General features: G+C 72.6%; 102 protein-coding genes, 3 tRNA genes and 1 pseudogene (1 of these 106 only partly in view). 38 read left to right on the top strand and 68 right to left on the bottom strand.

Annotated elements, in window-relative coordinates; translation table 11 throughout:
* A protein-coding gene (gene bioD / locus ACZ466_RS31785) for a dethiobiotin synthase (RefSeq protein WP_378287982.1) crosses the window boundary here: on the bottom strand, positions 1-96 show its 5' portion. 633 nt of this gene lie to the left of the window's left edge; 96 of the gene's 729 nt are visible here — the first part of the coding sequence; it begins with the start codon at positions 94-96; the stop codon falls past the left edge of the window.
* 149 nt (positions 97-245) lie between these two features.
* On the opposite strand from bioD, the gene ACZ466_RS31780 reads away from it, so the two are divergent.
* On the top strand, positions 246-1,043 hold the full coding sequence (locus tag ACZ466_RS31780; RefSeq protein ID WP_378287981.1) for a hypothetical protein: 798 nt from the start codon (positions 246-248) through the stop codon (positions 1,041-1,043).
* 68 nt (positions 1,044-1,111) lie between these two features.
* Positions 1,112-1,648: a GNAT family N-acetyltransferase gene (locus ACZ466_RS31775; protein WP_378287980.1), complete on the top strand. Its 537-nt coding sequence runs from the start codon at positions 1,112-1,114 to the stop codon at positions 1,646-1,648.
* On the opposite strand, the gene bsaP is transcribed toward ACZ466_RS31775, so the two are convergent.
* From bsaP to ACZ466_RS31740, 7 genes are all read right to left on the bottom strand, one after another.
* Positions 1,605-1,883: a biotin synthase auxiliary protein BsaP gene (bsaP, locus tag ACZ466_RS31770; RefSeq protein WP_378287979.1), complete on the bottom strand. Its 279-nt coding sequence runs from the start codon at positions 1,881-1,883 to the stop codon at positions 1,605-1,607. The genes ACZ466_RS31775 and bsaP overlap by 44 nt on opposite strands.
* Positions 1,884-1,995: 112 nt before the next feature.
* Positions 1,996-3,348: an acetyl-CoA carboxylase biotin carboxylase subunit gene (locus ACZ466_RS31765; RefSeq protein WP_378287978.1), complete on the bottom strand. Its 1,353-nt coding sequence runs from the start codon at positions 3,346-3,348 to the stop codon at positions 1,996-1,998.
* Between the two features lie 150 nt (positions 3,349-3,498).
* Positions 3,499-4,845, bottom strand: coding sequence for an HD-GYP domain-containing protein (locus tag ACZ466_RS31760; RefSeq protein ID WP_378287977.1), 1,347 nt, complete (start codon positions 4,843-4,845; stop codon positions 3,499-3,501).
* Positions 4,846-5,018: 173 nt separating this feature from the next.
* Positions 5,019-6,515 (bottom strand): HD-GYP domain-containing protein, encoded by a 1,497-nt coding sequence (locus tag ACZ466_RS31755; RefSeq protein WP_464041769.1) that lies wholly within the window; start codon positions 6,513-6,515, stop codon positions 5,019-5,021.
* 369 nt (positions 6,516-6,884) lie between these two features.
* Positions 6,885-7,811, bottom strand: a complete 927-nt coding sequence (locus ACZ466_RS31750; protein WP_378288701.1) for an NAD-dependent epimerase/dehydratase family protein — start codon at positions 7,809-7,811, stop codon at positions 6,885-6,887.
* 66 nt (positions 7,812-7,877) lie between these two features.
* Positions 7,878-8,210, bottom strand: a complete 333-nt coding sequence (gene rsrA / locus ACZ466_RS31745) for a mycothiol system anti-sigma-R factor (RefSeq protein ID WP_378288699.1) — start codon at positions 8,208-8,210, stop codon at positions 7,878-7,880.
* Positions 8,211-8,213: 3 nt separating this feature from the next.
* Entirely contained in the window at positions 8,214-8,819 is a 606-nt protein-coding gene (locus ACZ466_RS31740) for a sigma-70 family RNA polymerase sigma factor (protein ID WP_464041768.1), read from the bottom strand.
* 432 nt (positions 8,820-9,251) lie between these two features.
* Here ACZ466_RS31740 and ACZ466_RS31735 point away from each other — a divergent pair, with 432 nt between their 5' ends.
* Positions 9,252-10,250 carry a methyltransferase domain-containing protein gene (locus ACZ466_RS31735; RefSeq protein WP_378288695.1) on the top strand — a complete coding sequence of 333 codons (999 nt, stop codon included), beginning with the start codon at positions 9,252-9,254 and terminating at the stop codon, positions 10,248-10,250.
* Between the two features lie 58 nt (positions 10,251-10,308).
* Here the strand turns inward: ACZ466_RS31735 and ACZ466_RS31730 are convergent, their stop codons facing one another.
* Positions 10,309-10,641: a TraR/DksA family transcriptional regulator gene (locus tag ACZ466_RS31730; RefSeq protein ID WP_378288693.1), complete on the bottom strand. Its 333-nt coding sequence runs from the start codon at positions 10,639-10,641 to the stop codon at positions 10,309-10,311.
* Positions 10,642-10,720: 79 nt separating this feature from the next.
* The gene (locus ACZ466_RS31725; RefSeq protein WP_378288691.1) at positions 10,721-11,581 is read right to left on the bottom strand and encodes an SOS response-associated peptidase; all 861 of its coding nucleotides are present in this window, start codon (positions 11,579-11,581) and stop codon (positions 10,721-10,723) included.
* Positions 11,582-11,653: 72 nt separating this feature from the next.
* Between ACZ466_RS31725 and ACZ466_RS31720 the strand changes: the two genes are divergently transcribed.
* The 8 genes from ACZ466_RS31720 to ACZ466_RS31685 all read left to right on the top strand — a co-directional run bounded on the left by ACZ466_RS31720 (position 11,654) and on the right by ACZ466_RS31685 (position 20,493).
* Positions 11,654-12,385, top strand: a complete 732-nt coding sequence (locus ACZ466_RS31720; RefSeq protein ID WP_378288689.1) for a DoxX family protein — start codon at positions 11,654-11,656, stop codon at positions 12,383-12,385.
* A gap of 185 nt (positions 12,386-12,570) precedes the next feature.
* A complete protein-coding gene (locus ACZ466_RS31715) occupies positions 12,571-13,155 on the top strand; it encodes a sigma-70 family RNA polymerase sigma factor (protein ID WP_378288687.1) in 585 nt (194 codons plus the stop codon).
* Positions 13,152-13,913 (top strand): zf-HC2 domain-containing protein, encoded by a 762-nt coding sequence (locus ACZ466_RS31710; RefSeq protein WP_378288685.1) that lies wholly within the window; start codon positions 13,152-13,154, stop codon positions 13,911-13,913. Before ACZ466_RS31715 ends, ACZ466_RS31710 begins: the two co-directional genes overlap by 4 nt.
* 54 nt (positions 13,914-13,967) lie before the next feature.
* Positions 13,968-15,284, top strand: a complete 1,317-nt coding sequence (aroA, locus tag ACZ466_RS31705; protein ID WP_378288683.1) for a 3-phosphoshikimate 1-carboxyvinyltransferase — start codon at positions 13,968-13,970, stop codon at positions 15,282-15,284.
* A gap of 48 nt (positions 15,285-15,332) precedes the next feature.
* Positions 15,333-16,391: a ribosome small subunit-dependent GTPase A gene (gene rsgA, locus ACZ466_RS31700; protein WP_378288681.1), complete on the top strand. Its 1,059-nt coding sequence runs from the start codon at positions 15,333-15,335 to the stop codon at positions 16,389-16,391.
* A 39-nt stretch (positions 16,392-16,430) separates the two neighbouring features.
* Positions 16,431-18,008 carry a protein kinase domain-containing protein gene (locus ACZ466_RS31695; protein WP_378288679.1) on the top strand — a complete coding sequence of 526 codons (1,578 nt, stop codon included), beginning with the start codon at positions 16,431-16,433 and terminating at the stop codon, positions 18,006-18,008.
* 78 nt (positions 18,009-18,086) lie between these two features.
* Entirely contained in the window at positions 18,087-18,941 is an 855-nt protein-coding gene (locus ACZ466_RS31690) for a helix-turn-helix transcriptional regulator (RefSeq protein ID WP_378288677.1), read from the top strand.
* A gap of 10 nt (positions 18,942-18,951) precedes the next feature.
* Positions 18,952-20,493 carry an FAD-binding oxidoreductase gene (locus tag ACZ466_RS31685; protein ID WP_378288675.1) on the top strand — a complete coding sequence of 514 codons (1,542 nt, stop codon included), beginning with the start codon at positions 18,952-18,954 and terminating at the stop codon, positions 20,491-20,493.
* On the opposite strand, the gene ACZ466_RS31680 is transcribed toward ACZ466_RS31685, so the two are convergent.
* On the bottom strand, positions 20,490-21,389 hold the full coding sequence (locus tag ACZ466_RS31680; RefSeq protein ID WP_378288673.1) for a hypothetical protein: 900 nt from the start codon (positions 21,387-21,389) through the stop codon (positions 20,490-20,492). The genes ACZ466_RS31685 and ACZ466_RS31680 overlap by 4 nt on opposite strands.
* A gap of 147 nt (positions 21,390-21,536) precedes the next feature.
* Here ACZ466_RS31680 and hisN point away from each other — a divergent pair, with 147 nt between their 5' ends.
* The 3 genes from hisN (at position 21,537) to lhgO (ending at position 23,928) form a co-directional block, all read left to right on the top strand.
* Complete coding sequence (gene hisN / locus ACZ466_RS31675; protein ID WP_378288671.1) at positions 21,537-22,340, top strand: histidinol-phosphatase; 804 nt, start codon at positions 21,537-21,539, stop codon at positions 22,338-22,340.
* A 130-nt stretch (positions 22,341-22,470) separates the two neighbouring features.
* Positions 22,471-22,659 carry a hypothetical protein gene (locus ACZ466_RS31670; RefSeq protein WP_378288669.1) on the top strand — a complete coding sequence of 63 codons (189 nt, stop codon included), beginning with the start codon at positions 22,471-22,473 and terminating at the stop codon, positions 22,657-22,659.
* 72 nt (positions 22,660-22,731) lie between these two features.
* On the top strand, positions 22,732-23,928 hold the full coding sequence (gene lhgO / locus ACZ466_RS31665) for an L-2-hydroxyglutarate oxidase (RefSeq protein WP_378288667.1): 1,197 nt from the start codon (positions 22,732-22,734) through the stop codon (positions 23,926-23,928).
* A 10-nt stretch (positions 23,929-23,938) separates the two neighbouring features.
* On the opposite strand, the gene ACZ466_RS31660 is transcribed toward lhgO, so the two are convergent.
* From ACZ466_RS31660 to ACZ466_RS31615, 10 genes are all read right to left on the bottom strand, one after another.
* The gene (locus ACZ466_RS31660) at positions 23,939-25,393 is read right to left on the bottom strand and encodes a carboxylesterase/lipase family protein (RefSeq protein WP_378288665.1); all 1,455 of its coding nucleotides are present in this window, start codon (positions 25,391-25,393) and stop codon (positions 23,939-23,941) included.
* A 102-nt stretch (positions 25,394-25,495) separates the two neighbouring features.
* Positions 25,496-25,570: transfer RNA gene (locus ACZ466_RS31655), tRNA-Met, on the bottom strand.
* 47 nt (positions 25,571-25,617) lie between these two features.
* Positions 25,618-26,238 (bottom strand): TetR/AcrR family transcriptional regulator, encoded by a 621-nt coding sequence (locus tag ACZ466_RS31650; RefSeq protein WP_378288663.1) that lies wholly within the window; start codon positions 26,236-26,238, stop codon positions 25,618-25,620.
* The gene (locus tag ACZ466_RS31645) at positions 26,235-27,026 is read right to left on the bottom strand and encodes an SDR family oxidoreductase (RefSeq protein ID WP_378288661.1); all 792 of its coding nucleotides are present in this window, start codon (positions 27,024-27,026) and stop codon (positions 26,235-26,237) included. The genes ACZ466_RS31650 and ACZ466_RS31645 overlap by 4 nt, the downstream gene beginning before the upstream one ends.
* Entirely contained in the window at positions 27,023-28,378 is a 1,356-nt protein-coding gene (locus tag ACZ466_RS31640; protein ID WP_378288659.1) for a cytochrome P450, read from the bottom strand. Before ACZ466_RS31640 ends, ACZ466_RS31645 begins: the two co-directional genes overlap by 4 nt.
* 82 nt (positions 28,379-28,460) lie before the next feature.
* On the bottom strand, positions 28,461-31,319 hold the full coding sequence (locus ACZ466_RS31635; protein ID WP_378288657.1) for an AMP-binding protein: 2,859 nt from the start codon (positions 31,317-31,319) through the stop codon (positions 28,461-28,463).
* Positions 31,320-31,332: 13 nt separating this feature from the next.
* Positions 31,333-32,979, bottom strand: a complete 1,647-nt coding sequence (locus ACZ466_RS31630) for an AMP-binding protein (protein WP_378288655.1) — start codon at positions 32,977-32,979, stop codon at positions 31,333-31,335.
* A gap of 60 nt (positions 32,980-33,039) precedes the next feature.
* Complete coding sequence (locus ACZ466_RS31625) at positions 33,040-33,387, bottom strand: DUF3054 domain-containing protein (RefSeq protein WP_378288653.1); 348 nt, start codon at positions 33,385-33,387, stop codon at positions 33,040-33,042.
* Positions 33,388-33,637: 250 nt separating this feature from the next.
* Positions 33,638-33,711, bottom strand: a tRNA-Met gene (locus ACZ466_RS31620).
* Between the two features lie 32 nt (positions 33,712-33,743).
* On the bottom strand, positions 33,744-34,352 hold the full coding sequence (locus tag ACZ466_RS31615; protein ID WP_378288651.1) for a TetR family transcriptional regulator: 609 nt from the start codon (positions 34,350-34,352) through the stop codon (positions 33,744-33,746).
* A 44-nt stretch (positions 34,353-34,396) separates the two neighbouring features.
* On the opposite strand from ACZ466_RS31615, the gene ACZ466_RS31610 reads away from it, so the two are divergent.
* Positions 34,397-35,590, top strand: coding sequence for a cytochrome P450 (locus tag ACZ466_RS31610; RefSeq protein WP_378288649.1), 1,194 nt, complete (start codon positions 34,397-34,399; stop codon positions 35,588-35,590).
* A 1-nt stretch (position 35,591) separates the two neighbouring features.
* Here ACZ466_RS31610 and pruA read toward each other — a convergent pair whose 3' ends face one another.
* The gene (gene pruA / locus ACZ466_RS31605; RefSeq protein WP_378288647.1) at positions 35,592-37,220 is read right to left on the bottom strand and encodes an L-glutamate gamma-semialdehyde dehydrogenase; all 1,629 of its coding nucleotides are present in this window, start codon (positions 37,218-37,220) and stop codon (positions 35,592-35,594) included.
* Positions 37,221-37,231: 11 nt separating this feature from the next.
* A complete protein-coding gene (locus tag ACZ466_RS31600) occupies positions 37,232-38,119 on the bottom strand; it encodes a proline dehydrogenase family protein (RefSeq protein WP_378288645.1) in 888 nt (295 codons plus the stop codon).
* A 77-nt stretch (positions 38,120-38,196) separates the two neighbouring features.
* Between ACZ466_RS31600 and ACZ466_RS31595 the strand changes: the two genes are divergently transcribed.
* Positions 38,197-39,291 (top strand): PucR family transcriptional regulator, encoded by a 1,095-nt coding sequence (locus ACZ466_RS31595; RefSeq protein ID WP_378288643.1) that lies wholly within the window; start codon positions 38,197-38,199, stop codon positions 39,289-39,291.
* Between the two features lie 297 nt (positions 39,292-39,588).
* On the opposite strand, the gene ACZ466_RS31590 is transcribed toward ACZ466_RS31595, so the two are convergent.
* The 4 genes from ACZ466_RS31590 to ACZ466_RS31575 form a co-directional block, all read right to left on the bottom strand.
* A tRNA-Met gene (locus ACZ466_RS31590) sits at positions 39,589-39,662 on the bottom strand.
* Positions 39,663-39,703: 41 nt separating this feature from the next.
* The gene (locus ACZ466_RS31585; RefSeq protein ID WP_378288641.1) at positions 39,704-40,756 is read right to left on the bottom strand and encodes a YlbL family protein; all 1,053 of its coding nucleotides are present in this window, start codon (positions 40,754-40,756) and stop codon (positions 39,704-39,706) included.
* A 27-nt stretch (positions 40,757-40,783) separates the two neighbouring features.
* Positions 40,784-41,224, bottom strand: a complete 441-nt coding sequence (locus tag ACZ466_RS31580) for a molybdenum cofactor biosynthesis protein MoaE (RefSeq protein WP_378288639.1) — start codon at positions 41,222-41,224, stop codon at positions 40,784-40,786.
* Between the two features lie 10 nt (positions 41,225-41,234).
* Positions 41,235-41,792 (bottom strand): PPA1309 family protein, encoded by a 558-nt coding sequence (locus ACZ466_RS31575; RefSeq protein WP_378288637.1) that lies wholly within the window; start codon positions 41,790-41,792, stop codon positions 41,235-41,237.
* Between the two features lie 119 nt (positions 41,793-41,911).
* Here ACZ466_RS31575 and ACZ466_RS31570 point away from each other — a divergent pair, with 119 nt between their 5' ends.
* Positions 41,912-44,848, top strand: a complete 2,937-nt coding sequence (locus tag ACZ466_RS31570) for a UPF0182 family membrane protein (protein ID WP_378288635.1) — start codon at positions 41,912-41,914, stop codon at positions 44,846-44,848.
* Positions 44,849-45,199: 351 nt separating this feature from the next.
* On the opposite strand, the gene ACZ466_RS31565 is transcribed toward ACZ466_RS31570, so the two are convergent.
* Positions 45,200-46,282: an NAD-dependent epimerase/dehydratase family protein gene (locus ACZ466_RS31565; RefSeq protein WP_378288633.1), complete on the bottom strand. Its 1,083-nt coding sequence runs from the start codon at positions 46,280-46,282 to the stop codon at positions 45,200-45,202.
* A gap of 89 nt (positions 46,283-46,371) precedes the next feature.
* On the opposite strand from ACZ466_RS31565, the gene ACZ466_RS31560 reads away from it, so the two are divergent.
* Together ACZ466_RS31560 and ACZ466_RS31555 are read left to right on the top strand one after the other, a co-directional pair.
* Positions 46,372-47,760 carry a zinc-dependent metalloprotease gene (locus ACZ466_RS31560; protein ID WP_378288631.1) on the top strand — a complete coding sequence of 463 codons (1,389 nt, stop codon included), beginning with the start codon at positions 46,372-46,374 and terminating at the stop codon, positions 47,758-47,760.
* A gap of 175 nt (positions 47,761-47,935) precedes the next feature.
* The gene (locus ACZ466_RS31555; RefSeq protein WP_378288629.1) at positions 47,936-48,502 is read left to right on the top strand and encodes an NUDIX hydrolase; all 567 of its coding nucleotides are present in this window, start codon (positions 47,936-47,938) and stop codon (positions 48,500-48,502) included.
* On the opposite strand, the gene ACZ466_RS31550 is transcribed toward ACZ466_RS31555, so the two are convergent.
* Complete coding sequence (locus ACZ466_RS31550; protein WP_378288628.1) at positions 48,499-49,209, bottom strand: hypothetical protein; 711 nt, start codon at positions 49,207-49,209, stop codon at positions 48,499-48,501. The two genes, ACZ466_RS31555 and ACZ466_RS31550, sit on opposite strands and share 4 nt — an antisense overlap.
* Positions 49,206-49,778 (bottom strand): M48 metallopeptidase family protein, encoded by a 573-nt coding sequence (locus ACZ466_RS31545; RefSeq protein ID WP_378288625.1) that lies wholly within the window; start codon positions 49,776-49,778, stop codon positions 49,206-49,208. Before ACZ466_RS31545 ends, ACZ466_RS31550 begins: the two co-directional genes overlap by 4 nt.
* A gap of 268 nt (positions 49,779-50,046) precedes the next feature.
* Here ACZ466_RS31545 and ACZ466_RS31540 point away from each other — a divergent pair, with 268 nt between their 5' ends.
* Complete coding sequence (locus ACZ466_RS31540; protein WP_378288623.1) at positions 50,047-50,433, top strand: hypothetical protein; 387 nt, start codon at positions 50,047-50,049, stop codon at positions 50,431-50,433.
* A gap of 67 nt (positions 50,434-50,500) precedes the next feature.
* Here the strand turns inward: ACZ466_RS31540 and ACZ466_RS31535 are convergent, their stop codons facing one another.
* Complete coding sequence (locus ACZ466_RS31535) at positions 50,501-51,301, bottom strand: enoyl-CoA hydratase/isomerase family protein (protein WP_378288621.1); 801 nt, start codon at positions 51,299-51,301, stop codon at positions 50,501-50,503.
* Positions 51,302-51,550: 249 nt separating this feature from the next.
* Here ACZ466_RS31535 and ACZ466_RS31530 point away from each other — a divergent pair, with 249 nt between their 5' ends.
* On the top strand, positions 51,551-52,915 hold the full coding sequence (locus ACZ466_RS31530) for an ABC1 kinase family protein (protein ID WP_378288619.1): 1,365 nt from the start codon (positions 51,551-51,553) through the stop codon (positions 52,913-52,915).
* A gap of 432 nt (positions 52,916-53,347) precedes the next feature.
* On the opposite strand, the gene ACZ466_RS31525 is transcribed toward ACZ466_RS31530, so the two are convergent.
* The 4 genes from ACZ466_RS31525 to ACZ466_RS31510 form a co-directional block, all read right to left on the bottom strand.
* Positions 53,348-53,548, bottom strand: coding sequence for a hypothetical protein (locus ACZ466_RS31525; protein ID WP_378288617.1), 201 nt, complete (start codon positions 53,546-53,548; stop codon positions 53,348-53,350).
* Between the two features lie 97 nt (positions 53,549-53,645).
* Positions 53,646-53,924: a WhiB family transcriptional regulator gene (locus ACZ466_RS31520; RefSeq protein WP_378288705.1), complete on the bottom strand. Its 279-nt coding sequence runs from the start codon at positions 53,922-53,924 to the stop codon at positions 53,646-53,648.
* 118 nt (positions 53,925-54,042) lie between these two features.
* The gene (locus tag ACZ466_RS31515; protein WP_378288615.1) at positions 54,043-54,456 is read right to left on the bottom strand and encodes a hypothetical protein; all 414 of its coding nucleotides are present in this window, start codon (positions 54,454-54,456) and stop codon (positions 54,043-54,045) included.
* 228 nt (positions 54,457-54,684) lie between these two features.
* Entirely contained in the window at positions 54,685-55,572 is an 888-nt protein-coding gene (locus ACZ466_RS31510) for an acyl-CoA thioesterase (RefSeq protein ID WP_378288613.1), read from the bottom strand.
* A gap of 353 nt (positions 55,573-55,925) precedes the next feature.
* Here ACZ466_RS31510 and ACZ466_RS31505 point away from each other — a divergent pair, with 353 nt between their 5' ends.
* On the top strand, positions 55,926-57,185 hold the full coding sequence (locus ACZ466_RS31505) for an IS701 family transposase (protein ID WP_378293577.1): 1,260 nt from the start codon (positions 55,926-55,928) through the stop codon (positions 57,183-57,185).
* 170 nt (positions 57,186-57,355) lie between these two features.
* Here the strand turns inward: ACZ466_RS31505 and ACZ466_RS31500 are convergent, their stop codons facing one another.
* Positions 57,356-58,939, bottom strand: a complete 1,584-nt coding sequence (locus ACZ466_RS31500) for an IS1182 family transposase (protein WP_378293548.1) — start codon at positions 58,937-58,939, stop codon at positions 57,356-57,358.
* Positions 58,940-59,071: 132 nt separating this feature from the next.
* On the bottom strand, positions 59,072-61,162 hold the full coding sequence (locus tag ACZ466_RS31495) for an ATP-dependent DNA helicase UvrD2 (protein WP_378285044.1): 2,091 nt from the start codon (positions 61,160-61,162) through the stop codon (positions 59,072-59,074).
* Between the two features lie 172 nt (positions 61,163-61,334).
* Between ACZ466_RS31495 and ACZ466_RS31490 the strand changes: the two genes are divergently transcribed.
* Positions 61,335-61,622 carry a mycoredoxin gene (locus ACZ466_RS31490; RefSeq protein WP_378285045.1) on the top strand — a complete coding sequence of 96 codons (288 nt, stop codon included), beginning with the start codon at positions 61,335-61,337 and terminating at the stop codon, positions 61,620-61,622.
* A 16-nt stretch (positions 61,623-61,638) separates the two neighbouring features.
* Here the strand turns inward: ACZ466_RS31490 and nudC are convergent, their stop codons facing one another.
* Positions 61,639-62,538: an NAD(+) diphosphatase gene (gene nudC / locus ACZ466_RS31485; protein ID WP_378285235.1), complete on the bottom strand. Its 900-nt coding sequence runs from the start codon at positions 62,536-62,538 to the stop codon at positions 61,639-61,641.
* A 100-nt stretch (positions 62,539-62,638) separates the two neighbouring features.
* Positions 62,639-64,027 (bottom strand): dipeptidase, encoded by a 1,389-nt coding sequence (locus ACZ466_RS31480; RefSeq protein ID WP_378285046.1) that lies wholly within the window; start codon positions 64,025-64,027, stop codon positions 62,639-62,641.
* Positions 64,028-64,147: 120 nt separating this feature from the next.
* On the opposite strand from ACZ466_RS31480, the gene ACZ466_RS31475 reads away from it, so the two are divergent.
* A complete protein-coding gene (locus tag ACZ466_RS31475) occupies positions 64,148-64,411 on the top strand; it encodes a DUF4031 domain-containing protein (protein WP_378285047.1) in 264 nt (87 codons plus the stop codon).
* A gap of 78 nt (positions 64,412-64,489) precedes the next feature.
* On the opposite strand, the gene ACZ466_RS31470 is transcribed toward ACZ466_RS31475, so the two are convergent.
* Positions 64,490-65,110, bottom strand: coding sequence for an HD domain-containing protein (locus tag ACZ466_RS31470; RefSeq protein WP_378285048.1), 621 nt, complete (start codon positions 65,108-65,110; stop codon positions 64,490-64,492).
* A gap of 130 nt (positions 65,111-65,240) precedes the next feature.
* Here ACZ466_RS31470 and ACZ466_RS31465 point away from each other — a divergent pair, with 130 nt between their 5' ends.
* The 6 genes from ACZ466_RS31465 (at position 65,241) to ACZ466_RS31440 (ending at position 73,869) form a co-directional block, all read left to right on the top strand.
* Positions 65,241-66,446, top strand: a complete 1,206-nt coding sequence (locus ACZ466_RS31465) for an ATP-grasp domain-containing protein (RefSeq protein WP_378285049.1) — start codon at positions 65,241-65,243, stop codon at positions 66,444-66,446.
* Positions 66,443-67,984: an IucA/IucC family protein gene (locus ACZ466_RS31460; protein WP_378285050.1), complete on the top strand. Its 1,542-nt coding sequence runs from the start codon at positions 66,443-66,445 to the stop codon at positions 67,982-67,984. The genes ACZ466_RS31465 and ACZ466_RS31460 overlap by 4 nt, the downstream gene beginning before the upstream one ends.
* On the top strand, positions 67,975-69,585 hold the full coding sequence (locus ACZ466_RS31455; RefSeq protein WP_378285051.1) for an IucA/IucC family protein: 1,611 nt from the start codon (positions 67,975-67,977) through the stop codon (positions 69,583-69,585). Before ACZ466_RS31460 ends, ACZ466_RS31455 begins: the two co-directional genes overlap by 10 nt.
* A gap of 32 nt (positions 69,586-69,617) precedes the next feature.
* Complete coding sequence (locus tag ACZ466_RS31450) at positions 69,618-70,697, top strand: type III PLP-dependent enzyme (RefSeq protein ID WP_378285052.1); 1,080 nt, start codon at positions 69,618-69,620, stop codon at positions 70,695-70,697.
* A 34-nt stretch (positions 70,698-70,731) separates the two neighbouring features.
* The gene (locus ACZ466_RS31445; RefSeq protein ID WP_378285053.1) at positions 70,732-72,168 is read left to right on the top strand and encodes a hypothetical protein; all 1,437 of its coding nucleotides are present in this window, start codon (positions 70,732-70,734) and stop codon (positions 72,166-72,168) included.
* 102 nt (positions 72,169-72,270) lie between these two features.
* The gene (locus ACZ466_RS31440) at positions 72,271-73,869 is read left to right on the top strand and encodes an AMP-binding protein (RefSeq protein ID WP_378285054.1); all 1,599 of its coding nucleotides are present in this window, start codon (positions 72,271-72,273) and stop codon (positions 73,867-73,869) included.
* Positions 73,870-73,889: 20 nt separating this feature from the next.
* On the opposite strand, the gene ACZ466_RS31435 is transcribed toward ACZ466_RS31440, so the two are convergent.
* The 4 genes from ACZ466_RS31435 to ACZ466_RS31420 all read right to left on the bottom strand — a co-directional run bounded on the left by ACZ466_RS31435 (position 73,890) and on the right by ACZ466_RS31420 (position 81,892).
* Positions 73,890-74,213 (bottom strand): hypothetical protein, encoded by a 324-nt coding sequence (locus tag ACZ466_RS31435; protein ID WP_378285055.1) that lies wholly within the window; start codon positions 74,211-74,213, stop codon positions 73,890-73,892.
* Positions 74,214-74,304: 91 nt separating this feature from the next.
* On the bottom strand, positions 74,305-75,096 hold the full coding sequence (locus tag ACZ466_RS31430) for a class I SAM-dependent methyltransferase (protein ID WP_378285056.1): 792 nt from the start codon (positions 75,094-75,096) through the stop codon (positions 74,305-74,307).
* 120 nt (positions 75,097-75,216) lie between these two features.
* A complete protein-coding gene (locus ACZ466_RS31425) occupies positions 75,217-78,627 on the bottom strand; it encodes an ATP-dependent helicase (RefSeq protein ID WP_378285057.1) in 3,411 nt (1,136 codons plus the stop codon).
* Between the two features lie 40 nt (positions 78,628-78,667).
* The gene (locus ACZ466_RS31420; RefSeq protein ID WP_378285058.1) at positions 78,668-81,892 is read right to left on the bottom strand and encodes an ATP-dependent helicase; all 3,225 of its coding nucleotides are present in this window, start codon (positions 81,890-81,892) and stop codon (positions 78,668-78,670) included.
* A 467-nt stretch (positions 81,893-82,359) separates the two neighbouring features.
* Here ACZ466_RS31420 and ACZ466_RS31415 point away from each other — a divergent pair, with 467 nt between their 5' ends.
* Positions 82,360-83,886: a hypothetical protein gene (locus ACZ466_RS31415; RefSeq protein ID WP_378285059.1), complete on the top strand. Its 1,527-nt coding sequence runs from the start codon at positions 82,360-82,362 to the stop codon at positions 83,884-83,886.
* Positions 83,883-85,268, top strand: coding sequence for an amidase (locus ACZ466_RS31410; protein WP_378285060.1), 1,386 nt, complete (start codon positions 83,883-83,885; stop codon positions 85,266-85,268). Before ACZ466_RS31415 ends, ACZ466_RS31410 begins: the two co-directional genes overlap by 4 nt.
* A gap of 152 nt (positions 85,269-85,420) precedes the next feature.
* Here the strand turns inward: ACZ466_RS31410 and ACZ466_RS31405 are convergent, their stop codons facing one another.
* Positions 85,421-86,623: a phospholipase D-like domain-containing protein gene (locus tag ACZ466_RS31405; protein ID WP_378285061.1), complete on the bottom strand. Its 1,203-nt coding sequence runs from the start codon at positions 86,621-86,623 to the stop codon at positions 85,421-85,423.
* 117 nt (positions 86,624-86,740) lie between these two features.
* The gene (locus ACZ466_RS31400; protein WP_378285062.1) at positions 86,741-87,193 is read right to left on the bottom strand and encodes a GlcG/HbpS family heme-binding protein; all 453 of its coding nucleotides are present in this window, start codon (positions 87,191-87,193) and stop codon (positions 86,741-86,743) included.
* A gap of 245 nt (positions 87,194-87,438) precedes the next feature.
* On the opposite strand from ACZ466_RS31400, the gene ACZ466_RS31395 reads away from it, so the two are divergent.
* Positions 87,439-89,271, top strand: a complete 1,833-nt coding sequence (locus ACZ466_RS31395; protein ID WP_378285063.1) for a helix-turn-helix domain-containing protein — start codon at positions 87,439-87,441, stop codon at positions 89,269-89,271.
* Here ACZ466_RS31395 and ACZ466_RS31390 read toward each other — a convergent pair.
* The 8 genes from ACZ466_RS31390 to ACZ466_RS31355 all read right to left on the bottom strand — a co-directional run bounded on the left by ACZ466_RS31390 (position 89,268) and on the right by ACZ466_RS31355 (position 97,167).
* A complete protein-coding gene (locus ACZ466_RS31390) occupies positions 89,268-90,626 on the bottom strand; it encodes an MFS transporter (RefSeq protein WP_378285064.1) in 1,359 nt (452 codons plus the stop codon). The two genes, ACZ466_RS31395 and ACZ466_RS31390, sit on opposite strands and share 4 nt — an antisense overlap.
* Positions 90,613-90,996, bottom strand: a complete 384-nt coding sequence (locus ACZ466_RS31385; RefSeq protein ID WP_378285065.1) for a Rieske (2Fe-2S) protein — start codon at positions 90,994-90,996, stop codon at positions 90,613-90,615. Before ACZ466_RS31385 ends, ACZ466_RS31390 begins: the two co-directional genes overlap by 14 nt.
* Before the next feature lie 17 nt (positions 90,997-91,013).
* Positions 91,014-92,237, bottom strand: coding sequence for an NAD(P)/FAD-dependent oxidoreductase (locus ACZ466_RS31380; RefSeq protein WP_378285066.1), 1,224 nt, complete (start codon positions 92,235-92,237; stop codon positions 91,014-91,016).
* Positions 92,237-92,602, bottom strand: a complete 366-nt coding sequence (locus tag ACZ466_RS31375; protein WP_378285067.1) for a Rieske (2Fe-2S) protein — start codon at positions 92,600-92,602, stop codon at positions 92,237-92,239. Before ACZ466_RS31375 ends, ACZ466_RS31380 begins: the two co-directional genes overlap by 1 nt.
* 103 nt (positions 92,603-92,705) lie before the next feature.
* Positions 92,706-93,425, bottom strand: coding sequence for a TenA family transcriptional regulator (locus ACZ466_RS31370; protein WP_378285068.1), 720 nt, complete (start codon positions 93,423-93,425; stop codon positions 92,706-92,708).
* A 118-nt stretch (positions 93,426-93,543) separates the two neighbouring features.
* Positions 93,544-94,995: an aldehyde dehydrogenase family protein gene (locus ACZ466_RS31365; protein WP_378285069.1), complete on the bottom strand. Its 1,452-nt coding sequence runs from the start codon at positions 94,993-94,995 to the stop codon at positions 93,544-93,546.
* A 2-nt stretch (positions 94,996-94,997) separates the two neighbouring features.
* On the bottom strand, positions 94,998-95,492 hold the full coding sequence (locus ACZ466_RS31360; protein WP_378285070.1) for a RidA family protein: 495 nt from the start codon (positions 95,490-95,492) through the stop codon (positions 94,998-95,000).
* The gene (locus ACZ466_RS31355) at positions 95,482-97,167 is read right to left on the bottom strand and encodes a gamma-glutamyltransferase (protein ID WP_378285071.1); all 1,686 of its coding nucleotides are present in this window, start codon (positions 97,165-97,167) and stop codon (positions 95,482-95,484) included. Before ACZ466_RS31355 ends, ACZ466_RS31360 begins: the two co-directional genes overlap by 11 nt.
* 252 nt (positions 97,168-97,419) lie before the next feature.
* Here ACZ466_RS31355 and ACZ466_RS31350 point away from each other — a divergent pair, with 252 nt between their 5' ends.
* Positions 97,420-99,096, top strand: coding sequence for a hypothetical protein (locus tag ACZ466_RS31350; protein ID WP_378285072.1), 1,677 nt, complete (start codon positions 97,420-97,422; stop codon positions 99,094-99,096).
* An 8-nt stretch (positions 99,097-99,104) separates the two neighbouring features.
* Positions 99,105-99,860, top strand: coding sequence for a YoaK family protein (locus ACZ466_RS31345; protein WP_378285073.1), 756 nt, complete (start codon positions 99,105-99,107; stop codon positions 99,858-99,860).
* A 15-nt stretch (positions 99,861-99,875) separates the two neighbouring features.
* Here ACZ466_RS31345 and ACZ466_RS31340 read toward each other — a convergent pair whose 3' ends face one another.
* The 5 genes from ACZ466_RS31340 to ACZ466_RS31320 form a co-directional block, all read right to left on the bottom strand.
* Positions 99,876-100,148: an MGMT family protein gene (locus tag ACZ466_RS31340; RefSeq protein WP_378285236.1), complete on the bottom strand. Its 273-nt coding sequence runs from the start codon at positions 100,146-100,148 to the stop codon at positions 99,876-99,878.
* Entirely contained in the window at positions 100,049-101,425 is a 1,377-nt protein-coding gene (locus ACZ466_RS31335; RefSeq protein ID WP_378285074.1) for a S8 family serine peptidase, read from the bottom strand. Before ACZ466_RS31335 ends, ACZ466_RS31340 begins: the two co-directional genes overlap by 100 nt.
* Positions 101,419-102,252 carry a hypothetical protein gene (locus ACZ466_RS31330; RefSeq protein ID WP_378285075.1) on the bottom strand — a complete coding sequence of 278 codons (834 nt, stop codon included), beginning with the start codon at positions 102,250-102,252 and terminating at the stop codon, positions 101,419-101,421. Before ACZ466_RS31330 ends, ACZ466_RS31335 begins: the two co-directional genes overlap by 7 nt.
* Before the next feature lie 86 nt (positions 102,253-102,338).
* Entirely contained in the window at positions 102,339-103,712 is a 1,374-nt protein-coding gene (locus ACZ466_RS31325; protein WP_378285237.1) for a S8 family serine peptidase, read from the bottom strand.
* A gap of 7 nt (positions 103,713-103,719) precedes the next feature.
* Positions 103,720-104,505 (bottom strand): hypothetical protein, encoded by a 786-nt coding sequence (locus ACZ466_RS31320; protein ID WP_378285076.1) that lies wholly within the window; start codon positions 104,503-104,505, stop codon positions 103,720-103,722.
* 212 nt (positions 104,506-104,717) lie between these two features.
* Here ACZ466_RS31320 and moeZ point away from each other — a divergent pair, with 212 nt between their 5' ends.
* Positions 104,718-105,899 carry an adenylyltransferase/sulfurtransferase MoeZ gene (gene moeZ / locus ACZ466_RS31315; RefSeq protein ID WP_378285077.1) on the top strand — a complete coding sequence of 394 codons (1,182 nt, stop codon included), beginning with the start codon at positions 104,718-104,720 and terminating at the stop codon, positions 105,897-105,899.
* Positions 105,900-105,938: 39 nt separating this feature from the next.
* Here the strand turns inward: moeZ and ACZ466_RS31310 are convergent, their stop codons facing one another.
* Positions 105,939-106,226, bottom strand: coding sequence for a hypothetical protein (locus tag ACZ466_RS31310; RefSeq protein WP_378285078.1), 288 nt, complete (start codon positions 106,224-106,226; stop codon positions 105,939-105,941).
* 212 nt (positions 106,227-106,438) lie between these two features.
* Here ACZ466_RS31310 and ACZ466_RS31305 point away from each other — a divergent pair, with 212 nt between their 5' ends.
* Both ACZ466_RS31305 and ACZ466_RS31300 read left to right on the top strand, forming a co-directional pair.
* Positions 106,439-107,293 carry a helix-turn-helix domain-containing protein gene (locus tag ACZ466_RS31305; RefSeq protein ID WP_378285079.1) on the top strand — a complete coding sequence of 285 codons (855 nt, stop codon included), beginning with the start codon at positions 106,439-106,441 and terminating at the stop codon, positions 107,291-107,293.
* A 2-nt stretch (positions 107,294-107,295) separates the two neighbouring features.
* Complete coding sequence (locus ACZ466_RS31300; protein WP_378285080.1) at positions 107,296-107,541, top strand: DUF397 domain-containing protein; 246 nt, start codon at positions 107,296-107,298, stop codon at positions 107,539-107,541.
* An 877-nt stretch (positions 107,542-108,418) separates the two neighbouring features.
* Here ACZ466_RS31300 and ACZ466_RS31295 read toward each other — a convergent pair.
* The 8 genes and pseudogenes from ACZ466_RS31295 to ACZ466_RS31260 form a co-directional block, all read right to left on the bottom strand.
* The gene (locus ACZ466_RS31295) at positions 108,419-109,168 is read right to left on the bottom strand and encodes a hypothetical protein (RefSeq protein WP_378285081.1); all 750 of its coding nucleotides are present in this window, start codon (positions 109,166-109,168) and stop codon (positions 108,419-108,421) included.
* 193 nt (positions 109,169-109,361) lie between these two features.
* Positions 109,362-109,697: a DUF6317 family protein gene (locus ACZ466_RS31290; RefSeq protein WP_378285082.1), complete on the bottom strand. Its 336-nt coding sequence runs from the start codon at positions 109,695-109,697 to the stop codon at positions 109,362-109,364.
* Positions 109,694-110,158, bottom strand: coding sequence for an SseB family protein (locus tag ACZ466_RS31285; RefSeq protein ID WP_378285083.1), 465 nt, complete (start codon positions 110,156-110,158; stop codon positions 109,694-109,696). Before ACZ466_RS31285 ends, ACZ466_RS31290 begins: the two co-directional genes overlap by 4 nt.
* Positions 110,159-110,253: 95 nt before the next feature.
* Complete coding sequence (gene mycP / locus ACZ466_RS31280) at positions 110,254-111,471, bottom strand: type VII secretion-associated serine protease mycosin (RefSeq protein ID WP_464041767.1); 1,218 nt, start codon at positions 111,469-111,471, stop codon at positions 110,254-110,256.
* A complete protein-coding gene (locus ACZ466_RS31275; RefSeq protein ID WP_378285242.1) occupies positions 111,392-111,649 on the bottom strand; it encodes a hypothetical protein in 258 nt (85 codons plus the stop codon). The genes mycP and ACZ466_RS31275 overlap by 80 nt, the downstream gene beginning before the upstream one ends.
* Before the next feature lie 816 nt (positions 111,650-112,465).
* Positions 112,466-112,726 (bottom strand): annotated as a pseudogene (locus tag ACZ466_RS31270) (WXG100 family type VII secretion target); the annotation flags it as partial.
* A 52-nt stretch (positions 112,727-112,778) separates the two neighbouring features.
* Positions 112,779-113,114 carry a hypothetical protein gene (locus tag ACZ466_RS31265; RefSeq protein WP_378285085.1) on the bottom strand — a complete coding sequence of 112 codons (336 nt, stop codon included), beginning with the start codon at positions 113,112-113,114 and terminating at the stop codon, positions 112,779-112,781.
* 307 nt (positions 113,115-113,421) lie between these two features.
* Positions 113,422-114,144, bottom strand: a complete 723-nt coding sequence (locus ACZ466_RS31260) for a TetR/AcrR family transcriptional regulator (RefSeq protein ID WP_464041766.1) — start codon at positions 114,142-114,144, stop codon at positions 113,422-113,424.
* Positions 114,145-114,215: the final 71 nt, after the last annotated feature.

The following is a 114,215-nucleotide window of genomic DNA, read 5'->3' as shown; positions in this document are numbered from 1 at the left end:
CGGTGTGCCGCGCGCCGCCGCCAGCGCGGCGACGGCGGCGGTGACGATCGTCTTGCCGACGCCGGTGCAGGTCCCGGTCACCACGAGCACGCTCACGAGCCGCACACTAGCGTGCGCGCATCCGGAGCAGTCCCCACGGGTCCCACACAGTCTTGCCCCCTGTCTTTGTACGGGCGGGCGCGGAACGGGTCCGGGGCGCGTGCCGTCCAAGCTTCATGGCCGATCCATCCCTACGCTTGGGAAGCGTGATCGATCGGGGGGTCGCCGCGATCCTGATCGGGGCGGGAGCCCTGGTCGCGTGCGGCGGGCAGGAGCGGGACCAGGGCGCGGCGGCGCCGTCGGCGCGGCCGGATCCGGGGCGCGCCCCGGGCGGGCCGGTGCTGCGCTGGCGGATGACGGGCGGATTCGCGGGCCTGGGCGGGCCGGGCAGCCTGCCGGAGTTCTCGCTGTACGGGGACGGCCGGGCGATCGCCTCCGCGCGGACGGGGTCGGCCGCGCCGCTGCCGGTGCTGCGCGAGTACCGGCTCACCGCGCAGGCGCTGCGCCGGCTGCTGGACGAGGCGCGTGCCGCGGGCCTGGACCGTCCGCGGACGATCGGGTCCGGCCGGGTCGCCGACGCGATGATCTTGGAGATCTCGATGGGGGCGGCCCGGACCAGGATCGAGCAGCCGGAGGGGCAGCCGGGCCTGCCCGCGGTCCGGTTCTGGAAGCGGCTCGACCCCCAGGGCTGGCCGCGGGCCGACCAGGCGGCGCCGCCCCGGCACCACCGCTCCGCGAGAGTGGCCGTGCTGGCCGGGGAGAGCCCGGCGGCACCCGGGCAGGACGTCTCCGACTGGCCGCTGAACCGCCCGCTGGGACGGGGCGAGCAGGCCGCCGGCGGGCTGTGCTCCGTCGTGGCGGGCGAGGACCGGGACACGGCGGTGAAGCACGTCGCGACCGCGGGCACGGACCACCGCTGGCGCAGCGGCGGCAGGGTGTACTCGGTGCGCCTGCGGCCGATGCTGCCCGAGGAGCGGACCTGCCGGGACGTCGCCAGAACCTGAACGGACCGCGGCATACAATTCGCCCGTGTTCACGATCGTGGGGATATATCCGGATAGGGCGGCGACGCGTGGCTGAGCCGGGCGTGACCGTCCGCCCGGCCCGTCCCGGCGAGTACGCGCGGGTCGGCGAGCTGACGGTCGAGGTGTACGTGCGCGGCGGGCTCGTCCGGCCGGACAGCTCCTACGTGGAGAGGCTGCGGAACGCCGCCGACCGTGCCGCCAAGGCCGAGCTGCTGGTCGCCGAGATGGCCGGGGAGATCGCCGGGGCGGTGGCGTACTGCCCGCCCGACAGCCCGTACGCCGAGCTGGCCGCGGCGGACGAGGGCGAGTTCCGCATGCTGGCCGTGCTGGAGCGCTCGCGCGGCGGCGGCGCCGGGCGCGCCCTCGTCCAGGCGTGCGCCGACCGGGCGCGGGACGCCGGGCTGGTCGCGCTGCGGCTGTCGACCCAGCCGAACATGCGCGCGGCGCAGCGGATGTACGAGCGGATGGGGTTCGCGCGCACCCCGGAACGGGACTGGAACCCCGTCCCGGGCGTCGACCTGATGACGTACGTGCTGGCCCTCAGGCCGGAGGGACGGCCCGGGCCGGGTCCGAGGCCGGGCTGAGCGCGCCGTGCCGCGTGCAGCGGGCCGTCCAGCCCGCCGGGGTCACCTGCACCACCAGCCGGCGGCGGCACCGGGAGCAGTAGCGCGGCGGCTCCATCCGCCGCGCCGCCCGGCACGCCTCGTGCCCGCCGGCGGCCGCGGGCTCGCCGCAGCGGTCGCAGTAGGCCGCCTCGTCGCCGGCCGGCCGGGACACCGTGCCGGGGCCCTCCGCCGGCGCCGGAATCTCCATCGTCATCGCCTCCAGGATCACCAGGGGGTCGCCCGCCTCCGCCCGGCTCCCTTTCTATCCCACCGCCGGCGGGACCTCGCGGCCGCGTCCGGCGGGCGGTGCGATCAGGACGGTGCGATCAGGACGGGGCGCGCATGCGCTCCACGATCCCGGTGTCGTAGACGCCGTCCGCGAACTCGGGCCGGTCGAGCAGCTCGGCGAGGAACGGCAGGTTGGTCTTGAGCCCCTCGATCCGGAACGCGGCCACGGCCGCCCGGGCGCGGGCCAGCGCCTCGCCGCGGGTCTCGGCGTGCACGCACAGCTTGGCCAGCAGCGGATCGTAGAACGAGGTGACGGTGTTGCCCTCGGCGTAGCCGGCGTCGATCCGGATGCCGTCGCCGACCGGCTCCTCCCACACCTTGACGGTGCCGGGGGCGGGCAGGAACCGCTCCGGGTCCTCGGCGTACACGCGCAGCTCCATGGCGTGCCCGTGGGTCAGCGCCTCGGCGAACGAGGGCGGCTCCCCGGCGGCGACCCGCAGCTGCTGCTCGACCAGGTCGATGCCGGTGACCAGCTCGGTGATGGGGTGCTCCACCGTGAGGCGGGTGTCCATCTCCAGGAAGTAGAAGTCCTGCGCGGCGGGATCGACCAGGAACTCGACCGTCCCGGCGCCGCGGTAGCCGACCGCCTCGCCCGCCCGGACGGCCGCGGCCATGATCCGCTCGCGCAGCGCGGGGGTGACGCCGCTGGACGGGGTCTCCTCGACGACCTTCTGATGATGGCGCTGCACCGAGCAGTCCCGCTCGCCCAGCGCGACCACCGTGCCGTCGGCGAGCCCGAGGATCTGCGCCTCGACGTGCCGGGCGCCCTCGACGAACCGCTCGATGAGGATGTCCGCGGGCCCGTCCGGCCCGGTGGAGTAGCGCTCGGCGGCGGCGCGGGCGGTCTCGAAGGTCCTGCGGAGGGACGCCTCGTCGTGGGCGGCGCCCATGCCGATGCCACCGCCGCCCCCCGCGGCCTTCACCATGACCGGGTAGCCGATGCGCTCGGCCTCCTCCACGGCGGTGTCGGCGTCGGGCACCGGCTCCCAGACCCCGGGCGCGACCGGGACCCCGGCCTCCTTCATCAGGTTCCGGCCGTTGATCTTGTCGCCCATCCGGGCGATGGCCAGCGGCGGCGGGCCGATCCAGCCCAGGCCGGCGTCGATGACCCGGCGGGCGAACTCGGCGTTCTCCGCCAGGAACCCGTAGCCGGGGTGGATCGCCCGGGCGTTGGTGCGGCGGGCCGCCTCCAGGATCCGGGGAATGTCGAGGTAGCTCGCCGCGGGCCGGGCCGGGCCGATGAGGAGCGCCTCGTCGGCCTCGGCGACGAACGGCAGATCGGCGTCGGCCTCCGAGTACACCGCGATCGCCTTGAGGCCCAGCGCGCGCACCGTGTGGACGATCCGGCTGGCGATCTCACCCCGGTTCGCCACGAGCACGGACTCGTACACCTGCGGGTTCTCCTTACCGTCGGCGGGCGGGCCTGCGTGGCCCGCTCGGCCCGAGACTAGCCGTCCCGGGGCCGCGGGGTGCCGCCGACGGGACGACGCATACCAACCCGTAGTCTTGCCCCGCCCCGCCGTTCACCTCACAGGTTCACCTCACAGGCGGGGGCGGCGGTCGACGACGCGGCTCAGCGCCTCCACGACGGCCGGATCGTACTCGGCCGCCGAGTCCAGCCGCAGCCGCTCCAGCACGGCCGCGCCGCGGTCGCGGTCCGAGGAGTCGCCGACCAGGTCGTCGTAGGCGTTGGCCACCTTGATGATCCGGCTGGCCAGCGGCGGGGGCGGCGGACGGTCGGCGGCTCCCGCGCCCGGCTCGCCGGCGGGGGCCTCGCCGTGCCCGGTCCGGTACGGGTGCGACGACAGCTGGACGATCGCCGCCACCCGGTCCAGCACCCCGGTCTGCTTGATCACCTCGGCGCCCAGCTCGGCGATCCGGCGCTGCTCGGTGGGCGAGGCCAGCACGGTGGCGCCGCCGGGGATCGGATCGCCCAGCGACAGCTGGCCGATGTCGTGCATCAGCGCCGCGTACTCCAGCTCCAGCAGCTCCTCCTCCGACATGCCCAGCTCCCGCCCCATCGCGACCGACAGCCGGGAGACGCGCCGCGAGTGGCCGGTCTCCACGTACCCGCCGACCTCGGTCACCCGCGACAGGGCCCGCACGGTCTGCAGGTAGGTGGCGCGGATCCCGGCGTAGCGGCGGAAGGCGAACTGGGTGACCAGGATGGGCGCGGTGAACACCAGCAGCGCCGCCGGGCCCATCACGGTGGTGGAGACGGCGAGCAGCATGGCGGTCGCGCTGGTCGCCGCGCACAGCGCCAGCTTGGCGCGGATCTCGTCGCGCATCGCGATGCCGAACCGGGCCCGCACCGCCTCCGCCCGGATCAGCGCGGCGATCATGACGTCGCAGAAGCAGGAGGCCACCACGACCACGCCCATCAGGGCCAGCAGCACGTGCCAGTCGAGCCGCAGCGACAGCAGCGGCCGGAAGCACAGCGCGACGGTGGCCACGGTGAACAGCCGGCGGGCCATGGCGTCCAGCCGGGGCGTGCGGCCGACCGCGACGTGCGGCAGCGAGCCGACCAGCATGCCGACCGCGGTGACGGCGATCACCTGCAGCGGGGAGTGCACGGCCGGGACGACGCCCAGCGGCGCGTCCGGCGGGGCCCCCTCCGGGCCGATCCCGACCAGCAGGGCGTAGCCGATGCCCCCCGCGCCGGCGATCGGGGCGACCTCCCGGTTGCCCGGCATGACCATGCGGAACAGCTCGCCGAGCGCGATCAGCACGCCGAAGATCACCGCGACCTCGGCCTGTTCGAGACCGACCGCGGCGACCTGGGTGACCGCGACCAGCACGACCAGCCCGGCGGTGGCGATCAGCAGGAGCTGGCCCGAGTCGATGGTCTGCCAGGCGGCGCGCTCCCGGGTGCGCATCTGGGTGCTCATCGGCTCCATCTTCCTCGACAGGGACGGCGGGGGGCTGCGGAACGGCGAGGGGCGGGACGGGGGGCGGCCTGGACCAGGGTCCGGCCTCAGGCAGCGCGCGGGCGATGCCGCCAAGGCCCGGTAGGCGGGAGAGGGTGAGGCGAGCGCCGCGGGCCGGGAGCAGGAGGCACAGCCTAGCCGCGGGCGCGGTCGCCCGCCACGTCCCCGGCGGCACCGCCGACGGCGTCCCCGGCCTCGCTCCCCGGGGCGCCGTCCGGGGCCGCGTCGATCGCGTCGGCGGCGCCGTCGGCCGCGTCGGCGGCGTCGGCCGCGTCGGCTGCATCGGCCGCGGAACCGGCGGCGACGCGGAGCGGGGTGCTCGGGTCGTCGTGGTCCTGCTGGGTGGTCTCCACGACGTCGTCCTCGGGCAGCACGACGGGCTTGGGCGGCTCCCAGCCGTCACGTTCCAGGGCGCGCAGGAACGCCTCGACCATGTCGGGGTCGAAGTGGTCGTCGATGCCGCGGCGCAGCTCCTCGACGGCCTCCTCGACGGTGCGGGCGGCCCGGTACGAGCGGGTGGAGGTCATCGAGTCGAACGCGTCGGCCACCGAGATCACCCGCGCGAACTCGGGGATCTCGTCGCCGGCCAGGCCCATCGGGTAGCCGCGGCCGTTCATCTTCTCGTGGTGGTGCATGATCCCGGCCAGCGCCTCGTCCAGGAACCCGATCTCCCGCACGATCTCCAGCCCCCGCATCGGATGCAGCTGGATCGCCGCGAACTCCTCCTCCGTCAGCGACCCCGACTTCTGCAGGAACTTGGTCGGCACGCCCAGCTTGCCCACGTCGTGCAGCATCCCGGCGTACCGGATCGCCTCGACCCGGTCGGACCGCATCCCGATCTCCTGCGCGATCATCACCGAGCCGCGCGACACCCGCTCGGAGTGGCCGCGGGTGTAGTAGTCCTTGGTCTCCACCGCCTGGCACAGCGCGGCGAGGGTCGCGGCGTGCGCCTGCTGCTGCGCCCGCGTCTGCTCGAACGCCCACCGCGCGATGAACAGCGGCAGCAGCACCAGCACCGCGGCGAACGGGCCGATGCCCACCCGCGACCACAGCCCGGCGATCAGCAGCCCGAACATGCCGTAGCCCAGGCAGCCGAAGGCGAGCTGGCCGCTGGCGCTCAGCAGCTCGCGCGGCGCCGCCTGCTTGCTCAGCAGCAGGATCCCCGCCACCAGCAGCAGGTTGACCAGGACGAAGGTGACCAGCGCGCCCAGGAACGGCCCGATCACGTGCTCCACCCAGTCGACCTGGCCGGGCTCGAACCGCTGCCCGCCCAGGGCGCCGAAGACCACGCCCGACGCGTACCCGCACAGCGCGAACTGGGCGCCGTTGAACAGCCGCTTCACCGGCGCGAACAGCCGCTGGCCGGTGACGATCGCGCACACCCCCAGCAGCGCCGCCCCGGCCGGGCCCAGCAGCACCACCGAGGCCAGGCTGGCCGCGAAGCTCAGCGAGACCCGGGCACGCTCCACGTTCAGCAGCGCCGGGGCCGAGTCGCAGATCAGGAACAGCACGGCCAGCACGGCCAGCGTGCGCCATTCCATGCCCTCGTAGGACGCCGTCGCGATCAGCCCGGCCGCCAGCGCGACCACGCCGCAGACGTACGCCCAGGCAGCGAGAGGTAGTCCACGCATGCCGCCCCCTCGGGAGTGACCTTCCCCCGTGCCGTCGCCGGGGGTTCGACGCGGGCCGCCGCCGGGGCCGGCCGTGCCGCGCTCGCGGCACGTCAGACCCAGGACACGCCCCTGGTCATGGTCAGCGACGACGACGTCATGACAGGCCCGATCCGGTCGAGACCGGCGGTGACCACATGCACGAGCATGGCTCGCTGCCTCCCCCGCGTTCCAAGGCCCGCCGGATCCCTCGACCCGGCCCCCAGGCGAACACTTCCCCTCCGCCCGGGCACGCATGTGTTCCCGTCGCTGATTCCGGCACAAGCGTAACGCGCGAGGTCCAGGTCACACAGGCAAGCCGAGAATCGTGAGCAAAGTGTGAAGGGAACGTCACCCGGGGTGAGAGGCGCGGCCGCGGGCCCACCCGACGGTGGCGGCCAGCCCCTCGCGCAGGGGTGTGCGGGCCGTCCAGCCGAGATCCTCGCGCGCGGTGGACGGGTCGACCGCCATCGCGGGCAGGTCGCCGAGCCGGGGCGGGGCGAACGCGGGGTCGTCGGGCGCCCCGGCGGCCTCGGCGACCAGCGAGTGCAGCGCGCGGTCGGTGGTCTGCACGCCGGTGCCGACGTTGTAGCGGCCGCCCCCGCCGCGCCCGTCCACGGCGCGGGCGAAGGCGTCCACGACGTCGAGCACGTAGACGTAGTCGCGGGTCTGCGTGCCGTCGCCGAACACCCGGGTGGGACGGCCCGCCAGCAGCGCGTCGGTGAAGATCGAGATGACCCCGGCCTCGCCCTCCGGCGTCTGCCGCGGGCCGTACACGTTGGCCAGGGTCAGGATGGTGAAGTCGAGGCCGTGCAGGGCCCGGTAGGTGCGCGCGTACACCTCGCCGGTGACCTTGGACGCCGCGTACGGCGAGGCGGGGCGCAGCTCGGCGGACGCGGGGACGGGAAGGGCGTCCGGCACGCCGTAGACGGCGCAGCTGGAGGTGAAGACCACCTTGCGGACACCGGCGGCGCGGGCGGCCTCCAGCACGTTGGCGGTGCCCAGAACGTTGGTGCGGGCGTCGGCCAGCGGGTCGGCGACGCTGGCGCGCACGCTGACCTGCGCGGCCAGATGGCAGATCACCTCGGGCGGGCGGGCGGCGACCCGTCCGGCCAGGTCCGGGTCGGCCACGTCCATGCGCCACAGGTCGATGTCGGAACGGGTGTTGGAGCCCGACGACAAGTCGTCCAGGCCGGTCACCTCATGGCCGTCGGCCAGCAGGCGGTCGACCAGATGGGACCCGATGAAGCCGGCCGCGCCGGTGACGAGTACGCGCACCCGAGCACGATACCCAGGCCCCCGGGCGCGGCGCCGCCGCCGTCAGGCCGTCAGCCCGTCAAGCCGTCAGCCCGAGCCGGTGATCTTGCCGGGGGAGGCGGACTCGGCGGCCGCGGACGGGGCGGCCGACTCGGCCGTCCTGATCTCGCCGCAGACCTCCTCGATCCGTCCCATCACCTTGGCCCGCAGGTCCTCGGGCGCCTGGTCGGACCGGCAGCACTTGTTCACCAGCTTCTTGACGGCCTCCTCGAGGCCGTACTCGCGCAGGCACGGGCCGCACTCCTCGAGATGCTGCTGCACCTCGCCGCAGCCGCCCTGGTCCAGCTCGCCGTCCAGATAGGTGTAGACGCGGGCCAGTACTTCCTCACACGGCGTCTCGTGGTGGTCGCCACAGCTCATGGCTCACTCACCCTTCCCGCTCGCCCGGGACAGGCCGCGCTCCCGGGCGTAGTCCTCGAGCATTCCGCGCAGCTGCCGCCTTCCGCGGTGCAGGCGCGACATCACGGTCCCGATCGGCGTGCCCATGATCTCGGCGATCTCCTTGTACGCGAAGCCCTCGACGTCGGCGAGATAGACCGCGATCCGGAACTCCTCGGGCAGGTCCTGCAGCGCCCGCTTCACATCGGAGTCGGGCAGGTGCTCCAGGGCCTCGGCCTCGGCCGACTTCAGGCCGCTGGAGGTGTGCGACTCCGCGCGCGCGAGCTGCCAGTCCTCGATCTCCTCGGTGGCCGCCTGCTGCGGCTGCCGCTGCTTCTTGCGGTAGGAGTTGATGAAGGTGTTGGTCAGGATCCGGTAGAGCCACGCCTTGAGGTTCGTGCCCTCCTTGAACTGGTGGAAGGACGCGAACGCCTTGGCGAAGGTCTCCTGCACGAGATCCTCGGCGTCCGCCGGGTTGCGCGTCATGCGCAACGCGGCCGAGTACAGTTGGTCCAAGAACGGGAGCACGTCGCGCTGGAAGCGCTCCTGGCGCTGCTCCACGGTCTCCGTGGTGCCCGGTACCTGACCCACCCCCTCCGCTGTGGTGACGCCGTCGGCGTCGTACTGCACAGACGATAGCGGGCCTCGCTGCCTCTTCACGCCGCCGGGGGCGGGCACGCCACCGGTGCGCACCGGCGCCGCGGGGCCTCTCGCGTGTTCGGCAACGGCTGTGGTCATGGGCTGCACCTCCGCTGTGACGGACTCTTCTGCCGCGCGCCGGACGTGCCCCGGACGTGCCGGGGCAGCACCGTCCGAAGTTCGGAAACCGGCCACCCGGAACCCGTGTCGTTCGGCGCATGCGCGCGGGCGTTATGAGACGGTGCAACGCCGGTACGGCCCCGTCGATTCCCGGCGCCGGGGCCGGAGGGCATTCCATCCGGAACTGCACGGAGGGTGATGTCCGGGCCCGGCGGGGGAACAATCGACATACACGGCGAGAACAGGAGCAAACCGTTGCTACCGGTGCCGGCCCGACCTCCCGAGCCCTCCGTTGCCAGCCTGCGCGATTCCCCGGGCGAACCCGTCCCGGACGAGGACGAACCTCTCGCGCTCTACTGGCGGTTCTACTGGGCGGTGGCCGCGGCCCAGCTGGACCGCTGGCTGCCGCGCCGGCCCGCGCGGATCCTGGACCTGGCGGGCGACACCGCGCGCAGCGGCGCGCAGGCCGCGGCCGCCGGGCACCGGGTGATCCAGGTGCTGGACCCGCAGCTGGGCCCGCACGGCCCCGCCGGCGCCGAGGCCCCCGCCGGCGCGCTGGAGATCAACGGTTCGGCCCGTCCCGAGACGGCCGGGCCCGGAGCGACCGGGCCCGGGGCGGCCGGCGGCCCCGAGGGCGGCGCGAAGAGCGTGCCCGCGAACGCGAACGCGAACGGGAACGCGCACGCGCGGGGCCGCGGGAACGGGATCGCCCCGAAGAACGGCCGGGGCTCCGGCCCGCCCGCCGGCCCGCCCTCCGAGCCGCGGCGCGTGATCGCCGACTCGGGGGCGCTGGGCTTCCTCACCGACGGCTGCGTGGACGCCGTGGTCGCGGAGAACCGGGTGCTGTCCCGGCATCTGGTGACCGAGGCGGCGGTCGCGGAGATCGCCCGGGTGCTGCGGCCGGGCGGCCGGGTCCTGCTGTCGGTCGACTCGCTGACGCTGGGCATGGCGCTGCTGGCCGAGCAGAACTGCTGGGCGCACCTGTCGGACGTGCCGAGCGCCGAGGTGCTGCTGGTGCCGTGGCCGGACGGCACGATGACCCGCTGCTTCTGGGCCGAGCAGCTGCGCGAGCTGCTCGCCGACGCCGGGCTGGAGGTGGAGTGGATCAGGCCGCGCACGGTGCTGTCGCCCTCGACCGTCGAGCACGTGCTGTCGTCCTCGCCGCGGGCGCTGCCGCGGCTGGTGCGGACCGAGCTGAACGCGCCGCTGAACGACGACTCGCTGGGCGTCCACCTGCTGGCCAGCGCACGCCGCCGCGGCTGACCCGCCCCGCCCGCCGGCCGGGCGGACGGAGGGGCGGGGCGGCCGGCGCGCGGCGGGGTCAGCGCATGGCGCGGTCGTGCTTGGCCTGGCAGGTGACGCAGCGGGCGGCCTCCGGGCGCACCTCCAGCCGGCCCTCCGGCACCTGCTTCCCGCAGCCCAGGCACCGCCCGTAGCTGCCCGCGGCGACCCGGGCCAGCGCCGCCTCCACCGCGGCGCGGTGCCGCCCCATCGACTCCAGCGCCGCCTCGACGCGGTCGCTGTCGGAGAGGTTGGAACCCGCGTCGGCGGCCGAGAGCTCGCGCTCGGGATGCTCGCTCTTGAGGACCGCTGTCGAACGGTCCAGATCGGCCAGCAGGGCCTCGAGGCGGGTGCGGGCGGTGGCGGTGTCCACGGTGCCGGAACTCCTCCCGGTACGCGCCGCTGGGGGGTCGGCGCAGGGGTTCGCCGTCCGACCGCCTTCGCACCGACGGTCAGAACAAGGTGTCGGAATGTCCGCCTGGACTATCCCCGTTCGCCGAAGGTTTTATGAGTTCCGGACCGTTGTTTCTCACGCTGTTGACCGCTTTTGATACGGGATAGGCGTCCATGGTCCCCGACATGGCGGGCACCAGCAGGCCGCGGACCTGCTCGGTGTCGGTGAGGGCCGGGTCCAGCCAGGCGTCCCAGCGGTCCGCCTCGACGATCATCGGCATCCGGTCGTGGATCCGGCCGAGATCATCCGGCGCGTCCGTGGTGATCACCGTGCAGGTCCACACCCATTCGCCCGTCTCGGGGTTCTTCCACAGCTCGTAGAGCCCGGCCATGGCCATCAGGCCGCCGTCCTTGGGGTGGATGAAGAAGGGCTGCTTCTGCGGCTTCTTCTTGCCCTTCTTCTGCTTCTCCGCCGGGTCGGCGGGCTCCTCGCCGCCCTGGTCCTGGAGGGTGTACCACTCGAAGTAGCCGTCGGCCGGGAGCAGGCAGCGGCGCTTGGCGAACGCGCGGCGGAACGAGGCCTTCTCGTGCACCGTCTCCATCCGCGCGTTGATCATCCGGCTGCCGATGGACAGGTCCTTGGCCCAGGAGGGCACCAGGCCCCAGCGCAGCGTGCGCAGCTGCCGGACGGCCTCGGCCTCGGCCTCCGCCCCCTCCGGCGGCGCTCCCCCGCCCGCCTCGGCGCCGCCCGCCGCCCGGTCCCCGGCGTCCCGCGGCACGCGCGTCAGGATGGCCGGCACCTGCTTGGTCGGCGCGACGTTGTAGTCGGGCTGCAGATCATTCTCTACGGCGTCCAGCTGCACCTGGAACTCGTCGAGGAGTTCCTGGCGCGCCCTCGCCGTGGCATATCGACCGCACATGGGTCCATCCTGCCCGTTCCCTACGACGGCGCGCCGTGCTTGACCCCGCAAGCGGTGGGCATGTAGCCCTCCATGCGACCCTTCACGACCCTGGCCCGCCCCCTCGTGGCGGCGCCGTACATCATGACCGGGCTGGAGACGCTCCGCGATCCCGGCCCGCGGGCGGAGCAGGTGGCGCCCGCCGTCAAGCCGATCGCGGACCGGCTGGAGTGGCTGCCCACCAAGGACCCCGAGACCCTGGTGCGCGTCCAGGGCGCGCTCAGCCTCGGCACCGGGGTGCTGCTGCTCACCGGGAGGTTCCACCGGGCGACCACGCTCCTGCTGGCCTGCCAGCTGGTCCCCGCGCTGGCGACCGAGCACCGGTACTGGACCGAGGACGACCCCGAGCGCCGGGCGAGCGAGCGCTCCCACCTCCTCAAGAGCGCGAGCCTGTTCGGGGCGCTGCTGATGGCCGCCACCGAGCCGCGCCGCTCGCCGCGCACCGCCGAGCTGCGCCGTGCGGCCCACGACGCGCGGGTGCAGGCCGCGGCCGAGACCAAGGCGCTGCGCCGGGAGACCGCCGCCGAGATCAGGAACGCCCGGCGGGAGGCCGCCCGGCAGGTCCGCGACGCCCGCCGCCGCGGTGCGCTGCGCCGGGCCCGTACGGCGAAGGCGGCGCGGTCAGCGCAGGGCCCGGTGAAGGCGGTCCAGGGGTCGGTGAAGACCGTGAAGGGGCAGGTCAAGGCCGCCAAGGGCCCGATGAAGGCGGCGCAGGGGTCGGCGCGGCGGTCGGGACGCGCGGCGGTCCGCAAGATCAAGCGCTGAGCCGCCGGCGGAGGCCTCTTCCCGAAGAGAGCCTTAAGAAAGCCTCAAAGGTGTTGAACCCGGTGCCGAATCGGGACCGTACTGCCTGCTGACCGCCCGTCCCTCCGGGCCACCCGGCGGCGCCGCCGCGCGCACTCCGCGCGGCGGCCGGCCGGGGACCCCCCGACCCACGGAGACGCACGGCCATGGCAGCACCTGGAGCGGCCGGGCGCACGACCGGCGGGCTGCGGAACCTCATCCGCCGCCCCCGTCCCGCGCCCGCGGCCGACGACGAACGGCTCGTCGGCGAGCTGTACCGCGAGTACCACCGTCCCCTGCTCGCCTTCGTCCTGCGGCTGACCGGCGGGGACCGGCAGTGGGCCGAGGACGTCGTGCAGGAGACCATGATCCGGGCCTGGCGCAGCGCCGACCGGCTCGACACCGGGGCGGCGTCCCTGATGCCCTGGCTGGCGACCGTCGCGCGCCGTATCGTCATCGACCATCGGCGGTACCGCGACGTGCGCCCGCCGGAGGTGGGCGACGCGCCGCTGGAGAACCTGCCGATGGCCGACGAGATGGACGGCCTCCTGCGCAAGGTGGTGGTGGCCGACGCGCTGCGGGCGCTGTCGGCGCCGCACCGGGAGGTGCTGACCGAGACGGTGCTGCGCGACCGCACGGTCAACCAGGCCGCCGAAGTGCTGGGAATCCCGGTGGGCACGGTCAAGTCCCGCGTCTATTACGCGCTGCGCGCGTTGCGTGTCGCACTGGAAGAGAGAGGGGTGACGGCATGAACTCGCGAGTGGAGCACACCGATGTCGGCGCCTACGCCCTGGGCCTGCTCGAAGAGGACGACCGAAGGGCCTTCGAGGCACATCTTCGCGAATGCGGGTCGTGCGCCGCCGAACTCAGGGACATGGCCGGAACGGCGCATGCCCTCGCCGATATCAAGGACTTCACCGACGCCGTGGACGGCGCGCCCGCGCCGCCGCCGGCCCCGGCGGCGCCCCCGGCCCCCGCCGCGGACGCGCCGCCCGCCGAGGTGATCGATCTGGTGCGGCGGCGGCAGCGGGCCGCGCGCCGCACCCGCCGCGGCACGTACGTGATCGGTACCGCCGCGGCGGCCGTCCTGCTGGCGACCGGCGTCACGATCGGATCGGCGATCACCGACGGCGAGTCCCCCGCGCCGTCCGGGCACGACCACGGGCCCGCGCAGGCGCTGGTCATCTGGGGTGAACGGCACTCGGGGACGGACCGGGCGAACGGCACGTCCGGCACGCTGGGCCTGGAGAGCAAGGGCTGGGGCACGCACGTCGGGCTGGAGTTGCGCGGCGTGCGCGGCCCGCTGCGGTGCCGCCTGGAGGCGGTCTCCCGCGCCGGTGAGCGCTCGGTCGTGACCGGCTGGGCCGTCCCGCCGAAGGGGTACGGCGTGCCGGGCTCCCCCGCGCCGCTGATCACGCACGGCGGCACCGCGCTGTCCAAGGGCGAGATCGACCGTTTCGAGGTCGTGGTGGAGGGCACCGGCGCCAAGCTGCTGACCATTCCCCTCTGAGCGGGGCGGGCGGCGGCCCGCGCCCGCGCCCGCCAAGCCCGATAGCCTTGCGGCATGCCCTCGACGCACTGGTCCGCCCCGGTCGCCGACGCCCCGGTGGACGCCACCGTCCCGCTCCCGGGTTCCAAGTCGATGACCAACCGGGCGCTGATCCTCGCCGCCCTGGCCGACGGCCCGGGCCGGCTCGTCCGCCCGCTGCGCAGCCGCGACACGCTCCTGATGGTCGAGGCGCTGCGCGAACTCGGCGTCGGGATCGTCGAGGACGCCTCCGGCGACCTGCGGGTGATGCCGCACGATCTGGCCGGCCCCGCCCAGATCGATGTGGGCCTGGCCGGAACGGTGATGCGGTTCCTGCCGCCGGTCGCGGCGCTGGCCGCGGGGCCGGTCGACGTCGACGGCGACCCGCGCGCCCGGGAGCGGCCGATGGGCCCGATCATCGGGGCGCTGCGCGATCTCGGCGCGACCGTCGACGACGGGGGGCGCGACGCGCTGCCGTTCGTGGTCCGCGGCACGGGCGCGGTGCCGGGCGGCGCGGTGACGATCGACGCCTCCGGGTCCTCGCAGCTGGTGTCCGGGCTGCTGCTGGCCGCGCCGCGGTTCGGCAAGGGCGTGGAGGTACGGCACGAGGGCCCGCCGGTGCCGTCCGCGCCGCACCTGGCCATGACCGTGCGGATGCTCCGGGAGGCCGGTGCGGCGGTCGAGACGGGCGAGGACGTGTGGCGGGTGGCGCCCGGCCCGATCCGCGCCCGCGACTGGGTCATCGAGCCCGACCTGTCCAACGCCGCCCAGTTCCTCGGCGCCGCGCTGGTCACCGGCGGCCGGGTCACGGTGCCGGGCTGGCCGGAGGACACCACCCAGCCGGGCGACGCGCTGCGCGGGCTGCTGGCGCGGATGGGCGCCGAGGTGTCGTACGGCCCCGGCGGCCTGACCGTGCGCGGCACCGGCCCCGCCGAAGCCGGCGGCGTCGCCGGGTACCGCGGGCTGGAGGCCGACCTGCACGAGGTCGGCGAGCTCACGCCCGTGCTGGCGGCGCTGGCCGCGCTGGCGGGCACCCCGTCCCGGCTGACCGGGATCGCGCACCTGCGCGGGCACGAGACCGACCGGCTGGCCGCCCTGGTCGCCGAGATCAACGGGCTGGGCGGGGACGCCCGGGAGCTGCCCGACGGGCTGGAGATCCGGCCGCGGCCGCTGCACGGCGGCCTCTTCCGCACCTACGACGACCACCGCATGGTGATGGCCGCCGCCGTACTGGGCCTGGCCGTCCCGGGGGTGGAGGTCGAGAATGTGGCCACCGTGGGCAAGACGCTCCCGGGGTTCACCGATCTTTGGGACGGCATGCTCGCCGAGGTGCCGCCGGCGGAGAGGGGCTGACCACTGCCACCGCGCCGAGCACGGGAGTACGACGAGGACGACGTCCGGGTGCGGCCCGGCCGCCGCGGGTCGCGGCCGCGCACCCGCCGCCGTCCCGCGCACGAGGACGCCGTCGCCGGGTTCGTGACCGCGGTCGACCGCGGCCGCTACCGCTGCCTGGTCGACGACGGCGAGGGCGAGGGCCGGCGGACGGTGACCGCGATGCGGGCCCGCGAGCTGGGCCGCAAGGGCGTGGTGGTGGGCGACCGGGTGGCGCTGGTCGGGGACGTGTCCGGGGCGCCCGACACGCTGGCCCGGATCGTCCGGGTCGAGCCGCGGACCTCGTCGCTGCGCCGGACCGCCGACGACAGCGACCCGTTCGAGCGGATCATCGTGGCCAACGCCGACCAGCTGGTGATCGTGACCGCGCTGGCCGATCCCGAGCCCCGGCCGCGGATGATCGACCGGTGCCTGGTCGCCGCGTACGACGCGGGCATGGACCCGCTGCTGTGCCTGACCAAGGCCGATCTGGCGGCGGCCGACGAGCTGGTGACCGCCTACGCGCCGCTGGGCGTCCCGTACGTGGTCACCCGGCGCGGCGGCGACACCGCCGAGCTGCGCGGGCATCTGACCGGGCGCGCCAGCGTCCTGGTGGGGCATTCGGGCGTGGGCAAGTCGACGCTGGTCAACGCGCTGGTCCCGGAGGCGGAGCGGGCGGTGAGCCATGTCAACGCGGTCACCGGCCGGGGCCGGCACACCTCGTCGTCGGCGATCGCGCTGGAGCTGCCCGGCGCGGACGGCTGGATCATCGACACCCCCGGGGTGCGCAGCTTCGGGCTGGCGCACGTGCGGCCGGAGCGGGTGATCGAGGCGTTCGAGGACCTGGCCGAGGGCGCCGCCGAGCGCTGCCCGCCGCACTGCGACCACCTGCAGGAGGCGTGCGGGCTGGACGGCTGGGTCGCCGACGGGCACGCGAACCGGGCCCGGCTCGACTCGCTGCGGCGGCTGCTGGCCAGCCGCGAGGGCGAGCGCGAGGGCGACCGCGAACCCGAGCCCGAGGGCGCCCCCGAGGGCGGATTCGACGGCGAGAGCGAGCAGGGCGGCGCGGAGCCGTCCGCGGCCGGATAACGCTCAAAACGGGCGACCGTCCGTCGGTAGGGTCCTCCTATGGCCCCCCAAGTGATCGCCGCACGCTACGAACTGGTGGAGCTGCTCGGCCGCGGCGGGATGGGCGCGGTGTGGCGCGCCCGCGACCGCACCCTCGACCGCGAGGTGGCGATCAAGGAGGTGTCGCTGCCGCGGGGCCTGGACGAGGCCGCGGTGGGCCGGGTGTACGCGCGCACCTTCCGGGAGGCGCGGTCGGCGGCGCGGCTCGACCATCCCGGGATCGTGACCGTGCACGACGTGATCGAGGAGGACGGCCGGCCCTGGATCGTGATGCGGCTGGTGCGGGCGCCCGCCCTCGACCGGGTGCTGGGCCGGGACGGGCCGCTGCCGCCCGGCCGGGTCGCCGCGATCGGCCTGGACCTGCTGGACGCGCTGCGCGCCGCGCACGCCGCCGGGGTCGTGCACCGCGACGTGAAGCCCGGCAACGTCCTGCTCCCGCACGGCCGGGCCGTGCTGACCGACTTCGGGATCGCGACCATGGCCGGGGACGAGACGCTCACCCAGGCGGGGGCGATCGTGGGCTCCCCCGCCTACCTGGCGCCCGAGCAGGCCCGGTACCAGAAGGCCACGCCCGCCTCGGACCTGTGGTCGCTGGGCGGGACGCTGTACGCGGCGGTCGAGGGGCGCCCCCCGTTCCGGCGGCCGGACATGTGGGGCGTGATGGCGGCCGTGCTGTCCGACGAGCCCGACGCGTTGCGGCTCGCGGGCCCGCTGACCCCCGTCCTGAACGGGCTGCTGCGCAAGGATCCCGAGCAGCGGATCGGCCATGACGAGACCGAGCGGCTGCTGCGTGAGGTCGTGCAGGGGGCGCCCGCCCCGAACCCCATGGCGAGCCCGTCCGGCCCGCCTCCCGCGCCGCCCGCGAACGTGCCCCGGAACATGACGCTGCCGCCGATGCCCGCGCCGCCCACGGTGGAGACTCCCCTGCCCGGCACGCCCGGCACGCCGCGTGCGCCCGCCAGGCGCGGCCCCCGCTGGGCGCTGATCGTCCCGGGGGGCGTGCTCGCCGCCGCGCTGCTGGCCGCCGCGGTCGTGCTCGTGGTGTTCATCGGTACCGCCCAGGACGACCCCGGCGTGTCCCCGTCGCCCTCGGGCCGGTCGGGGTCGCCGGGGGCCACGGCGCAGTCCACGGCGGTGCCCCGGGGCTACCGGGAGTACCGCGGGGCGCGGTTCGTCGCGGCCGTCCCCTCCGGCTGGAAGGAGGACCGCGACGGCTCCGGGCCGGACATCACCTTCACCGATCCCGGGCGCGACGCCAGGCGGGGGATCGCCGTCCAGAAGGTCGCGAACACCACCGGCAACGAGGGCGCGTACCTGGCGCAGGCCGAGCGAGGACTGCGCCAGGAGTACGACGAGTACGACCGGGTGTCGTTCGATCCGTCCCTGCCCTACCTGGGAGGCCAGGCCGCCCAGATCGAGTTCACCTTCACCAGGGACGGCGTGAAAGGCCGCTGCCGGGTCCGGCTGATCAGTTTCGACGCCTCCCTCTACATGATCACGATGGTGGGGCGGGCCGACACCTGGCAGGCGGGCATGCCCCACTTCGACACCTTCCTCAGCAGCTTCCGCAGCCCCTGACCCCGGCAGGCCGGGGGCCGCGGTGCCTGGGTCCGGTGGGACCACGCCGGCCGCCGATCCGTCGCCGATACTGACCCCATGGACAAGCGAGCCGAGCTGAGCGAGTTCCTGCGGTCCCGGCGGGCCAGGCTGCAGCCGGAGGACGTGGGGATCCGCCCGTTCGGCGGGCGGCGCCGCGTCCCCGGGCTGCGCCGCGAGGAGCTGGCGCAGCTCGCCGGGGTGAGCGTCGACTACTACGTGCGCCTGGAGCAGGGCCGCACCCGCAACGTGTCCGAGGAGGTCCTGGACGCGGTGGCGCGGGCGCTGCGGCTCGACCACGACGAGCGCGCCCACCTTCGCAACCTGGCCAGGCCGAAGGCGACCGCGCGGCGGCGGCCCGCGCCCCGTCCCGAACGGGTCCGGCCGGGGCTGCGGCGGCTGCTGGAGATGGCCGACGGCGTCCCGGCCTACATCATCGGGCGGCGCTGCGACGTGCTCGGCTGGAACCGGATCGCGGCCGCGCTGTTCACCGACTTCGGCGCGCTGCCGCCGGCCGAGCGCAACTGGGCCCGGCTGATCTTCCTGAACGAGGACGTCCAGGCGCTGTTCGACGACTGGACGTACAAGGCGAAGGAGACGGTGGCGTACCTGCGGCTCAAGGCCGGCGAGTACCCCGGCGACCCGGAGATCGCCGCGCTGGTCGGGGAGCTGTCGGTGCGCAGCGAGGACTTCCGCCGCTGGTGGGCCGACCACAACGTGCGCGACAAGGGCCACGGGCGCAAGCACGTGCACCATCCGCTGGTCGGCGCCATCGCGCTGGACTACGAGACGCTGCGGCTGCCCGACGACCCCGACCAGGCTTTGGTGACCTACACCGTGGAGGCGGGGTCGGAGTCGGAGACGGCGCTGCGGCTTCTGAGCGGTTGGGGGGTCAAGGACGCCGAGATGCGGTGACAATGGCCGGATGGAGCGACGCGCGTTCCTCATGACGGCGTTGGGCACTGCCGGTACGGCCGTGTCGGGTGCGACGATGGCGGGGTGCTCTGACGACAACCGGCCGCCCGCCGCGCGCCGCACGCCCGCGCCCCCCGCCGCCGGATCTCCCGCCGTGACCGCCCCGGCCGACTGGAACGCCCTCGAACGCGGCCTGGAGGGGCGGCTGATCCGGCCCGGCGACGCCGCGTACGACGAGGCCAGAAGGCTCTACATCCCGCGCTTCGACCGGGTCCGCCCGGCGGGCGTGGCCTACTGCGACGGCCCCTCCGACGTGGCCGAGTGCCTGGCGTTCGCCGCGGCCAAGCGGCTGCCCGTGGCGGTGCGCAGCGGCGGCCACAACTACGCGGGCTGGTCCACCGGGACCGGCCTGGTGATCGACGTCTCCCCGATGGACTCGGTCAGGGTGGAGGGCGGGGGCCGCGGCGGGCGCGCCACGGTCGGCGCCGGGACCCGCCTCATCGGCCTCTACGACCGGCTGGCGGCCGAGGGCGCCGCCGTGCCCGCGGGCACCTGCCCGACCGTGGGCGTCGCCGGGCTGACGCTGGGCGGCGGCCTCGGCGTGATGTCCCGGGCGCACGGCCTGACCTGCGACGTCCTGGAGTCGGTCGGAATCGTCACGGCCGACGGCAGGTACCGGGTCTGCGACGCCCGCCGCGACCCCGAGCTGTTCTGGGCATGCCGCGGCGGCGGGGGCGGCAACTTCGGCGTCGCGGTCGGGTTCACCTTCCGCACCCATCCCGCCGGCGGCCTCACCACGTTCTCGCTGCGCTGGCCGTGGTCGCGGGCGGCGGAGGTGATCGGCGGCTGGCAGCGGTGGGCGCCGTCCGCGCCCGACGAGATCTGGACCAGCCTGCAGATCAACACCGAGCCGTCGGGCGGCTCCCCGACCGTCGACGTCACCGGCGTCGCCCCCGGCGAACCCGACCTGGACGGGCTGATCGCCGCCGTCGGCGCCGACCCGTCCGGACGCGACGCGCAGAACCGCTCCTACCTGGACGCCATGAAGGCCACCGGCGGCTGCGCGGGCCAGTCCACCACCGAGTGCCACGCGGGCGGCGACCTGCCGGGCCGGCGGCCCGGGGGCCGCTTCCCCCGCACCGACTACTCCGGCAAGTCGCACGTCGCCCACCGGCCGCTGTCCGGCACCGCGATCGGCGCGCTGACCGGGCGGTTCACGGACGGCAACGGGGTCGGCGGCCGGTCAGTGCTGATGGACGCGATGGGCGGCGCGATCGCCCGCACCGCGCCCGGCGCCACCGCGTTCCCGCACCGCCGCGCCCTGTTCTGCGTCCAGTACCTGGCCGACGGCGACGACCTCGGCTGGTTGCGCGCCACCCACCGGGCGATGGAACCCCATCTGGGCGGCGCCGCCTACGTCAACTACATCGACCCCGACCTGCGGGACTGGCCGCGCGCCTACTACGGCGCCAACCACGACCGGCTCGCCAGGGTCAAGGCCGCCTACGACCCGAGCTCGCTGTTCCGCTTCCCGCAGTCCGTCGGCCGCTAGTCGCGGCCGGAGGAGCCGTCCGGCTCGTGGCGCTCGGGGCCGTCGGAGGCGGTCAGCTCGTCCAGCAGGCCGCGCGCCCGCTCCTCCACCTCGTCGAGCGCCCGCACGTGCGCGGGGGCCAGCTCCTCGACGCACCGCGTCATCGCGTTCGCCACCTGGCTGAACGCCGCCTCCTCCGCGCCGCGCAGCGCGGCCCGCACGGTCGCCGACCGGGCGCCCAGCGCCGCCCACTCCAGCTCCAGCCGCGCCACCGCCTCGTCGAACGCCCGCGCGGTCTCCGCGCCCGCCTCCTGCAGCGGCCCGGGGACCGGGCCCCGCCCCGCCTGCCGGGCCTGCGCCGACAGCGCCGAGATCCGGCTCGCCAGCGCCAGCCCCTCGCGGGCCAGCGGCAGCACGTCGTGGATCAGGTCGGTCACCGCCTTGGCCAGCTCCTCCACCCGGCCGAGCAGGACCTGCGTCGCCTCCTGCAGCCCGGTCGAGGTGGCGGCGGCGACCCGCTCGGCGGCCTCCCGGTGCCGCTCGTCCACGACCGGGACGATCTCGGCGTCCAGCCGCCCGCGCAGCTCCCGCTCGCGCCCGTCACCGGCCGACCCGTCGCCGGAGCGTTCCCGCCAGGCGGTCCAGACCCGGTCAAGGCGCTCCCGGCCGGACGCGGCGATCTCGCCGCCGATCTCCTCCAGCGCCTCGGCGGACCGCGCCTTCAAGCGGTCGACGCGGTCCTGCAGCGCGTCCCTCTTGAACGGGTCGTTGATCTCGTTGAGCAGGGTCTGCAGCCGCCGTGACACGTCGATGGCGTGCTCGGCCAGGGGGACCAGCCGGTCGGCCAGCTCGTCCAGCGTCTGCGCCCGGCGTGGGTCGGTCAGCTCGGCGACCCACCCGGGAAGGTCGTGCGCCATCCTCCCATGCTCCCATCCGCGGGGACCCGAACGGCCGCGCGACGCCCCGCCCACGGGCCCGCGCGCCTCCCCCGAGGGCCACACCTCGGCGCATCGACGCCGGTAAGTGTGTCGGCGCACGGTGTGATCGCGGTAGCGTGGCACGCCGTGGCGGGCTATTCCGATGACCTGCGTCTCGCGCATGTACTGGCGGACGGGGCCGACGACATCACGACCAGGCGCTTCCGCGCGCTCGATCTCGACATCGAGACCAAGCCGGACCTGACCCCGGTCAGTGACGCCGACCGCAGCGTCGAGGAGCAGATCCGCGGCACGCTCAAGCGCGCCCGGCCGCGCGACGCGGTCATCGGCGAGGAGTACGGCAAGACCGGCTTCAGCCAGCGGTGCTGGATCATCGACCCGATCGACGCCACCAAGAACTTCGTGCGCGGCGTCCCGGTCTGGGCGACCCTGATCGCGCTGATGGAGGACGACGAGGTCGTGGTCGGGCTGGTGTCGGCGCCGGCGCTCAACCGGCGCTGGTGGGCGGCGCGCGGCGGCGGCGCCTGGACGGGCCGCAGCCTGTCCCGGGCGTCCCGGATGCAGGTGTCGTCGGTGACCGAGCTGTCGGACGCGTCGCTGTCGTTCTCCAGCCTCACCGGCTGGGAGGAGGAGGGGCGGCTCGAACGCTTCCTCGACCTGACCCGCTCGGTGTGGCGGACCCGCGCCTTCGGTGACTTCTGGTCGCACATGATGGTCGCCGAGGGCGCGGTCGACATCTCCACCGAGCCGGAGGTGTCGCTGTGGGATCTGGCCGCCCTCCAGGTGATCGTGGAGGAGGCCGGGGGCATGTTCACCGACCTGTCCGGGGTGCCGGGCCCCGACGGCGGCAGCGTCCTGTGCACCAACGGCCGGCTGCACGCCGAGGTCCTGCGGGTGCTGGGCGGCGGCCAGCTCTCCCTGCGCATCTGACGGCGCATCTGACGGCGCATCTGACCTGCGGGCCGCCCCGATCTGGCCTTCGACGGCAGACGCGACATATCGTGGAACGACCGGCCGCGTGCGCTCGTTCTCCTGATGGGCGGCCGTACGGAGGTTAAAGATGTCGACACCGACCAAGATCCTGATCGGCGGGGTGGGCGCGTTTCTGGTCCTGTCCATCCTGGGCTGGTGGACCGTCGCGCTGATCCTGCTCGGCGTGACCGCGATCCCGGTCGTGGGCTACCTGATGCTCGACCCGTCGCAGCGGCGCCGGGTCCGCGCGCAGGGCCGCAAGCGCCTGGGCAGCTGACCTGGGGCCCGGCGGTCCCGCGGCCGCCGCCCCGCCGCGTTCCGCGCGCCGGCGCTCGCCTAGGGTGCGGGTGTGGCGGAGACGCGGATCGGTGTGGTGGGCGCGGGAATCCTGGGGCTGGCCGTCGCACGGCGGCTGGCGGAGCTGCGCCCTGACGCGCGGCTGACCGTCCTCGACAAGGAAGACCGCATCGCGGCCCACCAGACGGGCCACAACAGCGGCGTGGCGCACGCGGGCCTCTACTACAAGCCCGGGTCGCTCAAGGCCACCCTGTGCCGCCGCGGCATCGTGCTGCTCCGCGACTACTGCGCGGAACGGGGCCTGCCGTACCGGGAGTGCGGCAAGGTCGTGGTGGCGCGGAGCGCGGCCGAGCTGGGCCCGCTGGAGGAGATCGAGCGGCGCGCCACCGCCAACGGCGTCCCCGGGCTGCGCCGCCTGACCGGCGCGGAGCTGCGGGAGATCGAGCCGCACGCCGCCGGGGTCGCCGCGCTGCACTCGCCGCATACCGCGATCGTCGACTTCACGGCGGTGACCCGGGCCTACGCCGACGACGTGCGGGCCGCGGGCGGCGAGCTGCGGCTGGGGTTCGAGGTGACGCGCCTCGGCCGCCGGGGCGGGTCCGTCACGGTCGCCTCCCCCGGCGAGGAACTGCTGTTCGACCGGCTGGTGATCTGCGGCGGCCTGCAGACCGACCGGCTGGCCCGGATGGCCGGCGACTCCCCGGCCCCGGCGATCGTGCCGTTCCGCGGCGAGTACTACCGGCTCGTCCCCGAGCGGGACGACCTCGTCCGCGGGCTCATCTACCCGGTGCCCGACCCGCGCTACCCGTTCCTGGGCGTGCACTTCACCCGGCGCGTCGGCGGCGGCGTCGACATCGGCCCCAACGCGGTCCTGGCGCTGGCCCGCGAGGGCTACCGGCGCCGCGACGTGCGGCCCGGGGAGCTGTGGGAGACGCTGCGCTGGCCCGGTTTCCGCCGCATGGCCGCGCGGCACTGGCGGACCGGGATCAAGGAGATGTACGGCTCGGCGGTTAAGCGGGCCTTCCTCTCCGAGGCCCGCGCGTTCGTGCCGGCGCTGGAGGCCGCCGACATGGTGCCCGCGCCCGCCGGGGTGCGGGCCCAGGCCGTCGATCCGGACGGGTCCCTGGTGGACGACTTCCGGATCGGCCGGCTGGGCCCCGTCACGACCGTGCGGAACGCCCCGTCGCCCGCGGCCACCTCGTCCCTGGCGATCGCCGAGCACCTGGCCGACCGGATCCTGGCCGACTAGGGGCGGGCGGTCACCAGAGCTCGCGGTCGGCGCCCCTCGGGTCGGCGACCACGGCGTCGGCGGCGCCGTCGAACACCTTGACCAGGCGGGTGCCGGGCTCGAACCGCTCCCAGCCGGGGTCGCCGGCCACGGCGAAGTCGACCCAGGCCCGGTGCATGGCGGCGGCCAGGTCCCGCGGCGGGTCGGAGCCGGTCAGCTCCCCGCCGGTCTCCAGGGTGTCGAAGACGAACGGCAGCTCCAGCGCGTGGCAGGCGCCCAGATCGGGACTGGGCGAGCGCCAGGCGAACTCGTACATCCAGGTGCGCCCGGCGGAGTGGCCTTCGGCGAGGCGGTTGGCGGGCATCCGGAACAGGCCGTCGGTGATGATCATGGCCAGCAGCTCGCCCGCGGCCGTCCCGGCGTGCCGCTCGCGGTACGCGGCGATCACCCCCGGCGGCACGCCCATCCCGGCGGCCACCAGCCCCACCACGTCGTCGGTGAGCGCGGCGGCCAGCCCGGTCGGCATCAGGAACAGCCGGAACTCCTCGCTGGTGTAGCCGGCGAGCAGGTCCACGTCCCGGCCCGCCCCGGCGGCGACGGCGTCCTCGGGACGGCGCGCCAGCAGGTCGCCGTCCAGCACGGGGATCAGCGCCATCCCGGACGCGGCGGTGCTCGCGCCCCAGCGGCCGGGGTCGGGCACCGCCGACACCTCCGCCGACACCGCGCTCTGCGCGGGGATGATCGCGGCCGGGTCGAGGGCGGCGAACGCCTCGGCGCTCGGCTCCACGCCGAGCCGGGCCGCGATCTCCTTGGTGACCAGCAGGGCGTCCTCGGCGGTCTGCGCCACGGCCCCGGCCCCGCTCTGGGCGATCGCGCGGTGGAAGAGGCCGAGGTCGAGCGACAGCAGCGTGCTGACGCTCATCCCGCCCGCCGACTCGCCGAAGACGGTGACCCGGGCGGGGTCGCCGCCGAACGCGGCGATGTTGCCGCGGACCCACTCCAGCGCGGCGATCTGGTCGCGCAGGCCGCGGTTGGCGGGCGCCGCCGCGCCGGGCAGGTAGGCGAAGCCCTCGACGCCGAGCCGGTAGTTGACGGTCACGCAGACCACGCCGTCGCGGGCGAAGGCGGCGCCGTTGTAGGTGCCGACCGCGCCCGAGCCGTTGCGGAACGCGCCGCCGTGGATCCACACCATGACCGGCAGGCCCTCGCCGCCGGGCGTCCAGACGTTGAGGTTGAGGCAGTCCTCGCCGGGGATGTCGGGGTCGGGCAGCAGCCGGTCGAACGGCTTGGCGTAGGGGGCCTTGGGGGCGGTGGGCCCGTAGGCGGTGGCGTCGCGGATCCCGTCCCAGGGCTCGGGCGGACGGGGCGGGCCGAACCGGTCAGGGCCGAACGGGGGCGCGGCGTAGGGCACGCCGAGGAAGGCCGAGACGCCGTTTCCGCGGGTGCCGCGCACTCTGCCGTACAGGGTTTGGACCACCGTCTCCATGCGCCCGCCCACCTCCGCCACTAGAACGAGATTCGACCCCGCTGAGCTTAGCGAACGGCCGAACGCCCGGGCCGTCGGTGACGGCCCGGGCGTTCGCAACAGTGGCGGGGGCGGGATTTGAACCCGCATAACCCGGCTTATGAGACCGGTGGGCTTCCGAATTGCCTCCACCCCGCGTCGGTGTGCCTCCACGTTAGGGAACGACCCACGGGACGGGCAATCGATTATTCGGGCCGGTGGAGCATGCGGGTGAGGTAGGAGCGGGCGAAGGCGCGGATGTCGTCCTCGTCGTCCAGGGCCAGCCCGCCGCCCGGGACCAGCAGCAGCGAGACCGCCACCCGGAGCAGCACCTCGGCGACGGCGGCGTAGTCCTCGCGGTCGTCGGGACGGGCGCGGCGCAGCCGGTCGGCGAGGATGTCGCGGGCGGCCAGCATCACGGCGCCGCCGTTCATGCTCAGCTGCGGCAGGAACGCCTCCGGCTCGCTCTCCAGCACCCGGGTCATCAGCGGATGGGTGCGGGCGCCCCGCAGCCCGGCGACGAAGCCCTCGACGACGGCGTCCTCCGGCGAGGGCAGGTCCTCGGTCGCCTCGGCGATCGAGGTCAGGAAGCGGCGGCACTCCCGCAGGATCACCGCCTGGAGCAGCTGCTCCTTGTTGGTGAAGCGGCGGTAGATGGTGGTGCGGGCGACGCCGGCGCGCTTGGCGACGTCCTCGACGCTGACCCGGCGCAGCCCGTAGCTCTCGAACTCGGCCAGCGCGGCGTCGAGGATCCGGGCGTCCAGGTCGTCGCCGTCGTGCCCGGCGTCCGGCAGCCGCGCCAGCAGCCCGGCGATCCGCTCGGTCATGAGCGGATGCGCTCGTCGTAGGCCCTGCGCGCCTCCGGGTCGTACTCCAGGAAGATCCTGTCCAGCCCGTACCGGCGCGCGATCGCCCGCTTGAGCCGGTCCGGGAACAGCACCCCCAGGCGCGCCTGCGCGCCCAGCTTGCGCGGGACGACGACCTGCGGCCGGGGCCGCCCGATCAGCTCGACGACCGCGGCGGCGATGTCCTCCGGCTCGGCGTTCGGCTGGCCCTTGGGACTGGCGGTGCCCGCGACCAGCTCGGTGTCGGTGAACGTGGGCAGCACCGCGCTGACGTGCACCCCCCGGTCCAGCACCTCCAGGCGGGTGGCCTCGGTGAACGCGACGACCGCGGCCTTGCTGGCGTTGTAGAGCGCCAGGCCCGGGGTGTAGAGCACGCCCGCCAGGGACGCGATGTTGATGATGTGGCCCCTGCCGCGCGGCAGCATGCCCTCCAGGGCGAGCTTGGTGCCGAGCATGACGCCGTGCACGTTGATGTCGAGGCAGCGCCGCGCGTCGGCGTCGCTCTCGCCGGTCACCGGCCCGATCGGCATGATCCCCGCGTTGTTGATCAGCACGTCCGGCGGACCCGCCGCGGCGAGGAAGGCGGTGAACGACTCCCGCGAGGTCACGTCCAGGGGATGCGCCGCGACGCCCAGCCGCGCGCCCGCCTCCTTGACCGCGCTCTCGTCGATGTCGCCGATCACCACCGTGGCGCCCTTGGCCTTGAGCGCCCGCGCGGTGGCGTACCCGATCCCCCGCGCCGCCCCCGTGATCGCGATGACCTTGCTCATCCCGCCTCCAAGCGCTCGAGCCGCACGGGCAGCCCGTCCCTGGGCGAGGGGAGGGACGTGGTGTCCAGCGGCCACTCGTACCGGCCGGGCACGCTCCACCGGTAGTTCAGCAGCACCTGGTGCAGGATGCTCTTGACCTGCATTCCGGCGAAGTGCAGCCCGATGCACTTGTGCGCGCCGCCCCCGAACGGCGCCCAGGCGTACTTGTGGATCTTGTCCTCGCGCCGCTCGGGGGCGAACCGCTCCGGATCGAACCGCTCCGGGTCGGGCCACCATTCGGCCATGTGGTGGTTGGTGAGCGCCGGCACCACCACGGTCGTCCCGGCGGGAATGTGGTAGCCGAGAATGGAGGTGTCCTTCACCACGCGGCGCGGCAGGGCCGGGACGGGCGGCAGCAGCCGCAGCGCCTCCTTCATCACCAGATCCGCCGACGGCAGCGCGTCCAGGTCGTCGAACTCCAGCACCGGCCTGCCGAGCGCCAGCGACTCGTCCCGCAGCCGCTCCTGCCACTCGGGGAACTTGGCCAGGTAGTACGCCATGGTCGTCAGGGTGATGGTGGTCGTGTCGTGCGCCGCCATCAACGCGAAGATCATGTGGTTGACGACGTCGTCGTCGGTGAACCGGTGCCCGTCGTCGGTCTCGGCCTGGCACAGCGCCGCGAACAGGTCGTCCCCGCCGTCCCGCCGCTTGGCGGGCAGCTGCCGCCGGAAGAACGCCTCCAGCACCCTCCGCGCCTGGACCCCCTTGTGCCACCGCAGGCCGGGCACCGGGAAACGGACGTAGGCGGTCCCGGCGCGCACCGCGTCGACGAACGCCCCGTTGACCCGGTCCGCCTCGGCCCGCCCCAGCTCCACGCCCATGAACACGTCGGTGGCCAGATCGAGCGTGAGCTGCTTGATGTGGTCGTACACCGTGAAGCCCTGCCCGGGCTCCCACTTCCCGAGGCCGTCCTTGATCCCGGGGGCCATCGCCGTCATGTACGAGCGCAACCGGTCCCGGGTGAACGCCTGCTGCATGATCCGCCGGTGATGCAGGTGCTCCTCGAAGTCCAGGAGCATGATGCCCCGGTAGAAGAACGGCCCGATCAGGTAACTCCAGGCGGGCCCGTTGGCGAACGCCTTGTCCCGGTTGACCAGGACGGTCTCGGCGGCCTCCGGCCCCTGCACGGTCACCATCCGCTGCCCGAGCAGCCAGCCCCAGCTCACCGGTCCGAACTGCTCGTACCGCCGCTGCGCCACCTTGAACGGCTGCCGCATGACCTGGAGCGTGTTGCCGATATAGGGCGGACCGGGCTGCCCGACGACGGCCTTGAGCCCGCTGCCCTCCGGCGGCGACGCGAGGATGCTGGCCATGAACCCCTCCGGCCGAGGAACAAAAACGCGAAATCTGTAGCTTTGTTGTAACCCAGCCTCGCCCCGGACGTCCAGTCGAGCGTCAGCTCGAAGCCAGCCGGCGGCGGGCCGGCTCGGTGAGCGGGCGGTAGGCCCCCGCGCGGTCCCGGTAGTAGGCCCGGCCCTCGGCGGCCGGGACGCCCTCGGCCCTCAGCGGATCGGTGCGCAGCCGCCGCCCGGCCGTCACCGGGACCTCGTCCACCACCCTGACCAGGGCGGGCCGCAGTTCCGGCGGGAGCCGCAGGAGCGCCTCCGTCAGGTCGATGGGCCGGAGCTCGGCGCCCTCCCGCAGCGTCACCGCCGCCGCGGCCAGCTCCGCACCGCCCGCGGGCACGCCGTAGACGGCCACGACATCGATGTAAGGCAGATCACCCAGGGCGTCCCGGATCGGTCCCGGCGGGACCACGCCCTCCGCCGTACGGATCAGCTCGGCGTCCCGCCCGGCCAGCCAGAAGTCCCCGTCCTCGTCCCGGTGGAACAGGTCGCCGGTGGACGCCCACGCGTCACCGGGCGCGAACAGCCCGCGCAGCGGCCGCCCCTGGCCCGGCTGGACCCGCGCCACGAGCATCCCGATCTCACCCGGCTCGCACTCCACCGCGAACCCGTCGGGGCCTTCCGCCAGGCGGCCGTTCTCCAGGTCGTACAGGGCCAGCCGGGTCTCGGCACTGCCCGGCAGCGGACGGCCCAGCGAGCCGGGCTTCTTCCCGCTGACATTGACCAGGATCGCCTCGCCCTCGGTGGAGGCGTAGAACTCCAGCACCCGGGCCGGGGCGAACCGCCGCTCCACCCTCCGCCACAGGCCGCGCGGCATGCCCGAGCCGATGAACAGCCGCACGGGATGGTGCCGCTCGCCCGGATGCGGGGGCGCGTTCACCAGGTCGCGCAGCAGCGTCCAGGTGTACGAGGCGACCGTCACGCCGTACCGCCGCGCCTCGTCCCAGAACGTCTCGGGGTCGTAGGCGCTCGCCAGGGCCAGCCGCGCCCCGCCCGCCGCCGCGCCGCCCAGGCTCATCAGCAGCGCCGACGGGTGCTGCAACGGCGTCAGGCTGAACACGGTGTCGGCCGGGGACAGCGCCGCCGACGAGGCCGTCCCGAACGCCGACAGCGCCCACCGCCGGTTGGTGATGCGGCTCGCCCGCAGGTGCTCACCGTCCCCGGTGAACAGCACCAGCGCCAGATCACCCGCCAGCCCGGGGTTGGGCTCGTACCAGCCCGGGACCTTGACCGACTCGGGGTCGATCCGCTCCATGTCGAAGACGTCGACATCGCGCCCGTCCCGCACGCCCCCCAGCAGGAAGGTCTCCACGTCCAACTCCAGGGCGCGGCGCACGTTCTCCGGATCGGCGATGACGCGGCGCACCTCGCCCAGCTCGGCCTCGCGCCGCACGTCCCCGTCCGGCCGCAGCAGCACCGCCACCGCGCCCAGCCGGCTCAACGCGGCGACCAGCGCGAGCGCCGTCGGCCGGGTGTCCATCAGCACGCCCACCGGATCGCCCTGCCGCACCCCGATATGGATCAGCCCGCGCACCACCGCGTCGATCCGGTGCTTGGCCGCCTCCTGCGTGTACGCCCTCCCCCGGTACAGGAAGAAGACATCGTCCGGGGCCCGCCCGGCCTGCTCGTCCAGCAGCAGGCCCAGCGACATCCGCGTGCCGGACTCGATCCGCTCCAGCCGGGCCAGCCGCGGCAGGTTCTGAGCGGCCTCCTGCCCCAGCTGCTTGGAACTCCGGACGACCCGCGCCGCCGACCTGACCGCGCCGGCCCCGATCCCGGCGACCAGCTGCAGCCCGTACTCCGCCGCCCCACCGGACGGCGCGGGAACCTCCGCGCCCGCCGGGACCACGATCTCCGGCAGCTCTCCCAGCCCCTCCCGCCACTTCGCCCAGTCCGCCACCGCGGGCCACGTCCGGGCCGCCGCGAGACTGCCGACCACCAGGCCGAAGTGCCCGGCCCGCAGGAACGCCTCGTACACCTCCGCCCGCGGCGCCGCCCGCCGGATCCCCCGCACCATCTCCGGCGAGGCGATCTCGTCGGCCTCCCCCACGAACGTCAGCACCGGGCAGGAGATGTCGGCCAGCGTCACCAGCCGGTCCCCGATGACGAACCCGCCGGTCAGCATGCGGTTGTGCGCGATGAACTGCCGCACGAACTCCGCCAGCGCGGGCCCCGGCCAGGACACCCAGCCCTCCCGCTCCAGGAAGCGCCGCTGCCGCTCCCGGGGCGCGAGCCGCTCCCGGTCGTGCAGCCCCAGGATGAAGTCGACCCGGCTGCGCACCGACTTCACCGGGCTCAGCAGCTGGAACCCGGTCCGCGTCACCCACCCGGGCACCGCGAAGCCGCCCAGCGGGATGCGCCCGGTCTCGCTCGCGATCCACGCGGGCAGCCCGAACGGCAACCCGACACTGGTGTCGGCGGGACTGCCGAACGACACCACCGACGCGATGCCCTCGCCCCGCCGGTACGCGGCCGCCTGGTAGCAGAACATCCCGCCCTGCGAGTAGCCCGCCAGGTGCACGTCCCGCCCGGTGATCTCCCGGGCCCGGTCGACCGCCTCACCGACCGCCAGCACGTGGTCGGTGACGGTCCGCTCCAGCCCGCCCGGCTCCCTCTCGGGCGCCCCGAAGTCGACGACCCACGGATCGACGCCCGCCTCGTGCAGCACGCCCACGGCGCTGACCCGCGACGAGATGTCGTACACCTCGGCGCTGACCATCAGCGGCGGCACCAGCACCACCACGGGCCGCGGCCCACTCCCCGGAAAGTAGTGCCGCAGCCGATGGGTCCGGCGTTCGGCGACCACCTCGTAGGGCGAGGCGTCGTCATCGGTGTCCAGGCCACCGAACCGCACGACTTCCAGGGCGTTCTGGGCGGTGCGGACCACCGCGCCGAGCAGAGAGGGCATCCACGACATGCTGCTACAACGTGCGGGCTCCCGCCATCCGTCCCGCGCGGAGCAGCTCCCACATGTACCGCCGCCGCGGCTTGCCGCTGGAGGTCCGCTGGATGAGGCCGCTGCCCACCACCACGGTGACCTCGACCTCGTCCCCGAGCCGCCGCCGCAGCATCTCGCGGACCTCGGAGACCCACCCCTCATCGGCCGTCTCCGCGAACAGCGCCAACCCCTTGGTCCCGGCCCCCGGAACGCCCACCACCACGATGCGCCCCTTACCCAGCCCGCTCACCTCGGCGATCTTGGCCTCAAGATCCTCGACATAAACGGACCGCCCACGCACTTTGATGCTGTCCCCCATCCGCCCGAGCACGAACAACTGCCCGCGATAGAAGAACCCGGCATCCCCCGTAAAAACGAATCCACCGTCAAATCGCGTCGACCTGCCCTCCGCCCCCGCGTAATACCCCCCGCACGCGGAAGCCCCACCGACAACGATCTCGCCGAGAAACCCCTCCCCCAACACCCGCCCGTCATCATCAACGATGCTGACCGGCACATCCTCCTCAGGAGTCCCGCACCCCACCACCCACCCGGCCTTGGCCCCCACGGACTCAGGCCCCAGCTCATGCTCCTCCAGAACCCGCACAGGCTTCCCGAACTCCAACGAGGAGTCATCGGGCCGCACGGCCAGCGGCCGGCGCCGCACCTGGTCCATCGTGACCAGCAGCGTCGTCTCCGCCATCCCGTAGGCGGGCTTGAACGACTCGCGCGCGAACCCGAACGGCTCGGCCATCCGCGCGAACACCTCCAGGGCGTGCGGGTCGATCGGCTCCGCCCCGATGATCGCGGTCCGCCACCCCGACAGGTCCACGCCCTCCAGCTGCTCCGGCTTGATCCGCCGCGCCGCGTACGCGAACGCGAACGGAGGCGCCGCCGTGTGCGCCGCCTCCGCGAAGGTCCGCACCCATCTCGCCGGGTCCCGGATGAAGTGGTCGGGCCGCATCAGCCGCAGGTGCCCCTGCCGCGCGATCGGCACGAGGAAGCACCCGATCAACCCCATGTCGTGGTAGAGCGGCAGCCACGACGAAACGACGTCCTCATCCTCGAACCCGGCCGTCCGAGCGATCAGCTCGGCATTCGCCTCGAGATTCTCCCAAGTAACAACAACCCCCCGAGGCGCCCCACTAGACCCAGACGTGAACTGAAGAAGCGCCAACTCCCCCGCATCCTGCACCGGCGCCTCAGCATCACCCTGCCGGGGCCGCCAGGGAGCTCCCCCCACCCCCGCCTCCGCCATGGCACGCCCCGCCAAAGGGGAGAGCTCCTCCGAGGCCACCACCAGAACGGGCCGGGCCTGCCGAAGAATGGCGGCCACATGCGCCACGTAGTCGTCCCCGTCCTGGAACAACGGCGGCGTGATGAGACACACCGTGGCACCCGCCGCCCAGACCCCGTAGTACGTCTCGATACACGTGAAGTCCGTGGGCAGGATGACGCACACGACATCCCCGGGAGCGACACCCTCCTCGATCAGCGCCGCCCCGGTCCGCCGCGCGGCACCCGCCAGCGCCGTGTACTCGCGAAACTCCCAGGAGCCGTCATCCCGCGCGAGATGGACGCCGCGTCCGGCCTTCGGCTTGTCCAGCCAGTCCCGCAGCGCTGATGCCATCTCGTTCCCTTCGCCCGTACCTGACTCGTGGGTAACTTCACCAGTGCCCGGGCCCGGCCGTCAACCGGAGAAACGATCAAAAAGGGCCCGCCACCCCAGAAGCACGGCCGCGAGGAACAGGGTCGCCACCACCACGAACGCGACCGCCGTCCCCTGCCCCGAAACCGCCCTGAGCAGCATCCCCACGACGAGCGTCGCCGCCCAGATCCCCACCCCCACGGGAAAGAGCACCGCCGGCCCCCTCCAGGCCCGGGTAACACCCCACCCCAAGGCCAGCCCCACCAAAAACGGCCAGGCCGCACCAGCAAACCCAACCAGGCCCAGCCCCTCATCATGCGAGGCCCGCCCGATCCCCACGAAGACCAGCACCGAACAAACATCCAGCCCGGCAGCCCACCCATTCCGCATACCCCAAAGCATATGAACGCCCGAGACCCATAAACACAAAGCGCCGGCTCAAAAACCCCGCACCCACCCGCACACCCACGACAACCGCCAAGGAAGGGCGCCCAGCGCCCGCCCAAAGGCCCCCCACACAAGGGGGCGTGGGGGCGGAGCCCCCACATCGGGGGTTCCAGGGGGTCGCCCCCCTGGGAGAAATGCGAAGGGTCCCCTTGGGAGGGCGCAAAGCGCCCGACCAAGGGGACCCCAGGACCAGTAGCGGGGGCAGGATTTGAACCTGCGACCTCTGGGTTATGAGCCCAGCGAGCTACCGAACTGCTCCACCCCGCGGCGTTGAGATAACTCTATGGGGCCCGGGGGGCTTAGGCAAACTGATTGGCGGCGAGCGCGGCGGTGAGCATGTCGGTGAGGTCGCGGACGAAGGCGTCGTGGCCGAGGTGGGAGTCGGCACGTCCGACGCGGTCGGCGAGGGCGGCGGTGAGGAAGGCGATGAAGACGGAGATGCGCTCCTGGGCGAGCGTCTCGGTGAGGAAGGCGCGGCAGCGGTCTTCGAGGGCGGCGAGCTGGGCCGCGAGGGCGGTGTCCTTGATCAGCGGCGGGAGGTTGTGGCCGCGGATGCCGGCCTGCCCGGCGACCTGGACGACGATGCGGAGGAAGTCGCGGCCCTGTTCGGTGCGGAGTTCGGCGGCGGTGGGTTCGACGATGGCGGCGACGACGGCGCGGAGCGGGGCCGTGCGGAGGGGGCCGAGGGAGGCGGCGCGGCCGGGCTCCATGCGTTCGACGCCGGCTTTGAGGATGGCGGCGAGGAGGCCGCCGCGGGAGCCGAAGTGGTAGGTGATCGCGGAGTCGTTGGCCTGGCCGGCGCGTTCGACGATGTCGCGGGTGCGGGCGCGGTCGACGCCTTCGGTGGCGAAGAGGCGGGCTCCGGCGGCCATGAGGCGTTCTCGGGTGGCGGTTGCGTCCTTCGGCACGCCGATGATACTAACAGGAGGCGTTAATAACGGAGGCCGTTACCATGTACGACCCGTTCTCCCCCGCCTTCCAGGCCGACCCGTACCCCGCCTACCGCCGGCTGCGCGACGAGGATCCGGTCCACCGGCACGACGACCCGCCGTTCTGGGCCCTGTCCCGCTTCGAGGACGTCTGGGCGGCCGTCCGCGACCCCGCCGCGTTCTCCTCCGCGCAGGGCCTGACCTTCTACCCCGACGAGATCGGCAGGCTCGGCCTCGCCCCGACGATCGTGATGCTGGACCCGCCCCGGCACACCGCGCTGCGCCGCCTGGTCAGCCACGGCTTCACGCCCCGCCGCGTCGCCGCCCTGGAGGACCGCCTGCGCGCGTTCGTCCGCGACCGGATCGCCGCCATGGAACGACGCGAAGCCGACGGCGAGCAGGCCGACCTGCACCGCGACTTCTCCTCGCCGATCCCCACCTACGCCCTGGCCCACCTGCTCGGCGTCCCCGAGCCGGACCGGGCGCGGTTCGCCCCCTGGGTCTCCGCGCTGACCACCCTCCAGGACGACGGCTTCACCGCCGCCTCCCTGAACGAGGCCGGCGCGGCCGACGCCGTCGCGGAGATGTTCGGCTACTTCACCGACGTGATCGCCGCCCGCCGCGCCGATCCGGGCGACGACCTGATCAGCGCGCTGACCGCCGCCGAGGCCGACGGCGAGAAGCTGACCGACTGGGACGTCCTCGGCTTCTGCTTCGTCATGGTCGCCGGCGGCAACGACACCACCGGCAACCTGATCTCCCACGCCGTCGCGCTCCTGGACGAGCACCCGGCCGAGCGCGAGAGACTGCTCGCCGACCCGGCCCTGATCACCGGCGCCCTCGTGGAGTTCCTCCGCCTGGAGGGGTCGGTGCAGGCCCTCGCCCGCACGACGACCAGACCCGTGACCCTCCACGACGTCGAGATCCCGGCGGGCCAGAAGGTGATGATGCTGTACGGCTCCGCCAACCGCGACGAGCGCGAGTTCGGGCCGGACGCGGATCGCCTGGACGTGACCCGCGCCATCCCGCGCCACCTCGGCTTCGCCACCGGAGTCCATTTCTGCATCGGATCCCACCTGGCCAAACTGCAAGCCAGAGTAGCCCTGGAAGAGCTTCTCTCCCGTCACCCGAACATAGGCGTCGACAGGACGAGGGCCGTCCGCATCCATTCCCCGTTCACCCGGGGCTGGCGATCGCTCCCGGCCACGAACCTCTGACTCAGCCCATGTGCGGGTAGCGGTGGTCGGTGGCCGGGACGAAGGTCTCCTTGATGGAACGCGGCGACGTCCAGCGCAGCAGGTTGAGAATCGACCCGGCCTTGTCGTTGGTCCCGGACGCGCGACCGCCGCCGAAAGGCTGCTGCCCCACCACGGCCCCGGTGGGCTTGTCGTTGACGTAGAAGTTGCCGGCCGCGAACCGCAGCACCTCGGCCGTCCGGGCGATCGCCGCCCTGTCCTGGGCGATGACCCCGCCGGTCAGCGCGTACGCCGACACCGACTCCAGTTGCGCCAGGACCTCCTCGTACCGTTCGTCGTCGTAGACGTGAACGCCGAGGATGGGCCCGAAATACTCGGTCTTGAAAATATCGTTCGTGGCATCGTCCGAGACCAGCACGGTCGGCCGCACGAAATACCCCACCGAGTCGTCATAAGTACCACCCGCCACGATCTCGACCGCCGGGTCGGCCTTCGCCCGCTCGATCGCCTCACGATTCTTGGCGAACGCCCGAGCATCGATGACGGCACCCATGAAATTGCCGAAATCGCTGACATCACCCATCGCCAAGCCCTCGACCTCCTCCACGAACTCCTCCGCGAACCCACCTTCCCAGATGGACCGCGGAATGTAGGCCCGCGAGGCCGCCGAGCACTTCTGCCCCTGATATTCGAACGCGCCCCGTACCAGCGCCGTCTTGAGCACCGCGGGATCGGCCGACGGATGGGCGACCACGAAGTCCTTCCCACCGGTCTCGCCCACCAGCCGCGGGTAACTCCGATAGCCGGAGATGTTCTCGCCCACCGCCCGCCACAGCTTCTGGAACGTCGCCGTGCTCCCGGTGAAATGGATTCCGGCCAGTTCCGGATGGACCAAGGCGACCTCCGAGACGGCGACCCCGTCACCGGTCACCAGGTTGATGACCCCGGGCGGCAGGCCGGCCTCCTCCAGGAGCCGCATCAGCAGAACGGCCGAGTACGTCTGCGTCGGCGACGGCTTCCACACCACCACGTTCCCCATCAGCGCGGGCGCGGTCGGCAGGTTCCCGGCGATCGCCGTGAAGTTGAACGGGGTGATCGCGTACACGAACCCCTCCAGCGGCCGGTGGTCGCTGCGGTTCCACACGCCCGGCCCGCTGATCGGCTGCTCGGCCAGGACCCGCCGGGCGTAGTGGACGTTGAACCGCCAGAAGTCGACCAGCTCGCAGGGGCTGTCGATCTCCGCCTGCTGCACCGTCTTGCCCTGGCCCAGCATGGTCGCCGCCAGCAGCGTCTCGCGCCACGGCCCGGCCAGCAGGTCGGCCGCCCGCAGGAAGATCGCCGCACGGTCGTCGAACGCCATCGCCCGCCACCCGGGCGCCGCCGCGAGCGCCGCACCGATCGCGTCCCGCGCATCGCCCTCCGTCGCGGTCCCGAACGTGCCGAGCACGTCCGAGTGCCGGTGCGGCTGGACCACCTCGACCTTGGGCCCGGCACCCATCCGCCGCACGCCCCCGATCGTCATGGGCAGGTCGATCGGCGCGGCCTGCAACTCGGCCAGCTTCGCCTCGAGCCGCGCCCGCTCGGCGCTGCCCCGAGAGTAAGCACGCACGGGCTCGTTAACGGGCTCGGGCACACGGGTCACAGCGTCCATGAGTACCTCCATCAGACAAACGAGCGGAGAAAGAACACGAGATTGGCGGGACGTTCGGCCAGCCGCCGCATGAAGTAGCCGTACCAATCGGCCCCGTAGGGGACGTAAACGCGCACGCGCTCCCCGGCGCCGACCAGCCGCCGCTGCTCGGCGGCGCGGATCCCGTACAGCATCTGGAACTCGTACGACCCGGGCTCCCGCCCCCTCGCCAACTCCAGGGCGATCTCGATCATGCGGGGATCGTGCGTGGCCACCATCGGATACCCGTCCCCGCGCATCAGCAGCCGCAGCGCCCGCACATACGCACGGTCGATCTCACGCCTGCTCCCGTACGCGACCGACTCCGGCTCCGCGTAGGCGCCCTTGACGAGCCGCACCCGCGACCCGGCGAGCTCCCGGAGATCCCCCTCACTGCGCCGCAGCATCGCCTGGATCGCCACGCCCACCCAGGGGAAGTCCACCCGCAGTTGCCGGACCACCTCCAGGGTCGCGTCCACCGTCGTGTGGTCCTCCATGTCGACCGTGACCGTCATCCCGGCGAGCTCCGCCGCCTCGCAGACCGACCGGGCGTTCTCCAGCACCAGCCCCCGATCCACCGCCAGCCCCAGAGCCGACAACTTCACCGAAGCCTCGGCGTCCCACCCCTCCAGAGCCGCGAACAACTCCAGGTAGGCGTCCCGAGTACGCTCCGCCTGCGCCCTGTCCAGGGTGTCCTCGCCGAGATGGTCCAGCGTCACCGCGAGCCCGTCACCCGCCAGCTCCCTGACCGCGGCGACCGCCCCGCCGAGATCCTCCCCGGCCACGAACCGGTCGACGACCCCCCGGCTGAGCGGAAACCCCGTGACCAGACTCCGGACCCGCCGCGAACGCGCGGCCGCCAGAAGAAGAGGACTGAGCATAAGACGGACGTTAGATTCCGTTCACCAACAGCCCATACAGTCAAATGCCACTTTCTAGAGAACCCCTCACCATACAAATGTCTGAACGCGACGACCTGCAGGACCTCGTGGAGACGGCCGCCGATCTCCTGAGGGCCCCCGCCACGCTCGAAGACCGCGACTTCCACCTGGTCGCGTACGCGGCGCACGGCCCCACCATCGACCCCGTCCGCACCGACTCGATCCTGCACCGCCGCTCGACCTGGGAGGTCCGCGCCCGCTTCGAGCAGCACGGCATCGCCCGCGCCACCGGCCCCGTCCGCATCCCCGCCGACCCCGAGGCGGGCCTGCTCGCCCGGCTCTGCCTGCCCGTCCGCTGGAACGGCGTGACCTACGGCTACCTGTGGCTCCTGGACGACGACCAGCACATCACCCCCGCCATGACGGCCCAGGCCGCGCCCCTCACCGAACGCGCCGCCCTCCTGATGGCCCGCCAGACCAGGGACCGCGACGACCTCGGCTGGAAGCTGGCCGACCTGCTGACCGTCCGCCCGGACGTGCGCGCCCAGGCCACCAGCGAACTGGCGGAGGTCATCAAACCCCCGTTCGCCGTGGCCGTCCTGCGCGGCGACGACCTGGCCCCCCTCAACCCCTGGCTGCTCCCCCGCAGCGCCGTCACCACCGTGTGGGAAGGCGACCACATCCTGGTGACCCCGCCCGCCAACGCCGTCCACATCATCGAACGGGCCCGCCAGCTCCTCCTGGAACGCAGGCAGTCGCCCACCTACGCGGGCCTGTTCAGCCCCTGCACCAGCCTCGCCGGCATCCGCGAAGCCTGGCTGCGCGCCCGCGTGGCCGCCCGCACCGCCGCCGACGGCGAGACCCGCACCTGGTCGTCCCTGGGCGCCCTGCGCCTGCTCCGCTGCGCCGACGACGCCACCCTCGCCGCATCGGCGATCCCGCCCCAGCTAACGCCGCTCCTGGACCACCCCGAACTCACCGAGACCGCCCGCACCTACCTGGACCTGGCCGGCGGCGTCCAGGAAACGGCCCGCGACCTGAACATCCACCGCCAAACCCTCTACCACCGCCTGCGCCGCATAGAGGAACTGACGAACCTCTCCCTCTCCAACGGCCAGGACCGCCTCACCCTCCACCTGGCGCTGACCCTCCACCCCCACCTCAATACGTGACCGACCGCCGAACCAAGCAGTTCGCCCCGGACGACGTCCGGGGACCGCGGCTGCACGGTCGTCATGCCTGACAGAGGCAACCCAGCAGGAAGCGTCCCTAAAGCCCGCAACCACCCGCAGAAACCCAACAACCGCCAAGGAAGGGCGCCCAGCGCCCGACCAAAGGCGCCACGCGCAAGGGGGCGTGGGGGCGGAGCCCCCACATCGGGGGTTCCAGGGGGTCGCCCCCCTGGGAGAAACGCGAAGGGCCCCCTCGGAAGCAAGCGCAGCTTGCGACCAAGGGGACCCCAGGACCAGTAGCGGGGGCAGGATTTGAACCTGCGACCTCTGGGTTATGAGCCCAGCGAGCTACCGAACTGCTCCACCCCGCGGCGTTGAGATAACTCTAGGGCATGGCGGGTGGGGTGCCAAATCAGTTCCCCCCGCAGGAGGGGACGGCGCCCTTGCCGCTGTTGATGGCGTTGATGGCGCCGATGGTGCCCTTGAGGGTGTCGGCGCGGACGAGGCGGAGGCCGTCGGGGCGAGCCTTGACGGCGTCGGGGCAGTTGTCCTTGGGGGTGAGGAAGACGGTGGCGCCGGCGCGGCGGGCGGCGATCATCTTCTGCTGGATGCCGCCGATGGGGCCGACCTGGCCCTGGGGGGTGATGGTTCCGGTGCCGGCGATGAAGGTGCCGCCGGTGAGTGGGCCGGGGGTGAGCTTGTCGACGATGGCGAGGGAGAACATCAGGCCGGCGCTGGGGCCGCCGACGTCGCCCACACTGATGTTGATCTTGAAGGGGAAGCGGTACTGGTCGCTGAGGACGATGCCGACGACGGCGCGCTTGCCGTCGGGGGCGGCGGCGGTGGTGAGGGTGGTCTTCTCCTCCTTGCCGCCGCGCTTGTAGGCGACGGTGACCGGGTCGCCGATCTTCCGCTTGGCCATGAGGCCGGTGACGGCGGAGACGTTGGCGACGGCGGTGCCGTCGACCGCGGTGATCTCGTCGCCGGGGCGCAGCTTGCCGTCGGCGGGCAGGCCCTTCTGGACGGAGTCGACGATCGCCTGCGTCGGGACCTTGATGCCGAGTTCGTGGAGGGCGGCGGCCTCGGCGCTCTGCTGGGAGTCGCGCATCTGGCGGGTGTTCTCCTCGTCGACCTGCCGCTGCGACTCGTTCTTGGGGAAGATCGTCTCTTCGGGGACGATGGCGACATCGCCGTCCAGCCAGCCCTGCAGGGCGCTGAACAGGTCGATGCGGCTGCCCGGACCGCCCCGGTACGTGACGGTCGTGAAGTTCAGGTGGCCCTTGTCGTCGTAGGTCTGCCGCCCCTCGATCCTGACGAGGGGCTCACCCTTCTCGTTGGTGCCGAGGGTGTTGCTCGTCGGACCGGGCATGAGCGCGACGTACGGGACGGGCATGAGGGAGCCCACCAGCGCCAGCACCATGACGAGAGCGCTGGCGACGGCGAGCGTGGCGGCACGACGAGACATGCGGAAACTCTATGCGGGAACGGGTGTTCAGCAGGCCCCGACCCACTCGTCGCCGCCGTCGGCGAACCGCTGGTGCTTCCAGATGGGCACCTGGGCCTTGAGGTCGTCGATGAGGCGGCGGCAGGCGTCGAAAGCCTCGGCGCGGTGGGGGCAGGACGCGGCGACGACGACGGCGAGGTCGCCGATGTCCAGGTCGCCGACGCGGTGGACGGCGGCGAGGGCCTTGACGGGGAAGTCGGCGGCGACCTTCTCCATGACGGCGCGGAGTGTCTGTTCGACGGTGGGGTGGGCGCTGTAGGAGAGGCGGCTGACGGCGCGCGCGTGGTCGGAGTCGCGCACGGTGCCGACGAAGAGGGCGACGCCGCCGGCCCCGGGGTGGCCGACGGCGGCGAAGACCTCGTCGATCGACAGCGGCGTCTCGCGGACGCCGATCAGCCTGATGACTTCCTGTCCGCTGTCCTCGTTCACGTTCCGCAGGCTACCCGGCGGCCGGAACGCCGGGCAGGGCGCCCGGTGCGTCGGGTTCGTCCGGGTCGAAGGTGGCGGCGAGGGCGTCCGCCAGACCGGGGACGAGGTCGGCACCGAGCAGGACCTCGTCGTCGACGTCGTGGCGGCGCAGCCTGAGCGCGGCGTGCCGGGTGCCGTCCCGCAGCACTCCGACGATCATGCGGACGTCCTCGCGGGCGGGGTGCCTGGCGGCCCATTCGGCGGCCTCGTCCTCGTCCTCGGGGATCTCGTCCTCGGCTTCGGGGGGCAGCACGACGCGTTCGAGGACGAGGGCGCAGCCGGCGACCGCGTCCGGCCAGGCGATGGTGGCGAGGGCGTCCTCGACGGCGGCCTGTTCGGGGAGCGCGGGCTGCTCCAGGGCGGCGAGGGTGTCGGTGTCGGCGCTCAGGCCCAGCTGGTCGGCCAGCTCCGGTTCCGCACGGCGCAGTTCGGCGCTCTCCACCAGGGCGTAGAGGCGCGGGGCGGCATCCCAGCCCTCCTGCGCGGTGTGGCGTTCCAGATCCTGTACGACTTCTTCCAGAAGACTCACGGGCCCATCTTTCCCCCAATCGGCGGGAGGAAATGCGGGAACCCCCCGTCTACTCGGTAAGTTGCATAGACAGCACCGGCGGGCGGCCGGTGGGCACGACCCTTCGAACGGAGAGGCCCTTGACGTTCCGGACCCCCTCATTCGGGCGCCGGCTGGGGAACGGCCGGAGCCGGCTGGTGCTACCGGTCCTGGTGGTACTGGCGGTGCTACTGGTCGCCTTCCTGCTGTTCACCTCGATCTGGACGAACCTCCTGTGGTACCGCTCGGTCGGCTTCTCGTCGGTCTACACGACCGAGCTGTGGGCCAAGGTGCTGCTGTTCTTCGGATCGGGCGCGCTGATGGCGCTGCTTGTGGGCGCCAACATGGTGATCGCGTACCGGCTGCGGCCGGCGTACCGGCCGCTGTCGGTGGAACAGCAGGGGCTGGAGCGCTACCGCGCGGTCGTCGATCCGCGCCGCAAGCTGATCGCCGCCGGGCTGCTGGGCCTGCTGGGGCTGCTGACGGGTTCGTCGGTGGCCGGGCAGTGGCCGGTGTTCCTGGCGTGGCTCAACCGCACGCCGTTCGGCGTGAAGGACCCGCAGTTCCACAAGGACGTGTCCTTCTACGTCTTCACCTACCCGTTCCTGCGGCTGCTGCTGGGCGTGCTGTTCGCGACGGTGATCCTGTCGATCCTGGCCGCGCTGATGGTGCACTACCTGTACGGCGGGCTGCGGCTGCAGGGCCCCGGCGACAAGGCCAGCCCTCCGGCGCGCGCGCACCTGTCGGTGCTGGTGGGGCTGTTCGTGCTGATGAAGGCGGTGGCGTACTGGTTCGACCGGTACGGCCTGGTGCATTCCGAACGGGGCGCGACGACGGGCGCCTCGTACACCGACATCAACGCGCTGCTGCCGGCCAAGACGATCCTGGCGGTCATCGCGGTGATCTGCGCCGCGATGTTCTTCAGCAACATCGTGCGGCGCGGGATGATGCTGCCGGGCGTGGGCTTCACGCTGCTCGTGCTGTCGGCGGTCCTGGTCGGCGGGGTGTACCCGCTGGCGATCCAGCAGTTCCAGGTCCGGCCGGACGAGCTGGCCAAGGAGCGCGAGTACATCCAGCGCAACATCGCGTTCACCCGCAAGGCGTACGGGGTGGAGAACACCAAGGTCACCACCGAGTACGGCGCGCGTCCCGAGACCGACCCGAAGAAGCTGCAGACCGAGGCCGAGCAGCTGGGCGGGGTGCGGCTGCTCGACCCCAACGTCGTGGGCGAGACGTTCCAGCAGCTGCAGCGGATCCGGCCGTTCTACCGGTTCCCCGACACCCTGGACGTCGACCGCTACAAGGTCGGCGACCGGAACGTGGACGCGATCGTGGCGCTGCGGGAGCTGTCGGGCGCCCCGGCCGGGCAGCGCAGCTGGGTCAAGGACCGGATGGTCTACACGCACGGGTACGGCTTCGTGTCGGCGTACGGCGACCGGTTCGCCAACGGCGGCGTGCCCGAGTTCCTGACCAAGGACATGCCGCAGGCGCCGAACTCGCAGGTCAAGGTGGACCGGCCGCAGATCTACTTCGGCGAGCGGTCGCCGGCGTACTCGGTCGTCGGCGGCGCGGGGCAGCAGGAGCTTGACTACCCCGACAACAGCCCGGCGGGCCAGAAGAACACCACCTACGAGGGGCGCGGCGGCGTCCCGATCGACTCGTTCTTCAACAAGCTGCTGTTCGCGACCAGGTTCCAGGAGAAGAACCTCCTGCTCTCCGGCGCGATCAACGACAATGCCAAGATCCTCTACAACCGTCATCCGCGGGACATGGTGCAGCGGGCGGCGCCCTGGCTGACGCTGGACGGCGACCCGTACCCGGCCGTGGTGAACGGCCGGATCCTGTGGATCCTGGACGGCTACACCACCTCCGGCGCCTACCCGTACTCCGAGCAGACCAGCCTCGGGGACGCCACCCGCGACACCATCACCGACACGCGCTCGGCCGTGGCCCGGCAGGCCAACGACCGGATCAACTACATGCGCAACTCGGTGAAGGCGACGGTGGACGCCTACGACGGCCAGGTGCGGCTCTACCAGTGGGACGAGAACGACCCCATCACCAAGACGTGGATGAAGGTCTTCAAGGACACCGTCCAGCCGCGCAACACCATCCCGCCGGAGCTGGAGAGCCACTTCCGCTACCCGCTCGACCTGTTCAAGGTGCAGCGGCAGATCCTCACCAAGTACCACGTGACGGACGCGGCGGCGTTCTACAACGGCGAGGGCTTCTGGGAGGTGCCGGAGGACCCGGGCGCGAAGGGCCGGCGCCAGCCGCCGTACTACCAGAGCCTGCGGATGCCGGGCACCGACGGCCCGGACTTCTCGCTGACCACGGTGTTCAACCCGCGGGAGAACCCGAACCTGGCGGCGTTCATGTCGATCGGCTCGACACCGGGCCGCAACTACGGGCAGATCGAGGTCCTGCAGCTGCCGCGGAACTCCCCGGCGCAGGGCCCGGGCCAGGTGCAGAACTCCTTCGAGACCGATCCGAAGGTCAAGAACGAGCTGTTCGCCCTACGCCAGGGCGGCACCCGGACCGTGCCGGGCAACATGCTCACGATCCCGTTCGGCAACGGGGTGCTGTACGTGGAGCCGATGTACGCCATGGCGGCGGGCACGGCCGAGCAGCAGCCGTACCCGCTGCTGGGCAAGGTGCTGGTGCGGTTCGGTGACAGGATCGCCTCGGGCAACAACATGAGCGAGGCGATGGAGCAGCTGCTGGGCGGCATCTCGGCGGCCCCGCCGCCGTCCAACACCCAGCCGGGCCAGAACCAGCAGGGCGGCACACCGCAGCTCACCCAGCAGGCGCAGCAGGCGATCGACGAGCTGGAGTCGGCGGTCGGCGCCTACGAGAAGGCCCAGAAGGAGCTGAACTACCCCGAGATGGGCAAGGCCTGGGAGCGGATCAAGAAGGCCCGCGACGCCCTGGCCGCGGCCCAGCAGACCGCCGGCCGCCCGGCCGCAGGCGCAACCCCGAGCCCCAGCCCGTCCCCCTCAGGCTCCCCCTCCCCGTCAGCCTCACCCAACCAAGACTGACCACCACGACACCGGAGAAGGGCCGCGCGACAGATGCCACGCGGCCCTTCGCCTTTTCCCCCGAGTAACAAGCTCAGCCGTCGGCCAAGCCCCGAACGGTGGCTCGGGCGTGCGATCGCGTCCGAAGGCAGTTCCGAGCCTGCGAGGAAACTGATCGCGGAGCGAGCCGCCAGGCGAGTTCGGAGCGATGCAGCGATCGCCGCGTTCGCGACAAGCGACGAGCCCCCAGGCGAGGAGCGCAGCTCGCGAACGCAATAAGCACAGCGAGTTCGGAGCGATGCAGCGATCGCCGCATGCGCGACAAGCGACGAGCCGCCAGGCGAGGAGCGCAGCTCGCGCATGCAATAAACACTACCGGCGCCGTTTTCGGGCGCGGCGGATGGCGGCGGCGGCGCCGATCGCGGCGACGGTGGCGCCCGCGGCGGTGGCCATGGTGGCCTCCTTGCCGCCGACGCGGCGGCCGACGACGGCGTGCCGTCCCGCGCCCTCCTCCATGAGCGTCCGCAGCGCGGTGGCGTTGTCGTAGGCGGGTTTCCATCCGGCGGCGCGCAGGCGGGCGCAGTCGACGACCCACGGGTAGGCGACGTAGTGCAGGTCGGTGGCGGGGGCCGGGGTCATGCCGAGGCGGTGGAGCCGCTGCGCCATGCCGAAGGTCAGCGCGGCGGGGAGTTCGAAGGTGCGCTTGCCGGTGATCTCGGTGACCTCCTCCGGGCCGAGCCAGCCTTCGCAGCCGACCCCGATGGGCCCGGTCAGGCTCTCGGCGACGACGAGTTCGAGCGCGGACGCCAGGTCCTCGATGTGGCAGAACTGCCAGCCGGGGGTGCTGCCCTTCACCGACAGCAGCCGGGGCGCCTCGAAGTGCCGGGTGATCACGGTGTCGACGCCCGGTCCCACCAGTGCCGCGGGCCGTACGACCGTGACCTCCAGGCCGGGGTGGCTGAGGCGTGCCCCGGCGGCCAGTTCCTCGATCTCGACGTAGTCGCCGGCGATGCTGGTGTTGGCCTCGGCCAGCATCGGGGCGTCCTCGGGCAGCGGGATCTGGTTGTCGGGGCCCGCGCCGTACACCATGGCGCTGGTGACCAGCACCACCCGGCGCACGCGGGCCGCGGCGGCGGCGGTCACGACCGTCTGGGCGCCCCGCACGTTGTGGGTGCGGCGCTCGCGCGGGTCCAGCTCGGGCGAGCGGCGCAGGTCGAGGTTGACGATCACGTCCACGTCGGAGAGCCGGTTGGACAGCAGCGGGTCGCGGATGTCGGTCACCCGCCAGGTCACGTTCGGCACGTCGCCGCGCTGCTCGTCGATCGCGACGACCTTGCGGACGGCCTCGTGCCCGGCCAGCCGGGCGGCCAGCAGGCGGCCCGCCCCGGTGGCCGCTCCGGTGACGGCGACGACCGGGCCCTTGCTACGCCCAGGGCGAACCTTGCCCGTTGCCACGGAGCTGCCCCCTTCCTTGTGTTCGCGACTTCGCCGGGACCGGCTAACGTTGCGGATATGAGCCCATCATGCATCCCAGGGGCGAACCGATGAGTGACACTCCCTTCGGCTTCAACCGTCCCGGCAACGACGACGGTGACGACGACAAGCCCCAGGATCCATTCAAGGCCATGGGCGGCGACATGCAGCAGTTCGCCGACATGCTGCACCGCTTCGCCGACATGATCGGCAGCCAGGGTGCTCCCGGCGCCGGCGGTGGCCCGCTGAACTGGGATCTGGCCAAGAACATAGCCCGCCACGCGGTGGCCGAGCAGGGCGACCCCTCGGTCGTGGACGCCGAGCGCCGTCAGGTCGAGGAGGCGCTGCGGCTGGCCGACCTGTGGCTGGACGAGGGCACCACGCTCCCGGCGGGGATCCGCAGCCCGAAGGCGTGGAGCCGCTCGGAGTGGATCGAGCAGACGCTGCCGGTGTGGTCGAAGGTCTGCGACCCGATCGCGACCCGCATGGTCGAGTCGATGGGCGGGGCGCTGGGCTCGGGCGACATCCCCGCCGACATGCAGGCGATGGCCGGTCCGCTGATCGGCATGGTCAAGCAGATGGCGGGCGCGATGGTGGGCGGCCAGGCGGGGCAGGCGCTGGGTGCGCTGGCCCGCGAGGTGGTCGGGTCGTCCGATGTGGGCCTGCCGCTGGCGCCGGAGGGCGTGGGGGCGCTGCTGCCCGCCGGGGTGGAGGCGTTCGGCGAGGGCCTGGAGATCTCCGATGACGAGGTGCGGCTGTACCTGGCGCTGCGGGAGGCCGCGCACCAGCGGCTGTTCGCGCACGTGCCGTGGCTGCGCGCCCATCTGCTGCGCGCGGTCGAGGACTACGCGCGGGGCATCACCGTCGACCTGTCGGGCATCGAGCGGGCCGTGCAGGGGCTCGACCTGAGCAACCCGGAGGCGATCCAGCAGGCGCTCGGCGGCGAGCTGCAGCTGACGCCGGAGGAGACGCCGCAGCAGAAGGCGGCGCTGGCCCGGCTGGAGACCAGCCTCGCGCTGATCGAGGGCTGGGTGGACACGGTGGTCAACCAGGTCGCGGGCGACCGGCTGCCCGGCTCGGTGAAGCTGGCCGAGGCGGTGCGGCGGCGCCGCGCCACGGGCGGGCCGGCCGAGCGCACCTTCGCCACGCTGGTGGGTCTGGAGTTGCGGCCGCGGCGGCTGCGCGAGGCGGGCGCGCTGTGGCGCAGCCTCACCGAGGCGCGCGGCGTGCAGGGCCGGGACGCCATCTGGGAGCACCCCGACCTGCTGCCGAACGCCGAGGATCTCGACGACCCCGAGGGGTTCGTGCACGGCCGGGACCTGATCGAGGGCTTCGACCTGGACATCTCCGCGCTGACCGGCGAGGCGAAGCCGGACGAGAGCAAGGGCGAGGACGACGAGAGCGGCGGCAAGGGCGGCGGGGACGGCGAGCCCGGTGACGGCCCGGGGTCCCGCGCGTGAGGTCGCGTCCGGGCCGCTCGCGCGTACCCGGCTGCCGGTTCACACCGGAGACCGCGTCCGCGCAGGTCAGAAGGCGTGTGGCGGGGGCCGGGCTGTGCTGGCAGCGGCCGCGTGATCAGGAGCGGCGGCGCCGCCACCCGGTGAACTCGCTGTATCCGCGTGTGAGCCGCCGCGTATGACGGGTCCGTCGCCGGGCCCGCTGCACGCGGACGCCGTACGGGTGCTGGAGGGGTGGCGGGCGCCGGACGAGCGCCAGGAGAAGCTCCGCCGCGACTTCCTGCGCCATCTGGCCGATCATCCGGACGGAACGTTCCGGGAGTGCGTGGCCGGGCACATCACCGCCAGCACGATCGTGGTGGACGAGTCCCGGACGCGGGTGCTGCTGACCCTGCACCGCAAGATCAGGGCGTGGCTCCAGCTGGGCGGGCACTGCGAGCCCGGCGACGCCACGCTGGCGGGGGCGGCGCTGCGGGAGGCGACCGAGGAGTCGGGGATCGACGGGCTGCGGCTGCGGCCCGTGCCCGCGCAGCTCGACCTGCACGCCGTCCGCTGCCATCCGGAGGGGTCGTGGCATCTGGACGTGCAGTTCGTGGCGCTGGCGCCCGCGGACGCCCGGCACGCGATCAGCGCCGAGTCGGAGGATCTGCGCTGGTTCCCGGTGGACGCCCTGCCCGAACCGACCGACGACGCCGTCCGGCGGCTGGCCCGTCTGGCGTCGTCCCGGTCCGGCACGGCGGGTTAGCGCAGCGGGTGGCCCTGGAGGAGGGCGCGGGTGTTCTCCCAGCCCTCCAGGCCGGGGTCGAGCAGGCGCATGTCGGCGGGCGTGCGGAGGCGGTGCCAGCCGGGGCCCTGCGGGACCAGCCCCGGACGGGGCGCGGCGGTGCGCAGCCGGGCCAGTGCGTCGGGGGTGTCGAGATCGACGTCGCCGAGGGCGGCGGCCAGCCACCCGGGCAGCGGCAGCCGTGCGGCCAGCGCGACCAGCCCGTGCGGCGTGCCGCGACGGTGTTCGTGCCGCGGCGGGCCCGCGTCCAGGGGGCCTTCGGCCTGGCAGGCGGCGGCCGGGGCGTCGCCGAGGGCGCGGAAGAGCTTGCCGATCAGCAGCGGCGGGAGGTCGGGGGCGTCGGAGGCCAGCAGCACGGCTTCCTCGGCGCCCAGCGCGTGCAGGGCGGCGAACGCGGCGGCGAGACCGTGCTCCCGGACGATCGCGGTGCCGGGCCAGGTGATCGCCTCGGCGGCGGGCTGCCCGGGAGGGTCCAGCACCAGCGCGGGCGTGACCAGTTCCAGGCCGGCCACGACCTCGTAGGTGTCCTCCAGGAGCGCGAGGCGGAACTCCTCGGGATCGATTCCCGGCGGGCTCGGGCTCGGGGCGGCGCCGTCCGGGTCCTCGACGGACAGGACGGCGGCGTAACGGCGGGAGGCGGGGGACGACGGGCCGGGGCCGGAACTCACCCGGCGACCCCGTGGTGGCACTCGGGAGGCAGCTCTTCGTCACCGGCGGCGCCGTCGGCGTCCATCTCCATCGGCAGGTGGGCGGCGGCGGCCACGCCCTCGAGGTAGCCGCGGGCCCGCTCGGCCTTGGGATAGTTGCCGACCAGCTTCCAGAAGTCGGCGCCGTGCCCGGGGACCAGCAGGTGCGCCAGCTCGTGCACCAGCACGTAGTCGACGACCCAGGACGGCATGCCACGCAGCCGTGTGGAGAGCCTGATGGTGCCGTCGTCAGGCGTGCAGGACCCCCAGCGGGTGCGCTGGTTGCCGACCCAGCGGACGCTGGCGGGAACGGCGCGGCCGCCGAGATGGCGCCTGGACAGTTCGCGTGCCCGCACTTCCAGGTCGGCGTCGGAGGGGCGGCGACGGCGTTCGCGCTCCTCGAGCCGTTCGAGGATGGTCGCGATCCACTGCTCCTCCTCGGCCTTGGTCAGCCGGGAGGGCAGCATCACCACGACCTTGTCCCCATCGCGGTATGCGGACACCGTCCGCCGGCGGCGGTTACTGCGGCGGACCTCTACGTTAGGGGGCACTCCAGAACCGTACCTAAAAATTTGCTTCCTCCACAGGGGGTGTTGGGAGTTTCCGCAGGTCAACCGGCCTGTTTTCAAGCATCCCCATACTGTTTCCACAGTGTCTCCGCGCGGTTTCCACACCGACTGCCCAATGGGCCCCACCTCCCGTCCGCAGCGTGGCGCCGACGCTCGCCGGGGCCGCGCGCGTTCCGGAAGGTCGCCGCTTGATCCGTTCGCTGCCGGGTACGAAGGGGGCGTTCACGACCGAAATGCGACATGAGCAGGGGTGATCACGCTGACAGGGCACCAGCGGCGGCAGGCCAGCGGCACCGGTGCGGAGACCGCGCCGGAGATCCTGGAAGGGCCGGACGGCACCCGGCTCGGCACCCCGCCCCCGTCCCTGGGACGCCGCGTGGGCGGCGGCATCGCGGGCGCGGTCGCCGGAGGGGCGGCGGGCCGGGTGCTCCGGCCGGTGGCACGCAAGATCGCCCAGCGGTACGGGCTCCCGCCGGGCGCGGTGGTCCGCGTGACGGAGATCGCCGCGCCGATGCTGCTGTCGGCGGCGATGGAACGCCTGGCCAGGCACAGGGCGCGCGCCAGAACGGGCACGACGGCCGAGGACGCGAAGGCGGAACTCCCCCCGGACGAGCCCCCCGGCCCGATCAAGCTCTGACCCGCCTCGACCCCGGCGGGGCGGGCCGTTTCGAGGCGGCCCCGCCGGGGTCGTCCGTTCGGCGCGCCTACTCGCCGGTGAAGACCGGGCGGCGCTTCTCGCGCTGGGCCGCCAGGCCCTCCACCATGTCCTTGGACGCCATGGTGACCGGCTGGGCGAGGGATTCCCAGCGCAGCGCCGACTCCATGTCGGGATGGCCGCCGTTCGAGAGGGCCACCTTGGTCAGCCGGGTCGCGATCGGCGCCTGCGCGGCGATCTGGCCCGCCACGTCCAGGGCCTCCTGCAGCACCAGTTCGCGCGGGACGGCCCGGTTGACCAGCCCGTGCGACTCGGCCTGCGATCCGCTGACGGCCCGTCCGGTGAACAGCAGCTCGCGGGCCAGCGGCAGCCCGGCCACCTCCGGCAGCAGCCAGGTCGTGGCCATGCCCGGGTGCAGTCCGAGGGCGGTGAACGGCACCAGCAGCTTGGCGTCGGCCGCCGCGTACCGCAGGTCGCAGGCCAGCGCGAGCGCGAACCCGGCTCCGACCGCATGCCCGTTGATCGCCGCGATCGTCGGCACCTCCAGGGCGCGGATCGTCAGCCAGGTCCGGTAGAACTCCAGCATCCGGTCGCGCAGCGGCGGAACGGCGATCGCGTTGCTGTCGGCCAGGAAGCCCAGGGCGCCCCCCGAGGAGAACGCGGTTCCGGCGCCGGTGACGACCACGCAGCGCAGGCCCGTGTCGGCGCGCAGGGCGGCGATGGCGTCCTTCCAGGCGGCGGTCATCTCGTCGGACATGGCGTTGCGCCGGTCCGGGTCGTTCAGGGTGAGGACGGCGACGCCGTCGGGACGGCGCTCCACGAGCAGGACATCGGACAGCTCTTCGGGCATGGCCCGCACGCTATCGCCCCCGCCACCCCGCGCTGCGCACCGGCCTCGCCCACGCGCGTGCGGCGCGGTCGTCCAGGCCGGGCACGGCTCTCACGCGCGCATGCGCAATATCACAGATCGGGCCACGGCGTGAGAAAGCGCACACTTACCGCATTGTCGCAGGTCGCCGCCGCGCACCGGAGGAAGGCGCCGGGGCGGTTGCCGTATCGTTGTAGCGGAAACGGAAGCGGATCACCGACAATGGTCGGCGTGAGCGATCTCCCCCGCCGCGCGGTGACGCGGTCCGCAAAGCTGGCGTCCCTCCCGCTCGGTTTCGCCGGGCGCACCGCGCTGGGGGTCGGGAAACGCACCTTCGGCCGCCCCGCCGAGGCCGTCGCCATGGAGATCCAGCAGCGCACCGCCGAGCAGCTGTTCAAGGTGCTCGGCGAGCTCAAGGGCGGGGCGATGAAGCTCGGCCAGATGCTGTCGATCTTCGAGGCCGCGCTGCCGCCGGAGATCGCCGGACCGTACCGGGCCACGCTCACCAAGCTCCAGGAGGCCGCGCCGCCGCTGCCGGCCGCCGCCGTCCACAAGGTCCTGGCGGAGGGGCTCGGCCAGGACTGGCGGGAGCGGTTCGAGTCGTTCGACGACGAGCCGGCCGCCGCCGCCTCGATCGGCCAGGTGCACCGGGGCGTGTGGGAGGACGGCCGCGCGGTCGCCGTCAAGGTCCAGTACCCCGGCGCCGGGAAGGCCCTGATCAGCGACTTCAACCAGCTCGCCCGGCTGGCCAAGCTGTTCTCGGTGCTCATGCCCGGCCTGGACGTCAAGTCGATGCTGGCCGAGCTGAAGGAGCGGGTCGCCGAGGAGCTCGACTACACCGTCGAGGCGGCCTCGCAGACCGCGGTCCGCGAGGCGTACCCGGCGGACGACCCCGACTTCTACATCCCCGAGGTCATCGCCCAGTCCGGCGACGTGCTCGTCACCGAGTGGATCGACGGCACCCCGCTCTCGAAGATCATCAGCTCGGGCGACGAGGAGGAGCGCAACCACGCCGCCCTGCTGTACTGCCGCTTCCTGCTGTCGGGCCCCAAGCGGTCGGGCATGCTGCACGGCGACCCGCACCCCGGCAACTTCCGCGTCATGGCCGACGGCCGCCTCGGGGTGATGGACTTCGGCGCCGTCGACCGGATCCCCGAGGACTTCCAGTACCGGATGGGCCGCCTGCTGCGCATCGGCACCATGGCCGACATCGACCAGGTCGAGGAGGCGCTGCGCCGGGAGGACTTCATCCGCGAGGGCGTGGACGTCGACGCCGAGTCCCTGCACGCGTTCCTGGCCCCGATCACCGAGCCGTTCGTGAACGACACGTTCAAGTTCAGCCGCGAGTGGCTGCGCGACATGGCCGCCCGGGTCACCGACCTGCGCCCGACCAACGTCGTCCGCCAGCTCAACCTGCCGCCGGAGTACGTGATCGTCCACCGCGTGCTGTCGGCCGGCACCGGCGTGCTGTGCCAGCTCGAATGCGAGATCCCGGCCCGCGCCGAGTCCCTCCGCTGGATCCCGGGCTTCGCCGACGAGGACGCCCCGGCCGAGATCACCGCCGCGGCCGACGAGGACGACGAACTGGCCGGCTGACCCGCACTCTTTTGCCCCTCAGGCAGGAGTCGTCCCCGCTCGGGGACTCGATGTCGAGCGGGGCCTCGGGCCTGTCCAGAGGTGGCACCAGCAACCGCGCGAAGCGCGATGTCGCGATCGAGCGGGGCCTCGGGCCTGTCTCGAAGTGGCCTCAGCGACCGCGCGGGCGCGCTACCTGGGCGGTGAGGCGGCAGATCGCGAAGCGATGTCGCGCTCGCCAAGGCCCGTCAGGTGCGAGCCGCCAGGCGAGCGCCGTAGGCCGGGACTTTGAAGCGGGCCCCGCGCGTTGATGAGACGCGCGGGGCCCGCTTTCGTGCGTGCCCGGCGAGGGGGTCGCCGGGCACGCCTCCGGAGGCCCGCACGGGAGGCCGCCCGGCCGCCAAACCATCCAAGAAGAGCGGCGGCGGCCTGCCACCGTGCGGGCTTCGTCGTTTACCTGTGGCCGGTCTCGCGAGCGGGCCGGGACACGTAAGGGTCCCCGGCCGAGGTGGGCGCCAGCAGGGCGCGCCGGACGCGGGCCGCCCGCGTCCTGGCGTCCCGGCGCGCGCGCCGCAGGGCGCGCACCCGCTGTGCCAGCTCCACCTCAGCACCCGGTATTCGTTCCCGGGACAGGTCCTGGCTGAGCAAGTTCATCTGGTTCTCCCCGGCGGCCCGGGGGCACGGCCCCTGTACGGGGACCGTGCCCCCGATCTCCACACGGTCGAGTGTCGGTATGGCGGTCACGTGGTCCTCACACGGCCACTTCGTCCGGGACCGGGTTCTTCCGCGGACGGCCACGGGGCCGCTTGCGCGGAACGATGACACCGCGGACGAACAGCTCGCCGCCCCATACGCCCCAGGGCTCCTTGCGCTCAAGGGCGCCGGCGAGGCACTCCTTGCGGAGCGGGCACTCCAGGCACAGGGCCTTGGCGAGCTCGACGTCGGCGGGAGCCTCGGCGAAGAACAGCTCCGGGTCGGTCCGGCAGGGAAGGGTGAGGTCCTCCTCGCTCACTGCGAGAGCCCCCTGCATCACAGTCACCCTGATTCCTCTCGTTGGTTCGCAACGGGTGTGTCGGTGCGTTTTTGGCAAACAAGAAGGCCGCGGATCCGGTGTCTGGATCCGCGGCCTGGGGGCTTGCCGGTGTCTTCTAGACCGGTCGCCTCCAGGGGTACGGACCCTTGCCACCCTTGATCGAGATGGCGTCCACGTGGGCCGTGGCCGGAGCGCTGGGGTTGGCGCCTTCGAGGTGTTCGAAGACGGTCCGCCCCTGCTCGTCCTGGACTCGCTGCACGCCTTGCCGAACAGACGCTGTACGCAGTCGCATGCCGAACAGGTCGGCCTCGGACCGCGCGGTGCCGCGCATGGCATCGCCGCGCAGCGCCGCCGCGCCGCCGGACACGCCACCCACCACGTCATGACGCGGGGGGCACACGGCGGCCACTGGCTGGAGGGCGCTCCACGGCTGGACGGCGAACATGGCGCCGCCGCCATACCTCATCGAGGAGCCGGCGGGGCAGGCGCGCGTCCAGGACTGCGCTGATTTGATCAACATCGTGCTCACCGGACCGCACACCACCTTCCTGGCTCCTTGGGGCCCGTCCGCCGGATCCAAGATCCATCGTCGGGCCGTCTGATCGCTCGCGTACGAGAGTACGGCCACTTCCGCAAATCAATCAAGGTATTTTTGACCTGCGGTTTTGTGGGTCACTTCACGGGCCTCGAAGAGAACCGGGCCCCCGATTCGACCGTCTAAGTCAGTGATGACGGCTTCGTCATCATCCTTGAATACTCAAGGGATTTGGGGCTCCCCCTGAGGCTCGGCCGAGGTCCTGATGAGACCCTCCTGCATGACCGACACGACCAGGTCGCCGTTCTGCGTGAACACCTGGCCCCTGGCCAGGCCGCGGGCGCTTCCGGCGAACGGGGTGTCCTGGTAGTAGAGCAGCCAGTCGTCGGCGCGGAACGGCCGGTGGAACCACATGGCGTGGTCGAGGCTGGCGCCCATCGTCCGCTGGTCGCCCCACGCGAGCCCCTGGTTGAGCAGCACGGTGTCGAGCAGCGTCATGTCGGAGGCGTAGGTCATCAGGCACACGTGCAGCATCGGGTCGTCGGGCAGTTCGCCGTCCACCTTGAGCCACACCTTCGACTCGGGCGTCCTCAGGGCCGGGTCCTTGGCCGCCTCCCAGGTGAGCGGCGTGGCGTGCCGGACGTCGAAGGGCCGTCCCTCCACGAACTCCACGGCGCCGCGCTCCCCGAACAGCGGCGTGAACCGCTCGAGCGCGGTCGGCAGCGTCTCGGGGTCGGGCGCCTCGGGCATGGCGGCCTGGTGCGCGGGGCCGTCCTCGACGATCTGGAACGAGGCGGACAGGCTGAAGATCGCCTTCCCGTGCTGGATGGCCAGCACCCGCCGGGTGGTGAACGACCTCCCGTCCCGCACCCGGTCGACGGTGTAGACGATCGGGACCAGCGGGTCGCCCGGCCGGATGAAGTAGGCGTGCAGCGAGTGCACGGGCCGGTTCACCGGGACGGTCCGTCCCGCGGCGACCAGCGCCTGCCCCGCCACCTGCCCGCCGAAGACACGCTGCCGGCGCTCCTCGGGACTGCGGCCGCGGAAGATGTCGTTCTCGATCTGCTCGAGGTCGAGCAGCTCCAGCAGTGCCTTCAAGGAAGCCTTCACACCAGCGATTCTCCCAAACAATCCGAAGTGACCGCACTCTCCCCCAACCCGGCCGACACCCGAGCACGTTTCCGTCTCTCAGAAGCCATCCGCACAAGCACCCCACTTACCCCGCCCACCTCGCAGCAAGCCCTCAGGCTGTGTCTCAAAGTCCCGGCCTACGGTGCTCGCCTGGCGGCTCGCCCCTAACCGGGCCTTGGCGAGCGCGGCATCGCTTCGCGATCTGGACGGTGATGCTCGTCTCCGGCATCGCACCACCGTCCAGGTAACGCGCTCGGGCGGCACCTGAGGCCACTTCGAGACAGGCCCTAGTAGGACTTTGTTAGTTCGGTATCATATGGGATGATCTTGGTGTGACTCCGGCTGAGCTGGCTGAGGTTCGTGGCCGTCTTGAGGACTTCGCGGGTGAGATTTTCACGCCGTTCGCGCGTCGTGAGCAGCGCTTGAACGGCGGGCTGTATCTGCGGGGGCTGATGCTGGACGGGCGGCGTAAGTCGATGCAGCCGATGGCCGAGCGCCTGGGGGTCGATCATCAGCGGCTGCAGCAGTTCATCACGTCCTCGACGTGGGATTTCGTGGCGGTGCGGCGGAGGTTGGCGGATCGGTCGCTGCGGGTGGTGGAGCCGGAGGCGTGGCTTCTGGACGACACCGGACACCTCAAGGACGGGGACGGGTCGCCGTGTGTGGCCCGGCAGTACACCGGGACGGCGGGCAAGGTGACCAACTGCCAGATCGCGGTGAGCGTGCATGCGGTCACCGACGCCTGCTCGGCCCCGCTGAACTGGCGTTTGTTCATGCCCGAGCGGTGGGATGACACGCTGGCCGCCGATCCGCAGGAGGCGGGGCGGATCGCCGAGCGGCGCAGGCGCTGCGGCATCGGCGATCAGGTACGGCATCGTCCCAAATGGCGGCTCGTCCTGGACATGATCGACGAACTGGCCGCCTGGGGGCACATGCCGCCGCTGGTCGTCGGTGACGCCGGATACGGCGACAACACCACCTTCCGGCTGGGACTGACCGAGCGCGGCATCGGCTATGTGATGGCTGTCAAGGCCGCCACCAGCGCCTACGACGGCGACGCGGTGCCGGTCACGCCGGCCTATTGCGGACGCGGCCGCCCGCCCGGGCCACGCTACGCCGGGGATGCCTCCAACCTCCGTGACCTGGTGCTGGCCGCCGGCCGCGCGAGCCTGCGGCGGGTGACCTGGCGCCAGGGCACCAGGAAGACCGCGGCCAACCCCACCGCCAAACTGCGTTCACGCTTCACCGCGATCCGGGTACGTCCCGCCAACCGGGACATCCCCAAAGCCGCCGACGGCAGTGTGCCCGCGTGCTGGCTGCTGGCCGAGTGGCCGCCCGGTGAGCCCGAGCCCACCGACTACTGGCTTTCCACGCTGCCCGAAAACACCCCGATCAAGACCCTCGTACGCCTGGCCAAGATCCGCTGGCGGATCGAACACGACTACCGCGAACTCAAGACCGGCCTCGGCCTCACCCATTTCGAGGGCCGCTCCTGGACCGGCTGGCACCGCCACGTCACCCTGGCCTCGGCCGCACACCTCTTCCTCACCGAACTACGCCTGGCCAGCCCAAAAGCGGCCGGGGCGGCCTGAGTCTCTACAAGATTCTCAAACAGCTCCAAGTGCTGCTCGCCACCTGGAGCGGCCGATGCCCCACATGCCACCAGCACCCACCATGACGAACTAACAAAGCCCTACTAGAAGACTGCTGAAGATCTTGTTAGAGGGGCTGTCCGGCCGTGGGCCGGACAGCCCCTCTGTGGTCATGCGTTGGCCGAGGACAGATGCCAGGTGCTGTTGGTCCGGGTGAGTCCGAGGTTGATGAGTCGGCGGAGGTTGAGGGCGGCGGCCCGGGTGTGCAGCCAGGCGTCGCCTGCGATGGTGCCGCGGTGGCGCAGGCGGCGGTTGCCGTGGTGGACGAGCCAGGCGACGGCGCGTTCGACCGGTGGTCTCCAGCGGCGGTAGTCGGCTTGCCAGGCCGGATCGCCGGCCGCCTGGCGGCGGGCGGCGGCCTGGAGGTCGTGGTGGGGGCGGATGGTCAGGATGCGGCCGGCCTTGGCGTTGGTGCACCGCTCGCGCAGGGGGCACCCGGTGCAGAGCTTTCCGAACGTGGCTTTGCGCTGGTGGTGTCGCCCGCCGGGTTCCGTTAAGGGAGCGGTGTGCCCGGCGGGGCAGGTCACGGTGCCGGTGGTGGTGTCGATGGCGAAGTCGTCCAGGGTGAAGCCGCCGGGGATGGCGGGCCGCAGCGGGGCGGGTTTGATGAACAGCCGGTGCCCGGCGGCGGTGAGGGCCCGGCGGGCCTGGCCGGTGGAGTAGGCGGTGTCGCCGAAGACCTCCACCGGCGTGTCCTCGCAGGAGAGCAGGTCCAGGCCGACGACGGCCTCATGGTGGGCGGGCCCGGCGCCCGGTCGCAGGGCCACGGCGGTGAACAGGCCGGTTTCGGGCTCGACGGCCAGGTGGGCCTTGAAGCCGTCCTGGCGGTGGCTGCGGGTCTTGTGGACATGCCTGGCCTGGGGATCGACGACCGAGATCACCCGGTCGGGGGCGGTGCCGTCGGTGATGCGCCAGCGTCCGTCGCGGCCGTCGGACCCGCCGGCCGGTTCGACGTCCTGACCGGCGACCAGGGCCAGGATGCCGACCGCGTTCGCGGCCCGTTCGCCCAGTTCCTGCTCGGGCAGGTGCCCCAGCAGCCGCAGCGCGTCGGTGACCAGCGCGTCCACCAGCTCGGCGCGGGCCTGCTCATCGTCCCAGGCGATGCGGGGCTTGCCCGCCTGGGCGTAGTCGTGCGCGGTGCACCGGGCGGCGGCGACCCCGGCCGCTCCCGGCACCTCGCGGATCACCGCCCGGACGGCGGCGATCAGCTGGGTGACGGTGTCCTGGGTGGCCACCGCATCGTCCAGCACGGTCGAGTCCAGCGCCCGCCGCTGCCGGCCCTTGAGCACCCCGGTCGCCTGGACGACCTGCCGGACGGCCTCGAAAATCCGGTCCGGCCGGGCCGAACGCGCCAGCCGGCGACGGAAGTAGGCCAGCAGCGACGGGTGGAACGCGGTGTCGTGAAGGCCCAGCCCGCAGGCGGCCTTCCACCGCAGGTCACACCGCAACTCCTGCACCGTCTCAAAGTCCGACAGCCCGTGCAGGGCCTGCAGCAGGATCGCCGCGGCAAGGATCTGCGGCGGCATCGAGGGCCGCCCGTTGGCCGAGGGATACATGTCGGCGAACATCTCCGCCGGGAACAACGCGCCACGGTGCTCGGCCAGGAACGCGAACACGCTCCCGGCCGGGATCAGCTCCCGGCACGTCTCCCACACATCCGGACCGACCCTCTCCCCGGCCCATTCACCCATCACCACACCACACCACACTGGCCCCGCCGCAACCGCGACGGGGCCAGAACCCCAAGATCTTCAGCAGTCTTCTAGAACCGCTCGACCCGCTGCGCGGCAGTCCTCCTGGCCGATCCGGGGCTTCGCGGGGTCGGGTCAGGGGGGTGGGGAGGTGCTTGTGCACAGGGAGAGGACGGCTTCGGCGTAGCGGTCCAGTTTGACCTTGCCCACGCCGGGGATCTTGGCCAGCTCCTCCGCGGAGCCGGGGTTGTGTTCGGCGATGGCCTGGAGGGTGGCGTCGGTGAAGACGACGTAGGCGGGGATCTTCTGGTCGGCGGCGGTCTGGGAGCGCCAGTCCTTGAGGGCGAGGAGGAGGTCCTCGTTGAGCTCGGCGGGGCAGTTCTCGCAGCGGCCCAGCTTGCGTTCGATGGCGGCGGTCAGGGGGCGGCCGCAGACGCGGCAGGGTTGGGGGCCCTTGCCGGCGCGGCGGTGGGTGCGGTCGACGCGGGCCGGGACGGGGGTCATGGTCTTGGGGGTGAGGCCGTCCAGGAAGCGGGACGGGCGGCGGCGCCGGGCGCCGCCCGGGGAGCGGGACAGCGCCCAGGAGAGCGACAGGTGCTCGCGGGCCCGGGTGATGCCCACGTACAGCAGGCGGCGCTCCTCCTCGACCTGCTCCGGGGTCTCGGCGTAGATGATGGGGAGGGTGCCCTCGACCACGCCGGTAAGGAAGACCGCGTCCCACTCCAGGCCCTTGGCGGCGTGCAGCGAGGCGAGCGTGACGCCCTCCAGCGGCGGGGCGTGCTGGGCGGCGGCGCGCTCCTCCAGCTCGGCCACGAACTCCGGCAGCCCGGCGCGCGGGTCGTCGGCGGCGATGTCCTCGGCGAGCTGGGCGAGCGCGGCCAGCGACTCCCAGCGGGAGCGGACCGCGCCCGAGCCCTCGGGCGGGCGGTCGGAGAACCCGGCGCCCGACAGGACGTGCCGGACGGTGGCGATCAGGCCGGTGCCGTCGGTCTCGGCGTCGGCGCCGGCCCGGGCGGCGCCGCGCAGCCGGATCACCGCCTCGCGGACCTCGGGCCGCTCGAAGAACCGCTCGGCGCCGCGCAGCACGTAGGGCACGCCGGCGGCGGCCAGCGCCGACTCGTAGGCCTCGGACTGGGCGTTGACGCGGTAGAGGACGGCGATCTCGCGGGCGGGCACGCCCTCCTCGACCAGCTTGCGGGCGCGGCGGGCGATGTCGTCGGCCTCGGCGATCTCATCGTCGTACTCGTTGAAGACGGGGTCGGGGCCGTCGGGGCGCTGCGCGACCAGCTCCAGCCGGTGGCGGCGGGCGGCCTCGCCCCTGGCTTGTCCGATGACGCCGTTGGCCAGCCGCACGACCTGGGGGGTGGAGCGGTAGTCGCGGACCAGCTTCACCACCTTGGCGTCGGGAAACTGGCGGGTGAAGTCGAGCAGGTAGGAGGGGCTGGCGCCGGTGAAGGAGTAGATGGTCTGGTTGGGGTCGCCGACCACGCACAGGTCGTCGCGGCCGCCGAGCCAGGTGTCGAGGAGCAGCTTCTGCAGCGGGTTGACGTCCTGGAACTCGTCGACGACGAAGTGCCGGTACTGCTCGCGGACCTGGGCGGCGACCTCGCGGTGCTCGGTGAGCACGGCGGCCGTCAGCTCGAGCATGCCCTCGAAGTCGAGCAGGTTGCGCTCGCGGCGCAGCGTCTCGTACATGTCGTAGACGCGGGCGACGTCGGCCACGTCGACGGTCATCTTGCGGGAGGCGGTGGCGACCGCGCCTGCGTAGTCCTCCGGGCGGTGCTGGGTGACCTTGGCCCATTCGATCTCGCTGGCGATGTCGCGCAGCTCGGTGCGGCCGAACGCCAGCCGGCAGGCCCGGACGGCGTCCGCCACCAGCGCGATCTTGGACTCGATGATCTTGGGGGGTTCGCCGCCGATCACCCGCGGCCAGAAGTAGGTCAGCTGGCGCAGGGCGGCGGCGTGGAACGTGCGGGCCTGCACGCCGGGCGCGCCCAGCTGCCGCAGCCGGGCGCGCAGCTCGCCGGCCGCCCGGTTGGTGAACGTCACGGCCAGCACCCGCTGCGGCGCGACCACGCCGGTCAGCGCGGCGTACGCGATCCGGTGCGTGATGGCCCTGGTCTTGCCGGTGCCGGCGCCCGCCAGCACGCAGACCGGGCCCTTCACCGCCTCGGCCACGGCCCGCTGCTCCGGGTCGAGCCCCGCCAGTACACGCTCAGCCTCCATGCCCCCATCCTGGCACCAGGCGGGGACCGGATCGGCCTCCTGCCGGGTCTGTGGATAACCTCCTTGAGCGGAATGCGAGGCGCCGGCCGGGTGTTGTCGCCATCGCCTGAATCGTTCGATCGCCCTACGCACCACATCAGTCGCAGTGTCAGACGAAGGAGACGACGCGCCGATGGCCACGCCCACCACGGACCAGGCGAACGCGCCCACCGGGCCGCTCACCATGTACACCACGACCTGGTGCGGCTTCTGCAGGCGGCTCAAGAGCCAGCTCGCCCGGGACGGCATCGAGATGGTCGAGGTCGACATCGAGCGCGACCCGGCCGCGGCGGATTTCGTGATGAGCGTCAACGGCGGCAACCAGACGGTGCCCACGGTCGTCATCGACACGCCGGAGGCCGGACGGCACGTGCTGACCAACCCCAGCGCCAAGGAGGTCAAGCGCCTCCTCGGCGTCTGAGACTCTCCCCGGGACGTCAGAACGGGGGCATGTCCGGGAGCGGGCCCCCGTACCAGCGCATGATGAGCTGGGCCGCTATGGAGAGCGGGCCGGGTGACACGATCCGGCCGCTTTCCAGGGCGTCCCTCAGCTCGTCACGGGTGTACCAGGCCGCGTCCAGGATCTCCTCGGGATCGGGGCGCAGTTCCTGGTCGCCTCGTGCGCGCGCGAAGAAGCCCAGCATGAGGCTCTGCGGCAGCGGCCACGGCTGGCTGCCCAGGTACTGGATGTCGTCGATGTCCAGGCCGACCTCCTCGCGCACCTCGCGGGCGACGGCCTGTTCCAGGGACTCGCCCGGTTCGACGAAGCCGGCCAGGATCGAGCGGCGGTCGGCGGGCCAGCTCGGACCGCGCGCCAGCAGGACGCGGTCCTGGTCGTCGCGGACGAGCATGATGACGGCCGGGTCCACGCGGGGGAACTGCTCGGAGCCGTCGGCCGGGCACACGCGCACGTGGCCCGCCGCGGTGACCTCCGTGCGTCCGCCGCAGCGCGGGCAGTACGGGTTGGTCGCGTGCCAGTGCTCCAGGGCGACCGCGTGGGTGAGCAGGCCCGAGTCCTGGTCTCCCAGGAGCGCGCCCACTCGCCTCAGGCCCGCCCGCTCCGCCCCCTCGATGGTGGGGAGCGTTCCTCGTACGACGAAGTAGGCGACGCCTTCGTCGTCCACGCCGAGCAGGTAGCGCTCCCCCTCGGGGGCCTTGCCGGAGGGCGTGAAGACCAGTGCGGGGCCCGGATCGTAGGACACGAGCACGCGTCCGCCCTCGATCGTGAACACCCGCGTGCGCGGGTCCGCCCAGGTGGCCTCCACCCAGTCCTGGTCACGGCGGCGCTCGGCGGCCCTGTCCAGGGTGCCGCGCGCCAGAGCCAGCCATTCCAGCATCGACTCGGTGGGCGGCTCGGTCTTCGCGTCTGTCAACGACCCTCCTCTTGTACGGCCCGGTCTCTCATCATGCCGACCTCGTGCCGGCCACGCGCCGTCCTCAGGAAGAACGCAACGCGGTGGCGAACTCGTCCCACAGGTAGGCGGCCGCCTCGGCGCCCTTGAGGAGCAGCGGCATCTCGACCTTCTCGTTGGGGGCGTGGATGCGGTCGCCGTTGAGGCCCACCGCCAGGAACACCAGCGGGGCCTCCAATATGTCCGCCAGATCGGCCTCCGGGCCGCTGCCGCCCTCCCGGGTGAACAGCACCTCCTTGCCGAACGCCTTCTCCATGGCGCGCCTGGCCGCCTGCACGCCGGCCGAGCGGATCGGCGAGAAGCAGGGGCGCACGCCGCCGCCCGGGATGGTGACCTCGGCGCGCACGCCGGGCGGGGTGTTCTGCTCGACCCAGGCGCGGAACGACTCCTGCACCTTGCCCGGCTCCTGTCCGGCGACCAGCCTGAACGAGATCTTGGCGTGTGCCTCACGGGGGACGATGGTCTTCCCGCCGGGGCCGGTGTGGCCGCCCCACATGCCGTTGATCTCGGCTGTTGGACGCGCCCAGACCCGCTCCAGGGTGGTGTAGCCCTTCTCTCCGTACGGGGCTCGGCTGTTGCCCGCGGTGCGGAGCCACTCGGCCTCGTCGAAGGGGAGGCGGGCGAACAGGTCGCGCTCCTCGTCCGTGAGCGGGACGACGTCGTCGTAGAAGCCGGGGACGGTGACGCGGCCGTCGGCGTCGTGCAGGGCCGTCAGGAGAGCGGCCATCGCGTGCAGCGGGTTGGGGACGGCCCCGCCGAAGGACCCCGAGTGCAGGTCGCGCTCCGGGCCGTACAGGGCCACCTCGGCTTCGGTGAGGCCGCGCATGCCCGTGCACATGGACGGGACGTCCTCCGACCACATCGTGGTGTCGCTGATGACGACAACGTCGCAGGACAGCCGTTCGCGATGCGTGCGCAGAAGCTCGGCGAAGTGCACCGAGCCCGACTCCTCCTCCCCCTCCACCAGCAGCTTGACGGTGACGGGCGGCGCGGTCGCGCCCGAGGCCGCGAGCCCGGCGCGGATCCCGAGGGTGTGGAAGAACACCTGCCCCTTGTCGTCGGACGTGCCGCGGCCGATGAGCCGGTCGCCCTTCTCCACGGGGGTGAACGGGTCGGTCTCCCACTCGTCCAGCGGCTCGACCGGCTGCACGTCGTGGTGGCCGTAGACGACGACCGCGGGCGCGTCCGGGTCGGCGGCGGGCCATTCGGCGAAGACGGCGGGATGGCCGGGCGTCTCCCAGAGCTCGACCGTGGGGAAGCCGATGCCGCGCAGGTAGGAGGCGAGCCAGTCGGCCGAGCGCCGTACGTCCGCGCTGCGCTCGGGATCCCCCGAGATGGAGGGGATGGCGAGCCACTCCTTCAGGTCGGCGAAGAACCGCTCCTTGCTCGCCCCGATGTATTCGGAAACGTCCACCAGCTATCTCCTTGTGCATGTTTCTGACGCCGCTCCGGCCGCTCCCGGCGGCGGGCGACTTGCGGAAGGCGCCGGCACCGGCATAGGACAAGGGCAGGCGAACGAGCGTCGGGAGGCCCCGTGATCCTGATTGACCCGCCCCTGTGGCCCGCGCGGGGACGTGTGTGGTCGCACATGGTCAGCGACGTGTCGTTCCAGGAGTTGCACGTCTTCGCGGCCGATCTCGGGCTGCCTCCACGGGCCTTCGAACGCGACCACTACGACGTGCCCTCCGAACTCTACGGCGCCGCGGTCACTCTCGGGGCCGAGGAGGTCGGCTGCCAGGAACTCCTGCACCGGCTCACCCGCGCGGGCCTGCGCCGCCGCAAGTTCGCCCGCGCCTAGCACCCTCCCTGTGCCCCCAGGGAGGGTGCCATGCGGTCTATGAGCGGGATGCGCCGCCCAGCGGTTCGCCGGACGGGGCTAAGAGGGCGGGGTGGCCTTGAGGAGCATGAGTTCGGTCTCAAGGTTGCGGCGGGCCTGGGCCTCGAACCGTTCGCGCGCCTGGGGCGTGTGGAAGAGCGCCGGGAGGGCCAGCAGGCCGCTGAGCACCTCCGCTCGCCCGACCCTGAAGAACTCCTCGGGGACGAAGCCGTACTCCTCCCGCACGGCCGAGGCGTAGGCCGCGTACCGTTCCGGGTCGGCGCCCAGGATCGCCAGGTCGGCGTCGCACAGCACCTGGCCGTTGCGGTCGCCGGCCTGGGGGGCGTGCGTCTCGGTCAGCTCCACCAGCCGGATGACCTCGGCGACCACGTCGTCGGCCAGGTCGGTGTCGGCCAGCATGCGGCCGGCCAGGCGGGCGCTGCGCTCCTCGTTGTCGGCGCGTTCGGGGTCGTAGACGGCGTCGTGGAACCATGCGGCCAGGCGTACGGCGTCGGGGGCGTCGGCGTGCCCGGCCAGTTCGTCCACGAGGTCCAGGACGGCGGTGAGGTGCTCGCGCGTGTGGTAGCGGCGGTGCTTCTCGCCGTAGCGCGCGTCGAGCTCCGCCCCTATGCGGCGCGTCTGGGGGCCGGCCAGCGCGACCCAGCGATCGACCAGATCCATGGTCCCCATCCTGTCGGACGGGGGCCCGCGAGACACGCCCGGCGCCTTGCTTGCACCGGGCCCGCGGCCCCGACACTATGGGTGCCTTCTTCGAGTTAGGCAAGCCTTACCTCAGTACAGGAAGGTGGCCGTGGGCGCCCCGCTCTCCGCCTCGCTCCCCCTCGTCCTCGTGGCCGGGAAGGTCACCGACTCGGTGACGTCCGGGTTCCTGCCCGCCGCCGCCCGGCTCGCCCCCGCGTCCGCCGGCCGCGCGCCCGTCACGGTGCTCACCGACCGGCCGGACGAGCACGCCGAGGTGTTCGACGGCCCGATCGTCCGGTGCGAGGTGTCCGACTACCGCGACATCATCGCGCGGTGCGAGGACCTGGCCGGGCCGGGCGCGCCCGCGGCGCTCTTCTCCAACAGCGACTTCCTGCAGGCCCCCACCGCCCTGGCCGCCGCGTATTACGGGCTGCCCGGCAAGGACTGGAGGGCGGCCACCCGCGCCAAGAACAAGGCCCTCATGCGGCGCCATCTGGCCGGGATCGACCCCGTCTTCTCTGCGGCGGCGGACAGGGTGCCCGGCAACGCCCCGTACCCACTGGTCCTCAAGCCTCGCGAAGGGGTGGCCAGCGAGGACGTCTTCCTCGTGCACGACGCCAGGGAGTTGGCCGCACGCCGAGCGGAGATCCGGGCACGGCGCTCCGATCCCCTCGTCGCGGAGGAGTACCTGCCCGGGGAACTGCACACCCTGGAAACGCTCGGGGACGGCCACTCGCTGCGTGTGCTCGGTTCGTTCCATACGAAGCTGTCGCCGCCCCCCTATTTCATCGAAGAGCGGCTCGCATGGGCGCCGCCTCTCCCCGAGACGGGCCAGGTGATCGCGCAGTTGGAGGCGCTGGGCGTGGGCTTCGGGGCCTGCCACACCGAGTTCGTCGTGCACGAAGGGCGCGCGCGGCTGATCGAGGTCAACTACCGGCTCATCGGCGACCACTGCGACTTCCTCATGGCGGACCTGCTCGGGGTGCCCCTCTTCGACTGGATCCTCCGGGTGCATCTGGGCGAGCGCCTGCCCGCCTACGAACCCCCTGCGGACGGCGAGGGCCGCCACGCCGTCGCCGAGGTCGTCCTTGCCGAACGGGACGGCGTCCTGGCCGCGGCCCCCCAGCCCATGGAACTGACCGACGGCGGCGTGCACGTGTCGTACCGGCCGCAGCGCAAGGTCGGCGAGCGGATCGCCGTCACCCGCACCAACCGCGACTTCCTGGGGACGATCCGCGCCATCGGCCCCTCTGAGCACGAGGTCGAATCAGCCCTGGAGCGCTTCCGCAAGGCGCACTCCTGGACGATCGCGTGAACGAGGCCACGCTCGCCGCGCGGGTGCTCGACGCCCTCTTGCGCGAGGACTACGCGGGTCTTCGCCGCTTCGCCAGAGGGCGGACCCTGGATCTGCCCGGCGGCGGCAGGAGAAGCGTGCGCCTCATCGGCGGGGGCTTCCTTTCGACCCACGTCGTGGACCCGGCACAGGATCTGAGGCTCGACGATGTCCTCGCCCTGGTGCGGTCACTGGCCGACCCGCGCGATGACGTCGCGGCCTTTGAACGGGAGTGCCGGGAGATGTTGGCCACGGCGCGCCTGCACGAGTCGGCCCAGCCCGCCGTACTGGAACGGCTCGCGCGCCTGCCCGACGAGCTGCGCGTCGGCCCCGGCGCCTACTACGAGACCCTCGCCGCCTACACCGACCACCCCGTCCACCCCATGGGCCGCTGCCGCCTTGGGCTGGAGCCGGAAGACCTGGAACGCCACGCGCCCGAGTTCGCGCCGACGTTCCCGATGCACTGGGCACGAGTCCCTTCGGAGCGGGTCACGGAAATGGGAGTGCTGCCTGAGTGGTGGCCCGGAGACGGCCTCTTCCCTGTGCACCCCCTGACGGTGCCCCACCTCACGGGCGTGACGTTCGCTCCAGAGCCGCGTGTCCCCGTCGCCCCGACGCTGTCGATGCGCAGCATGGTCGTGGAGGCGGACCGGCTCACGCACTTGAAAGTCCCTCTGCCCACCAGCACCCTGGGGCTGCGCAACAGGCGGACGATCGTTCCGCGCACGCTTCCCGACGGCGCCCTGGCCGAACGCCTCCTCCGCCGCGTCCTCCAAGAAGAACCGCGACTCCCCATCCTGCTGGCCGACGAGCAGACCTACGGGCACGCTGATTCACCCCTGCTCGCCTACCTGGTACGCCGCTTCCCACCCGAAACGGCGCGCGCGCACGTCGTCCCGGTCGCGGCCCTGCTCGCACGCGCACCCGAGGGCGGGTTCGTCATCGAACGCTGGGACGTGCCCACGCTCTTCGGCGCCTACCTGGACGCGCTGCTGTCCTGGAACGTCACCTTGTTCCGGCGCGGCATCGCCCTGGAGGCGCACCAGCAGAACGTGTCCCTCGTCCTGGACGCGGCCTTTCCCCAGGACGGACTGGAGGGCGGCGGGCTGAAGCTGCTCGTCAAGGACTATGACGGCACCCTCGTACTCGGGGACGGAGAGTCCCACGAGGGCTCGTTCATCGATCCCCGCATGGCGACGCAGGACCCCGAGGCGCTGGCCAGGGTCTTCGTCACCATCACGCTCCACCTGTGCGCCGCCGCGCCCGCCTTCGGGCTGGCCGAGCGGGGGCTGCTGCCGCTGCCGGACGGTCTGGCGATGATCCGCGACCGGCTCGACGCGGCGCTCGGCCCCGGGGACGCCTTCCTCCGGGCCCGCACCCTGGACGCCGGCACCCTGCCGACCAAGGCGATGGTCACCGCCGGAACCCTCGTCGACAAGGCCCGCACCGGCTCCGCCGACATCAACAAGCACTACGGCCCGCCGGGGCCCAACTACCTTCGGGACGACACGTGTTGCTGACACGACCGGCTCTCACCGCCGACGACGCCACCGCCACCGCCCTGCTGAACTGCCTCGTCCGGGAGGTGTGCGCGCCCGAGCAGCAGGTGCGGGAGGACGGAGGGCACCTGGTGGTGCGGCTGCCCCGCGTCGGGGTCACGCTCCGCACGGGCCTGGCCAGGCCCCCGTCCGGCCCCACCTACAGGCTCGCTCCCCCGTTCGAGGAACACCGCGACTCCGCCTGGATCGCCACCGGTTGGGACCGGCTGGCCGACCTGGTGACGGGCGAGCTGGAACTGGCCACCGGCCAGGCCAATCCCGAATTCCTCGCACAGGTGCGCGACAGCCACTCCACCCTGGCCGCGCTTCTGCGGGCGCGCGAAGAATCACCGGCGGACCCCTCCGTCGACGCCTACGTGGAATCGGAGCAGTCCCTGCTCTCCGGGCACCGTTTCCACCCCTCGCCCAAGGCGCGCCAGGGCGACCCGGCCCAATGGCTGCCGTACGCGCCGGAGACCAGGGCTCGCTTCCTCCCGCGCTGGCTCGCCGTACGGGAAGAGTTGCTGATCGAGGAGGGGGACCGCGCCGCGTTCTCCGTCCTGGACGAGCTGGGCCCCGCCGCACCGCCCGGCCATCGCCTCCTGCCCGCCCACCCGTGGCAGCTCTCGCTCCTGGCCGACCGCCCCGTCCTGCGCCGGGCCTTCGCCGAGGGGCTGCTCCACGACCTGGGACCCGCCGCCCCCGAGGTGGCGCCCACATCGTCGGTCCGCACGGCCTACGTGCCCGCCGCCGACGTCTTCTGCAAGTTCAGCCTGGACATCCGCATCACCAACTGCGTCCGTAAGAACGCCTGGTACGAACTGACCGGCGCGGTGGCCCTCAACGAGATCGTCCAACCCGTCTTCGCCTCACTGGACGGCTGCACGTTCCTGGCCGAACCCGCCTACCGCAGCGTCGCCCTGGCCGACCGGAGACTGCACGAGGGACTCGGGGTGATCCTGCGCCAGGGCGTGGGCGGGCTGAAGGGAACGCCCCTTCTCTCCGCCGCCCTGGCCGATCCCTACGGCGACACCCTCTCCGGGCTCCCGGCTCTGGCCACCCCGGAAGGCGCCCTCGCCTGGTGGGACGCCTACGTACGGCACGTGGCACGTCCCGCCCTGCGCGTGTACCTGCAACACGGGATCGTCCTGGAGGCCCACCTGCAGAACGTCCTGGTCGCCGTGGACGACGAGGGGATGCCGGTCCAGACGGCCTTCCGCGACCTGGAGGGGACCAAGCTCACCCCGGCCTGGCACGACCGTCTCGCGGCCCTCCCGCCCCGCGTGCGCGACGCCCTCACCTACGATCCGGGACGCGCCTGGAACCGCGTCGTGTACTGCCTCCTGGTCAATCACCTGACCGAGATAGCGGCGGCCGTGGCCGACCTGCACCCCGGCATCGACGCGGAACTCTGGCCTGCGGCACGCCCCCACTTCGCCTCCTGCGGCGACCATCCGCAGCTGCGCGCGCTGCTGGCCGGGGTCCCCTTCCCCGCCAAGGCCAACCTGCGCGCGCGCTGGGCACGCACCGCCGACCGCACCGCGACCTACGTGCCCGTCCCCAACCCCTTCGCCGGATCATGACCCCGCACGGCTTTCTACGCGGTCTGACGCGGTTGCCGGCCTACGTCTACGACCTGAACGGCCTCAAGCAGCACGCCGCGTCCATCAGCGCGTCCATGAAGGGCGCCCTCGGTCCAGAGCTCTTCTACGCCGCCAAGGCCAACCCCGACGCGGCCATACTCCGCGCCCTCGACCCCCATGTGGACGGCTTCGAGGTGTCGTCCGGAGGCGAGCTGACGCACGTACGGGAGACCCTGCCCGCCGCGCGCCTCGCCTTCGGCGGCCCCGGCAAGACGGACGAAGAGCTGGCCTTGGCCCTCGATCTCGGCGTGGAGCGCATCCATGTGGAGAGCCCCCACGAACTGGCCCGTCTCGCCGAGATGGGACGCCGCGCCGCCGTCCTCCTCCGGGCCAACCTCCCGATCCGTACCGCCGGGGCCGCACTCCAGATGAGCGGCCCCTTCGGCATGGACGAGGAAGCCCTCAACGCGTGCGCGCACCGCATCGCCCACACCCCGCACCTCACCCTCAGAGGCGTCCACGCCCACCTGGCCTCCGGCCTGGACGCCCCCGCGATGCTCGACCTGGCGCGGCACATCATCGACTGGGCCCTGCCCTGGCTGGAGGCCCACGGCGTGGAGAGGCCCGAGCTCAACCTGGGCGGCGGCATGGCCGTGGACTACCGCTCCCCCGAATCCCGGTTCGACTGGGGGGCGTACGCAGCGGGCCTGCCCGACTGCGCGGCCAGGCTCCGCATCGAACCAGGGCGCGCCCTGACCGCCTACCACGGGTGGTACGTGACCGACGTCCTCGACGTGAAGACCACCCATGGCGAGACCTACGTCGTCCTGCGAGGGGGCACCCACCACCTGCGCACGCCCGTGACCAAGGGCCACGACCAGCCCTTCACCGTGCTGCCCCGGGACGGCGGCGGACGTACCGCGCCCGCCCCCGCCACGCTCGTCGGCCAGCTCTGCACGCCGAAGGACGTGTTCGCCCGCGACGTGCCGGTCCCGTCGTCCCTGCGCCCCGGCGATCTCATCGCCTTCGGCATGGCGGGCGCGTACGCCTGGAACATCTCCCACCACGATTTCCTGATGCACCCCAAACCGGCGTTCCACTACCTGAGCTGAACCGTTCCGCCCGGGTGGTGCATGATCGTCGGTTATGACCCGCTTCCGGCATGAGATCGGGCTGACCGCCCTGCCCCGCGACCTGGTCGAACACGCGACCGGGCTCCTGTACGAGGCCGCCGGGGAACTCCGCTTCGCCGACGGCGGCCGCCTCGACCTCGGGACTCCGACCGGCGCCGAGGCCGAGGCCGGTGTCGAGGCGGTGCGGCTCGTGCGCGGGCGGCACCTGGCCGACGGCGCCGCGTACGAGATCACCCTCTCCCCGGAGGGGGCCTGGCGCGCCGACGTGGAGGTGATCGCCTGGCGGCCGTCCGGGATCAGCAGGCTCCGGGTGAACGTCGCCGGCGGTCACGTCGCCGCGTGGGCGACCGTCGTCCTCGACCGCACCGGCGGCCGGCTGCGCGCCGTACGGGTGAGCGGCGACGGCCGCGGCACCGGCCCCTGGTGGAGCGGGACCAGGCTGATCCGCGTGTCCTGGGACGCGCGCGCCGATCTGCGCCGCTGGTGGGACGACGCCGCGTCCCGCCGCAGGAGCCAGGGCGGCGGTGACGCGGGGCCGGTGGCGGTCACGCTCACCGCGGGACCGTTCCGCGCCGGGCTGCGGGTGAGCGTCAGGAAGGCCGCCAAGGGCTGGGCCGTCACCCCGACGGCGATCGTGCGGGGCCGGGGCCCCGCCCTGCCGTTCGTCGCCGCGTTCCTGTTGTTCAGGCGGCGCAGGACGGCGATCGGCTACCGCAAGGCGCTGAACGGGTTCGCCCATACCTGGCGGCGGGAGTTCACGCCCAGGCTGGCGGCGTCCCCGGCGCGCGGGCCCCTGGTGCTGCGCGACGAGACGACCGTGACGGCCGTCCCGAAGGACTGGTTGGACGCCTTCACCGCCGCCCTGGGCGAGGCAGCCGAGGAGCGGCGGCCCAAGCGAGAGCGCCGCGAGCGGAAGGACGGCCCGGAGCCCGCCGTCACGCTCCTGCGGGACGGCCAAGGCGGGATCCGGATGGACGGCACGCGCGGGCACCACTCCTGGACGGCGTCCCTGCCGAGCCCGGGAAGCCGGACTCCTCTGCGCGTCACGGGCGAGCATGCCGTCCCAGGCCCGTGGGCGGCCCTCACCCGCCGGAACTGGCGGCTGGAGGCCGACCTGACCGCCGCGCCCTCGGTCAGGGCGTCCCTCGACCACCCGTTCATGTCGATGGCGGTGACGGTCGGCGGAACGCCGTCCGACAACGGCATGTGGCTGATCAATCCGCGGGTGACGGTAACCGGACGCGGGCCGGGCCGGCCGCTCCTCGATCTGGCGGGACTGCTGAACGAAGAAACGCTGAACGCCTCCTTTCGGGAAGAAGTCGAGCAGCATGCCGTGACATGGGAATCATCGATCGGCTCCCTGATCGGCAAAGACCCCGCCGAAGCGGCCGCCGACTTCTTGCACGACCTCGCCGATCCCCCTCCATCCAGTGCCTCCGACCAGCAGTGACAACGCGCAGAACGCCGTCGGCTCCGCGGTCACATATCGGGCGAAGGTGCGGGTATGGCGTGGTGGTCCGTCCGTCCACGATCCCGTGAAGGAGAAGGCGCCGTGCCGCTCGACCGGATGCGAACGCTGGCAGCTCTGGGAGCGCGCTCGGTCAGGGCGCTGTGGGACGTGGGCGCGTTCCGTCCCGTCCGCCCCGACCGGGCCGTGCGGCTGCCGCTCCAGTACCGCCGGTACGGTCCGGTGCCCGCCACCGTGGGGGCGATGGCGGCGCTGCGCTTCCGCGGCCGCACGGCGATCATCGACGAGCGCGGGACGCTGACGTACGCCGAACTGGAGCGGCGCGCCGCGGGCCTGGCCACCGCTCTGCAGGCCCGCCTGGCCGGGCCGGGCAAGGAGCGCCGGATCGGGGTGCTGTGCCGCAACCACCGGGGGTTCGTGGAGGCGGTGCTGGCAGGGTCCCGGCTCGGCACCGACGTGGTGCTGCTGAACACCGACTTCTCCGCGCCGCAGCTGGGCGAGGTCGCCGAGCGCGAGGGCATCGGGCTGCTGGTCCACGACGCCGAGTTCGACCCCGTCGTGGACGAGGCCGGCTACGGCCGCCGGCGGATCCACGCCTGGCGCGACGGCCGCGCGGGACCGTACGAGACGATCGACGGCCTGGCGGGCACCGAGCCGGAGCCGCTGCGGCCGGAACGCCCCGGCCGGGTGATCCTGATGACGTCGGGCACGACCGGCACCCCGAAGGGCGCCCGGCACGACGTCTCGCTCGGCTCGCTCCTGCCCGCCGCGCTCAGCCACATGGTCCGGGTGCCGGTGCGGTCGGGCGCGCCGATCGTGGTGGCGCCGCCGCTGTTCCACGTGCTCGGGTACGCCTACATGTCGGTGGCGGTGGGCCTGGGCATGCCGCTGATCCTGTTCCGCCGCTTCGACCCGCGCCGGGTCCTGGAGACGATAGAGGAGCACCGGGCGGAGACGCTGGTCGCGGTGCCGATCATGCTGCGGCGGCTCCTGGACGTCCCGGACGGCCCGCGGCCCGCGTCGCTGCGCGTGGTGGTGTGCGGCGGTTCGGCGCTGCACCCGCACCTGTCGGAGGCGTTCACGGACGCGTTCGGCGACGTGATCCACAACGTGTACGGGTCGACGGAGACCGGCTGGACGACCATCGCCACGCCCCGGGACGCCCGTGAGGCCCCGGGGACCGTCGGCCGCCCGTCGTTCCGGCTCCGCGTCCGCGTCCTGGACGAGGACGGCCGCGCGCTGCCGACCGGGGAGGTCGGCGAGATCCACACCGGCGGCGGGCTGCGGTTCGCCGGGTACACCGGGGGCGAGGACAGGCGGGAGCGGGACGGTCTCGTCGGCTCCGGCGACCTCGGCCACTTCGACGCCGAGGGGCGGCTGTTCGTGGACGGCCGCGCCGACGACATGATCGTGTCAGGGGGCGAGAACGTCTTCCCGGGTGAGGTGGAGGACCTGCTCGGCGACCATCCCGAGGTGGCCGAGGTCTCGGTCTCCGGGGTGGAGGACGAGCAGTGGGGGCAGCGGCTGTCCGCGCACGTGGTGCGGGCGCCCGGCGCGTCGGTGACCGAGGATGACCTCAAGTCGCTGGTGAGGGAGCGGCTGGCCCGGTACAAGGTGCCGCGGGAGGTGCATTTCGTGGACGAGCTGCCGCGCACCAGCACCGGCAAGGTGAAGCAGACCTGATCTGACCGGGGGCGCGAAGGTCAGGCGACTCCGGCGCCGGCTCCGGTGCGCTGCTTGGCGGCCATGCAGATGCGGGCCAGGTCGTTCAGCGCGTCCACGCGCCGCTCGTCCAGCGGGCGCTCGTCGCCCGGGTCGGCCTCCGCAAGCGTGTCGATGACCAGCGAGAACACCGGCCACTCCGCGGGCCCGATGGAGCCGCGGAAGTCGACCTCGCCGGACTCGAGCTCGTCGAGGTCGAGGTTGCGGGCGAAGGTGGCCAGGGCCGCCTCCGCCGCGACCAGGCCGATCCGCATCGCCAGCGCCGCCGGCTCCCTGCCACCCGTCGCACGCGCACCTGAACTCATGGTCGACAACATAGAACACACGAGCGACTCCGGTCGCACTTCTCCCGGAAATCACTCGCGTGTCCCACGTCGAGCGGAGCTGCGCGGCGGGCTACGCGACGTTGGCGTGCAGGTAGAGGTAGGAGTGGGTGAAGTGCAGCTCGCCGTCGACCTCGCTGGGGCGCATGCCGGTGGGGGCGCCGCCGGCCAGCTCGTCCGCCAGCTCCTTGCGGATCTGCGCGGCGGCGTCGGCGCAGGTGTGCGCCAGGCCCAGCCACGGCTCCACCGGCCGGACGAACTCGAACCGCTCGGCCCGCCGCACCTCGGCGCCGGTCGCGGCGACCAGTTCGGTGATGCGCTCCTCGGTGAGCAGGGCGCCGTGCGAGGGGTCGCGGAGCCGCTCGATGCGGTCGGGGTCGCCCTCCAGGCCGTCCGGGCGCACCAGGTCGGCGATGATCAGCGCCGCGCCGGGCCGGCCGACCCGCGCCATCTCCGTCACGACCGCCTCCGGGTCGGCCACCTGGTGCAGCGCGAACCGCGTCGCGACCAGCGTGAACGACCGGTCGGCGTAGGGCAGGGACGCGGCGTCGCCGCGGGTGAAGGTGACGTTGGTGACGCCGTCCCGGTCGGCCTCCCGTTTGCCCTGGGCCAGCATGGCGGGGGTGAGGTCGAGCGCGGTCACGTGCCGCACCCGCCCGGCGATCGCGCGCGAGACCAGCCCGGTCCCGGCGGCGACCTCCAGCACGACGTCCTCCAGGTCCAGCTCCGGCTCCATGAACTCCACCAGCCGGCCGAGATGCCGGGTGAACGCGACGTTCAGCCGCGGATCCCCGAATCCCTCCGCCTGCTTGGAGAACTCCTGTACGACCTTCTCGTCGTGCGCCACCACCACTAGTGCCTCCACTCACCCGCGGGGTCGTTGCGCGCATCATCCCTGAAACCACGCACCGTGACCAGAGGCGGATCGCGATCGCCCGCCGCGAACCCCTCAAACCCGTCGAATCCGTCGAGCCCGTCGAACCGGTCAGACCGCCGGGACGCTCTCCAGCAGCGCGGTGAGCCCGGCCGCGTCCAGCAGGTCCGCCGGACGGACCGTGACGTTCGCGCGCACGTAGTGGAAGGCGGCGCTGACCTGGTCGACCGGGACGTCCACCAGCTCGGCCCAGGCCAGCCGGTAGGCGGCCAGCTGCACGGAGGCGAAGCGGGCGTCGTCGCCGGACGGCGGCCGGCCGGTCTTCCAGTCGACCACCTCGTACCGGCCGTCGCGGTCGCGGAACACGGCGTCCATGCGGCCCCGCACCAGCCGGTCACCGATGATCGTCTCGAACGGGACCTCGACGTCGAGCGGCTCGCGCGCCGCCCACTCCGACCGCTCGAAGCTGTCGCGCAGCTCCTCCAGGTGGGAGTCGTCGGCGGCGCCCTCGTCGGCGGCGCCGGGCAGCTCGTCGGGGTCGAGCAGCCGCTGCTGCCCCCAGCGGCCCTCCAGCCAGGCGTGGAAGGCGGTGCCGCGGCGCGCGTACGGGGCGGGCGGCCGCGGCATCGGGCGGCGGATCTGGCGGGCCAGCGCCGCCGGGTCGCGGGCCAGCGACACCAGCGACGACACCGACAGGTGGGCGGGCAGCTCGACGAGCGTGCCGTCGCCGCCGCGGCCGCGGTCGCGTTCGGCCAGCAGCAGCTCCACGTCGCGGGCCCAGGCGGTCATGCGGCCGCGGTCGGCGGCACCGAGCCCGTCGGTGCCGGCCCACGGGCGGGTGCGGCCCAGCATGGCGTCCTCGACCATCCGGGCGGCGTCCACGATCGCCTCGTACCGTTCGCGGGACGCGGCGTCGCCGAGCCCTGCGCCCTGCTCGGGGGGCCAGTCGGAGGTCTCCGGCTCGGCGAGGAGCGGGTTGGCGGTGCCCTCCTCGGGCGGTTCGGCCCAGACGGCGACCGAGCCCGCCCCGGCCAGGCACACCTGCCGGACCTCCTCCAGGAACGGGGACGGCCCGAGCGGCCGCCCGGACGCGCCCCACCAGTAGCCGGTGACGATGAGCAGGCTGGAGGCGCGGGTCACCGCCACGTAGGCCAGGCGGCGCTCCTCGCGCAGGTCGCGTTCGGCGCACGCGGCGTCGAAGGCGTTCAGGTCGTCCTTCTCCAGGCCGTGCAGCGCGGGCAGGTCTGCGCGGTCGCCGCGGAGCATGAACGGCAGCACGCGCGGGTTGGCGGTCCAGCGGGTGGCGTTCTGCGGCGGCGACGGGAAGATCGAACCCTTGGCCGGGCCGCCGCTCTTCTGCGGCGTGTAGGACAGCCCGGGGACGATGACGACCGGCCATTCCAGGCCCTTGGAGGCGTGCACGGTGAGCAGCTTGACGCTGTTGGTCTCGCCGACCCGCCCGGCCTCCAGGCCGAACTCCTCGCTCTCGGCGGCCTTGAGGTAGGCGAGGAACGCGCCGAGGGTCGGGTCTTCGGCGTCGCCCGCGAACGTGGCGGCGGCGCCGATGAAGGCGTCGAGGTCGGCGCGGGCGGTGACGGGGTCGAGGCCGGAGCGGGCGGCGACCTCGATGTCGAGGCCGAGCGCGCGTTCGACCTCGTTCACCAGGTCGGGCAGCGCGAGGCCGACCTGGCCGCGCAGGTGGCGCAGCTCGTCGCGGAGCCGCCGCAGCCGTCCGAAGCCCTCCGGGGAGTACGCCTCGTAGGGGCCGAGGTCGTCGAGCGCGTCGACCAGGCTGCCGGTCTCCTGGTTGAGCTCGCTGACCAGCTGCCGCAGCGGATCGTCCGCGCCCCCCTCCGCCGCTGCCCCCTCGCCGTCCGAGCCGTCCGAGCCCTCCGAGCCCTCCGCCGCGGCATCCTGGACGGCCTCGTCCTCGCTCTTCTCGGGCGGGGTGATGTCGCGTCCGGCCTCCTGCGCGAGCGTGCGGGCGCGGCGGCCGAGGGCGACCAGGTCGCGGGGGCCGAGCCGCCAGCGCGGCCCGGTCAGCAGCCGGGCCAGCGAGGCGCCCGCCGTGGGGTCGTGCATCACGCGGAGCGTGGCGACGACGTCCTGCACCTCGGGGACGGTCAGCAGCCCGCCCAGCCCGACCACCTCGACGGGGATCTTCCGGTTCTCCAGCGCCCGCCGGAGCAGCGGGAACTGGGAGCGCTTGCGGGCCAGGATCGCGATGTCGCCGTACTCGAGCGGCTCCGGCCCGATCCAGGGCCCGCCGTCGGGGGCGGTCGCCGGATCGCCCGCCAGCAGCTGCTTGATGCGGGCGGCGATCCGCTCGGCCTCGTCCTCGACGGTCTCGAACAGCGCGCACTCGACGCGCCCGCGCTCCTCCCGTCCGGCGCCCGGCACCAGCCGCGGCACGGCCGACGTCTCGGCCCGCAGCTCCTCCTGCACCTTCGCGGCGGCGTCCAGGATCCGCTCGCCGTTGCGGAAGCTGCGGCTGAGCTGCACGACCGGCGCCGCGTCGGGACGCCGCCCGGCCACCGCCGGCTGCAGCGGGAAGTCGTAGGCGAAGCGCAGCAGGTTGCCCGCGCTCGCGCCCCGCCACCCGTAGATCGACTGGCACGGGTCGCCGACCGCCGTCACCGGGTGCCCCCCGGCGAACAGCGATTTGAGCAGGACGAGCTGCGCCTGGCTGGTGTCCTGGTACTCGTCGAGCAGCACGACCGAGAACCGCGACCGCTCGATCATCCCGACCTCGGGGTGCTTGTGGGCGATGCGGGCGGACAGGGCCATCTGGTCGTCGTGGTCGATGACCTCGCGGCCCGACTTGGCGCGGTGGTACGCCTCGATCAGCGGCATCATCTGCTCGCGCACGGCGTGCTTGGCGAGGATGTCGCGCTGCGCCTTCAGGGGCTTCTTCAGCACGGCGAACCGCTCGTCCAGCCAGGTGCCGACCTTGCGGACGTCCTCGGCCGTCCGCAGGTGCTCCGACAGGTCGCCCGACAGCTCCATCACGGCCTTGGTGACGGTGTCGGGCTGCCAGTCGATGCGGTCCATGGGGCCGTCGTAGGCGTCCACCACCCGCGAGCAGATCTGCCAGGCCACGGCCGGGGAGATCAGCCGCATGGTCGGCTCCAGCGCCTCGCGGAGGGCGTGGTCGCCGAACAGCCGGGACGCGTAGGAGTGGTACGTCGACACCATCGGCTCGCCGTCGAACAGCGACTCCCCGCCGATCCGGGCCAGCTCGTCGGCGGGCAGCACCTCGCGCAGCCGGTCCAGCCGCTTGCGGACGCGCGCGCCCAGCTCCGCCGCCGCCTTGCGGGTGAACGTCAGGCCCAGGACCCGTTCGGGCCGCACGAACCCGTTGGCGACCAGCCACACCACCCGCGCCGCCATCGTCTCGCTCTTGCCCGACCCGGCCCCCGCGATGACCGCCATCGGCGCCAGCGGCGCCTCGATCACCCGGGCCTGCTCGTCGGTCGGCTCGGGGATCTCCAGCAGCCGGGCCAGCTCCGCCGGAGTGATCACCCGCCCTCACCCTCCCGCGCCCCGGCCCCGGAGCGCCGCCTCATGGCCCGACCTGCCCGCCCTCGTCGTGGACGGGGCAGCAGGACCGTACGGGGCAGGTCCGACACTTGTCATTGGCGCGGGCCTGGAACACGTCGCCGGCCATGCCGGTGGCCACGACCTCGATGAGCTTCTTGGGCCACTCGGGGTCGGGGTCGTCGCCGGGCGGGGGCTGCTCCTGCTCGCGCGCCTTGGCGGTGAACGCGGCCTTGCCGACCTGGATCAGCTTGGCGCCGCCCGGCTCGATCAGGCCGTGCCGCTCGAACGCGCCGAGCATCACCGCGTACTGGTAGACGCCGAGCTGCGGGTGCCGGGCCAGGTCGTCCTTGGGGACGGCGGTGGTGGAGGTCTTGATGTCGATGATGACGGCGCGGCCGTGCTCGTCGCGTTCGGCGCGGTCGATGCGGCCCTTGATGACGACGCGGCCGAGGTCGACCTTGAAGGACTCCTCCAGCGCGACGACCTCGTTGGGGTTGTCGCGGTGCCAGCCGAGGAACCTGTCGACCATCGTGGCGGCCTGGTCGCGCTGCTTCTCCGAGTACCAGGAGCTGCGGAACTCCAGGTCGTTCCAGATGTCGTCGAGGCGCCGGGCCAGGTCGACCTCGGTGACGCCGTCGTCGGCGCCGGCCATCTCCGCGACCGCGTGGATGACCTTGCCCATGGTGGAGAACTCGTTCGGGCCGCCCTCCTGGGCGCCGACCGCCGAGGCCAGCAGCCAGCGCAGCCCGCAGGTGGTGAACGCCTCGACCTGCGACGGCGAGATGGTGATCTGCTCGTCCTCGGCGAACGCGGGGCCGGGGTCGGACAGGGCGGTGATGGCGTACCAGTTCTCCGGGCGGGCGCCGCGGACGCCCGCGCGGGCCAGCCGGGCCAGGTGGCCGGCGGCGGCGCGGCGCATCGGCTCGGGCCGGGACGGGTCGGACGCCACCGAGCGCAGGTCGGCGACCAGGGCGGGCAGCGACAGCCAGCGGGTCTTCTCGTCGAGCTGGGACTGCTCGATCGCGCCGGGCAGCAGCTCGTTGAGGAAGCGGGAGGGGCGCTCCTCGGAGTCGTCGCCGCCGACGGCGGTCACGACGAGGCGGTGGCGGGCGCGGGTGACGGCGACGTAGAAGAGGCGGCGCTCCTCGTCCATCATCTTGGCGGCCATGGACGCGCCCGCCGCCGCGGCGCTGCCGCCGCCGTCGCGGCCGCCGGCGCGGGCGAGGGCCTCGGCGTGCGCCTGCGCCTCGCGTTCCAGCTCGCTGCCCGCCGACAGCTCGACCAGCTCCTCGATGCCCAGCAGCGAGCCGCGCAGCCGCAGGTCGGGCCAGACGCCCTCCTGGACGCCGGCGACGACGACCACGTCCCACTCCAGGCCCTTGGAGCGGTGCGCGGTGAGGATCCGCACCGCCTCCCCCTCCGGGGCCTGCTCGGCCAAGGTGTCGCCGGCGATCTCCTGGGAGGCGATGGTGTCGACGAACAGCTCGGGCCCGGCCTGCGGCAGCCGGTCGACGAAGCGGGCGGCGTGGTCGAACAGCGCGACGACGGCGTCGAGGTCGCGGTCGGCGGCGGCGCCGCGGGTGCCGCCCCGGACGCTCTGCTCCAGCAGCTCGTCGGCCAGGCCGCTCTCGCGCCACACCGCCCACAGGACGTCCTCGGCGGAGCCGCCGCCGTGCGCGCTCTCGCGGGCGAGCCCGATGAGGCGGGCGACGCGTTCGGCGGGGGCGCGGACCTTCTCGTGGACGGGGATCAGTTCGCGCGGGTCGTCGACCGCCGCCACCAGCAGCTCGCCGAGGGTGCGGTGCCCGCCGGACAGGTCCTCCAGGTCGCGCAGCGCCCGCTTGAGCCGCCGCATGCCGAGGGCGTCGGCGCCGCCGAGCGGGCCGGTGAGGAGGTCCTCGACGACCACCTCGTCCATGAAGTCCTTCTTCAGGGCCGCGCGCAGCAGCACCAGGATCGGCCGCACCGCCGGCTCGGCGATCAGGGGGACCTCGTCGCCCGCCACGACCACGGGCACCCCGGCCTGGGCGAGCGCGCGGCGCAGCGCGGGGACCTGCCGGACGGCGCTGCGCACCAGCACCGCCATCCGCGACCACGGGACGCCGTCGAGCAGGTGCGCGCGGCGCAGCTCGTCGGCGACCAGCGCCGACTCCTGGCTCTCGGAGTCGGCGATCACGGCTCTGACCTCGTCGCCGATGGCGTCGTCGGACTCGGGGCGTTCGACGGGACGCAGCGCGCGGTGCTCGGCGGCCAGCACCCCGGCGGGCAGCCGCCGCGCGATCCGCCGGGACGCCTCCAGGAGGTCGGGGCCCATGCGGCGGCAGTCCTGCAGCGCCACCACCGGGGCCGGGTCGCCGCCGATGGTCGGGAACCGCTCGGGGAACTCCAGGATCCCCCGCACGTCGGCGCCCCGGAAACCGTAGATGGACTGGTCGGGGTCGCCCACGGCGACCAGGTCGCGGCCGTCGCCGGCCAGCCGCCGCAGCAGCGCCTCCTGGGCGGGGTCGGCGTCCTGGTACTCGTCCACGAACACCACGTCGTAGGCGTCGCGCTCGCGGTGCATGGCGTCCTCGTCGGCGGCGAGCAGCCCGGCGGCCATGTGGATCAGCTCGGCGTAGTCGTAGGTCTGCACCGGGTCGACGGCGAAGCGCTCGGCGTAGCGCTCCATGAACCGGCCGATCGCGGTCCAGTCGTCGCGGCCCCGGGTGCGGCCGGTGGCGACCAGGTCTTCGGGGAAGTAGCTCCGCTCGGCGGCGCGGAGGGCGAAGTCGCGCAGCTCCTCGGCGAAGCCGCGGGTGGCCAGCGCCGCGCGCAGCCGCTCGGGCCAGTCCCGCGCCCCGTCGGCCAGCTCGCCCTCCAGCAGCCGCCGCACCTCCAGCAGCTGCTCGGGGCCCGACAGCAGCCGCGGCGGGGGCTCCTCGTTCAGGACGGCGTCGCGGCGCAGCAGCGCGTAGGCGTAGCCGTGGAAGGTCAGCGCCAGCGGCGTGCGGGTGGTGCGGCGCAGCCGCCCGGTGATGCGCTCGCGCAACTCCCCCGCCGCCTTGCGGCTGAAGGTGAGGACCAGCACCCGCTCCGGGTCGGTGCCGCGCTCGTCGATGCGGTCGGCCACCGCCTCCACGATCGTGGTCGTCTTGCCGGTGCCCGGCCCGGCCAGCACCAGCAGCGGGCCGCCGGCATGCTCGACCACCCGCCGCTGCCGCTCGTCGAGCACCGGCGGGACGGCCCGCGCGGGACCCGCGCGGCGCACGAGACGGTAGGAGGCTGGTGGCACAACATTTCATTGGAGCAGATCACCGGGGCTGCTCTGACCACATCCGCCGCATGTCGCGGATGAGACCGCACACGATCACGGGACGTGAGCGCCGCGGCGCCGCCGCCGGCACGGTCCGTGGGCATCCCGTGACGGGACGCGACTGGACGTGACGGACGCCACGGAGTAGGACGGAGCATCACGGCGCGGGCGCGCACCGGGCCTGCGGAAGACCTATCGGAATGCGGCGGAAATGTCATCCGGCACCTTGCACAAAGCCTCACAGGGCCGGGTGTGCGCTTTTCTCATTGTCCGTCGATAACCGATCGGACAGAGTCTCTGGAACCGCCGGGCCCCCTCGGACGGATCCCGTAACAACCCCGAAATCAACGTTTAACAGAGCCTACCAGCCGCCCCTGTAAGCCTTCCCCTGCCAGCCCTTCCCCGCAATGGATGGTGACGCGTTGTCCGCTGCCCACTGGATCTACCTGCTCGGCCTGGCCGTGCTCATCGCCACCGTGGTGGCGAAGAAGAACGTCATCGCGCCCGCCGTCGTCGCGACCTTCCTCACCGGGCTGGCCTACGGCGGCAGCGTCACCACCGGGCTCGGATCGGTCTTCAACGCCGCGATCGTCGGCACCCGCGAGCTGCTGCCGGTCTTCATCATCATCGCGCTGGTCACGGCCATGCTGGGGGCGATGCGGGGGCTGGGCGCGGACGCGGTCATGATCCGGCCGCTGGGCCGGCTGTTCCGCAACGGGCACGTCTCCTACGTGGTGCTGGCGGTGGTGACGTACCTGCTGTCGCTGTCGTTCTGGCCCACGCCGGTGCTGCCGCTGATCGCGGCGATCCTGCTGCCCGCGGCGGTGCGGGCGGGGCTGGCGCCGTTCGGGGCGGCGCTGGCGATCGCCATCACCGGGCAGGGCATGGCGCTCAGCTCGGACTACATCATGGGGGTGGCGCCGGGTCTGTCCGCCGAGGGCGCCGACGTCCCGGCCGGGCTGATCGCCGACCGGGCGATGGTGATCTCGCTGGTCGCCGGGGTGGTGGCGCTGGCCGTGGCGTACCTTCGCGACGTGCGCACCAGGATGCTCGACCCGATCGCCTCCGCGGCCGTCGTCCTGCCGGTGTCCGAGGCCGCCACCGCGCACCACGTCGGAACGGTCCACACCGGCACCGCGGGGCAGCGTGCGGGCGGCGCCGCCGCGGAGACCGGCGGCGGGAGCGGGACGGCCACGCTGACCACCGCCTCCTCCGGCGGCAAGGACGAGCCGGCGGCGGCCTCGTCCAAGGCGCGGATCGTGGCGGTCGCGGTGCCGGTGCTGTTCGCGGCGCTGCTGGTGTTCATGCTGCTCGGCCGGTTCACCTCCCTCGTGCCGAACATCGACGACGGGATGGGCGCCCCGCTGGTCGGCGGCACCGCCGCCCTCGCGCTCGTGGCGATCGCGCTGGTCGCGAACCGGAAGGGCTGGCTGGAGGACGTCGGCGGGCACTTCACCGAGGGCATCGCGTTCTCGTTCCGCACCATGGGGATGGTGATCCCGGTCGCGGGGTTCGTCTACGTCGGCCTCTCCGACTACTCCGGCGACATCCTGGGCCTGCCCGAGGGCGCCAAGGCGCCCGCGTTCCTGCTGGACGCGATCGCGCACGTCCAGCCGCACATCCCGCAGGTCCCGGTGTTCGCCTCGTTCGCGATGCTGCTGGTCGGGATGGTGATCGGGCTCGACGGCAACGGCTGGCCGGGACTGCCGTTCACCGGGTCGCTGGCCTCCTCGCTGGGCGACGGATCGGGCGCGGACGTGGCGACGCTGGCCGCGATCGCGCAGAACGGCGCCAGCTGGACCGGCGGCGGCACGCTGGTCATCTGGTCCTCGCTGATCGTGGTGGCCGGGCTCACCGGGGTCTCGGTGGTCGATCTGGCCCGGCGGCTGTTCGTCCCGGTGGTGACCGGGCTGGTGGTGGCCACGGCGATCGCGACGGTGGTGCTGTGAGCCCGGCCGCGCCGCGGACCGTCGTCGAGACGGCGGCGCTGGTCAGGTCGGGCGAGCTGGCGGCCCGGGAGGCGGTGGCGGAGGCGCTCGCGCGCATCGCGGAGCTGGACGGCGACCTGGGCGCGTTCGTCCACATCGACGCCGACGGCGCGCTCGCCCGCGCCCGCGAGATCGACGAGAGCGTGGCGCGCGGCGACGATCCCGGGCCGCTGGCCGGGGTGCCGCTGGGCGTGAAGGAACTGCACGCGGTGGCGGGCTGGCCGTTCGCGATGGGCAGCGCGCTGCACGCCGACCGGATCGCCGGCCACACGTCCACGCTGGTGGCGCGGGCGGTGGCGGCCGGGGCGATCCCGATCGGGGCGACCGCGTCGCCGGAGTTCGGGCGGGCATCGTTCACCGCGTCCGCGCTGCACGGCGTGACGCGCAACCCGTGGAACCGCGACCTGACCCCTGGCGGGTCGAGCGGCGGGTCGGCCGCCGCGGTCGCGGCCGGGATGGTGCCCGTCGCGACCGGCACGGACGGCGCGGGCTCGCTGCGCATCCCGGCGTCGTACTGCGGGCTCGTCGGGTTCAAGGGCACCTACGGGCGGGTCCCGCGCGGGCCGTACCACTGGGGGACGGCCGAGAACGACCACTACGGCGTCCTGACCCGCACGGTCCGGGACACCGCCCGCCTCCTGGACTGCGTGTGCGGGTCCGACGAGTACGACCGGTCCTCGCTGCCCGCGCCGTCCGAGCCGTTCGAGGACGCGCTGCGCCCGGCCGGCCTGCGGGGACTGCGGGTGGCGTGGACGCCCGACCTCGGCAACGCGCCGTGCGACCCCGAGGTGGCGGCCGTGGTGGAGGCGGCGGCGGAGAAGTTCATCGCGGGCGCGGGCGTGCGGCGCGTCCCGGCCGACCTGCGCCTGGAAGCGGCGTGCGGCGCCGCGTACCGGACGCTGTCGGTGCCGGACGTGCACTCCGAGTTGCGCGCCGCGCCGCCCGGGAGGCTCGGATCCGTCCACCCCACGGTGCGCGGGTACGGCGACGCCGCGGCGGCCCTGGACGCCGACGCGCTGGTGGACGCGCACCAGACCCGGGCCCGGCTGGTGGCCGCGCTGGCGGAGGCGTTCGACCGCTTCGACCTGCTGCTGACCCCGGCCACGCAGGTCCCGGCGTTCCCCGCCGAGGGCCCGATGCCGGCCGAGATCGCGGGCCGTCCGGTGGACCACTGGGGCGCGCTGGCGGTGACGTTCCCGTTCAACCTGTCGGGGCATCCGGCGGTGTCGGTCCCGGCGGGACGGGCCGGCGGCGCGCCCGTCGGGCTGCAGATCGTCGGGCGGCGGCACGCCGACGCGCTGGTGCTGGCCGCGGCGGCGGCCGTGGAAGCTGTGCTTTCTTGAACCCCGGCCCAGGGCACTCGCCTAGCGGCTCGCACCCTGACCGGGTTTCTGGGCGAGCGCGGCATCGCTTCGCGATCTGCCCGGTGAGGCTCGCCTTCGGCATCGCCTCACCGGGCAGGTAACGCGCTCGCGCGGGGGCTGATCGGCCTCGTTCAGAGGAATCTGCGGATGGGGAGGATGGACACTTCCGCGGCGCGCTGCAGCCTCGACCGCTTCTTCCAGCGCCATTCGCGGATCTCCTCGCTGCGCCGGAGGTCGTCGTCGAAATGCCCGTCCAGCGCGGCGGTGAAGTCGCGGTCGACGACCGCCAGCATGATCTCCTCGTCGTGGTCCATCGAGCGGCGGTTGATGTTGGTGGACCCGACCAGCGACACGGCCCGGTCGACGGTGAGCACCTTGGTGTGCAGCATCGTCGGCTGGAACTGCCAGATGCGGACCCCGTCGGCCAGCAGCCGCTCGTAGTGCTGCTGGCCGCCCAGCAGCGAGACCCGCTTGTCGATCCGCGGGCCGGGCAGCAGGATCTCGATCTCCACGCCGCGGCGGGCGGTGCGTCCCAGCAGTTCGGTGAAGTAACGGTCGGGGGCGAAGTAGGCGGTGGACACCCGGACCCGCTCCTCGGCCGACTCCAGCACCACCCGCATCAGGGTCTGCATGTCCTGCCAGCCCAGGCTCGCCGAGCCGCGCACGACCTGCACGACCGCGTCGCCCGCGGGCTCGTGCCCGCCGAAGCGGTCGCGCTCGTCGAACAGCTCGTCGTGGCACTCGGCCCAGCCCTGCGCGAACGCGGCGGCGACGCCGTCCACGGCGGGCCCGCGCACCCGGACGTGGGTGTCGCGCCACTCGTTCTCGTCGCGGGCGTCGCCGCACCACTCCTCGGCGATGCCGACGCCGCCGGTGAACGCGGTGCCCTCGTCCACCACCAGCACCTTGCGGTGGCAGCGGTGGTTCTGCTTGAACGGCGAGAGGTAGGGCGGCTTGCGGAACCACGCCACGGTGACGCCGTCCGCGCTCATCCGGTCGACCAGGTCCTTCTCGATGGGATGGCAGCCGATCCCGTCGAGGAGCAGCCGGACCCGCACCCCGGCGCGGGCGCGCTCGCCGAGCGCGTCGGCGAACCGGCGGGCGATGTCGCCGCGCCAGTAGACGTAGGTCATCATGTCGATGGTGCGCTCGGCGCGGCCGATCGCCTCCAGCATCGCGGGGAAGATCCGGTCGCCGTTGCGCAGCGGCAGCACCTCGTTGCCCTCGGTGGCCGCGATCCCGATGAGCCGCTCGAGGCGGCGGCGGATGCGCTGCCCGGAGTGCTCGGTGCCCTCGGTCCCCTGGTCGGGGGAGGCGGCGGGAGACGCGGCCATGGGTGCTCCTGATCGTCGGCGGCATGGTCCGGACGTGACCGGAAGATTGCCCCCTCTTGCCGGTTACGTCCGGATCGCGCCTACCCCGCTCCGCGTCCCCCATGCATCGCCCGCCGGTCAGGGCGCGGTACGCGGCGCGACCTTCTCCTCGAAGGCGCGCAGCGCGGCCGCCCCGACCGCCTTGTCCTGCTCGCCGTTGCCGCCGCTGACCCCGACCGCGCCGATCACCCGGCCCTCGTACACGATCGGGAAGCCGCCCACGAAGATGGCGAACTTGCCGGGGTGCATCTGGTTGATCCCGAACGCCTCGTTGCCCGGCAGCGCGGGCCCGTCCGGCGGCTCGTTGAACTTGTGGGTGTCGCGCTGGTGTCCGGCGGCGGTGAACGCCTTGGCGATCGCGATCTCCACCCCGGTCAGCCGGGCCCCGGTCATCCGGTGCAGGGCGATGGGGTGGGCGCCGTCGTCGGCGATGCAGATCGTCTCCTTGACCCCGATCCGCTCCGCCTCCGCCTCGGCCGCCTCCAGCAGCACCAGGGCGTCCTCCAGGGTCAGCCGATGAACGGTCTGCATTCGTCCTCCTGTTCCCGTTCAGGCAATCCAGAGAATTGCGGATCCGCGACCGCCGGCCGCATTTTTATCCGCAATTCAGGTATTGCTCGATTCGATTTCGTGCCGCAGAATGGAGGCTGCGGAGAAAAGGAAGGCCCTCCCTGGCCCCGCCCGTCCCCTCCGGCGGTCACGGCAGTCAGTCTCCGGGACCCCGGCGAACCGGACTATGTACACTCTGCCGAACCATCGGGACAGGATGTGGGCACATGGCACATCAGCACGTGGACATCATCGACTCCCCCTCCCCGGACACCGGGCACGACGCCGCCCCCGACAGCGACGCCGACGGCCGGGTCACGGTGGGCGCGCTGCTCGCCGAGCCGCTGCTGCGCGGCGGGCTGGTCGCGGGCGCGGCCGGGCTGGACCGCCGGGTCTCCTGGTGCCTGCCGCTGTCGGAGACCCGCCGCTACGCCGAGGGGCAGGTCGGCTCGGCCGACCTCGGCGGCATCGCCGTCCACCTGCCCGCGACCATGCTGGCCGCGGCGGACGAGGCGATCGCGCTGATCCACGAGCTGTCCCGGCGCGGCGCCGCGGCGCTGCTGGCCTGGCAGCAGCCGGGCACCCGGTGCGATCTGAAGGCCGCGGCGCGGGCCGCCGACCGGGCCCGGGTGCCGCTGCTGGCGCTGCGCGAGGAGGCCGACTACCGGGCGGTGAGCCGGCTGGTGGGGCAGAAGGCGCTGGCGCAGACCTCGCACGTGCTGGAGTACGGCGCGCGGGTGCACCGCGCCCTCGCCGACGTGCTGGCGCAGGGGTCGGGGATCCCGGCGATGGCGCACGCGATCGCCAACCTGTCGCGCTGCCCGGTGCTGATCCTGGACGAGGACGGCGAGCGCCTGGCCTGGGAGCAGCCGCCGGGCGGCACCGCGACCGACCCGGACGGGATCGCCGCCGCCCTGCCCGCCGTCCCGGAGCCGGCCGCGGAGCCGGGCCCCGTCCCCGGCGGCCCCGAGGCACCGGGCGCGGCGGGCGGTGCGGCGGGCGGGCATCCGGTGGAGCTGGACCTGCGGCCGTCCCCGGACGGCGACCCGGTCCGGGCGCTGCTCGCCCCGATCATCGTCGGCGGGGAGCCGTACGGGCGGCTGGTGCTGCTGGAGCGCGCGTTCCCGCCCGACGACCACGACCTCGCCCAGCACCGGGTGATCGCCGAGCACGGCGCGACGCTGACCGGTTCGGAGATGCTGCGGCAGCGGTCGGTGCGGGCGGCCGAGGAGCGGGCCCGCGGCGACTTCGTCGAGGCGCTGGTGCACGGCCGGTTCGCCGACCCGCACGAGCTGGGCGCCCGCGCCCGGCACCACGGCTTCGACGTGTCCGGGACGTTCGCGGTGCACGTGGTGTCGGCGTCCGCGCTGCTGCCGGTGGGCCGCGACTACCTGCGGCACAAGCTGACCGCGACCCGGATCGCGCAGGCGATGGAGCCGGACGGCAGCACGCTGACCGCCTCGATCGGCTCCACGATCGTGGTGATCCGGCAGCTGGCGGCGTGCGGCGACCCGCTGCGCGAGCGGCAGGAGGCGGGCCGGTTCGCGCAGCGGCTGCGGCGCCGGCTGCTGCCGTCGCTGGGCGAGGACCTGCGGGTGACGCACGGCCGTCCGGGCAAGGGCGCGGCGGGCGTGGCGACCGGCTACTACGAGGCGCGGCTGGCGATGGGCCTGTCGTGGCACACCGACGCCGACCGCGTGTGCGGGTACGACGACCTGCGGGTGTTCGCGGCGCTCAAGGAGGTCGCGGGCAGCGCGGAGGGGCAGGCGTTCGCGGCGGAGACGCTGGCGCCGCTGCGGCAGGCGGGCGGCGGCGACCTGGAGCCGATCGTGCTGGCCTACATCAGGAACGCGGGGAACCTGAACGCCGCGGCCCGCTCCCTCACCCTGCACCGCAACACGATGCTCTACAAGCTCGACCGTGCGTCGCGGGCGCTGCGCATGGACATCCGCACGGCCGACGCGCAGTTCATGTTCTGGCTCGCGCACCACATCGAGACGCTGAGCTCGGTCACCCAGACGCTCGCCGACGAGCTGACCCCGCCCGCCGAACGCCGCTAGCGGGCGGGGTCCGGGCCGGTGAAGGAGGACAGCAGGCCGAGTGCGGCGATGGCGGCGCAGCCGACGAAGACGGCGCCGAACGCGGGCGAGCGGTCCAGCACCGCCGCCACCCAGGCCGCGCCCAGCGCCGACCCGCCGAAGCGCACCAGGTTGAACAGGCCCAGGCCCGCCCCGTACCGGCCCGCCTCGGAACGGGTCGCGCCGGTGGCCGCGGGCGTCTGCACCAGGGCCACGCCCGCGCCGGTCAGCAGGAGCGCCGCCAGCAGCCCCGGCACGCCGCCGTGCCCGGTGAGCACGGCCGCCACCCCCGACTGCCCCGCCACCAGCAGGACCAGCCCGCACCGCAGCACCGGACGGGCGCCGAGCCGCTCCATGAGGACGCCGACGACCGGCGCCAACACCGACATCGCGAGCGGCAGGCACAGCAGCAGCGCCCCCGCCGTCAGCGTCTCCGTGCGCCGCACGGTCGTCAGGTAGAGGGGGACGCCGAGCAGCGTCGCGCCCAGGCAGAACATCTGCGCCAGCACGGTCAGGCACGACCGCAGGTAGCGGATCTCCAGCAGCAGGCGGGGCGGCAGGAACGCGTCGGCCCGTCCCCGTTCGGCGAACAGGAACGCCACGGCCGCCAGCGCGCCCGCCAGCGCCCCCAGCCACACCACCGGGGACGCGGCGCCGAGCGGCGCGACCGCGGACGCGGCCCCGAGCGCCAGCCCGGCGGCGAGGGTCAGCAGCGACGCGCCCCGCCAGTCGAGCGGGACGCTGCGGGGCCGGTCGCGCGGCACGAGCCGTACCGCGACCGCGGCGGCGGCCAGCCCCAGCGGCACGATCGGCCAGAACACCGCGCGCCACCCGGCCCAGGTGGCCAGGCCGCCGCCCAGCGCGGGCCCGGCCGCCTGCCCGATGCCGTTCACCGCCGCCCACAGCGCCAGCGCCCGGCCCCGCCGCGCGCCGTCGAACAGCGCCGCGATCAGCGACATCACGGTCGGCAGCATCGCGGCGGTCGCGGCGCCCTGCACGGCCCGCACCGCCACCAGCGAGGTCAGGTCGGGGGCGAGCGCGGCGGCCGCCGAGGCCGCGCCCAGCACCGCCGTCGCCGCCGTGAACACCCGGCGGTGGCCGTACCGGTCGCCGAGCCAGCCGGAGATCGGCAGCAGCACCGCGAACGTGACCGTGAACGCGATCACCAGCAGCGAGCCCGCCGACACCGGCACGCCCAGATCGTCCAGGATCAGGCTCAGCGGGACGTTCACGATGGTGTTGGCGACGGTGCCGGTGAACGTGCCGAGCAGCAGCGGGACCAGCGCCGCCCACCGCCCGGCCCCGCCGCCCCCGCCGGTCAGGTCATCGCTCGACACCCTGCCGCCGCCGTCGCGGGCCGGGCCGCTCGGTGCCCGGCGGGATCGCCACCCAGATCTTCCCGTCCGCCTCCTTGATCGGATAGACGGCCACCGCCCTGGTGGCGGGCGGCGTGATCGGCTCGCCGTCGGCGTAGTCGAACACGCTGCCGTGGCACGAGCACAGCAGCCCGTCCTCGGTGACCCGCCCGGACGACAGCAGGCAGTCCAGGTGGGTGCAGTAGTTCGACATCGCGTGCACGACGCCCTCGGACCGCGCCACGGCGATCTCGGCCTCGTCGTCCCCGACGAAGAAGCGCCGCACCACCCCCTCGGGCACCTGGCCCGACCGGGCCACATAGTGGTACTCGACGTCCTCCGCAGTCTCCATCGGATAAGCCCCCTCAGCTAGCTCAGCAGGTCGGTCAGGTCGGCGTCCTCGTCGCGCAGGACGTCCGGGTCGGGGGCGAGGCGGGCGCCGATCAGCTCCCGCGCGACGGCCACCTCGCCGCCGCGGTCGGCGCCGAACGCGGCCCGCAGCACGCCCCCGGCCAGGTAGAACGCGACGAAGTCGAAGTCCTCCAGCCGACCCCGCACCACCATCCGGTCCGCGTCGCCGGTGAACCCGGTGAACTGGAGGTTCCGGTCGAACTGGTCGGACCAGAACCAGGGGGACGCGGCGTGCGCGGTCCGCCTGCCGAGGATGTTCTTGGCGGCGGCCATACCCTGCGCGTTGGCGTTGTCGAAGTGCTCGGCGCGGATCCGGCGGCCGAACAGCGGGTGGTGGAAGCTGGTCACGTCCCCGGCGGCGAACACGCCCTCCTGGCCGGTGCGGCAGTACTCGTCCACCACGATCCCGCCGTCCCCGGCGATCTCGACCGCCGAGCCGGGTCCGGCGGCCGGCTCGGCGTTGGGCACCATGCCGGCGCCGACCACGACCACCTCGCCCTCGACGGTCGCGCCGCCGCTGGTGGTGACCACGGCGGCGGTCGCGGTCTCCCGGTACGACTCGACCTTCTCGCCCGTCCGCAGGTCCACCCCGGCGGCGCGCTGCAGCGCGGCCAGCGCGTCGCCCATCAGTTCGCCGAGCGCCCGTCCCAGCGGCTGCCCGGCCTGCTCGATCACGGTGACCTCGGCGCCCAGCCCGCGCGCCGTCGAGGCGACCTCGGAGCCGATGAACCCGGCGCCGATCACGATGACCCGGGTGCCCGGCCGCAGCTCGGCGCGCAGCCGTTCGGCGTCGGCGAGGGTGCGCAGGTAGCGGACCCGCTCGCCCTCCACGCCCGGCAGCCGCCGGGGCCGCCCGCCGGTCGCGATCAGCACCGCCCCGGCCGTCTCGGCGGAGCCGTCGGCGTACTCGACCGCGCGGCCGCCGGCCCGGATCGCGGTGACCCGCGTCCCCAGGCGCAGCTCCACGGCGTTGGACGCGCACCACTCCGGGGTCAGCAGGCACAGCTCGTCGCGGTCCTGGTCGCCGGTCAGGTACTCCTTCGACAGCGGCGGCCGCTGGTAGGGCGCCTCCGGCTCCTCGCCGACCAGCGTCAGCCGGCCGTCGAAGCCGCGGCGGCGCAGGGTGCGGGCGGCGACCGCGGCGGTCTGCCCGGCCCCCGCGACGATGACGGACTCGATCATCACAGCTCCTCGTCCGGGACGGCCGCGGCGGCCGGCGCGGCCGGCACCCGCGCGCCCGGGTCGACGTAGACGACTCCGGCCTCCACCCGCACGGGGTAGGTGGGCTGGCACTCCTCGCGGTCCTCGATCTCGCCGGTCGCCGGGTCGATCTTCCACTGGTGGCCGGGGCAGATCACCCGGCCGTACAGCAGCGTCCCCCTGGTCAGCCGGCGCTGCTTGTGCACGCAGACGTCGTCCAGCGCGTACACGGTCTCGCCGACCAGGAACAGCGCGATGTCCCGCCCGGCGACGGTGACCGCGAGCCGCTTGCGGCGGCGCACGTCCGCCAGGCGCGCGGCCTCCACCCACTGGTCCGTCGTCGTCATCTCACTCCTCGATCGCTCGTGGGGCCGCCGGGCGGCGGCGGGCGGGCGCCGTGCCTCATCGCCCGCCGCCTCCCGGGGCCCCGTCCGGGTCAGGCGGCCCGGGTCAGGCGGGGCTGCCGACCAGGTCGGGCTTGACGTAGGTGTCGTAGAGGCCCTGGGTGTAGGAGAAGCGCATCTCAGCGCCCCACCGGCACAGCAGCAGGGAGCGCTGCTGGAGTTCCGGGGTGTCGGCGTGGTCCAGGACGATCTGGTAGCCGCGCTCGCCGTGCACCACGTCCGAGGTGATGTGCAGGTCGAAGAACTCGATCTCGTCCTCGGTGAACCCGTACACCTCGCGCAGCGGCACGATCTGCTTCTTGTAGATGCTCGGCACCTGCGACTCCAGCCCGACCACCAGCGCGGCGGTCGCGACCACGAAGTGCTCGCGCATCGCGACCGCGTAGCACCACGCCTGGAGGCCCCGGGTGATGGCGTTCATGTTGGAGGGGTCCTCGACCCGCTCCTTGGTGGTCCCGCACGCCTCGGCGAACCGGATGAGCAGGTCGGTGTGCCGGATGTCGGCCAGCTCCTCCTCGTACATGTTCTGGAGCGTGAAGTCCTTGGCCGCGGTGAACTCGTCGGGGGTGTTGGCGTAGACGTGGGCGAGGTAGTCGGCGAACGGGCCCACGTAGTGGTAGTGGTTCTCCGCCCAGCGGGCGAAGTGCTCGCGCTTCAGCTCGCCCTCGGCCCAGGCGCGGCTGAACGAGGCGTTCTTCGCCTCCCGCCCCTTGATGGCATTCTCGAGTTCCTTACGGAAATCGTCCTTGGAGAGCAGTTCCGCCATTTTCGGGCTCCTTTCCATCCGTCTTTCGAAGTTAGGTGGGCGCCGGCCCGGTCCGCCATGGCCGGAACGCACAGCACCGGGGCCGTCGCGTGTGCAGTGTGCACCCTGTAGCCGCTGCTCAGGGGGAGATGTAGACGCTCTTCTCCTGCGTGTAGAAGAGCATCATCGAGTCGCCCGCCTGCTCTTTGAATGTCTGCGTGCTGGATTCCTTGAGGCCCCCGAACGGCACCGTCATCGCCATTCCGGAGGTCGGCTGGTTGACCTTGACCAGGCCGCTGCGGACGCGCCGGGCGAAGGCGAGGGCGCGGTCCAGGTCGCGGGTGACGATGCCGGCGGAAAGGCCGTATTCGGTGTCGTCGGCGAGCGCGATCGCCTCGTCCAGGTCCGCGGCGCGCTGGAAGGCGAGCACCGGCCCGAAGATCTCCTCCCGGGCGATCCGCATGCCCGGGGTGACGCCGGCGAACACGGCCGGGGTCACGAAGAAGCCGGACTCGTCGTCGAGGCGGCGGCCGCCGGTGAGGAGCTTGGCGCCCTCCTCCTCGCCGATCCGGACGTACTCCAGGACCTTGCGGAGCTGGAAGTCGGCGGCCAGCGGCCCCATGTCGACGCCCTCGTGCAGGCCGTTGCCGACCGTCCGGGACTCGGCGAGGCGGACCACGCGCTCCAGCAGGGCGTCGTGGACGGCCTCGTGCGCGATGACACGGCTGGTCCCGGTGCACGCCTGGCCGCTCAGCCCGTACGCGCCCTTGACGATGATCTGCGCGGCGCGGTCGAGGTCGGCGTCGTCCAGGACGATGACCGGGTTCTTCCCGCCCATCTCCAGCTGGCTGCGGCGGGACGGGCCGACGTCCGCGTGGATCGCGCGTCCGGTCGCGGTCGACCCGGTGAACGTCACCGCGCCCACGCGGGGATCGGCGGCGAGCGCGGCACCGGGTTCGGCGCCGCCGTGGACGAGGGCGATGGCGCGCGGCGGCAGCCCGCCCGCGAGCAGCGCCTCCACCAGCCGCTGCGCGAGCAGGGGCGTGACCGGTGACGGCTTGAAGACCACGCCGTTGCCGGCCGCCAGCGCCGGCCCGAGCTTGCGGGACGGGATGTTCAGCGGGAAGTTCCACGGCGTGATGGCGCCGACCACGCCGACCGGCTCGCGGCGCGTGTAGACCAGGCCGCCGTCATCGGCGGGGTAGGACGTGCCGGTGATGCGCAGCGCCTCGGCCGCGTAGAAGCGCAGGTTCTTGGGGGTGCGGCCGGTCTCCATGGCGGCCTCGGCCCGGGTCTTGCCCTCCTCCCGGACCAGTTCCTCGGTGAGGTCCCCGGCCCGTTCCTCCAGCCAGTTCGCGGCCGCCTCCAGCACCCCGGCGCGGCGCTCGGCGGGGGCGGCGGCCCATTCGGCGGCGCCTTCGGCCACGGCGCCGATCGCGGCGGTCATGTCGGCCGCCGACGACTCGGGGAACTCGCCGACCAGGTCGTCGCGGTCGGCGGGGTTGCGGCGGGCGAAGGCGCGGCCGCCGGCGGCGGGCGCCCACTCCCCCGCGACGAAGTTCAGCCCGGCGTGCGGTGGTCGGGTCTGCATGCTCAGCGGTCCTCGCTTTCCTGTGGAGCGGCTGTCTGCGGGACGAGGGCGAGCGCGGTCAGCTCGACCTCGACGGGGGCGCCGCCGGGCAGCGCCCGCACGCCGATGGCGCTGCGGGCGGGCAGCGCCGCGTCCGGGGTCAGCTCCGCCAGCGCGGCGGACGCGCCGTCGGCGACGGCCGACAGCTCGGTGACGCCGTCGTCGCAGGCGACGTACACGGTCATGCGCAGCCAGGTGCGGATCCGTTCGGGCCCGCCGGCCGCTGCGGCGACGGCGGAGACCGCGTTGCGGGCGGCGAGCCCGGCCGCGTCGCGGGCGGCGGTCAGGTCCACGTCGCGGCCGACCAGGCCGGTGACGGTGAGCGTCCCGTCGCGTCGCGGGGTCATGCCCGCACTCGTCACGAGGTGAAGGCCGGGATCGCAGGGGGCGATGACGGCGGGCACGTAGTCGCCCTGGGGACGGGGCGCGTCCGGCAGCCCCGCCTTCTCACTGGACACCGAGGGCCACTCCGTCCTGCCTTGGGTCGGACGCGCCGAGCAGCGCGCCCGTGTCCGCGTCCACCGAGATGATCTGGGCGCTGCCGCCCGCCGCCCACGGCCCCTGGACCCGGACGTCGTGCCCCAGCGCGCGCAGCGCATCGAGGCGGGCGCGGCCGAGGCGGGACTCGCAGCGCAGCTCCGGCGGCTGCCCGATCACGTCGGCGTCGCTGCCGGGGTGCACGGTGAAGCGGGGCGCGGCCACCGCCGTGGCCGGGTCGAGGCCGTGGTCCAGCAGGTGCGACAGCAGCTGCGCGTTCCACTGGACCTGGCCGTCGCCGCCCGGCGTGTTGCCGACGTGCCGCAGCGCCCCGTCCCGGCCGGTGACCAGCCACGCGTTGAGGGTGTGCAGGGGGCGGCGGCGCGGGCGGACCTCGTTGGGATGGCCGTCGATCAGGTACGCGCCCCGGCCGAGCCGGTTGTTGAGCACGATGCCGGTGCCGGGCACCGACACGCGGGCGCCGAAGGTGAACGCCAGCGAGTGGATCAGGCTCACCGCCGTGCCGTCGCCGTCCACCACGACCATCGAGGTGGTGTCGCCGTCGACCGGGACGGCCGGGGTCGCGGGCGCGGGCGGGTCGCCGGCGTCGAGCCGGGCGCGCGCGGCGGCGACGGCGTCCGCGGTGAGCAGGCTCTTCCAGTGGTCGTTCTCGGACCCGCAGCCGGCGAACCGGTCGGCGAACGCCAGCCGCGCCGCACCCGCCGCCCGGTGCACGGCCTCCGCCGACAGCCACGGCAGCCCGGCGAGGACGCCGTCGTTGAGGAGGGCCTGCTGCAGCATCATCCAGCCGGGCGTGGGCGGCGGCGTCTGGTGGACGGTGACCCCCTGGTAAGCGCAGGTCAGGGCGTCACCGACCAGCGCCTCACCGGTCGCCGCCCACTCCCCGCCGCTGAACGGCGCGCCCGCGCCCGCCAGCGAGGACACGGCCCGCTCGGCCGTCTCGCCCGTGTAGAAGGAGGCGGGGTCGGCGGCGACGCGGCGGAGGGTGGCGGCCAATTCGGGCTGCCGCAGCGGGGCGCCGACGCGGGGCGGGGCGCCGCCGGGAAGGTAGACGGCCGCCGTGCCGGGGTCGCGGGACAGCGCCGCGCGGCGTTCGACGACGTCGTCCCGCGTCTTGTAGGTGCAGGGCAGCCCCCGCTCCGCCATCCGCGCGGCGGGCTCCCAGAGGCGGGGCAGGCCCCAGGAGGCCGCGTCGGCGTGCAGCGCGGCCAGCGCGGCCACCGCCCCGGGGACGGCGACGGCCAGCGGCCCCTCCAGCGGCACGGCGTCCAGGCCGCGCTCCCGGTAGAAACCGGGGTCGCCGCCGTCCGGGCCGAACCCGCTGCCGCCGAACGCGGTGACGGTGCCGTCCGGACGCCGCAGCAGGACGAACGCGTCACCGCCGATCCCGCACTGCCCCGGCAGCGCGAGCCAGGACGCGGCGGCCATCGCCAGGGCCGCGTCCACGGCGTTGCCGCCCGCTTCCAGGACGTCCACGCCGATCCGGCTCACCGCCGGGTGGCTCGAGGCGGCCATCCCGCCGGTCCCGACCGTGGGGCCGCGCCCCTGGCAGCCGAACTCCCCCGCCAGGGCGCGCGCCGCCGCATCCCGTCCTTCGGCCGCCTCGGCCGCCGGCACTGCTGGTTCTGCTGGCATGACCCCAGTGTCAGGGCCGGGTCGGGGCGTCCGACATGGACCGAATGCCGAAGATCAGCGCCCTTCCTTGGGCAGTGCGCACATCGGGCGGCGCCGAGCCGTTCGGTCGGCGGCCCGCCCGGCACGATGCACAAAACGACCACGGCCGGGCTGTGCACGTTCCTCATTGTTCATCGACGGGCCATCCAGCAGATTCTCTGCAACCACTCGCGAGCCTCGCCTCGTCCCCGAGGTCGACAAGGAGGTGGTGGCGTGGAGATCGGCGCCGCCCACTGGGTCTTTCTGTCCGGGATCGTACTGATCATCGCGGTCATGATCGCTCGCAGGAACGTGGTGGTCCCCGCGATCGCGGCCACCTTCTGCACCGCGCTCGCCTACACCGGGAACCCGGTGACGGCACTCCAGTCGCTGTTCAACGCCAGCCTCACCGCGGCCTCCGAGCTGTTCAACATCTTCCTGATCATCGCGCTGGTCACCGCGCTGCTCGGGGCGCTGCGCGCGCTGGGCGCCGACCGCCGGATGGTGGAGCCGTTCCGGCACGTGATGCGCAGCGGGCACTCCTCGTTCTGGGTGATCGCCGGGATGACCTACCTGATCAGCCTGTTCTTCTGGCCGACCCCGGCGGTGCCGCTGATCGGCGCGGTGCTGCTGCCGGCCGCGATCTCCGCCGGGCTGCCGCCGGTCGCCGCCGCGCTGGCGATCGCCATCGCCGGGCAGGGCATGGCGCTGTCCAGCGACTACGTCATCCAGGTCGCCCCCGGGCTGTCGGCCAAGGCCGCGGGCGTGGGCACCACCGAGGTCGCCGACCGCGCCATGGTCCTGTCGCTGATCACGGGCGCGGTGGCGCTGGCGCTGGTGTACGTGATGCAGCGCCGGGAGTTCCGGGAGCCCGACGTCCGGCACCTGGTGGCCTGGGAGACGGGCACGGTGGAGCCGGCGGTGCGGGTCAGGCGCAGGCTGTTCCTCTTCGCCTCCCGTTCCGGCGGTTCCGGCGCCGCGGCGGAGACCGCGGAGACCGTCCACGAGAAGGTGAAGGCGGCCGAGGGCGCCGAGGCGAGGACCGCCTCCGGCGGCTCGGCGGGCGCGGGACGCGACGACGCCGCGGGCGCCGCCACGGCCGTGCTCGACCGCGGGCCCGCCCGCCGCGACGCCATGACCGACGCCGCCCTGTCCGCCGGCGGCCCCGGCTCCGGCTCCGGCGGGGACGCGGGCGCCGACCGCGTACGGCGCTCCAAGCTGTTCGCGCTGCTGGTCCCGCTGACCCTCGCCGGGCTCGTCGGCTACATGCTGCTCGGCAAGTTCACCGGCGCCGTCCCCGAGGTCGTCGGCAACGACGCCGCGGCCCTGGTCGGCGGCGCCACCGTCCTGCTGCTCCTGGTCGCCGCGCTGATGGGCGACGGCCGGGGCTGCCTGGAGACCTGCGCCGAGCACATCGTGGACGGCCTGGTCTTCGCGGTGAAGGCGATGGGCGTGGTGATCCCCATCGCCGGGTTCTTCTTCCTCGGCAACGCCGACTTCGCGGGGAAGATCCTGGCGCTGGACGAGGGCGCCAAGGCCCCCGGCTTCCTGTTCGACCTGGTGACCAGGATCGAGGGCGCGATCCCCGACAACGGGATCATCGTCGGGCTGGGGCTGCTGCTGATCGGCATCCTCACCGGCCTGGACGGCTCCGGGTTCTCCGGGCTGCCCCTGACCGGCTCGCTGTCCGGCTCGCTCGGCCCGGCCGCGGGCGTCGACCCGGCGCTGCTGGCCGCCATCGGGCAGATGGGGAGCATCTGGGCGGGCGGCGGCGTGCTGATCGCCTGGTCGTCGCTGCTGGCGGTGGCCGGTTTCGCCCGCGTCTCCGCGCTGGAGCTGGTGCGCCGCTCGTTCCTGCCCGTCATCGCGGGCCTCGTCGTGTCCACCCTGATCGGAATCGCGATCTTCTGAGGAGCCCGTTGACCACGTCCGCCACCACTCCGACCCCGCCCCCCGCCGCCCCGGACCCGGCCCGGCCCGCAACGGCCGGACCGGGTCCGTCCGGCCGCGGAGCCAGGCGCGCCCGCGCCGCCCTGCTGATCGCCCTGACCTTCGCCGCCGGGGTCATCGACATCGTCGGCTTCCTCGGCATGCACCAGGTCTTCACCGCCAACATGACCGGCAACATCGTCCTGTTCGGCATGGCGGCGGGCGAGGGCTCGGGCGCCGAGCTCGCGCGCTGCGGCGCGGCCACGGTCGCGTTCGCGCTGGGCCTGCTGCTGGGCTTCCGGATGTCCGGGCGCGGCGACCCCGAGCGGGTCTGGCCGCCCGCCGTGACCCGCGCGCTGGCCGCCGACCTGGTCCTGCAGCTGCTGTTCCTGGCCGGCTGGATCGCCACCGGCGCCCGTCCCGAGGGCGGCACCCTGCTCGCGCTCGTCGCCCTGTCGTCGGCCGCGATGGGCGTGCAGACCGCCGCGGCGCGCACGCTGGCGGCCGACGGCATCACCACCACGTTCGTCACCGGCACCCTCACCTCGATGATGGGCGCCCTGGCGATCGGCTCGGCGGCGGCCTCCGGACTGCGCACGGCCGTGATCGCCGCGCTCGCCGCCGGCGCGGCGGCCGGCGGGGCGCTGATGGGCCCCGCGCCGATCGTCGCCGGGGCGCTGGGGCCCGCGATCGTCCTGGCCGTCATGCTGGCCGCGCTCCCCCTGCACCGCCGCCGCCTGGCCTAGCCAGGGCCGGACGGCTCAGGAACGGCCGTCCCAGCGGGCGCGGCGCATGTCCACGCGGCGGCCGTCCGGGCGCATCGGGGTCCCCTCCACCCGGTACTCCTCCAGGGCCTCGACCTCGTGCCCGGACGGCGGGCTGCCGTCGGCGCGGATCACCCGCCACCACGGCACCCCGCCGCCGTACAGGGACATCACCCGGCCGACCTGGCGCGGGCCTCCGCTCCCCACCAGCTCGGCGATGTCGCCGTACGCCAGGACGCGGCCGGGCGGAATCCGCTCGACCGCGTCCAGTACGGCCTCGGCGTAGTCATCAGGGTCCGCTCGCACCCGCCGATTCTGACGCCCCGCTGTCCGGCTCCGCCACCGGGCGCCGGGGCCGGGCGGGGAGGCCGCAGCGCGAGCGCCAGCGCGACCCCGATCGCGACCAGGCCCGCGAAGATCAGCCCGCCGAAGCCGCCGAGGATCGCGGGGTCGTACGGCACCGCCCGCACGGGTGCCGGCGGGCCGTCGCCCCCGAAGTGCGCCGCGTCCTTCACGGCCGACGGCGCGGCGGCACCGGTCGCCGGGGCGGGCCTCTCCGAGAGCGCGCGCGCCGCGGTGAGCGCCCCCATCGCGCTCAGGTACCCGTAGCCGAGTTCGGTGTCGTACCGGCCGCCCCCCTTGGGGTGCCGGGCGGACGAGGTGACGGCCTCCACGACCTGCGGCGGGGTGAGCTTGGGGTACTCCGACCTGACCATCGTGACCGCCGCCGTCACCCAGGCCAGGGCCACCGAAGGCCCCCAGAACTCGTAGGGCCGGTCCCCCGGCCCGGTCGTGGCCACCTTGATCCCCGGCGCGGACACCGCGACCGCCGTGCTGGCGGCGGTGTACTTCTTGTGGCGGCGCCCCTTCGCGTCGGTGGCGCCGACGCCGAGCACCCCGGCCGCGGCGGCCGGATAGCCGGGCTTCGCGGGCTCGTTCTTGGGGTGGGCCGCCGCGACGACCACGGCGCCCTTGGCGGCGGCGTGGACGAGCGCCGAACGGATCAGGCCGCCGGTGGTGGTGTACGCCTCGACGTCGTCCACGCTGGGCTCCACAGCGATGACCTGGGCGCCCCGGTCGGCGGCGTGCCGGATGCCCCGGGCCACGGTCGCGGAGATGTCCTCCTCGTTCCACCAGCGCCCCGCCGCCGCCGTCTCCTCGGCGGGATAGACCCGGACGGGCAGCAGCGTGGCGTCTGACACCACGCCCCGCACCCCCAGCGGCGAGCGCGCGGTGGGCCCGCTCCCGACCAGCATGGTCGCCGACAGCGTCCCCATGAAGGACTTGGGCCGGGGCGTGCCGACGAGGTCACGGCCCTTGCCCAGCGCCCCGGACAGCGTCCGCATGCCGGGCGTCACCCCGTCGCTCAGCAGCGCGATCTTCACACCCTCGCCCTTGGAGACCCGCTGCGCCTCAAGGAAGTCGGTCGCGAACCGCAGGGCCCAGTCCTTCGGCGCCGCGGCCTCGGCCGCGCCCGTCAGCGGCGGGGGCAGACCGAGCAGGAGGGCCGCGGCGGCCGAGGCCGCGGAGAGACGGCGGATCAGCATCGCACGCCCTCCCGCTCGCAGACCGCGGTGGTCGCCGCGAAGATCGCCACGATGCTGTTGAGCCCGGTGCGGGCGAACTCGAACCTCTCCGCGACGGCGCCCGGCGCGGGCCTGCCGCGGTCGGCGACCCAGCCGCTCGCCCGGAAGAACAGGTAGGGCGTCCCGTTGGACTCGATCCCGAAGGCGGCGCGGCGGGCGTCGCCGAAACCGGCCGCGGCCGTCCCCGGGAACGGCACCGCCCGGAGCCCGGTCCGGTCGAGCGCCGCCCGGCTGTACGTGGCGCCGAGATCGCTCTCGGCCCGCAGCGCCCGGGCCGCGTCGGGCATCACCGCGAGCCCGAGCGTCGCGACGAGGGTGCCGGTGTCGTCGACGTAGGTGGCGCGCAGCACCGTACGGCAGCCGTGCCGGTCCATGACGCGCGCGAACGCCGCGTCGAAGGCCCTGGCGCACGAGGCCGCGGGCGCGATCCCGGCCCGCAGGGCGCTCCAGGCCGGCGGATCGACCGCCCGGCCGCCCTCGCTCCTCAGCCGGACGCGATGGTCGAGCCGCGCGGGGAAGATCGCGGACGCCTTCAGGACGCGCCAGCGGACGCCGATCTCCTTCTCGCCCGCGGCCCTGACCTCGCGTTCGGTCGGCTCGCGGGTCAGGTCCGCGACGACGGGCACCGCGCCGCCCACGACGGCCGCCACACCGAGCAGCGCGAGCACGGCGATCGCCGCGATCGAGCGCGCGGACCGCCGGGGACGTCCGGGCGGCGGGGACACGGCCGGGAACGCCGGCGCGGGCAGGGGCTCGGGCGGCGGCGGGACGGTCGGATCAGGAGTCATGGACACGTCGCCAGATACAACTGGCACCGTGTCTCATCATGATCACAACGGCGGGTCCGGAACCGGCCAGTCCGCGGCGTCCCAGGTCAGGAGGGCCCGCCGGGAGGCGGCGGCTCCATCCGCGGATGTCCGGCCGCCCGCGGATCCGGCGGCGGCCACGGCTCGGCACGCGCCGGCACCCCGCCGAACCCCGGCCGGCCGAGCCCCGGTTGCGGACCACCCCACACCCCCGGCCCGGCCAGTGCGAACCCCGCGCCGGGACCGGCCTGGGGCGGCGGCCGCCGCGGATGGCGGCGGGCCAGCATGACCGCGATCACGACGGCCCCGACCGCGCCCGCGACACCGGTCACCGTGACGATCACGATGACCGCGCTCACCCACGCGGGCCGGTGGATCACCTTCACCGGCTCCTGGGCGCCCGTGCCGAAGCGCTGCCCGGCCGGCTTGCCGGCCGCCCCCGCCCGCGGCGTGGTCAGCGCGTCCGACGCGGTCAGCGCCCGGGCCGCGTTGACCTCGCCGAAGCCCACGTTCGGGTCGTAGGTGCCGCTCGGGCCGTGCCGGGTGCCCTGGATGAGCGCCTGCGCGACCAGCGTCGGGGGCAGCTTCGGGTGGCGCGAGCGGATCAGCGCCGCGATCCCCGACACCAGCGCCGAGGAGTCGCTCGTCCCGTCGGTCAGGAAGTAGTCCCCGCCCGGACCGGCGACCGGCAGCCCGGAGCCGGGCGCCGACACCACGACGGAGTAGTTCCGGTTGGAGAACGCGGCACGGGCGTGCCGGGAGTTGGTGGCGGCCACCGCGATCACGCCCGGGAACGCGGCCGGGTAGGAGTACGGCGCGAACCCGTCGCGGTCCAGCCGGTCGCGCTTGTCGCCGTCGTTGCCCACCGCCGAGACCACCACCACGCCCTTGCCGATGGCGTAGCCGATGGCCTCGCGCTCCTGGAGGTCCGCGTCGTTCTTGCCGAGGGACAGGTTGATGACGTCGGCGCCGTTGTCGGCGGCGTACCGGATGCCCCGCGCCACCGCGTCGTCGGCCTGCTCGGAGGTGCGGGCCAGCCGGTAGCTCGGGTCCTCCCGCTCGGCGAGGGCACGGATCGCCAGGATCTTCGCCTCCGGCGCGATGCCCATGACGCCGTCCCGGCCGCCGGGGCCGTGGCCGTGCCCGGCGATCAGCGAGGCCATCCCGGTGCCGTGCATCCGCGTCGGCCTGGTGTCGCCGTCGACGGCCGCCAGCATGTTGGGGCCGCTGATCACCGAGCCGGCGAGGTCGGCGTGGCCGGCGTCCACGCCCGAGTCCACCACCGCGACGGTCACGCCCGAGCCGCGGGTGCTCTTCCACGCGGTCTCCACGTCCAGCGTCGCCATCATGGGACGCTGCCGGTCGCGGACCTCGTCGGCGTGCGCGGGCAACGGCACCGCCACCAGCAGCGCCAGCACGACGCCCGCGGCCGCTCTCCTCATCCGCACGTCAGCACCGCCACTCGCGCCGAGAGCAGTCCGGCAGGGCTTTCTGCGCCAGCGGGCGGGAGATCCCGCGCGCCACCTGCGGCGCCAGCGCGTAGGGATCACCGGGATGCTCCTTGGTGACGGCGGTGGCCGGACGCCCGTCGGCGTGGCCCGAGGTGGTCAGCAACACGTACGGGCCGCCGCGGTCGGCGGTTCGATCCTGCCGGGCGGCGTCGATGAACCGGGCGGCGGCCGTACCAGGAAACGAGACAGCCCGCAGCGCGGGCCGCACCCCGCTGGACCGGTCGGGCAGCGCGGCCGTCGGCAGCTCCTTGAACGCCCGGTCGGCCTTCCAGGCGTCGGCGAACGCGGCCACCCCGACCGTCACGACGACGCCCCGCAACTGGTCGGTGTAGGTGGCGCGGAGCAGGGCGCGGCAGCCGTGCCGGCGCAGCACGGCCGCGATCTCCGGGTCGACGGCGGTCTGGCAGGTGCCCTGCGCGGCGATGCCGACGCGGGAGGCGAACTCGCTCCGGCCGCGGCCGAGGTCGTACCCGACCCGTTCGGGGAAGATCCTCCCCGCGGGCCAGGCCTCCCAGCGCCGCGCCACCTCGGCGTCGGCGGCGCGCTGCAGCTCGGCGGTGGTCGGCTCGCGGTTCAGCATGGCCCAGGCGCCGGTGAGCGCGACCGCGGCGACCACCAGGTAGCAGCAGCCGAGCGCGACGGCGACGACCATCCACTGCCGGGCGTGCAGCCCGAGCACGGTCGCCGGAGGGCCCGATGAGGGGTTGGGGGGCAGGAACGCCACAACCGTCAAGATTAGCTGTGGTTTGACCTGTTGCGCCCTGCCGTCAGGGTGATCAGTCAAGCGGGCGACACTTCCCCGAACCCCCTCCATACGCACTGACGTGCGACTAAGCCCGGCAGGGGGGTTCGGGGAATGCCCTGCGGCATGGCAAGGTTGTGCGGTGGGAGGAAGTACCCCCGTTACAGCCGAGCGTCAGCACAGGAGCACCCACAGTGTCGTTGCCACCTCTGGTAGAGCCCGCGGCGGAGCTCACCCGCGACGAGGTCAACCGTTACTCGCGACATCTGATCATTCCCGACGTGGGGATGGCCGGGCAGAAGCGGCTCAAGAACGCCAAGGTCCTGTGCGTCGGCGCGGGCGGCCTCGGCTCCCCCGCCCTGATGTACCTGGCCGCGGCGGGCGTGGGCACGCTGGGCATCATCGACTTCGACATCGTGGACGAGTCGAACCTGCAGCGCCAGGTCATCCACCGGCAGTCGTCGCTGGGCAAGCCCAAGGCCGAGTCCGCGGCCGACACCGTCCGTGAGATCAACCCGCTGATCGACGTGGTTGTGCACAACACCGCGCTCGACCGCGACAACATCATGGACATCTTCGGCCGGTACGACCTGATCGTCGACGGCACGGACAACTTCGCCACCCGCTACATGGTGAACGACGCCGCCGTCCTGCTCGGCAAGCCGTACGTGTGGGGGTCCATCTACCGGTTCGACGGCCAGGCGTCGGTCTTCTGGGCCGAGCACGGCCCCTGCTACCGCTGCCTCTACCCCGAGCCCCCGCCGCCCGGCATGGTCCCGTCCTGCGCGGAGGGCGGCGTCCTCGGCGTCCTGTGCGCCTCGATCGGCTCCATCCAGGTGAACGAGGCCATCAAGCTCCTCGCCGGCATCGGCGACCCGCTGGTCGGCCGCCTGATGATCTACGACGCCCTGGAGATGAACTACCGCCAGGTCAAGGTCCGCAAGGACCCCGAGTGCCCGCTGTGCGGCAAGAACCCGACGCAGACCGAGCTGCTGGAGGACTACGAGGCCTTCTGCGGCGCCGTCTCCGACGAGGCCGCCGAGGCCGTGAAGGACTCCACCATCTCGGCCACCGAGCTGAAGTCCATGCAGGACCGCGGCGACGACATCTTCCTGGTGGACGTGCGCGAGCCCAACGAGTACGAGATCGTCTCCATCCCGGGCGCCACGCTCATCCCGAAGGGCGAGTTCCTGGACGGCAGCGCCCTGGAGCGCCTCCCCCAGGACAAGAAGATCGTCCTGCACTGCAAGTCGGGCGTCCGCAGCGCCGAGGCCCTGGCCGTCGTCAAGAACGCCGGCTTCTCCGACGCCGTCCACGTAGGCGGCGGCGTCCTGGCCTGGGTCAAGCAAATCGACCCAAGCCTCCCCTCCTACTGACACCGATGGCCCCGGGGCCGGGCCCCGGGGCCACCGCACTCACCCAAGCCAGACCAGCTCCGCTCCCGTCCGCCGCGAAGCACTGTCCGGACTCTGCCACTTGGAGAGCCCCGCCCCTGACGGCGGAACCGTCATGACGAGCCCGCCCGGCAACTCCATCCCGTAGGCCACGACCTCACGCACGGGCTGCTCGTTGTCGTCGTCGTACTCCTGGACCAGCGCGAACATCCGCGCCACCGCACCCCCGGCCAGCTCGGCTACCTCAGCGGCGGCCCGGTCGTCGACGTGGTAGACAAATGATGGTTCGGACTCGTGGATGCCATCCATCAGGGTGCTCCCTTCCGAGCAACCGGGCCGGGACGCCTCCGCCACCACGCGATCAGCGTCCCGGCCCTCCTCTTGACCCGCTTTCAGTCGCGGACCGTAGCCATTGACCTACGGTTGGTATAGTTCCATCACGTCGAGCAAGGAACAAGTTGTTCAGCTCGATTATTGTTAATGATCTTCGCGGCGCGATATCGGCGGAAGGAGAGTCGGGCATGCGCACTCCGCAGCGGGCGACTCTGCGCTCCCAGTGGCTTGGCCAGCAGCTTCGTGAACTGCGCGACGACAGCGGGCTCGTGATCAAGGAGGTCGCCGAATATCTCCAGCGTGACCCGGGGACAGTCAGCCGGTTCGAATCCGGCTTCTACCCGATTCGCCGCCCCGACCTGCTGGCCCTCCTGGACCTGTACGGCGTCTCCGATCCCCAGCGCCGCGAAGCACTCCTACAGCTCAGCCAGGATGTCTGGCAAAAGGGCTGGTGGGACGGCTACTCCACAGACGTCGTCGGCTCACTTATCGACTATGTCTGGCTGGAGTCACGTGCCACGCACGTTCGGTCGTACGCTGCAATCGTCGTACCCGGGCTGCTCCAGACACCCGAGTACGCCGAGACCGTCATCCGCATCAATGACACCGACGCCACACCCGAGCAGATCAAGCGCTGGCACGAACTGCGGATGACCCGGCAGCAGATCCTCACCGGAGACGCTCCCACCCGGTTTTCAGTGATCCTGGACGAGTCCATCCTTCGACGCCCGATCGGCAGCCCGCAGATCATGGCGGCCCAACTTCGTCATCTCACAGTATGCTCCAGCAGGTCCAAGATCGACATCCGGGTGCTCCCCTTCCGCGCAGGCACCCCGGCCAGCACGTATGGCACCTTCGAGATCTTCGAACTGCCGGCCCCGTTCCCCGAGATGGCGTACACCGAGACGATGGCAGGCGGCATCTACGTTGAGCCGCCCGAGTCTGAACGGTTCGTCCGGGCTTACGATGGGCACAAGCGCATGGCCCTCGGGCCGACCGAGTCCGCCGACCTGATTTCGGCGATAGCAGAGGAATGGCAGTAAGGATGTCAGAGGCAGCCGAAGGACTCAGCCCTCAAGAACGTGCCCGCGTCGCGTGGCACATCAGCACCTACAGCCCCAATAACGGGGGCAACTGCGTCGAGGCCGGTCCCCTGAACGACGGCACCGAACGCGTCGCCGTACGCCACAGCCACCACCCCGACGCCGAGGTCATCGTCTACACCCGCAGTGAATGGGAAGCCTTCCTAGCCGGCGTCCGCAACGCCGAATTCGACTTCTTCACCCACTAACGCCCCCATCACCCACGCCGCTCAAGCCCCCGAGCCAACTCAGAAGCGACCCGCCAAGCCCGGCGCCCTTGCTCGTCAGACAACGCTGACACACTGGCTCTGTCCTTATCGCCGGTAGCCGCCATGATCTGCACGTTCACATTTCGAATTCGGAACAGAACGGCGCTCGATTTTAGGGATGAGGTGTACTTTGGAGACTGACATGCCTCGTCACCGAGTTGAACCCGGATTGAGCAAGGGGAAAAATTTCGGAGGGACCATTTCAGATCAGCGAACTCTTTGGTCGCTTTCTCCGTTGCAGTCCTCCCATTCTCAGGTGTTGGCAGCTCCACGCGGATCGAGATCATATCGCTCTCGGACGACTCCTGAGGCGTGAACAGGTGACATACCCATTTTTCCACCCGATCGTATGCCTTTTCCTTCTTGCAACTTGAGGCTTTGGCGTCCGCGAATCGCAGGTCCCGGCGCAGGCTAGGTGAAAGCAGAGTCCGCGGATCCGGCGTGGTCCGGATCTCTCCCCTTTCGAAACCCCGAGACATCACTGACGTCGAAGGAACAGGAGTTTTAGGGACGGCGGATGAGGTGGGCAGAGACTCTGTCGACCCTGAGCAGCCAACAAGAAACGTTCCAAGCAGTGGCGTAGCCACGAGCGCTTTGAACACCACAAGATTGCCGCCGTCCACAGCGTGAAACAGAGGCCAACGGCAATGGCGAGGGCCGGTCTCCTGATCCATAAAACTCCACATCCTTCATCAAAGCTGCCCCTGCCACCATGCTTCTGTGCGCGTTTTGCACGGTTCCGCAAGTCGCGAAGTGCGGACTAGAGGTGAGCAAACCACTAGAAAAGGGATTGCCCCCTGTGTCTTCTCCATCGCTACTACTTCTTGGAAAAATGCTCTCCAACACCCGACAGTGCGGTGAGTACACCACCGACTGCGCTTACGGCTCCACCGGTCCCCTGCGCAGCCGGGTGGGGAATTCCTGAAATTGCGTCACCAACCGCACTCGCGCCGCCACCGATTGCCTTCATGTCCTTCAGGACAGTATTCGCATCCGAACCTTTTAGATTCAGATCACCCTTGCCCTCTTCGAGCTTCTTACGCAATTCCTCGATTCGAGGAGAGTACCAATCGACCTGCCCCTTACGGAGCAAGCCGTTTGGGTCGAGGGTTCCAACCGTCCTCTGGCCTTTATAGTAGTTCAAGCCCTCCATCAACGCGTCTGCCAGTTTGCTCAACTGTGCCGCCGCGAGTACACGGGACTTCTCGGCATCCGCCAAGCACCTTCTACGCAGATCATGCCATTCATCCATCCTGGTGACGGATCCTATCGGAGGAGGGTCGGGAAGAGTGGGTGCGTGCCTCGTGTGGACGTTGTCGTCCTGCGCAAAGTAGCCTGCCTGACGCCCTGCGACTAGGGCGTTCTCGATACGCTGCTCGAGCATTGCAAGCCTTGAGGCCAGTGCGTCGATAATGCCTGCAGCGGCGTTGATGATCTTATTCAAGCCTGCCATCATCAGGGCATCCTGGCCATAGTTCGTCCTGAAGGCTTCAGCACTTCTACCACTGTACTTCACAGTGCTCTGATATCCGAGCAGCTTATTCACCTGGCCGGTGAGCTCGTCCACTCGCGGATTACCGGCCTGCGAGAATGCGTAGAGTTTTCCAGCCAGAGCAGAAAGCCCATTCCAATCCCCCTCAATGTACACTTTCCCCCAGGTTGGGGGTATATATGCACGCATTTTTGGCGTTTCCGCCGGAGGAATGCTTGGTAGTGGCTCTGCTCGCTTCTCCCTGCCAGGGGCCATCGTTGTCCCGCCTTTATTTCTTGGCGCCAATACTTGGCATGTCTCCGGGGGTGGTGGAGGCATTTACGGCAGCCTTGTATAGAACGGTGATGTTGGCGTCCTCGGCAGTTTGGAACTCCTCAGCCACCAACTGGAGTTTTTCGCCGTGTTGCCATACAGCGTCAGCCAGGGCGCCATGCAGGAGATCAATCAGCTTAAGCGTTGTTTCCAACATGGCGTCGGATTTACCATTGCCTGTGGAAGGGCGTTCAAAGCCACCCGATATATCCCCCTTGTAGTCGACGGCAATCTTCTGAAATTGCCGTCCAGCATCCACGAGAGAATCGATTTGAGCACTAAATTCACTCACTGATCCTCCTCTGCTTGGCGCCTCTGAACCCCACTTTTAAGGGTGGGATTCACCACGACCGGCACTTGCCCGTGAATATGATGTAGGAGTTCGATGATGTCGACCTTGACCATCGGCTGAAACTGCCCCAGCTCACCTTGAAGAATCTCTGGTGAGGTATAAACGAGGACCGCCCCCGACCCCTGTTCGGTCTCGCGGACTTCGTATTCGACAACCACAGGTCCGTCGTCCCTGTGCGGCTTCTCAGCCACGGGCACATATACCTCCCATTTAGCCGTTTCGCTCTCCTCCTGGACATCATCGTGTGTCGTTTGGCTTTCTGGAGGCAGTGTGGAGGGACGCGTTTTCGCATCAGCCGCCTGGCCCGGCCTTGGACTTTCCAGACGCTTGGATATTTCGTCTTCGCTCGTCGGGGCGAATGGGGTGCTCCTATTCAGCATCCCACCAAGATCCCTACTCATATCACGTAAGTCCTCCCGGCTCCATCGAGGTGATCCGTCGAATCAGAATCACCCCAAATCACAATTGGCTATATCAGGCCGCCATACCTTTCACTTCACAACCTCGGCGCTGGACCGGGATCGCTTCTGAAGGGCCGGGAACGGGTTCGGGTTCGTCGCCTGACTATGAGAACCACTACAGTTGCGGTGCCGATCCCGACGAGCACGAGTACGCCCACTGCTGTCCCGATCTGAATCATCCGTGTGCGTAGGGGCACCACGTCTCGGATGGTCTCCTGGGTCCGCCCGGGAAGGGGATGCAGGGCGCGTTCACGGCGTGATCGCTCCCACGCCTCGTAGACGGGATTGGGGGCGCTCGCGGGAAGCTGCGCTGTCAACGCCTCATATGGGCGGACAGCACCGAAGCCGGTCTTAGTATCGCGCCCCTTCGGCTTGACGTCCTCGGCCGTGGCGGTGATCCTGCGCAGCACCTCACGTGCAGGCATCTGCGGATATCTGGAGCGCACCAATGCGACGACACCCGAGACGAGGGCCGTGGCGAGACTTGTCCCGCGCAAATCCTTCTCGATGTATCCCTTGGGCGCGAAGGACTCCTCTCTGATTGAGGCGATTTCTACACCCGGTGCCGAGACGGCGACGTACGATTGTGGCTGCGAGTAAAGATCGGGGCGTCCTTTCCTATCGAGCGATCCGACCGCAAGAACCCCGGGGCAAGCGGCTGGCTGCAACGGCACGTTCCTCTCGTGGATGTTATTGCCCGCCCCTGCTACCACGATGACATCTCGCTGCAGAGCTTCGGTGACCGCCGCCTCCCGCTCTGGATCGCAAACGCGCCCAGTGTCCGACCCGGCAGCCAGCGATATATTGATGACCTTGGCTCCCTGGCGGACTGCCGACCTAATCGCCGCGGCCATGTTCTTATCCGACCCCGAGCCATGTGTTTCGTTGTTCATGCGGATCGAAAGGATTCGGGATCGGGGTGCGATCCCCAGCATTCCTGTGCCCTGTCCCTGCGCCGCGATCAAACCGGCGATATTCGTGCCGTGCTGGCGCGTATCAAGATCCTTGAGGCCGTTCGTTCCGCCGCCCAGCATATCCCCACCAGGAAGCACCCTTCCCGCCAAGTCGGGCAGGTGAGCGTTGACTCCGCCATCTAGCACCGCGACGGTCACGCCCTGCCCCTGGGTAAGTGACCAGATCTTCTCCGCCTGCCACTGGCGTAGCCACCATTGTTCACTTCGTGGCCTGGGAATCGCCGCCAAGGCTGGTGTCGTGATGGGGAAGGCGACCAAGCAGGCCGTTGGGACCGTCATCCAGCGCCGGATTCTCCTGCCCATCGGCACTGCGTCCCTCCTCCAGGAGACCTGCCATCTCAAGTTCCCGCTCCAACTCGGCTTCCAGTTCAGCCAGAACCAGATCCAGTTCGTCTTCCTCGCCGCTCGCCTCGGGCTGCTCAGCGCTGGGAGCCAACGGTTGGTCGGCTTGGTTCACTCGCCCTAGAGGCCCCTCAATTGGGCGTGCGGGCTCAGAGCCTTCGATTACCGGAGGTGCCCATTGTTCATCATCGGCTCCCCAGATGTCCGGATCCACGGCAAGCCACGTCGAACGCTCGTGCTCATCCTCTGAACGCCCCGCACCGCCCATACCTCCGAGGATGTTGCCTCCTGGGACCATCGAAGCTGTTCCTCCGCCCCGAGGACCGCGGCCAGAGGCACTCATGCCGCCTTGGCCTAGCCCCCGACCGCTCACACCTGGCGAGGGATTTCGCGGGCCAACCCCCGGAGACATCGGTACAGGTCCCCCAACGCTTCCGCCAACTGGCGTGCTGGAGACGGGCGCCCCGGTGGGGGGCGCGCCCAGCCCCGGGCTGTTACCTGTGCTTGTCGGCATGCCTGTCTGGGTCGAAGCCAACTCTGTCCCGATCAGGCCCGGTGTGCTGGTCTGTCCATAGCCCGAACCAGCGCCCCTCGGGTCATGGCCGGCACCTCCGCTCCCTGGGCTCGCTGATGGAGGAAACGCTGAATCTGCTGCTGAGGAAAGCGATACGCCGCCGGACTGCCCAACCGGAGAGCCCCCGTGTGGAGAGCCGGGGCCGAGGGGTGAGTGGTCACGAGCCGACTCGCCGCCCTGACTGATGCCCGGAAGCTTGACCCTCAGGCCGTCGGGCAGGGCAGCGTGGGTCTGGGTGATGCGGCTGTTCAGCCTGGCCATCAGCTTCTGGGCGTATTCATCGTCTCGGCCGGAGCGGATGAATCCGTCGTCAGGCAGATGGCTTTTGTACCAGGGCAAGATTTTTTCGCCGTACTGTTGCAGAGCCTTCCCTGTCTGCCCGCTCTTCGCCGCCATTTCTTGGGCCGTGTCTCTCAGTTTGATCAACGCAGCCAGCGCCTCGTTGGCAGCGGGGCCTCGCCAGCGCTGCGTTAGGTACGTGATCGCCTCGCTGAGTTCGCGGTGGGCGGTTGAGAGCTTCGCAGCGGCTGCGTTGTAGGCGTGTCCGGCGGCTGCGACCTTTTCAGGGCTGGTCGACTGCAGGCGGGCACGGACCTGCTCTAGTTTGAGCCCTTCCACCGAACCGGTCGGCTCCGGTCCGCGGAGGGGACGCTCATTCCCCACGATCAGGTCATCCCTCGTCGGTGCCGGTCATGACGTCGCGGACTCGCTTCTCGGTCATCTCTTCGGCATCGTCGTAGGTTTCGGCGACCTTGAGGAGGGCCGAGATTGCGGCCTGGTACTCGGTCAGAAACTCGCGATAGGAGCCTCCGAGGTGGCGGGATGCCAGACCGGTGGTGATGGACAGGGTCTGGCCCGCGTCCCAGTTGCCCAGGTGCTGTGCGGTGATGGCTGCTCTCGTCCGTAGATCATCGGGAGAGCCTGCGCCCTCGAAGGACTGGAGCGTTCGGTCGAGGTTCTTGGCTACGTGGCGTAGTGCTGACCGGACGACCTCTACTTCGGACATTTCACCCCGTTCTAGCCTTGGAGGGTGGGGAAATCGGGTCGCCCACCTATCCAGGCCCCCGCAATGACAAGCCCCTTGACCCGGAGATCAAAGATAGTGCAGGGCATCGTGCCCGTCCAGACACTTCGTAACTTGGAGCGATATCAAGGTCACTACCTGCAGTGATGCTCGCCGGCGCCCGGAGGAGTCGCAGCGCCTGCGTTTGTGGACGGGCTGCACCGCGCATTGAGGGCGTGACCTAAGGTCCGCCGCAAGCGTTGGGACGGTGTCGCGGCGAGCCTGGTCGCGACAGCTTCCAGGGCGGCGGCTACCGGTCCGGCTCGTCTTTGGGATGTCGTGCGGGCGGGGAGTAGGTGAGGCCTAGGATGGGGGCCATTTCGGATAGCATTAGTTCGAACATTGGTTCGGGGTCGTCCAGGGCGAATTCCAGGTGGCCGAACACTTCCAGGCTTACGGCGCCCTGGAGGCGGACCCAGCACTGCAGGAAGGTCTGGATCAGGCCCAGGGGCAGGTCGGAGCCCTCTACGGTGAAGTCCCGGTAGCGGCGGAGCTGGCCTCTCAGGCGCGGGTCGATGTCCTTGTCGGCGGGGACGGGGAATGGGGCCTTCCGCCACAGTTCCAGGAAAAGGGAGAGGAAGGCCCAGCCGAAGCGCTGGGCGCTTTCCTCGGCGAAGTCGACTTCCTTGCGGTGGGCCAGATCGGGCATCGGGGAGCCGAAGAGGAGGGCGTATTCGCGGCGGTGCGCGAAGGCCCAGCGGCGGAAACTGCGGGCGACGGCCAGGAGTTTTCCGCTCATGTCACCGTCGGGGACTCCGGACAGTCCGGCGTGCAGTTCGGCGGTGAGGTCGGCGAAGATGTCGCCGACGACGTGCCGCAGCAATTCCGCGTGGCTGTCGAAGTAGCGGTACAGGCCGGGCGCCGTCATGCCCATCTCGCGGGCGATCGCCCGCAGCGTGACCGCGTCCGGGCCCTGCTCGACCAGGATGCGCCGGGCCGTCCGGGTGATCTCCTGAACGGTCGCCGCGCGCATCCGGTCGCGCCGTGACTCCCCCAAAGCCTCTGACTCCCTCGTCGACGTCCCCACATGATTCACCATGAACG

The organism is Actinomadura rugatobispora (assembly GCF_055379765.1).
Note: the sequence above shows the minus strand (reverse complement) of the source record. Positions and strands in the feature narration are given on the sequence as shown.

Coding starts and splice junctions, on each gene's coding strand:
- bsaP (WP_378287979.1), bottom strand. CDS start 1,883: ATGACGATGGAGATTCCGGCGCCGGCGGAGGGCCCCGGCACGGTGTCC.
- ACZ466_RS31760 (WP_378287977.1), bottom strand. CDS start 4,845: ATGAGCACCCAGATGCGCACCCGGGAGCGCGCCGCCTGGCAGACCATC.
- ACZ466_RS31755 (WP_464041769.1), bottom strand. CDS start 6,515: ATGCGTGGACTACCTCTCGCTGCCTGGGCGTACGTCTGCGGCGTGGTC.
- rsrA (WP_378288699.1), bottom strand. CDS start 8,210: ATGAGCTGTGGCGACCACCACGAGACGCCGTGTGAGGAAGTACTGGCC.
- ACZ466_RS31725 (WP_378288691.1), bottom strand. CDS start 11,581: ATGTGCGGTCGATATGCCACGGCGAGGGCGCGCCAGGAACTCCTCGAC.
- ACZ466_RS31720 (WP_378288689.1), top strand. CDS start 11,654: ATGCGACCCTTCACGACCCTGGCCCGCCCCCTCGTGGCGGCGCCGTAC.
- ACZ466_RS31715 (WP_378288687.1), top strand. CDS start 12,571: ATGGCAGCACCTGGAGCGGCCGGGCGCACGACCGGCGGGCTGCGGAAC.
- ACZ466_RS31710 (WP_378288685.1), top strand. CDS start 13,152: ATGAACTCGCGAGTGGAGCACACCGATGTCGGCGCCTACGCCCTGGGC.
- aroA (WP_378288683.1), top strand. CDS start 13,968: ATGCCCTCGACGCACTGGTCCGCCCCGGTCGCCGACGCCCCGGTGGAC.
- ACZ466_RS31695 (WP_378288679.1), top strand. CDS start 16,431: ATGGCCCCCCAAGTGATCGCCGCACGCTACGAACTGGTGGAGCTGCTC.
- ACZ466_RS31690 (WP_378288677.1), top strand. CDS start 18,087: ATGGACAAGCGAGCCGAGCTGAGCGAGTTCCTGCGGTCCCGGCGGGCC.
- ACZ466_RS31685 (WP_378288675.1), top strand. CDS start 18,952: ATGGAGCGACGCGCGTTCCTCATGACGGCGTTGGGCACTGCCGGTACG.
- ACZ466_RS31680 (WP_378288673.1), bottom strand. CDS start 21,389: ATGGCGCACGACCTTCCCGGGTGGGTCGCCGAGCTGACCGACCCACGC.
- ACZ466_RS31670 (WP_378288669.1), top strand. CDS start 22,471: ATGTCGACACCGACCAAGATCCTGATCGGCGGGGTGGGCGCGTTTCTG.
- ACZ466_RS31660 (WP_378288665.1), bottom strand. CDS start 25,393: ATGGAGACGGTGGTCCAAACCCTGTACGGCAGAGTGCGCGGCACCCGC.
- ACZ466_RS31650 (WP_378288663.1), bottom strand. CDS start 26,238: ATGACCGAGCGGATCGCCGGGCTGCTGGCGCGGCTGCCGGACGCCGGG.
- ACZ466_RS31645 (WP_378288661.1), bottom strand. CDS start 27,026: ATGAGCAAGGTCATCGCGATCACGGGGGCGGCGCGGGGGATCGGGTAC.
- ACZ466_RS31640 (WP_378288659.1), bottom strand. CDS start 28,378: ATGGCCAGCATCCTCGCGTCGCCGCCGGAGGGCAGCGGGCTCAAGGCC.
- ACZ466_RS31635 (WP_378288657.1), bottom strand. CDS start 31,319: ATGCCCTCTCTGCTCGGCGCGGTGGTCCGCACCGCCCAGAACGCCCTG.
- ACZ466_RS31630 (WP_378288655.1), bottom strand. CDS start 32,979: ATGGCATCAGCGCTGCGGGACTGGCTGGACAAGCCGAAGGCCGGACGC.
- ACZ466_RS31625 (WP_378288653.1), bottom strand. CDS start 33,387: ATGCGGAATGGGTGGGCTGCCGGGCTGGATGTTTGTTCGGTGCTGGTC.
- ACZ466_RS31610 (WP_378288649.1), top strand. CDS start 34,397: ATGTACGACCCGTTCTCCCCCGCCTTCCAGGCCGACCCGTACCCCGCC.
- pruA (WP_378288647.1), bottom strand. CDS start 37,220: ATGGACGCTGTGACCCGTGTGCCCGAGCCCGTTAACGAGCCCGTGCGT.
- ACZ466_RS31600 (WP_378288645.1), bottom strand. CDS start 38,119: ATGCTCAGTCCTCTTCTTCTGGCGGCCGCGCGTTCGCGGCGGGTCCGG.
- ACZ466_RS31595 (WP_378288643.1), top strand. CDS start 38,197: ATGTCTGAACGCGACGACCTGCAGGACCTCGTGGAGACGGCCGCCGAT.
- ACZ466_RS31585 (WP_378288641.1), bottom strand. CDS start 40,756: ATGTCTCGTCGTGCCGCCACGCTCGCCGTCGCCAGCGCTCTCGTCATG.
- ACZ466_RS31560 (WP_378288631.1), top strand. CDS start 46,372: ATGAGTGACACTCCCTTCGGCTTCAACCGTCCCGGCAACGACGACGGT.
- ACZ466_RS31555 (WP_378288629.1), top strand. CDS start 47,936: ATGACGGGTCCGTCGCCGGGCCCGCTGCACGCGGACGCCGTACGGGTG.
- ACZ466_RS31535 (WP_378288621.1), bottom strand. CDS start 51,301: ATGCCCGAAGAGCTGTCCGATGTCCTGCTCGTGGAGCGCCGTCCCGAC.
- ACZ466_RS31525 (WP_378288617.1), bottom strand. CDS start 53,548: ATGAACTTGCTCAGCCAGGACCTGTCCCGGGAACGAATACCGGGTGCT.
- ACZ466_RS31520 (WP_378288705.1), bottom strand. CDS start 53,924: ATGCAGGGGGCTCTCGCAGTGAGCGAGGAGGACCTCACCCTTCCCTGC.
- ACZ466_RS31495 (WP_378285044.1), bottom strand. CDS start 61,162: ATGGAGGCTGAGCGTGTACTGGCGGGGCTCGACCCGGAGCAGCGGGCC.
- ACZ466_RS31490 (WP_378285045.1), top strand. CDS start 61,335: ATGGCCACGCCCACCACGGACCAGGCGAACGCGCCCACCGGGCCGCTC.
- nudC (WP_378285235.1), bottom strand. CDS start 62,538: ATGCTGGAATGGCTGGCTCTGGCGCGCGGCACCCTGGACAGGGCCGCC.
- ACZ466_RS31470 (WP_378285048.1), bottom strand. CDS start 65,110: ATGGATCTGGTCGATCGCTGGGTCGCGCTGGCCGGCCCCCAGACGCGC.
- ACZ466_RS31445 (WP_378285053.1), top strand. CDS start 70,732: ATGACCCGCTTCCGGCATGAGATCGGGCTGACCGCCCTGCCCCGCGAC.
- ACZ466_RS31435 (WP_378285055.1), bottom strand. CDS start 74,213: ATGAGTTCAGGTGCGCGTGCGACGGGTGGCAGGGAGCCGGCGGCGCTG.
- ACZ466_RS31405 (WP_378285061.1), bottom strand. CDS start 86,623: ATGGCCGCGTCTCCCGCCGCCTCCCCCGACCAGGGGACCGAGGGCACC.
- ACZ466_RS31400 (WP_378285062.1), bottom strand. CDS start 87,193: ATGCAGACCGTTCATCGGCTGACCCTGGAGGACGCCCTGGTGCTGCTG.
- ACZ466_RS31395 (WP_378285063.1), top strand. CDS start 87,439: ATGGCACATCAGCACGTGGACATCATCGACTCCCCCTCCCCGGACACC.
- ACZ466_RS31385 (WP_378285065.1), bottom strand. CDS start 90,996: ATGGAGACTGCGGAGGACGTCGAGTACCACTATGTGGCCCGGTCGGGC.
- ACZ466_RS31380 (WP_378285066.1), bottom strand. CDS start 92,237: ATGATCGAGTCCGTCATCGTCGCGGGGGCCGGGCAGACCGCCGCGGTC.
- ACZ466_RS31375 (WP_378285067.1), bottom strand. CDS start 92,602: ATGACGACGACGGACCAGTGGGTGGAGGCCGCGCGCCTGGCGGACGTG.
- ACZ466_RS31370 (WP_378285068.1), bottom strand. CDS start 93,425: ATGGCGGAACTGCTCTCCAAGGACGATTTCCGTAAGGAACTCGAGAAT.
- ACZ466_RS31365 (WP_378285069.1), bottom strand. CDS start 94,995: ATGCAGACCCGACCACCGCACGCCGGGCTGAACTTCGTCGCGGGGGAG.
- ACZ466_RS31355 (WP_378285071.1), bottom strand. CDS start 97,167: ATGCCAGCAGAACCAGCAGTGCCGGCGGCCGAGGCGGCCGAAGGACGG.
- ACZ466_RS31335 (WP_378285074.1), bottom strand. CDS start 101,425: ATGCTGATCCGCCGTCTCTCCGCGGCCTCGGCCGCCGCGGCCCTCCTG.
- ACZ466_RS31330 (WP_378285075.1), bottom strand. CDS start 102,252: ATGACTCCTGATCCGACCGTCCCGCCGCCGCCCGAGCCCCTGCCCGCG.
- ACZ466_RS31325 (WP_378285237.1), bottom strand. CDS start 103,712: ATGAGGAGAGCGGCCGCGGGCGTCGTGCTGGCGCTGCTGGTGGCGGTG.
- ACZ466_RS31310 (WP_378285078.1), bottom strand. CDS start 106,226: ATGGATGGCATCCACGAGTCCGAACCATCATTTGTCTACCACGTCGAC.
- ACZ466_RS31305 (WP_378285079.1), top strand. CDS start 106,439: ATGCGCACTCCGCAGCGGGCGACTCTGCGCTCCCAGTGGCTTGGCCAG.
- ACZ466_RS31300 (WP_378285080.1), top strand. CDS start 107,296: ATGTCAGAGGCAGCCGAAGGACTCAGCCCTCAAGAACGTGCCCGCGTC.
- ACZ466_RS31285 (WP_378285083.1), bottom strand. CDS start 110,158: ATGAGTAGGGATCTTGGTGGGATGCTGAATAGGAGCACCCCATTCGCC.
- mycP (WP_464041767.1), bottom strand. CDS start 111,471: ATGACGGTCCCAACGGCCTGCTTGGTCGCCTTCCCCATCACGACACCA.
- ACZ466_RS31265 (WP_378285085.1), bottom strand. CDS start 113,114: ATGTCCGAAGTAGAGGTCGTCCGGTCAGCACTACGCCACGTAGCCAAG.
- ACZ466_RS31260 (WP_464041766.1), bottom strand. CDS start 114,144: ATGCGCGCGGCGACCGTTCAGGAGATCACCCGGACGGCCCGGCGCATC.